Origin of the sequence: Rhodohalobacter sulfatireducens (genome assembly GCF_022012475.1) — a bacterium.
Lineage (GTDB): Bacteria > Bacteroidota > Rhodothermia > Balneolales > Balneolaceae > Rhodohalobacter > Rhodohalobacter sulfatireducens.
Map to the genome: position 1 here is coordinate 115,344 of NZ_JAKLWS010000003.1, position 115,343 is coordinate 230,686.

The window sequence follows — 115,343 nt, forward strand, 5'->3', positions numbered from 1 at the left end:
ATGCTTCTTGTTGGAAACCCAATTTTTTGGGGAATGGCCATTATTCTCGGAGCGATCTTATTCCTCAGTTTCAAGTATTTCATGAAGCCGATAAGTTTATGGTGGCAGACAAGAGGACTGAATAAAGTTCTTAACTACTACGAATCTACACTTAAATGGTCTCTCGGACATCGATTTACAGTACTTGGAATTTCATTCTTTGTTCTGATTTCAAGCTTTGTGGTATTTGGAGTTTTTAATCAGGGGGTTGAATTCTTTCCTGAAGATATCCCTCCCAAGCGAGTGTACGTTCAGATTGAAACTCCAGCCGGAACAAATGTAGAATTTACCCGGCAGATTGCACAAGAACTGGAATCCCGTTTGGATCAACTGGATAATTACCGGGATGTTGAGACTATCGTAAATACGCCGGGAGCTCCCGTTTCAAGCGGAATGGATATGAGCGGCGGTAATACAGCTAACAGGGGTACGATTGTCCTTAGTTTTGTAGATTATAATGAGCGAGTTGGAAGCACATTTGATTCGATTGAACAACTGCGAGAAATTCTTCCAGCAGGAATTGCGGGTGCTGAAATTACAGTAGAGAGACAACAAGATGGTCCTCCTACAGGGAAACCGATCAATCTTGAGATTGTAGGTCAGGACCTGGAACAGCTCGATTCAATCTCCCAGGAAATTCTCAGTATCCTGGAAAATGATCCTATTTATGGAAAACTGGATGGACTTGAGACTGATCTGCCTGAGCCTCGTCCTCAAACCAGGATAACTGTAGATAGAGAAAAAGCTGCCATATACGGCGTTAACACAAGCAGTGTCGGGAATACAATCCGGCAGGCTATTAACGGTGTAGAAGCCTCTCAATACAGGGAAGGTAATGATGAGTACGATATCATTGTTCGCCTTGCTAAGAAGTACCGTGAAGACTTAAGTACGCTTAACAACCTAACGGTTATGGGCGAAGAAGGCCGCCAGATCCCACTTTCTGAAATTGCTGAATGGCATGTTGAGGAAGGGTATGGAGGTATCCGGCGGATTGATCAAGATCGTGTAGTTTCCGTTCAAGCCGATGTGCGAAGTAATTTCAACAGCAATGCAGTACTTGCCGAGGCACAGCAATTGCTGGAACCTCACTTGCAGAACCTTCCAAGTGGTGTAACAACATCTTGGACAGGACAAAACGAGGAACAGGATGAGGCCCAGGAATTTTTGACGAACGCATTTTTAATAGCCCTGGCACTGATGGCATTCATTCTCATATCACAATTTAATTCCGTTGCAAAACCATTTATTGTGTTGACATCGGTTATCATGTCGATATCTGGTGTTTTGTACGGGTTAATTGTTTTTCAGATGCCATTTGGTATCATCATGACGGGTATCGGTGTGATTTCTTTAGCTGGTGTAGTCGTTAACAATGCCATTGTGATGATCGATTATATCGATATCCTGAGATCAAGAGATAAAATGAACCTTTACGATGCATTGGTTCAGGGTGGGCTAGTTCGTTTTCGGCCAGTAATTTTAACGGCGATAACAACAACACTGGGACTTGTTCCACTTGCCATTGGGTTTAACCTCGATTTCATCGTGTTGGCAAATGAACCGATGCTATTCTTGAACAATATTGGTGAATATGTATACTGGGGCGGTGTCCAGGCAGCGTGGTGGAGTGGAATGGCAATAGCTGTCATTTGTGGTTTAATGTTCGCCACCTTTTTAACATTGATACTCGTTCCGGTGTTATATTACATCATTGAAGAAGCACGCAGAGGTACAAATAAATACTTCTTTGATACAGTAAACCCTGCAATTATTATCGATCACAGTGATGTGATAAAGCAAAACGGATTACCAAAAACAAAAGAACAAGAACAAGAGAAAGAATACCATCACTAAAATTCGCATTGGACTGGCAGTTGAACTCCCATTGAGAGTGGTAACTGCCAGTCCATTTCTTTATTTTTGAGTGAAAATCTAAACCAACTTTACAGATTTGATCCAACGTCCACAGACTGTTTACTTGATTATTGCGGCAATTCTAAACCTCACCGTATTCTTTAATTCAATTTACAGCCAGGCAATGGCCGATCCTGCTGAATGGATTGGGTATGGACTGGCGATCTCTTTAACGCTCTCACTGTTGATAGCATTAGGATCTGTGTTTGTATACAAAAATCGGCCTGTGCAATTAAAAATCGTTAAAATTGCCACTTACATCCAGATAGTGGCATTGGGATTTGGATCGGGAGTTCTCTTTTCATTAGGCGGATTTGGTACATTTCTTTGGCAAGAAACTATCGGCATAGCATTGATTACAGTTGCTTTGGCGATGTACTGGCTTGCGGGCCGGGGCATCAAAAAAGATGAAGAGTTGGTTAAATCTATGGACCGCATACGGTAACTTCTTTTGAACTTCACTAAGAGATCTCGTCTTCCGAGCCTGAGAGGACTCATATTCCTGTTCTTTGGGTTAGTATCATTTGGATTTGCACCGATCCTGGTACGTTTTGGGACCGATGTAGAGCCCCTGGTTCTTGCCGCACTGCGAACTGCTTTTGCGGTTACTTTATTGATGCCATTCTGGATGTCAAAAGGCCTGTCCGTAAAAAATCTTAAAAAGAATGGAGTCCATCTTTTGTGGTTGGTTGGGGCAGGTATCTGTCTTGGTCTGCATTTCACCCTTTGGATTGCTTCTTTACACTATACATCCGTTGCATCAGCATCTGTACTGGTCACGATTCATCCGGTGATTTTAATTATTGCCGAGAGCTTATTGTTTAAAAGATCATTTCGGCCGCTGGTATGGATTGGAGTCTTTGTAGCATTTGGAGGATCGGCTTTTCTTGGAATTGCCGATAAAACACTTGCTGAGCAGTTTCCAAACGCTCTGCTTGGTAACGGTCTTGCTTTTTCAGCGGCTATTATATTTGTGATTTATTTTTTAATCGGCCGAAAAATTCGGCAGCATTCAGAATGGATTGATTATGTGTTTCACGTCTACCTTTATGCAGCATTAACCTGCGTTATTTTGTCGTTCATTTGGATTGGCGGTATACCGGTTGTAACAGCATCATCCATAGTCGTAGGTTTGGCATTAGCTGTTGGTCCCACTATCCTGGGTCATGGATCCATGAATTACGCAGTGAAATATGTTTCTCCCACACTTCTATCCACACTTATTTTATCTGAAGCAGTTTTTGCAGCAATTGCCGCCTATTTCATATTTGGCGAAATCCCCTCTCTTTTATCCATAATCGCAATGATTACAATTATTTGTGGTGTATCATTAACGTGGTCTAAGAGGCTTAAAAAGAAGAATAAATAACTATTTAAACTAACCCGGAAGGTTGAATTTTTGTTCATTCAAAACAAAACTGCTAATTTGAACGTAGAGATAGAGGTTAAAAATGGAACAAAGATTTTTTTAAAGCATTTAAGTTCTGGTTAATCAGTTGTTTCTGTCCGGCAAATGATTTGCAAAGTAACTGCGTTATATAGATTGATTTAAAATAGTTGAAGGTTGCGTTAACATATTTTTCGGATTTTATAAATAACGACCTTCATTAAACAGGAACGAACCTGTATTTCATGATTCAAAAATCCCCGTTTGTCACCAAAGAGATCAAGAGATTATTTATAATCTCGTTGCTTATCTCGTCCGTGACCCTTTCTTGCACAAAAGATTCCGATAGATCCAATAATTCTTCGGAATCTAACCCTATCACTGTTTTTGAGCCGGTAGACCGCGATTTCGATGACATTAAAGAGAGCGGTGTACTCCGGATGATTACATTTTACAGCTCAAATACCTATTTCTTGAATCAAGGGATTGAAGTAGGGTTTGAATATGAATTACTCAAAGAGTTTGCAAGGGAGAATGATCTCGCCGTAGAGGTAATTATTGTCGGTGCCGAGGAAAATCCATTTGATCTTCTGAATAAAGGGATTGGAGATGTAATTGCAGCGAATTACACCATAACACCGGAAAGAAGAGAGGTGGCAAAATTTACACGCCCATACAATATTGTTGATCAGATGGTCGTCTATTCTTCAGAATTAAGGGATAGGCCACAAACTCTTGATGAACTTTCTGAATCAGGGATCCCTATCTCTGTACGTCGTAATAGTTCGTACTACTCACGATTAATGGAGTTGAATGAAGAGGAGTACAATTTCAATATTGATCCAATATCAGATGGTATGGATACCGAGGCAGCTTTATTCCAGGTGGCCGAAGGCAATTTAGTTGCAACTGTGTCTGATGATAATATGTACAACTCCTCAAACCGATATATGGAAGGGTTATACCCCGGCCCGGTAGTTGCAGAGTCTGATACGATCGCTTGGGCTATTCGAAGTAACGCAACAGAACTGGAATCGAAAATGAACCGGTACCTGTATAAACATTTTCGATTTTCAGAGGATAAGGATGAACCACGCAGGTCAACTTTCCTGAATGTGCTCAGAAAAAAATACTTTGAGCAAAGCAGACAGATGGCCCAATATTATAATCCGGAGTGGCAATACCAATCGATGGGGGTCATTTCTCCTTATGATGAGATGATTCGAACAGTTGCAGATTCGATAGATATTGATTGGCTGATGCTAACGGCTATGATTGCACAGGAGTCGAGCTTCAACCCCAATAGTAAGAGTTGGGCCGGCGCAGTTGGTTTAATGCAGATCATGCCTCAATTTGTCGATTCTACTGCGTATGAGAACTACCAGGAACTATACGATCCTATGACAAATATCAGGTTGGGTGCAGGGATCATTAAAGAACATATAGAACACTACTCATACATTGACAGCACCGAACAGCAGTGGGCTTTTGCACTTGCCACCTATAATGTGGGGCCAGGGCACATGGCTGATGCACGTCGTTTGACAATCGACCAGAATAAAAATCCAAATGACTGGGATGCAGTTTCCGGGTCGTTAATTAAACTGATGCAACGGCGTCACTATCAAAAAGCCCGGTATGGGTTTGCACGTGGTATTGAACCGGTGCAGTATGTTGAAGAGATTATGAACCGGTACCGAACGTACCAGGCAATTCTTGCGCTTACTGAACAACAGCAGGCCGCCGGGTTTACAAATGTTTTAGGGCCTACATTTAATCGCTAAGTTCTTTCGCCCTGATGATCAGGAGAGTCAGATCGTCAAATAGTTTTTGATTTGAAAAAGCAAGTACTTCTTGCACAATTGCATCTAAGATCTCCTCTGATGATTTATCCCTGTTTTTTAAAATGCATTTCTTCAGCCGCGTAGTGCCGAATTCCTCTTCTTCGTTGTTCATCGCTTCATTTACGCCATCCGTATAAGATATTAGAAGATCATTTGGGTTGAGCTGGACATCTGCTTGCTCATAAGGTGCCATGGTTTCTATCGCTCCAAGTAACAATCCACCTACAGACAGTTCTTCAAATCTATCAGAGTTTTTCCGGAGCAGAAGAGGTGGATTGTGCCCGGCATTTACGTACCGGAGAATTTTATGTGTACTCAGATATTTTCCCCAGAAAAAAGTGATAAATTTATCAGAGGGTGTATTTTTGTAGATCAGGTTGTTGATCCGTTCAGTTGCCTCTGAAAGTGTAATATCAACCGGAAGTAAAACGTGCAACATTGATTGTAAATTCGCCATCAAAAGAGCAGCAGGGACGCCTTTCCCGGTTACGTCGGCAATTGCCAAAATTGTATTTCCATCGGGTGTCCTTGCTACATCAAAATAATCTCCTCCTACTTCTCGCGATGAGATTGTTCGGGCAGCCAGATCAACGCCATTCACTTCTGGAATAGGATCGGGCAGTAACCCTTCCTGAATAGATTTTGCAATGGATAACTCCTCCTCCATTCTCTCTTTATCAATCCGCTCTTCAAGGAAATAGGTTTTTTGAATTGAGATAACTGCAAGGTTTGCCAACGATTTCAGGAAATTAAAATCAGTTTCAGTATAGGGTACTTTATTGGCTCGTTCACCAACCCCAATGATGGCCACTTTTTCGTTTTGGACTGAGATACTGATTAAAGCGGCGATGTTATTTTCATAAATCCAGGGATAATCATTCGCAAAACGCTCATCAACTTCTATTACATCATCTTCTGTAGTTTTAAAAATATGTTCAATTTGTGAAGGGTCCGGTTGTTTTTTGAGTCCGCTTGAAGTTAGTAAACTTATTTCATCCTGGTTTTTATAGATAAGAAAAAACGTTCGGATAAAAAGCTGCCCTAATAGCGCGAATTTAAAAATCCGTGAAATTTTTTCACGATCCACTAACAGATTAAACTCTTTCGAAAGGTCAAACAGTGTATTTAATTCATGAATGCGCCTATCCAGATTTCGATACGTATTTGTAAGCTCGGTAAAAAGTTGAGAATTGACGAGTGCAGCCGTTGAGATGATACAAAGCCCTTCAATAAACTCAAGTTCATGTTCTTGAAAAGCTTCTTTGTTTGCTTTTCCGCCAAGAAATAAAATTCCGTGATGGTTGTTGTTTGTGCGGAGATTGAAAAATAAGCTGTTGCCTACATCGACAAGTAATTTCTTTATCGATGCATCTGCTTTTTCTGCTATAAAATAGGCAACCTCTTTGCACTCCTCTTTACCCAGAATTTTATATTGCTTTTCTTCTTCGAGTTTGGGCAGGCCCTTCGACTTTTTTAGAGTGTAGGAATTTGTTCGAGAGTCATAGATAAAAATTGCCGCACGCGGGACGAGTAATCGTCCCATAAGAATTAGCAGAAGATTGTTGATGATGAATTCACTATTACGTGATTCAACAAGTATTCGACTGGTTTCGAGAACTGTTTTTAGTTCAAATTTCGACTCAAGCTCACTGTTTTTGTCGGATTGATCCACGCTTCCCTGTCAATTTTTGTTCTTGCACATTCGAAGTACATTTTTGCGATTCTTTGCGTGATAGGTAACTTCGTCCATTAACTTTCGCATTAAATAGACGCCCATTCCCCCTCCCTTTTTTCTCTCAATCTGTTTCTGGAGATTCGGCTTTTTATATTTTTCTACATCAAAACCAATACCGTGATCGGTGAGCGTTACAATCATTTTATCATCATCAAATTCAAGATTTATGATTACAACCTGTTCTGAATCATTATTATATGCATGTTTTATGATATTCGTGTAAGCTTCATCTACAGCGAGTTGAATATCTGCAACTTTTTGCGCAGAAAAGCCCTGTTCTTTTGCATGTTCGGATACAAAGTTCCTAATTGCAGACAGATTCTGCGTAGAGGCATTCACCCTTTTTTGATATGTGGTAGCCTTATCCAATTAAGATGCTAATTTTCATTTAAAAATTTCTCTACGGCCTCGCTTTCATTTTCAAGGATATCATAGAGAGTAGGAAAGCCGAGAAGATCGAACACATTGTAAACTTTATCATTCATGTTAGTGAGCTTTATATCTCCGCCAATACCTCGTACGTCTTCTATATATGCCATAAAAACCCCGAGCCCGGCACTGGCTATATAATCCAACTCACTAAAGTTTACGATAATATTACATTTTTGGTTATTGATAAGACGTTTTAGTGAATCTTCGAGCTGGGATGCAGTATGAGCGTCTAACTCTCCATAAAGATCTAATACCTCAAGGCCGCTTTTTGTACGGTGGTCAATTTTAAAATTTTTCATTTACTCAATGGGCTTAAATTGAAGTGATGGAATATATCTAAAATAGGATTAAGAGGAATAGACCGAAAATAAGAATACGAATTGAAGATAGGGAGGTTGCAGCAAAAAAATAGGGTATCGTACGTATCCGGTACGATACCCTGACTATTCATCAAGAGAGACGCTACTTGAGCGCAATCCATATTACCAAAAAAGATGCACAAACCACAATCTTTAATTGAAACAATAGGTTGAATCATTGAAAACCGGTCTTTTCTCCTACTACTTTTTACCTACTTAATATCTTAAAAATAACTTCACTTGGTGTTTCTTCAAAGGTTCTTCGCACCAAACTTTGTTGAAATTAAAAAAGCCATCACATTTTAAGTGTGATGGCTTTTAAAAAATAAGTAGTTGAACGAATTGTTAATCCATTCTTCGAAGTTTGATACTTCTGAACCAAACATCATCACCATGATCCTGGAGGCCGATGTAACCTTCTTCAGCTACATCTACCCAGTTCTCATTTAGTTCAGGGAATTTACTGTCGGCTACATCTTCTTCCCACTTTGGAGTCCAGAGGTGATATTCTACAACTGCTTCACCGTTTTGTCTGTGAACTACGGTTCCGTCGTATACTATAATTTCACTTGTATTCCATTCGCCCGCAGGATTTGCGTTCTGTGGTTCTGCAGGATAGATGTCGTAAAGGGAAGCAGACTGTCTGTTTCCGTTTTCACCGAGCATGGCATCCGGGTGTCGCTCATTATCCAAAATCTGGAATTCGGGTGCAGTCATCCAGATGTAGTCAAATTCATCTGTTTCCTGTCCGAGATAGAAGACTCCGGAGTTGCCGCCTTCAGAAACTTTCCATTCAAACTTCAAGTGGAAATTACTGAAAACTTCGTCATAAAGGATGTCTCCGCCATCTTCAGCACCGGCTTCACCGCGACCGGATCCTTGAATATGGAGTGCTCCGTCAGCAATTTCCCAGGCACCGGGAAACTCTTCAGTTTGGTATCCACGCCAGCCTTCGGATGTTTCTCCATCAAACAATAGCATAAAACCTTGCTCCTCCTCTTCAGGAGTTAATGTATTTGGCGCAACTTCAGCGGTTTCCATTTCAGTGTCCATTGATTCGTCTGAGGCGTCGGACTGCTGATTCTCTGTATCAGAAGAGCAAGCGGTAAAAAGTCCTACTACCAAAATAGCCAATGTCAGTTTGAAGAAACCGAGCTTTTCAATTGATTTAATCTTCATAGTATAAGATTTATGGTTTGTTGTAATTTTAAATTTATGCAGGCATGTCTGGCAGATCCCAGCCATCTCTGTACTCTTTTTGAATCAATCCATTAGCGAACTGCTGAGCATTGATTTGATCTGTGTACTCACGGCTGAATGTAGGATTACCGTCCTCAATATTAAATCCATCTTCTTTAATAATTCGAAGATATTCATTAGGATTGATATTTGTGAACTCCATGCTTTCACCATCCCACTCGAGCTCTTTATCGAGTTCCTGAAGACGCACGGCAAGAACACCCATAACGACCATTTCATTAAATGGTCCGGATTTATCGAATGAAGATTTGGCTTCCGTTCTGTTTCCGGCGTTCTCTTTACAGGCTCGTACCCAGTCCATTTGATGGGCTGCTTCACCTTCAAGATCGCCAACTTTTACACGTCGAACTGTTTGCTCGACATTTGGCTTATTGCCGGACAGTAACCATGGATCAGAACCGTAGCAACCATGTACAAGTGTGTCTTTTGTTCCGTGCATCAACACGCCGCCGCCACGATGGTTCATGTCTCTGCCTTCTGGCCATCCTTCCGGTTTGAGAGGCTGCAGTCCACCGTCGTACCAGTGTACCTCCACCTCAGGAAGTGTACCCATGCTGGTTTCTCTTTCAGGATATGTCAACCGAACTCGCTCTGCTGTTGGGGCTGATTCCTGGAGAAGCAGAGTTGAGCTTCCTTGTACCTTTGTAGGATAACCAAGTTCGAGAGATTTAAATGGCGCGTGCAGAATGTGGCATGCCATATCACCGAGGGCACCTGTTCCAAAATCCCACCATCCACGGAAGTTCCATGGTGTATAAATTTCGTTGTAGGGTCTCATTTCAGCAGGGCCAATAAATAGGTCCCAGTTCATTGTGTCGGGAACTTGCTGTTCTTCTTTAGGTACATTTAAACCCTGTGGCCATATAGGTCGGTCGGTAAAAGCTTCAATTTTTGTTACTTCACCAATTACATCATTTTGAACCCACTCGGTTACAAGATTAATGCCTTCGCCGGATGCACCCTGGTCGCCCATTTGAGTAGCAACACCATATTCAGCGGCTAACTTCGTAAGCAATCGTGATTCATATACAGTGTGTGTCAATGGCTTTTCAACATACACGTGCTTGCCCATTGTCATGGCATGAGCGGCAATTGTAGCATGTGTATGGTCTGATGTGGCGACAACAACTGCATCAATATCGTCCCCCATTTCATCAAACATGACTCTCCAGTCCCAGTATTTTGCTGCGTCCGGGTATTCGTCAAATGTTCCTTGAGAGTATCTCCAGTCTACATCACATAGAGCAACAATGTTTTCTGTATCTTTCATCGCTCTTAGGACTGCAGCGCCACGGCCACCAACACCTACACCGGCAATATTTAATTTATCGCTGGGTGCACGGTGTCCTAAGCCACTTACTACTTTACTGGGCAGAACAGAAAATCCTGCAGCAAAAGCAGCTGATTTGCCCAAGAAATCTCTGCGGGAAATACCGCTTTTTGAATCTTTTTTATCGAATTTTTTCATGATATGGGTTTTTTAATTAATGAATTCTATGAGTGAAAAGATGATGGAAAGACCTTGCAGGATTTGAAACACATGAAGCATTATTGAATTTTTTGCTATACCAGTTTCTTTGTTCTTCTTTCCAGTCTACTTTGCACATGCTTATATATTAATCTTTTTTTGATGTTACTTCAATTTAAAACATGAATGATTTGATACAACTGATATAACATGAATTTACAAAATGATTTTAACTTTCAATCTGTTTAAATGTGTTGTTTCTAATGAAACAAAAGGTGATGAAAACACTTATAAATTTTTAGTTTAAAACGTAAAGTTCAGCTAATTATTCATTCAAATTTACAGACATGAAAAAAGTACTAATTACCTTAAGCTTTTTGCTCGCATTTATTTCAATAAGTCAGTCTGCACATGCACAATGGGCAGTAGGAGCATCATACGAGATTAGAGATGAAGACCCGGAAAACGGCTTCGGTTTTCGTTTGGAACGGAGTTTTCTGCAAGACGCACCTATTATAGATCTTGGAATTCGTGCTCACTTCAGTTACTTCAACGATGAAAATAATGTAAGCATGGATGATTTTACGTTTAGCCGCGAAATAGATGTGTATGATTATGGGCTTGCTGCACTCGCCGGTGTAAAATTAGGTATCGTAAAACCATACGTTGGTTTAGGTATTGGTAACCAGCAGTTCAAGTTTAATGCAGATGTTGAGGGTTTTGATTTCAGTGAATCCAGTTTCTACTGGAATGGATTTGGCGGAGCCGAATTTACGTTGTTACCCGTTCTCAATCCGTTTATTGAGTATCGAATTGCGAACCTGACCAGTACCAATGATATTGAGTTTGACAATGTGTCGAGATTGGCCATTGGGATAAACCTCCGATTCTGACAGAAGCATTTTTTTCAGTTAGGTGATAACTATTCTTCAGTTAAAAGGGTTATTTCTATCAAATGAAATATTCCTTAGTTTATATAGACTATATTTAAATAGTGAATCGTTTCGTTCACGATCATAGATGTTTACATGAGCAGATGCTTCTTGAAGTAAAAAATATTGAAAAGTCTTTTGTTGAAGGCGTACCGGTTGTCCGGCAAACTACATTCAGTGTTGGCGAAAATGAGATTTTTGCACTTCTCGGGCCCAGTGGATGCGGGAAAACGACTACACTACGTTTAATTTCCGGGTTTGAAAAACTGGATAATGGTGAAATTTACCTTGAGGATGATCTTCTTTCTTCAACCAAAAAACATGTAGCACCACAAAAAAGAGGCATAGGGTTTGTATTCCAGGATTATGCACTCTTTCCACATATGACTGCCCTGGAAAATGTGGCATTCGGATTGACGGATCTGCCTAAACACAAACGAAAAGTATTTGCCGAAGAAGTATTGTGCAGAACCGGTATGGGAGATCATCAACACAAAGGACCTGCCGAACTTTCGGGTGGTCAGCAGCAAAGGGTAGCACTTGCGCGTGCCATAGCACCTGAGCCAAAACTCATTTTACTTGATGAACCCTTTTCAAACCTCGATGCCATACTTCGCGAATCGACCCGGAAAGAGGTAAGATCAATCATCAAAAAAGCGGGAATGAGCGCTGTGCTTGTCACGCACGATCAGGAGGAGGCACTCTCATTTGCAGACAGGATTGGAGTGATGAATGAAGGCCGGATCGAGCAGATTGGAACGCCGGAGGAAGTTTACTATCAACCTAAAAGCAAATTTGTTGCGCGGTTTTTAGGGCGGACAAATATTTTTGAGGGAGAGATTGAAGATTCAGATATCATAGAGACTAAAATTGGTCACTTGAAATTGAATCGAAAAGCAAAGGGAAAAATCACCTGCTCAATCCGTCCGGAACATCTGACCATTGAAAGTCCAAATGGCACTTCCGACAAATATCAAAAAGGAATGATTGTAGCGAGAGAGTTTAAAGGTCATGATATAACCTACCACGTTGAGTGCGACGGGGAGAGATATATTGTGCACACCGATAACAGAATTTTGTTTGAGCAAAACGACGAAGTGGTCGTTCGGCCGCTGGAATCTGCTGTTGTACTGGAGAGATAATTTTTCGAGAAAATTGAACCGACAAAATCTACCATTTTTTCGAAACGAAGACTGAGAGCTGCCGTAAGAAGAACTCAAAATCTTCAGATAAAAAAAATTTATTAATGAAACGGCATTTCTGTTTGCTCACGCTATTCTTATTGATTGTTAACCCTGCCTTTTCCCAAACTGATATTGAGGGAACCGTTTATGATGCTCAATCCGGTGAAACATTACCCTCTGCAACGGTTTTACTTGAGGGTACCTATCGGGGAACAATCACAAATACTGAGGGTCACTTTTCAATAACTGTGGACAAGCTCCCGGCTACACTCCAGATCAGGTACATCGGTTATGAATCAGCAAGGGTTGAGATTAGTCAGGATACCTCTCTCCCGATTGATATCGAACTGAATGTTTCAGTCACAGAACTTGGGGAAATCGTTGTGACAGAGGAAGACCCCGGTCTTTCTATTATGGAGCGTGTAATCGCGAGAAAACAGATCTGGAGAGAAAATCTTGATACCTACCAGGCCGAGGCATACACACGACAAATACTTAGCAATGATACATCCATTGTATCGATCACAGAAAGCAGTTCCATTGTGTATTGGGATTCTGAAGAGGGCCATCGCGAAATCCAGGTATCCAGAAGACAAACGTCTAATATGTCCGAAGATCAGAATTTTGCCGGGGTAAACTATCAACCCAATTTTTATGATGACAATGTAGAGATTGCCGGGTATAGAATAGTTGGAATTACCCATCCTGATGCACCGAAGTTCTATTATTTTGAGTTGGAGGAGATCCAGCAGATGGACGGCAAACCGGTATACAAAATCAGGGTGTCTCCCCGGAGAGAGCGTCAGCCAACTTTTATTGGGACAGCCTGGGTACTGGGCCGGGACTATGCTCTTTTGGAGGTCGATTTACAACCGAACGATGTTGTCAATTTTCCACCGCCCGTGCAGGAGTTTAACCTGTCTTACCAACAGCAGTTCAGTAACTATGGAGGTGAGTTTTGGCTTCCGGTTGATATGCGGGTTGAGGGAACTGTTCGGGTTGGAATGGTAGGGTTGAGATTCCCCCCGTTTTTATTCAAGCAAACATCCAGAATATCAGATTACCAGGTAAACGTCTCATTACCGGATTCGGTCTACCAGAAAGAAGAGGTTCTTACAAAGGCCGATTCATCTTTTGTAGCTGAGAGAGAATTAGAGATTGAGACTATACCGCTTACTACGGAAGAAACTACAGCCTACCAGACAATAGACAGCACAAGAACTTTTGAAGAAGCCTTTAAGCCGGAAGGCTTTTTAGCCAGAATGGTCGATGAAGACGATGATACAACTGGTGGAGATTCCGGTTTTTTGAGTTCGATGACAAGCTGGCTTCCCGGTGGTTTGGGAGTTCGGGGGCGGTTCAACAGGATGGATGGATATCACCTTGGGCTCAAATATGAAGATGATATAGATGGAGTCGGTCTGAACTTCTCTGGCTTTGGCGGATATAGCTTTCACAGCGAACTGTGGGATATGGGGGTCCAAATAGATCAGGAACTGTTTGAGGTTGGTAATTTAAACTTCAATGTAAATGCGGGTTATGAAAAAGAAACAGACAGTAGGTTTGATTCAAGAATTTATTCTTTTGGGTTGAACAGCTTTCAAACGCTGCTCGGAACACAGGATTATTTTGATTATTTCCGGAATGAAAAAATGTTTGCCGGCATAACGCTCGAAAATCTTTTTGAGGACACGGATATGACGCTTTCAGTCAACCGGGAACTGCACTCCTCTTTTGAGGAGGTTTCTGTTTTTGATTACAGCTTGTTTGGATGGCACAGGCTTCGGCGAATCAATCCACAAATTGAAGATGGAACACTTCATTCAATCTCAGCAGAGTTGGCCTACAATAGAACCGGAACCGACTTTGGATTTGCCGGCAGAAACCAGGTGATTTTGTCAGCCGAACACAGCAGTGATGCCCTGGGCAGTGATTTCGATTTCACGCGGTTGGGTATGCAAATAGACTTGCATATCAATACATTTTACAAGCGTAGGTTATTTGCAAATGCATTGGATCTTTCATTATCAGCCGGCACTGCATTCGGAGATTTGCCCCACCAGCGGTTAGGTACTGTTGATGTTGCTATGGACAGGTTTACTCCATTTGGAGTGATTAAAACACGCCAGTCCGTTCCCTATGCGGGCAGCAAATACTGGATGGCATATGGGGAGCATAATTTCAGAACCATTCCATTTGAACTGCTTGGTATGGATTATTTTGTGGATAAAGGTTGGGGAATAATCCTGTTTGGAGGTGCGGGGTATGCAGAAGCGAAAGATGTGGAACCGTTCAATCTGCTATTGTCAGATGGAATACACACCGAGATTGGAGCAAGCCTCAATAGTATTTTTGGAGTAGCCCGTTTGGATTTTGCCAAGCGTTTAGACGCTCCCGGATTTTTTATCGGATTCAGTGTCCCACGTTATTTCTAAGTTAAAAATCTCACCAAAATAAAAAAGGCGAGCCATAAGCCCGCCTTTTTAGATTAGATTCAATCAGAGCGATCAATTCATTGGGGTAAATGAATGCGGATTCACAGGATGCGATTCTGCTCGCCGGTTCTTCTCACACCCGGGTGTATCTGTATCCATTTCAGCTTCGGCACATGGTATCGGCGCTTTACCTAATCCGCGAAGTTCAATTCTGTTTTCGCTAATTCCATTCTGCTTATAGAAGTCAGCTACAGAATTTGCTCTACGTACACTCAATCGCAGGTTATACTGATCGCCGCCAATATGGTCTGTATAAGCGTCAATTCGCACACCAAAGGCAGAAGCGTCAAGCAGTCTTTCAACATTCAGAGACAGCAATTGTGCGGCTCTGTCGGTGATATTGGAGCGGTCAAAACCGAAATTGATTGTGTTCAATTCACCTTCTCTGATGAATGGAGGATCTTCCGGGTCTAATGGATTTGTACCCTCTTCAATCTCTAATCCGTCGCTGAATCCATCGCCATCTGTATCATTGTTGATAGGATCTGTTCCATGAGTATTCACCTCATCGCCATCCGAAAGGCTGTCGCCATCGGTATCAGAATTCAATGGATCTGTTTCGTATTCATTCACTTCATCTCCATCGTTCAGGCCGTCATCATCGGTATCAGAATTCAATGGATCGGTGTTGTACACATTTACTTCATCTCCATCGGTTAATCCATCCTCGTCTGAGTCTGCTACCAGAGGATCTGTTCCATGCTCAAAGATTTCATCGTAATCATTCAATCCATCTTCGTCAGTGTCTGGTTCCAGGGGGTTGGTTTCGTACACGTAAATTTCGTCATAGTCATTTACCTCATCCCCGTCGCTATCGCGCTGTTGCAGCTCTTCGTCTGAGAGGCTCATCAGGTATTCGAGGGTTAGCGGATCTGGTTCAGGGCCGGGACCACTCGGGCCACAACCGGATAGAATTAACATCGTTACTATAATTGTATATGATATAAACTTGAGTGGTTTGAGCATATCTTATTGGTTTATTCAGTTAGCTATTACGTGTATGTTTTGGTTCATAAAACAAAAATACAGAACCAAAGAGGCAATCAAAAGGTTTTTTGACTTATAAACCCGAAAGGTGATATATTAAACGCCTCTTGAAGGGGCTATAGCTCAGCTGGCTAGAGCGTCGCGCTGGCAGCGCGAAGGTCCGGGGTTCGAATCCCCGTAGCTCCACAGCAGGTTGATATTATTTTAGATTTTTGATTTAAATTGTATCGAAAAGCTGTTATTTTTTAGTGGGCAAGTCCCATACAGCCAGCTCCTTGTGAACTCCGTCAGGGTCGGAAGGCAGCAGCGGTAGCAGGTCGTAGCGGCGTGATATGGGTAGCTTGCCCACTTTTATTTTTTCGGTGGATTTATATCACGTGTAATGCCTATCTGTTTATTACACATTTCATATCAATAAAAACCCTAAATAAGTAGCGATGGCAAAGAAAGAGTTAGAATATCTCAAAGTGAGTGAACCTAATGTAGTACATGAAACTATTGAAGGGGAAACAATTCTGCTAAACCTTGGAACAGGTAATTACTACAGTATTGAATGGCCGGGAACAGCTATCTGGGATTTGTTGGTAGAAACTGGTGATGCCGAAGGGATTAGAAGTGCGTTTGTTAAAGCCAACATTGATAAACAGAAAGAAGTGGATGAAGCATACACCAAATTTATAGAAAACCTTATTGAAGAGGAGTTGGTAGTTACAGTAGAAAATGGTGATGCTTCAACGTTTACAATTGATGAGAATACTGAGAAAGAGTTTAGCAAAGCAGCTTCTAAACTTGATAAACTGACGATCAACAAATATTCTGATATGCAGGATATGCTGCTTTTAGATCCTATTCATGATGTTGACGAAAAAGGCTGGCCTGAACCCAAAAAAGATGATTAAGTGGATGCGAGCGCAGAAAGTCCATTTCCCAATTCCTCACAAGAATTACTCCTGAAAGTTGCATTGATGGGCAAAGATATTGCCCTTCCGGCATGGAGAGAGTGGAGAAAATCAGTCGATTTTGAACTGGATGTAGATCAGGGCTCGTTTCGCCTTCTACCTCTTGCCTATCAGAATTTAAACTCCTTTGGATATTCAGATGATTTGGTAGCTGGACGTTTAAAAGGGATTTATCGCCAGTCGTGGATTAAAAATCAACAACTCTTCTATAAAACAGCAAAGGTACTCAATCTGTTAAAAGATGCAGGGATAAAAACCGCTGTTTTAAAGGGGATCGCACTTACAGAATTAGTATATAAAAATTATGGAATCCGCCCCATGTCAGATATGGATATTTTGGTACCATTTCCAGAAGCCCGGCATGCTGTTGATGTTTTAAATAGGGCAGGATTTGAAATTCAGATGGAGCATCTGCTGGAGCATAACCTTGAGTTTGGAAGAAGTATTGCTTTCACAGATAAACAGGATACAGAGATAGATCTGCACTGGTATGCTTTTGTTAACTCTCTTGGAAATGCACAAAAGAATGATTTTTGGGATGATGTAATACCGGTTGAAGTATCCGGGGTTCAAACTCATTCACTCACTCATACAGATAATCTACTTCATGCAATAGTGCACGGAATCCGAAAGAATCCCGAGCCGCCCATTCGATGGATTGCTGATTCCATGATGATTATTAATTCTGATGATATTCAGGTTGATTGGCAACGCTTGCTAACATATGCAAGCAAATTCCGTGTATTTCTGCAGGTAAAGCGTGCATTACTTTATATGAGAGATCATTTTGAGGCCGAAATACCCAGCGATGTAATTAGGCAGATGGAGGCTTATAAGCCATCTTATGTTGAGCGTGTTGTTTTCAATTATGGAGAAAAAATTGGAGACAATGTGAAAGAGTTTACCTTATCTGAAAGATTATATTCATTTTATGCAAGGTATTTGGCACGGACAAATAGAGAGGGTTTATTCTCAATTCATTTTGGTTTGATGGCTTATGCAGCTAAACGAGTTAAGTCGCGATTTACGCAAGACAATTTTCTAACAAGTAGCACATAACCTTTTTCCAATGGGTAATGATAATATTCCCGTGGGGATGAACATCCCGCAGCGAACCGAAGAGGAACAAGTTCAATTTTATAATCAATGTATAAACCGGTTTTTAAAGGCTGCCGGAAAAACCGGGGAGATTCGTCATTACTATGATATAGCAGGTACCAACGTTTGTTTGGTTTTTGCTGGAGACGCACTTATACCCCCATTAGCTCCCTCTCTTGCGCACCTGCGGCTACCTGATGAGACTGAAGCAGATGCTACAATCCATGTTTGGGATTCTGAATCAACGGGAGTGGAGATGGTTCCCCCACCTTGTGATAAAAGTCATTATACCGACCGCGGTGATATTTGGGGATTTACCAGTGAGCGGATAAAGACGGCATTTCATTACAGTGAATTTTCGGTGAATGTGATGGATTTGAAAACGAACGATGCCGTTTACTGGGTAAGAAAAGCTGAAAATTTACCTTATTGGGCCACTTCCTCTCCATTTAGAACAATTTTAAATTGGTGGATGGAAAAGAACGGGGCACAGCTCATGCACGCCGCCGCCGTAGGAACAGATGATGGAGCTGTACTTATTACCGCTAAAGGCGGGGCCGGTAAATCAACAACAGCAGTGAGTTCCTTATTAGATGGAATGAAATACCTGGCAGACGATTATTTGGTTGTTAAAAAAGATCCTGTTCCTAAAGTGTATTCCATTTACAGCACGGCAAAAATTGGAGTAGACGATAACCACCGATTCCCTGAACTGGATAAATATGCGGCAGATCATGTTCAGGAAGACCAGGAGAAGGATGTACTTTACCTCTACCCGGCTTTTAAAGATCAGATTGTAAAAGAGCTTCCCATCAAGACAATATTGATGCCCAATATTCAGTCCGAGCAGGAAGAGACTACGTTTTCACCCATCTCATTTTGGCGAATTAATCGTGCAATGTCTTTCACAACAATGGCACAGTTACCCGGTGCCGGAACTCATACGCACGATTTTTTTCACGAACTTTGTGAAACCGTACCAACAATGACATTAAATCTTGGCAGCCATATAAAACAGGTGCCAAAAGCTCTTCGTAATCATATAAAAGATCCTGAGTATAATTTCATTAAAGATGCTGAGGAGAATATAGACGAGGAGAAAAACTTGCCACTGGTAAGTGTAATTATACCGGTTTATAATGGCGAAAAGTATATCAAAGAAGCAGTAGGAAATGTTGCCTGTCAGAATTATCCAAACCTGGAAATCATTATGATAAATGACGGCTCAACAGATAATTCAGGAAAAATTATCGAGAATTTAGATACTGATGTAAGATATTTCAAGAGACATAATACGGGGCCGTCACTGGCAAGAAATGCAGGAATAAAAAACGCAACAGGAAAGTATATCGCTTTTTTGGATATAGACGACCTTTGGCCGGAAAACAATCTATCGCATCTGGTTCAAGAACTTGAAAATAACCCCGATATTGATGTCGTGCGAGGGTTTGCTCAACTATTCAGAGATACAGAGCACGGGGAGAAAGAGTACCTGGGGAATCCCAAAGAATCTTACAGGTTTTATATCGGAGCTGCTTTATACAGAAAATCCGTCTTTAAAAAAGTGGGACTTTTTGATCCGGCATTAGTTTTTGGTGAAGATACGGATTGGTACTATCGTTCTGTAGAAAAAGAGATTTCCACAAAATGGTTGGATGAGGTAACACTGTTTGTTCGCAGGCACGGTGAGAATATGACGGAAGGTAAAAGTGTTGTTGAGCTCAATAAACTTAAAACAATCAAGCGCGCAATCGACAGGAAGAGATCATTTGAAAACAGATAACCTATGCCATCCATAAATAAAGATGAACCATTTTTTTCGGTAGTATTGCCGGTTTACAACGGGCAGGAGTTTATCACTGAGGCCATAGAAAGTGTGCTCAATCAAAATTTTAAGTCGATGGAGCTCATTGTAGTGAATGATGGTTCGACAGATAACACAGAAAAAGTTCTTAAAACTTTTAAGGAAGAAATAACTTATTTAAAGCAAGATAAACATGGGCCTTCACATGCAAGGAATCGAGGTGTAGTGGCAGCAAATGGAACATATATAAGTTTTATTGATGCAGATGATGTGTGGGTTCCCAATTGCCTGACAACCCATTTCGACCAGATTGAAAAATACAAAAATCTTGATATTTCTTTGGGTTCAACCTGTGAAATGAGTTTTAGCAATGTGCAAGAAGTTGATCTGAAGCAAGCAGAAAAGAACTCATCTATGTATCTGAGTTTATGTGCAGTTGCCGTGAACAGAACAGTATTTGATAAAGTGGGATTTTTTGATGAGGAATTGATATTAAGTCAAGACATAGATTGGTTTTTTAGGGTAAGAGATAACGAATTAAATATTGCCATCTCTCGAAAATTAGTTTCGCTTTACAGGAGGCATTTAAATAATCGAACCAATGATAAAAAGATGTCAAGGTTTTATTTGTTTAAACTTTTAAAGAAAACAAAAGACAGGAGGGCCGGGTCACAAATATCTTTAGAATCAATTATGAAAAAACCTGAGAATCAAGACGAACTCATAGAAAAGTGGCACTCAGCCACTCCTAATGAATAGTTTAAAAAATTGTTTAGTGAATTTGAGTTGATTCTTTGAGTGTAATTTATCCGTCATAATAGTTCAGTAAATTTTATTCCTGAGATATTTAAAATATTCAACTTTAAACCGTACCTGTGCACGATATAATCGTTGAGAATGATGGGGAATATGATGTTGCCAAAAGTGTTGGGGAGGCTTTTGGAATACGTCTATACGTTTCTTAGGAGAATTTAGGAGTATTGAGATCTCTAAAGAGGTGTGGGGGAAGAGCTTTATCGACAGCTTAAGAGGAAAAGATTCAAAGATGAATAGACTGTAATTGGTTCAATCTGAAAGTTTTAAAAAAATCAGTTGAGTGATAAAGAAAATTGAGTGCTGTTGATTTCTGCAATCACAGTCCAACGTGGTGAAATCAATGAAATCTTAATTTTTAAAATTACAGAATACGAAATAATGGAGAAACGAAATCAATTAGCGGGTGTAGTAATTGTTGTTAAAAATGGTGACCGTTTCATCCGTTCGGCTTTGGAAAGTGTTTTCAACCAAGACTATAAGCCCTTTAAAGTAATTGTAGTTGATGGCAATTCCGAAGATAATACATTGCAGATCGTCAAAGAATTTCGAGACGTTGAAATATTACAACAAAAGGGTTCAGGTATCTACGACGCATTTAATATCGGTATAAAAGCCTGTAATGCACCGTTTATAGCACTTCTTTCTTCAGATGATATCTGGTTGTCAAATAAACTCAGTTCACAAATTTCATATATGATGGATAATCCTGATCTATTATTTACAAATACACACTTCAGATTTTTTTTAGAACCTGGTATAGAAGTTCCGGAGGGAGTTCGGAGCCAATGGCTGAAAGAAGCACTTCCCGGAAGAAATCCTGAAACTCTGGTTGCCAGGAAGGAAGCGTTCGAGACAATTGGACTTTTTAAAAACGAATATGCTTCGGCTGAGGATCTGGACTGGTTTGGCAGAGCAACTGATTTGGGGATACAGTCATATATGATGGATGATGTACTGTTGAGAAAAAGAATACACGACAGTAACGTATCAATGCAGATTGAAGCAAATAATAGAAATCTGCTGAAAATTTTAAGAAGATCTGTAAATAGAAAAAATCAACTGGGCTAAGTTAAAATTTTTTTTATTTCAATGGCCAAAAAGAAAGATAAAATTAGTGTAATTATCCCCGCATATAATGCTGAAAAGTATTTAAGTGATGCAATCGTAAGTGTTCTCAAACAAACCGAACCCGTTGATGAGATAATCGTAGTGGATGATGGATCCACTGATGGAACCAAGGATATTGCACAGGAATTTAATAAGAACGTGCAATATGTCTATCAGGAGAATAAAGGAGTGGCTGCAGCCCGGAATAGAGGGCTAAATCTGTCGAAAGGGGACTTTATCACTTTTATAGATGCCGACGATATGTGGCTAAAAAATAAAATTGAACTACAATTGCAGCTATTTAAAAAAACTCCTGAGGTGGAGATGATTATTGGATTCCTTCAGCGTGTGTATAAGGAGAGCAATGAAGAGTTTTTTAAAGTTTTCGACGGAGATGAGCCGGGAATATTTGTCTTGCAACTGGGGAGTACTTTGATTCGAAAAGAGGTATTTAAAAAAGTTGGAAGTTTTGATGAAGAGATGACTTTGAGTGAAGATCTGGATTGGTTTTTTAGAAGCAGGGAGGTGGGAATTGATGTAGAAGTTCATGAAGATGTAGTGCAGCTATATCGACAACATGAGAAAAATATTACGAAGAATCGAAAAGCAACAAACAGTTTCATGCTGAGGGCTTTTAAAAAATCATTGGAACGTCGCAGAGAGACAGGGGAGGACTTTTCAATAGGGATGCCTTCATTCAAGAACTTAGATGAAATCGCCAAATTTTGGAAGAAAAATAAGAAGCTGCCATCATCATGAGTGAAAAACTACCGTTAGTAAGTGTAATAATGGTTGTAAAAAACGGGGAGCAATATGTACGAGATGCACTTGAAAGTATTTATAACCAAGACTATCCAGAATTTGAAGTGATTGTTGTTGATGGACGATCTGAAGACAACACCATTTCGATTGTTAATGAATTTAATCCTGACAAAATCATCATACAAAACAGCGAGGGTATTTCTGGTGCATATAACACCGGGATTCAAGCATCCAACGCGGATTATCTATCTTTCTTATCGTCCGATGATTTGTGGATGCATGATAAGCTTAAGACTCAAATCAAATACATGTTAAATCATCATAAGATCATGTATACAAATTCTCTGATTGAATATTTCTTGGAACCGGGTTCTGCTATTCCAATTGGATTCAGGAGAAATTTGCTGGGCCGGACTCTTCCTGCAAGAATTATGGAAAACTTCGTTGCAAAAAAGGAAGTTTTTAAGAAGGTTGGGTTTTATAATTCAGAGCTGTCTACTGCCGAGGACGTTGATTGGTTTAGCCGAGCTCAAGACCTAAACATTCAGAACCATATAGTGGAGAAAGTTCTGCTGAAAAAGAGGATTCATGGTAAGAATTCCTCTCTGGATGCAGAAAAGAACAGTAAAAATTTAATCAAGGTTTTAAGGAAAGCAGTACAAAGGAAACGATCTTAAATGCGATAAAAAATTATGGAATCATGACGAATAATAATAGCATCAGCGTACTCATTCCCTTTTATAATACAGAAAAGTATTTAGCCGAAGCTATCCAAAGTGTGTTAGATCAAACCCTGCAGCCGATGGAAATACTACTTCTGGACGATGGATCGACAGATGGAAGTGCAAAGATAGCCGAATCATTCAAACCCCAAATTTCACTTTTCCACCAGGATAATGCAGGTATATCAGCCGCCCGAAATGCGTTACTTAAAAAAGCTCAGGGAGAGTTTTTAGCTTTTTTGGATGCAGACGATTTGTGGCCGCCCGATCACTTAAAAAAGTTGTTTGAACCTTTCAGATCGAATAAACAGCTGGGAATCGTTTCAGGGTATGTAGAACAATTTCTAAGTCCCGATGTTGAAGAGCCGATAGCAGAAATTCCAGATGGAAATAAAGTTTTACCGGGGTATGTGATGGGCACATTCCTAATCAAAAAGGAGGTTTTTAAACAGGTAGGTTATTTTAATGAAGAATTGAAATTAGCAGATACCGTTGATTGGTTTGCACGAGTAAAAGATGGAGAGACAGGATTTAAAATGATTGATGATATTGTTCTAAGACGAAGAATACATACCACAAATACGGGTATAAATCAGAAGGGGAATCGTCATGATTATACCAAAGTATTGATGGCTTCCATTAAACGAAAAAGGGAGCAAGAGAATAGTGAGAGCGAATAGTAGTTTAAACTTCTTTTACAGGGAATAAATTGAATTTATCCAAGCTAAAAAGATTTTTTTATGCGATTATATTTAAGCCTCATAAAGTGGTGGAGGCTTTGGGATACTTAATAAAGCATAAATATTTAAAATTCACTTTAAAAAGACAGGCAATTGAGGGAGAATTTGTATTTCTAACCGCAGCTGATTCATCTCATTATAAAACGGTAAAACAGTTTCTCGAGTCTTTCTTCAAGTATGAAAATGAATCCAAAATAATATTTTACGATTTGGGACTTACAGATAAGGAAAGTCATGATTTAAAAAATGAATTTCCGGAGGTTATTTATTATCAATTTAACTATTCTCAGTATCCGGATTATTTTGATCTCAAAAAGAATTTAGGTGGGTATGCATGGAAACCGGTGATTTTCTGGGAAACGTTAAATCAATATAAATGCAAATTAATCTGGATGGATGCCGGTACACTAATCAGAGAACCACTTGTCAATCTAAAAAAATATATTTGTTGGAAAGGTTATTACTGGCACTACTCGCCGGGAATCATCCGGGAATGGACTCATGAGAAAACACTTTCTTATTTAAAAGTTCCCGGGAAATTCTATAATTATAGAAACTTGTCAGCTTCGGTTATAGCCGTTGATTATAATTTCGAAATTGCTCTTACAGTGGCTCGTGAGTGGAAGGAATGTGCTATGTGCGAAGAGTGCATCTCCCCTAAAGGATCTGATCGAAGTAATCACAGGCAAGATCAATCGGCGCTTACCATTTTGGCTCATAAAAGAGGGTTAGCAACAGGAGTGAAATTGAGGAATACAGGATACCTGGTTCAACAGGATATCGATTAATTTCAGATGAAGTACTTTCTGTAGTTTAAATTGGAGTTATGAATGAGATTGAAAACATTTTTAAAAAAATCTTACGGGTGGCTGAAACGTGTACCACTGAAAAAGTTTAAAGAAGTTCGATACAAAGTTTGGCTGAACTCTAAACAGATATCATTCAAAGATCGGGATGAAAAGTTAAGACTGGTCGAAGAGATACTAGAGGAAAATCCAAACATTTATTTTACTTCAGGCTTGGTAAAAACCGGTTTTACAGACCAACTAATGGGATTTGATTTCATCTATAAAATGGGAAAAGGGGTGGGGCTTAAATATTTTCATACCCCACTTTCGGCTCACAGAAGTTCTGATCCTTTTCTGTTTGACCCAATTACCCAAAAACAAAAGATAGAATTAAAAAAAAATTCAACTCAGTATGATGATATTTTCGACTTTTTGGGTATCAATGAATATCTAAGCAAAGAGTCAGCGGCGGCAGCTATTCCGGATATACAGATCCCTCTGAATCTTAATTTAACACTCTACGGGCGAGAGGGAATTGACAGCTATGAATCTCTTATCGAAGAGATGAAAGTAATTTTGTATTCATTTCTCAAGAAGAATAAAAGCATTCTTTTAATTTTTCAGACGGAGCCCAAAACGTACTTTCACTATTATCGGTATACGGTTGATCAAAAAACAGTTGAAATAGATTACAATAGTTGCTATAAAAACTTTGGTGGTGCAGATGATTTGAAATCCGAATTTACTTCGGGTTCAACAAATATTCTCGTACATATCAGGCAGGGAGACACAGGGACAGTTGAAACCCCCTGGAAAACATTTATCCCGGTTTGGCATGAAACGGAGGGCAAATTTAAACAATTCCAAAACGACCTCGACATCCCCGGGCATAAACGAATCTACCCGGAGGAATTCTATCAATTTGTGAAGGAACTACAGGGAGAACTTGTCGCAAAAAAGTTACAAACAGTTGTTTTTTCAGACGGGTACAAGAAAACATTCCGATGGATCTATAAATATTTTCGGGAGTCAGATATTTCTTTAGAAGAGATAGAAAAGCTCAAAGAATTGGAAACGGGTTATGATGAACTCCAATTTGGAAAATTCAAAGACCTGGAAAATACGAAAACTGTTATAGGAGAGGAGATTGACAAACTGTATCGATTAGTGCATTCTTTTTTTGATGCCGATGTTTTAGTTACCGGTACACAAGCCACAATGATTCCTAAGTTAACTGCTACCTATGGGAAAAAGGATAGAATGCCATTTCTAATTCTGTTATATCACACACAGAAACCATCACTCGAATACGTAGGTTTTAAAGATTCATCGCCATTTTTGATGTTTGTTAATATAGAAGATTATGATATTTCAGAAGTTTCAAATCGTGTAACAGCCTACCTGGAAACTCGCGGGGTAAATTAGTTGAAAGCTATAAACTCGCTTCTATATGCCCTGCAATATGGTTGGCATGAATCCGTGTATTTTCAATAAATAGGCTGCTGGTATCCATTCCCCCGCAAACCACTCCCGAAACGTATAAACCTTTTCGATTGGTTTCCAGCGTCTTTTCATTGTGAACCGGCATTCTCTTCTCATCATTGGTTAGTTCAATGCCGAGTTTTTCCATGAGTCCGAAATGAGGATGGTAACCGGTCATAGCGAGAACAAAATCATTCGAAATCGTTTTAACGCCATCTGGGGTCTGAATATCTACCGCATCCTCCCGTATTTCCACCAATTCGGAGTTAAAATACCCGTCGATGGACCCCTCCTTCAGGCGGTTTTCGATATCCGGCAGAACCCAGTACTTAATCGTCTGTTTCAGCTCTGATTCCCTTACAACCATCGTTACATTGGCATTCTTTCTCCAGGTTTCCAGGGCTGCATCAGCGGCAGAGTTTCCCGCACCGACAATCACAACGTCTTGCCAGGCATATCGGTGTGGATCATCGTAATAGTGCGAGACTTTTGGAAGTTCTTCACCGGGGATATTCAGAAGATTTTCCTGTCCATAAAAACCGGTAGCCAATACCACTTTCTCGGCACGGTAACTTCCCTTCTCAGTGATTACATCAAAAGCTCCGTCTTTCCCTTCCAAAGCAGTAACCTCTTCATAGAGCCGAATGTTCAGGTCGTAATGTTCTGCAGCACGCCTGTAATACTCTAAAGCTTCGCTGCGGGTTGGTTTTGGATTATTCGAAATAAAGGGAATATCTCCAATCTCAAGCTTATCTGAGGTTGAGAAAAACGTCATATTAGCCGGGTAGTGATAAATCGAATTTACCAGGCAGCCCCTCTCAATGATTAGTGATTTAATACCTCTTTGTTTTAACTCAATAGCCGTTGCCAGCCCTATGGGGCCGGCGCCGATGATGACTACCATATGTAAAATCTGTTCATTTGGGTTTGATCAATTAAGAATCACCAAAATACGAATCATACGGCTTAAATGTCATTAAGCTTCTTGATCGTACAAATAGATGAAATCACTGACGATCAAATAAAATCGGAAAAGTAATCCCCAATTCTTTGATTGATCCACCCATTGGGAACACTCCAAAATCCTACATGGCCGCCCTTATCCGTAAAGTGAGTTTTTATGTTTGAATTTTTTTTGATCTGCTCCACGGGCGTCCACTTAAATGGGCACATGGGATCCTCTCGGCTATGAATAACCAGCGTATCTGTTCGAATCTGATCCATAAAAAAGGCACTTGAGCAATGGTGATAGTAATGTTCGGCACCTTCAAAACCGTGAATAGGACCGGTAATTTGATCATCAAATTCATAAAGCGTAGATCCCTCAAATGTGGGAAGGGCGGGGAATTTGGCCCGTTTTTCTTGCAATTTCTTTTTGAGTGTTTGTAAAAACAAAACAGAATAGAGTCGATTGAAACCGGCTTCCAGGTTCAGGGATCCTTTCTTTAATTCAAAAGGTGTGGAGATAGCAGAGATTGCCCTCAGTGGGTGATTTGAACCATGTTTATTTACGAAGTTGAGAAGAGCGCTTCCCCCGAGTGAAAATCCCGCACCAAAAAGTGTCGACTTTGGAAAGTGATCCTGAACCCATTCAAAAACCACCTCGAGATCATCGGTTTCACCGGAGTGATAAAACTTTTTCTGCCGATTCATGTCTCTTCCACAGCTTCTGAAGTTCACTGCAACTGTGGAAAAACCTCGTGTGTTGAGATGCTCTGCAAGTTGTGTAATGTAAAATCGGCGAGAGTGTCCCTCCAGTCCATGGAAGAGTACCACAACCGGTTTGCCGGTTCCGCTTTCAACAACGTCAATTTCAAGGAAGTCATTGTCGGGCGTATCAATTTGAACGTTTTCAGAGTGAAGGCCCGGTGATTCAAAAATAAGCGAACATAAAATGGTATGGGCATGGCCATTGAAACACCAGGGCGCTGATTTAAATGAGGTATCACTTTTCATATGATCTGAAATTAGAAAAATGACGATAGAATTACAGTTTTGAAACCAAATCACAGAAGATTTTGGCAATCACATTCTTTATCATTTTGCAAGAACTTAATAAGAGCCGACAGCTATGCCCGAAATCTACCAGACAAAACCTGTTAAGCGCATTGCCGCCATTGATATTGGCACCAACTCTTTTCATGCTGTAATTGTAGATGTGTATCCCGACGGAAGCTTTTATACAATTGATAAATTAAAAGAGATGGTTCTTCTTGCCGAGAAGGGATTTGATAATCGGTTGTCTGATGGCGCCTTCCAGCGAGCATTGGATGCTCTTCATAAAATAAAAACTTTATGCGATCACCAGGGAGCAGAGAAAATAATGGCCTATGCCACCAGCGCAATCCGGGAGGCAGAAAATGGTGGCGAATTAATCCAGAGAGTGATTGACGATGTAGGAGTTAAGATTGTTGCCATACCCGGGCGCGTTGAAGCTGAATTGATTGGCCTTGCCGTTCAGCACGGGGTTGAAATGTCCAACAGCCCGTCACTTATCATGGATGTGGGGGGTGGAAGTGTTGAGTACATTATCGCAAATAATGAGAAGTTTTTTCATCTTAGCAGTAAAAAATTAGGCGTAGCCAGGATGACAGCCCGGTTTGTAGATAATGATCCCATATCAGATGAAGAGATCCAGGCTCTTACTACCCACTTTCGGACGAATCTTACAGATGTTGCTCAGTCCTTTGCTTCCAATAGAGCCTCTATGATGATCGGCTCTTCAGGAACTATGGAAAACATCGCGTTGATGATAGCATATCGGAAAGAAAAAACTCCAAATCTGAGTGTGAACGAACTCGAGTTCACCGCTGCAGAATTTTTCAACCTTTATGATGATGTAATCGGGATGGATTACGATGAAAGGGCAGAGTTAAAAGGCCTTGATGACAAGCGGGTTAGCCTTCTGCCGGCCGGACTTGTATTAGTAAATTATGTTTTAAAAACGTTTGGAATTAAACGGGTTAAAATTTCATCGCAGGCACTGCGTGAAGGAATTATTCTTCGGTACCTCAATCAAGAGATGACCTACCTTCAGGAGACAGAATTTATTGAGAGCCCACGGCGACGCAGTGTGTTAGAACTTGTGCATAAGTGCAATTGGCACGAACAACACTCCCGGCACGTGGCAAAACTTGCCCTTCAGCTGTTCGATCATTTCCAGAAAGAGTTTGACCTGGAAGATGTGGACCGTGAACTGCTTGAGTATGCCTGTTTTATGCATGATATCGGGTATCATATTTCACATCGAAAGCATCATAAACATGCTCTCTATATAATTCGCAATTCCGACCTGAAAGGGTTTAAGGAGAATGAAATTGAGATCATGGCTAATGTTTCCCGGTATCACAGGAGATCTACGCCCAAATCGCGGCATAAGCATTATGATAAGCTGCCCAAAGCAGAAAAACAGCGTGTAAAGAAGCTATCGGCAATTATGAGGATCGCAGACGGACTGGATCGCAGTCATTATCAAAATGTGCAGGGAATGACCATTGAGAAAACAGCTGATCAGGTCATTATAAATATCAAAACAGAATCAGATCCACAGCTTGAAATTTGGGGTGCCATGCGTAAAAATGCTCTTTTTGAGGAGGTTACGGGAAGAACTCTAAAAATTCAGAAAGCAGAAAAATTCTCACCGGCAATGGTTTAGTATTCCAATCCGAGAGCGGGTTAAGAATTAGGTTTAAAAAGTCCACACATCAAGGATGTTGAGGGGTATCGTTTTCTCCAGTAGTACAGGATTTGGGTTCTAAGGGATATCATCCCTCGAGACTCCCCATATTTTTCGTATTCACATACCCTTGACGAGCCTTAGACTTTCATTCTTGTTCTTTTTGGTACTCCTTTAATTTTTGAATGTATTCGTATCTTGCTCTTATCCCCGCACGATTTCCGTAAAATACTCCCAGCCCGCAAGCCAGTGCAAGCACTGCCAGCAGTAAAATTTCATTGCTTGTAAATGATTCTCTGACAAACAATATCCAACTGATGGGGGGTATAAAAATAAATAAGCCAAGTACATAATGCGCTTGTGTAGGAGCCGGTACTTTTCGAATAAATCGTTTAACGGCACTGTACGCTAAATTTAAGTAGATCAGTCCAAATCCTAAGAGTACTGCCAACCCAAGCCAGCCCGGTTCTGATACAAGGTATAGAAATTGATTAGAGAAAATCATGATTGCCAGCGATATCATAACCACCCATGTTGAGTAAGCAAAAAAACGAGCTTTATCCTGCATATGTATCATTTTTAGTTTGAAATGGTAACTACCAAAGAATTCAGTCCAGTCATAACATCACCTAATACCTGCGTGGAACTCTTCCATTGGGGGATGAACTTCTTTCAAGATTATTCAGAAGTGGAAGTTTCTGAAATAAACTTTGGATCTGTCCTCCTGAGAGACTTAACCGGAACGCATAATACTGGAATTCACCGAAGGGATTAAAATTGAATGATAAGTTCCAGCAGACCATCTGTCGGTTCAGGCTGAACTGGGAGGGTGTAAGTTCTTTCTCAATAAAGTCGTATCCAAGCCTGGTACGTAAGCTCCATTTTGGAGTCAGGTTAAATTGAATATTGTTGGCATTTAAAACAGCCGATTTTCTTGCATCCCGTCCATGGCGATAGGTCCAGCGGTAACTGAAATCCAGTCCCATCCTGAATCCACTGGAATACCCCTGTACAGGTTGTGAAAAAAACCGTGTGTCCACCGGGCTGAAGAACGTTTGATCGTAGGGATCATAAGGTCTGTATTCCGGCGTAGTTATTCTTGCTCCTCGCCCCCTTCCTCCCAGTGTAATATCTGTGGATACACTCAAACTATAGTTGAGCGGTTGTAGAAATTTGTTGGTATCCTGCCAGATAAACCGGTCAATTTCACGTCCATTTTCGTCTCTCGAGTAAAATGAATATCCGGCACTGGCTCGGATTCTAAAGTTATTGACAGCACTGGAGGAGAGAGAAACATTCATACGCCCAAAATTCAGGCTGTCAGCCGCAAAGTTATAACTCGATGTGGCCGAGAGGTTATCAATCAGTCGAAGATTATTCGATTTTACTTCACCTGTTGAATCTCTTCGAACCCGTTTGGTTTCCAGGATATTGGTAACACCAAAAGACATAGTTCGTTGTTCGCCGGCACCGGGCCCGCCAAAAACGGCATCTTCAAAAATAGAATATTCCTGTGTGTTGCCAAGTGTATCCCGCTGGACTTCCCTGTAAATGCCCCACTGATCAGAAGAAAAATCGGGCCTGTAACTAAAGCTGATGTTTGGACGAACAGTATGCCTCAATCCTTCGAAACTTCCGGCCTTTATTTGTGAGATACCGTAAAATGTAGTGTTAAAACTTAAATTGGTTGAAAAATCCCGAGTTGTTGCAAAACTGCGCTCTTTAAAAGTCTCAACACGATTTTCTTCTTCGTTAAATTCTTTTCTGATTGTGGCCGGGTACCAGTACTCGTTGTAATTGATTCCCGCACTTACATTTAAGAAACGACTGGGGATCAGTTGCCCCGCACTTACCTGTGCCCTCTGAATAAATCCATATTGCAGATGATCGTCATTACCGGTTGCTTCTTCATATTTTTGAGGATCAAAAAGAGCATCGAACCAATTTATTTTGGCAGAATCTGCCGCAGTTGGTTGAAAAGTATATCGAGAGCTGAAGTTGTTCCTGTAATTCACGGTAACTCTTTCATACCACTGCTCCTCCATACCGGTATTATCGGATTCGAACGGAGAAAACTGACGAACTGAAAAATTCATTTCCGGTCCCGTAAGCCGAGTAGTATTTGTAGCAAACTGTTGGTTCAGATTCGAGCTGACACTAAAATTGTAGAGGTTTTCAGGGTGATTATATCGATAGGATACCCTGGATGTTGTACTCGTCTCGGCGCGTTCGTCAAGGTCAAAGGAGTTTCTTCGAAAATAGTCGGCAGTTCGCAGGTTTATATTTGCCGAAAGGGAAGCGTACGGTGAAAGCTCCTGGCTGTGATTAACCGATATGCGTTTTGTGGTTGTTTCCGTAAACCCCGGATCGGTTGGCTCAAGCCCCCTTTCTTTTGAATATCCGATTGTTACGCTGCCATTAAAATCACCGGTTTTTCTATACTGCATGCGTGATTCATTGAAAAATGTACCGGATGTGAAAATGTCGAACGAGGTTTGCGCGGTAAAATAATCACTGAAATATTGAAACCACCCCAGATTTTGCAAGCCAATTCCCCTGGCAGAAGTATTTTGGAAAGCATAAGTTGGCTCCAAAAGTCCCGATCGCCTCTGTTCAAAACCGGCGGGTACGTACCCAAAGGGAAAAATCAACGGATAAGGAATATCAAGAATAAACAAACGGGCATTTGTGAAGAAAATCTCTTCTTCATCAACGACTTTCATTCGCTTGGCCTGGATGTAGTAGTACATATGCTCGGGCGGGCACGTGGAGTAGATCCCGTCTTCTATAAAAACTTCATTCCGCGATACATTTTTTACTTTTGTACCGATCAGATGTCCATCCGGTACATTGATCTCTGCTACTTCAAATTTCCCTCGTTCCGTCTCATAGTTAAATAGAATCCTCGTACTTCGAAGTTCCTGGTCGTCTTGTGTTAATACGGGGTGCGACAGGGTATCCTGTGCGGAACTGGCAGTAGCCTGAAGCTGACTTTTATCGAGATTTAACTCTACTGTACCGGCCTTTAAATTTCCACTTTCGTGGCTTACGTTTGCTGCACCATAAAGCATGGCGATTCGCTGTTCACCGAACGTAAATGTTAGTGAGTCACGTGCCTGAAAATTGACGGCATCCTCTACAGCTTGCCTGTCTGCTGAACGGTTTTGTGCCGTTTGTTGGGTATTAGCGCCTGCTGGAATGCCACCGGGTGGTTGTTCTCCACCCTGTTGCGTGTTCAAAGGACTGGCAGAAGATGTAGTGTCAGGCGGGGTAATTTGAGGCTGCTCGGTTTCAACCTGGGCATGGACATTCCTGCTCCCGATAAATACGAAGAGAATGAGCAAAAACACCCATATTGATTGATTTCTGGTGACGTGAATCCGCATGCTTTAAGCTAAGCATCACAACTCTTCAAACGCAAGGCTGGCTGCTCCAAGAAGTGCGGCATCATTTCCAAGTGATTCGTAGATGATATCAAAATTTTCTCTAAAGGGTGGCATCAGGTATTTGATAGCTGTTTCTTTGGCCGGCTCAAGAATAAATTTGCCTGCTTTGGCTACTCCACCGCTAACCACAATTTTTCTGATATCGAGGATATGTATATAATTAACAATAGCATAGCCAAGTTTCTCACCAGTTTTTCTAAGAATTCCGACAGCGAGTTCATTTCCTTCTTTGGCAGCGTGATAGAGATCAACCGGTTCAAGTTTTTCAAAATCTTTGTGAAAGGTTTTGTACAAAGAGTTCTCTTCCTCTTGTCGGATGGTATCTGCAGCATAACGGCTTAAAAATCGCTGGCCAAGATAAGCTTCAATCCCGCCACGGGTATTACTGTTCGATAAAGGCCCGTGATAGTCGATGATAACGTGACCCAATTCAGCAGCCATTCCGGTGGTTCCCCGGTAAATTTTATTGTTGTATATGATACCTCCCCCAACTCCAGTTCCAAGAGTAATCATGATGAAATCATCGAAATCAATTCCGACTCCAAAACGGGCTGATCCGAATGCAGCCAGGTTTGCATCATTCCCTATCACACATCTAAAACCGGTTCTTTGTTTAAGTGCATCTGCTACATTTTCAACCTTAAAGCCAGGTAAATTTGGCGGGTTTTTTACGGTTTTCCGATCCATACTCACCATGCCGGGCATACCTATACCAATACCAATCGGTTCATCATCATGTTCATCCAACAGATCAGATACGGCCATTGCAATACGATCATAGACGTGCTCTTTTCCCATATCAGCATGAGTGGGAATACAACTTGTTTTTATAAAACCTTTCTTTTTATCTACTAATGCGGCTTTTATGTTTGTACCGCCTAAATCAATACCTATTGCAATCATATCTCAACATTATGTGACAAAGATTCTATAAAAAGGAAAAATATTTAGAGGGAAGCAAAAGGAATTATTCGGTTTTTTCGACTTTATAAACCGTCTCATCCGGTTTTTTCATACCATAATCTTCCCGTGCAATTTTCTCAATCAGATCCGGATTATTCTCAAGCTCTTCGATTTTCACATCCAGTTCAGCAGCTTTTCTTTCATACTCAGCAGTACGCTCAATCAATTCCTCTTTTTGATTTTCCAATTGTATTTTGGTGAATAAGCTATAGGTATCAAAAAAAAGGAACCATATAACAATACAGGCAGCGAGCAGGCTGATAAGCAAGGACTTGTTCCAGCGCAGAGGATTTAAATACTCAGTGTTCATGGTTCTGTATCGATATTTTTACGAAATTACTTCAAAATAGGCGTAGAAACAAAACAGAATATCTCTATTTGTGCGTGAGAGGACATTATACGTTGGATGTTTAATTTCTTTTCTATTGGTTTTCTATGCTCAGGTTGTATCTGCTCAAAAAGCCGACACCAGTTCAGTTGAATGGGTAGAGATCTTTTTTAACATGCCTGCTGATCATTCTGTGGCGAAGGATAACAACCTGGCAAATGATGAAGCCGACCTTCTTCAAACCCTTATAGTCCTGATCGACTCTGCAAAATACAGTGTGGATCTTTCTATTTATGATCTCGAAAATCTTAAAGTAGGAGAAGCATTGGTCCGGGCTGCAGAACGGGGTGTTCGGGTTCGGGTTGTCACAGATTATTATAACCGGTTCAACGACCGGGAGCTGGATGAAAAAATGTGGGAAATGCTGAGACAAGCAGAGATCTATAGTATTGATGACGCCGGAGAGGTGTTTCACCCGGATGGATCAGTTACATCGCATCGTTTGACAGGGGCCAGCTATGACATGCACAACAAGTTTGCAGTCATCGATATACTGAGTGAAAATCCTGATGATTACTATCTGTGGACCGGATCAATGAACTTAACCTATACAGGCCCAATCAATACAAATAATACCATTGTGATAAAAGACAGCGAGGTCGCAGAGGCATATCATGAGGAGTTTACGCAGATGTGGGGTGGAGATGGTGACGTTCCAAACCCGGAACAGTCCCGATATCATAAAGAGAAGCGATACATTGGTGAGAGTGTTTTTTTCGTCGACTCAACCAAAGTGGAGCTTTATTTTGCTCCCGTCAACAGTAATGACAATAAGCCATCACCCGCTGCAAGAATTACCGAATTGATTGAGAGAGAGGCTCAATATGATGTAAACTTCATGGCTTTTGCAATATCGCATGACATTACCATGAGCCGGGAGATGTGGCAGCGTTCTTTTACGGATGGAATTAGACTCCAGGGACTGATTGCTCCGCGATTTTATGCTCAGTATAGAAATGCCGGGGTGATTTGGGCTACGCCCGAGGCTCAATTGGGAACGCGAAACATCAGGCAGGCAAACGAGCTGAGAACCCTTCACAGTAAAACAATGCTGATTGATGTAACAAAACCATTTGAAAACAATCGAGGCATAGCTATTGCCGGTTCATATAATTACTCAAACAATGCAGAGCAGAATAACGACGAAAATTTGCTCATTTTTCACTCTTCAAGTATTGCTAACCAATATTATCAAGACTTTATGGGGGCAATGAATCGTGCAACAGGAAAATCATCACCACCGGTTCCGCAAATTTATATCGATGAGTGGTACCCGGTAATGGAGGTTATTGACGGAAATCTTTTTGAGATAAAGCTTGCCGAGGGATTCGGTTATCCGGTTCGATTTCTCGGGGTGGATGCTCCCCGAATTTATGTAAGTGAGGATTCATCTGAATATTACTCCGGACAGGCCGCTGTATTCCTATCGAATCTTTTGGAGGATAAAGAAGTACGTTTGCAGGGGTACGATTCCGGAGTTCCCGAATCGCGGTATGGTTCCTTTCGTGCATATGTACAGGCCAGAGGGGATGATGGGGAAGTCATCAATGTAAATTCAAAACTTGTCAAAAAAGGGTTTGGAGAGTGGACCCCTTATTATCGTCAACAGCCCGACTCAATAGAATCTTTTCAGCGACACACAAGATTGGCGAAAAGTCTGAGGGTTGGAATGTGGAAAAATCCCGATAGAGTTGGAGAGAAAATTGCCCGGTTGGAGATAGGCAGTGATGGTGAGCAGATCGATGTAACCTTTCCAATCAATATTAATATCGCAGATGAAACGACGTTGCGGGCGTTAACGGGAATTGGTCCTGCTTATGCCGGCCGAATTGTGAAATATCGATTAGAAAATGGTTTGTTCGAAGATGTGAATGAGCTGACGAATATTCGGGGTATCGGCCCGGTTACGATGCAGAAATTAAGGCCTTATGTAACGATTGAGTAATGAAAAGAAGTTGTCGGGTGGATGATTTCACTGAAATCCTGTTTTTATGCCTTCAAGACTCATCCAATGACTGTTATCAGAAAATTTTTCAATCAATAATCGAAGATCACAAATCAGGTTCGTTATAAAAAAATAACCCCTACCGGGTATCAGCCGATAGAGGTTAATCAAGAGAGATTCTTAGTAAAATGGTTGCACTAATGCGTGAATCGGGAGGGGCTCGAACCCTCGACCCACGGCTTAAAAGGCCGTTGCTCTACCAGCTGAGCTACCGATTCAACAAATGATTTCCTCATTTTCAAAGACTCTAAAGGTAAGGGTTTTTGTGATTGAAAATCAAACATCGAAGTCTAATTTTTAAACCCTTTTACTAATTTATTGATTCTTAGGCTTAGGTAAATGCATCAATGAGCATGCACAACAGCTTCATTCTACATATCTTAACGCTAAAGAAAACCTTCTATTTCAATTTTTAAAAATTACCGTTATGGCAACGATTTTTACAAGAATAATTCAAGGAGATATTCCAAGTTATAAAATAGCAGAAACTGATACTCATTTTGCTTTCCTGGATATTAATCCCATTGCTGAAGGGCACACCCTTGTTGTTCCGAAGGAGGAGACAGATTATCTTTTCGATCTTTCAGATGAAAATTTAAGTGAGACAATAATCCTCTCTAAAAAAATTGCACACGCTATTGACAAGGCACTGAACCCATTACGAACCGGTGTAATTGTGGAGGGCCTTGAAGTTCCACATGCACATATTCACCTGGTGCCTATCTACAGGGAAGACCAAAATGTATCTCTTAGAAATAAGGTTGATGTCTCCAAGGAGAAGATGGAAGTCCTGGCAAAATCTATAGCGGATGAGGTTCGGTTATGAAATTCCTGATTTTAAATGGGCCAAATTTGAACCTGTTGGGGCAAAGGGATGAAGCTACTTATGGATCGGAGACGCTGTCTGAGATCGAAAATCATCTCAGAGAGAGTTATTCTGATCATGACTTTATTTTTGTTCAAAGTAACCATGAGGGAGATCTGATCGACGCCATTCATTCTGTTCGATCGGGCACTATTGATGCTATTGTTGCGAACTGGGGTGGATTTACACACTCATCCGTAGCCATTCACGATGCACTGGAACTTGTGAGCATTCCCAAAGTTGAAGTACACATCTCCAACATTCACGCCCGGGAAGAGTTTCGGGAGCGCTCCATTACCGGTAAGGTGATGGATGGAATTATCACGGGATTTGGAATCAACAGCTATGTGCTGGGAGTGCAGGCAGCCTTGCAACTCATTTCGAAAAAATAAAAGGTGCGAAAACTCAGAGAACTTTTTTCCGATACACTGATCTACGGCGTCAGTAATGTGCTGGCTCGATTCATCAATTATCTGCTTGTGCCGTTTTATACGGATGTGTTTTCTCCGGCCCGTTACGGAATAGTTGGGCTGATTTATGCGGCAATCACATTTTTAAATGTGATCTTTACATTCGGCATGGAGTCCGCTTACCTGCGATATGCCGAAAACCGGAAAGAAGCCGCTAATATTTTTAAAACGATTCAGCTCAGCCTTCTCGGGTTTGCAACCATTCTCAGTCTGCTTCTTTGGTTATTGATGCCATGGCTTCTTCCCCTATTCAATCTCGGGCAGGAAACATCCGGTATTTTTTTGATGATGATCGGGATCATCTGGTTTGATACGCTTGCGATTGTACCGCTTGCTGAACTCCGGCTGATTAGAAAAACGATACCATTTGCAGCGTTAAAGTTGTTACATGTGGGAATCAACATCGCATTGAATTTCTACCTGATTTTAGGGCTCAATTTTGGAATCGAAGCGGTGTTTATAGCCAATCTTGCGGCTTCGATGGTTATTACTATTCTTGTTTGGATATTTACATCTGATTTATTGAGCGGTACATGGAACAGCACTTGGTTGACAAAAGCCTTTCAGTTTGGTTGGCCGTTTGTGCCGGCCGGAATTGGCTTTGCAATCAACGAGGTGCTGGACCGGTTTTTTCTAAACAATATGGATCCGGCTGCGGCTGAACAGATTTACGGGATGGGGACCACACCCCAAGATATTGTTGGGATCTACAATGCATGTTATAAATTAGCGGTCTTTATGCTGCTTCTCGTACAGATGTACCGTATGGCATGGCAGCCGTTTTTCATGCGACATGCGGGAGATGAAGAATCACCCAAAATGTTTGGACAGGCATTTGTCTGGTATAATGCATTTTCAGCTATTCTCTTTTTGATTGTAGCCCTTTTTAGAGAACAGATTGTAGCGATCCGGATTCCGATTCTCGATGCAACTCTTATTGGGAGTGATTATTGGCTGGGTCTTGAAATTGTGCCGTACCTGCTATTGGCTTATTGGTTTCACGGCTGGTATATCAATTTTTCATCCGGCGTATTTATCAAAGAGAAAACAAGGATTCTCTATAAAATTACGCTGATGGGAGCGGTGATAACCATTATCGCTAACCTTGCATTAATTCCTTCATTTGGGATGATCGGCTCTGCAACGGCCACACTACTCAGTTACGGTGCGATGGCGCTGACCCTTGGGATCTATAGCAAGAATATTATGCATGTTCCCTATCGACTCCCCGAAAGTTTTGGATTGATGGTGATCTTTGCTGCTTTGGTATTTGGTGAGCCTATAATTGTGGGTTGGTTGAGTACAGGTGAGATAATAGGAAAAATGATCCTGTTCATTATTGGGCTTGTTGTAGCTGGAGGTTATCTACTGAAACTTGCCCGATTCCGGTAACTTTAAGGAGATTTGCAAGGCTGAGTAATTGCATTTCTCTTAAATCTCTGCAAAATCTGTAAGGGTCTATTAGATTTCGGTTCATATAGATAGGAGAGACTTTGAATCTGAACCATCAGCTGAATCTAAGATCACCAAACGTTCCTGCCGAACGGGATTATTTTGGGGCCGATATTTTGGTTACCGACCAAACATCCCTCCGGGATGTGATGGAATAAATTTAGATCTACCTTGAGATGTATAAAAGAGATTAAAAATGTTCCGATAGGAACAAGTGGTTGGTAACAACCAAGCCGTCGAAATATGAGGCCGTTCCGTAGGAACGTTTGGTGTCAAAAGACAAATTAGAACAAAAAAAAGACCTTATGCCAAACACATACACTCAAATCCACATCCAATTTGTATTTGCGGTGAAATATCGAAGAGCATTAATCGCAGCAGAATGGAAAGAGAGGTTACATCAATACATCACAGGCATCTTCCATCATAATGCTCATAAAATGTTACAGATCAACAGCATGCCAGATCATATCCATATTTTGGTAGGATTTCGTCCATCTCAATCTATCTCTTCGATGATACAAAATGTGAAAAGCGAGAGTAGTAAGTGGATACAACGTCAGAATTTATGTGATTCAAAATTTGCTTGGCAAGAGGGTTTTGGTGCTTTTTCGTACTCAAAAAGTCATGTTCCACGGGTAATCAAATACATCAAAAACCAAGAATAACATCATAGAAAAGTCTCTTTTTTGGATGAATACAAGAAGTTACTAAGAAGATTTGAAGTGGAGTATGATGAGAAGTATATCTTTACGAAGCCGAAGTAAACACCAGACGTTCCTATGGAACGAATACTGAATTGGTGTCGATTTATTGTTACCGACCAAACATCCCTCCGGGATGTAATGAAATAAATCTAGATCTGCCTTGAGATCGACAAAAGAGATTAAAAATTGTTCCGTTAGGAATTGTTACCGACTAATCGTCACTCCGGGACGATTCAAATTAAAATCAATATGTTCGTATCGAGCAAATATAAAACTGTAATTTTGGGACTTTGAATAAAAAACGAGTTGCAGTCAACGAAACACAGTTATCTACAAATGTTCCGTTTGGAAGATCTGACAGGTAATCAAAATGAATCATCAAGATATCTATTCGTTCCACAGGAACGATTTGTGATTGTTACGACAGCGATATGTATTTTACACAACCGATTTTTGGAGATCTAAGAATCATTTTTTCTGTTTAAAAATCTACATTCTACATTTACAGCTATGATCAAATCCCTATATATAAAAGACTTTGCGCTGATCGATGAACTAGATGTTCAATTTCAGTCCGGCTTAAATGTGCTTACGGGCCAAACCGGCGCAGGTAAGTCAATTATCATTGGAGCGTTGCACATGATTCTTGGTGAGCGTGCGGATACAGATGTGATTCGAAAAGGAGCAGATAAAGCCATTTCAGAAGCATTTATCCATGTTGGGAGAAATGAGTATCTCAAAAAGTTGCTCGAAGAACAATCCATTGATTACAGTGAGGAGCTGATCCTTCGGCGTGAGATTCGTGAAAACGGAAGCCGCGCATTTATCAATGATACGCCGGTGAATATTTCTGTTTTGAAACAGGTGGGTGATCAGCTTGTGGACCTGCACGGCCAGTACGATCATCAGCTTCTGTTGAAAGAGGAGCATCACCAGGGAGTGATTGATCAGTTTGATACGATTGAGCCGTTTTTGGAAACCTATCAAAAAGAGTATCGAACAATGCAGGAGTTGCAGAACCAGTTGCGCAATCTTGAGAAGAAAGAGCGTGAACTGAAAGATAAAACTGAGCTTTACCAGTTCCAGGTTAAGGAGCTTGAAGATGCCGAACTGGATCTGCATGAAGAGGAGGATCTCAAAGCGGAAATGAATCTGCTGGATAATGCCGAGGATTTGGATCAAAAAGCGGCAGCCATTACTGAGATTGGGAACGGCGATGATGTGAGCCTGATGGATATGCTCAATAGCATTAAACTGAATCTTGAAGATATGGCAAGAATTGAGCCTGATTTTGAGACCTATTTGCAGGAAGTGAATACGGCCAGGATTAGTATCCAGGAAACCATTCAATTTGCAGAGAGGTATAGAGATCGGATAGAGTTTAATCCACAGAGACTCGAAAAACTTCGTCAAAGGCAATCGGAACTGAACCGGCTACAGAAAAAATACCAGCGTTCCATTCCTGATCTGATTGCATACCTGAATGAGATTAAAGCTGAGTTAAATGTGGCTGAAAATTTTGAGTTTGAGATTGAAAAAATAGAGAAGGAAATACAGGAACAGGCGTCTACACTGAAAGAAAAAGCTGTTGCTCTTCATAATGAACGGCATAAAATCGGCGAAAAGCTTTCAGAAGATATTGTGAATTCATTGAAAAACCTTGGCATTCAGCACGGACAGTTCAGAGTAAATGTTGCCTGGCGATTTTCAGAAAATGGCTGGTTTGAAAGTGAAGGCCAAAAAGTAGATTGCAGTGAAGATGGTTGTGATGATATTCAATTCTTTATCTCTACAAATAAAGGTGAAGACCCTAAGCCGCTGGCAGCTATTGCCTCGGGTGGAGAGGTCAGTCGCGTGATGTTATCACTGAAATCGATCTTAGCTCGCGAACAGAAACTGCCGGTTATGATTTTTGATGAAATTGATACCGGAATCAGTGGTGAGATTTCTGAGAAAGTGGGCAGGGTTATGCGAAAACTTTCCGAAATGTGCCAGATTGTAGCGATTACCCATCAGCCTCAAATAGCGAGCCAGGCTCATAAACACTACAAAGTGCAAAAAGTGGAGGAAAATATGCGAACCGTAACTAAAATTCTTCCGCTTACGGATGAAGAACATATCCGAGAAGTTGCCAGCTTGATGAGCGGTGAGCAGATTACTGAATCGGCCCTGACAAGTGCTCGAGAATTGATCGATCGTGGCGGGATGAGAAACTAAATTAAGTTAACAGTACGCAGTAAACAATTTAAATCTTCCAGCCCATGAAAACTTGTTTACTTCTACTCAATTTTTTGGTGATAACTTCCACAGTTTTTGCACAAACCAATGTACTGATCGCCTATCACAGTGAGAGCGGAAACACAGAGAGAATGGCGGAGGCAGTTGCAGAAGGAGCTCGCTCTATTGAAGGTGTGAATGTGATGTTGTTGCCAGTTAATCAAACTCAAGAATCCGACCTGCTACAGGCCGATGCCATTATCGTGGGCAGCCCGGTGCATAATGCGAATGTTTCAACGGAAATACAGCAGTTCTTTACATCCTGGCCGTTTGAAAACGAGCCGCTGAAAAATAAAATAGGAGCTGTCTTTGTAACCGGCGGCGGAATCTCGGCGGGTGAAGAGATTGTACAGATGAACATGATACAAAGCATGCTGGTTTTCGGAATGATTATTGTGGGCGGGCCGGACTGGACACAGCCATTTGGTGCCTCAGCAATTACCGGTGAAGATCCATTTCAAGTCAACTCGCCCAATGAACTATCTGAGCAATTTTTAGAAAAGGGAAATTTGCTTGGCCATCGCGTAGCCCAGATTGCCTCAGCCATAAAAAGTAAAGAAAAGAACTAAGTATTTTACTTCTCCACATGTAATATTTAAAAATGGGTTGTACTTTTCGGTATAGAGTAGAAAAAAAGAGGGAGGAGTGATGTCGAAAATTCTGCATAAAATCATTGATGAACAGATCAAGACATGGGAACTGGAGAGCTCGTTTAAAAATAAAATCATTACGCCAAAGGGAAATCCGTACCCGATTATAACCATCTCCAGGGAGTTCGGGGCGAGAGGAGCTGCATTGGCCACCCTGATGGGAGAAAAAATGGGGTTTAAGGTTTGGGATCGTGATATTCTTCAGGCGATTGCCGATAAATTGGGCAGCAGTAAAAAATATCTCGAATCACTGGATGAAAACCGAAGAGTGTTGATTGAAGATGTGGTCGTGGGATTTATGAAGAATGTAAACACAAATGTTAACTATCTTCGTACACTTACACGGCTGATTCGCACTGTTGAATACCATGGTAATGCAATTATTGTAGGCCGTGGGGCAAATTATATTTGTCGGGATCCGCATTCATTCCATGTTCGAATAGTATCGCCCGAAGAGAAAAGAGCTGTTGATTATGCTGCAAGGGAAGGTATCACCAAAGCAGAAGCACTCTCAATTATCAAAAAAACTGATGCAGAACGCGGGGAGTTTGTACGCTACTATTTTAAAAATGAGATATCAGATTCCTCCGATTATGACCTTGTTCTTAATTCAGGAACATTCAGCTTGCAAGAGATGATGGCGATTGTAGTAGAAGCCTATGAACAAAAAAGCGGGTTAAAGCTGGAGTTTGTAAGCTAATTATAGATTTCATGGAAATAACAGGGTTTTTATTTGATAAAGTTGAGAAATAACTTTAAATGAGAATGACCATTACCAAACAACCAAGACATTAACCATATCATGAGTAACCATATTTCTCGAAAACATTTTATTGGATCTTCGTTAATGGCAGCGGCCGGATTATCAATTGTACCAAGTTCAGTATTAGGAGGAAGTAAAGTAGCCCCAAGCGATAAACTATCTCTTGGGTTTATTGGAACCGGACGGCTGAGCCCATACCTGGCAACAAGCTTCCTGGAACTGGGAAATGTAGATATCGTAGCTGCTGCTGATGTTTATAAGGCTAAAGTTGAAGCATTTGAAGATCACGTGGCTGACCATTACAAGGAGCAAACGGGTAAGAACTATTGGGCGGGATTTCGAACCTACCACAATTATGAAGATATGCTGACACGTGACGACATTGACGCCATTGTTGTAGTTACGCCTGATCACTGGCATGCAAAAGCAGCGATTGATGCCGCAAATGCCGGAAAGCATATCTACTGCGAAAAGCCTCTCACACATACAGTCGTTGAGGGAAGGAAACTTGTAAATGCTGTAGATGAGAATGATGTAATTCTACAGACCGGTAGTATGCAGCGTTCCTGGGAATCCTTTCGTCATGCCTGTGAACTGGTTCGTAATGGGTACCTCGGAGAGATTCAGAAAGTGATTGTAAGTGTTACCGATCCGGCTATACCGTATGACCTTGAAGAGGAACCCATGCCCGAAGATCTGGATTGGGATCGATGGATTGGCCCTGCCCCCATGAACGTGTTCAATTCAGTTGTAGCACCACCGGTAGAAGACCAGAGCTGGCCGCGATGGAGGGACTTTAAAGAATTTGGCGGCGGTACTCTTTGTGACTGGGGAGCACATATGTTTGATATTGCTCAGTGGGCACTTGGAATGGATGATACCGGTCCGGTTGAACTGATCGCTCCAAAAACTCCGGTTCCAAAACGAGGACTCAAAATGATCTATGCCAACGGAATTGAGATGGAACACTATGAGTTTGGCAGGGGACACGGCGTTGAGTTCCACGGTACTGAAGGAAGTATGCAGGTTTCCAGGGAATTTCTGCAAACCAACCCTGCGAATATTGCTACTGCTGAGATTAAATCCTCCGACGAAAGATTGTATCACAGCGATAATCACTATGCAAACTGGATTGACGGCATCCGCGAGCACAAGGAAACCATTTGCCCGGCTGAGGTTGGTCACCGGTCAGCGTCCGTTTGCAACATAGCCAACATTGCTTACTGGGTGAACCGTGATTTGAAATGGGATCCGGTAGCCGAACGATTTGATGATGACGAAGCCAACAGCTATCTCGATAAGGAATATCGGGAAGGGTACGAGGTTTAGATAATTTATATACTTAATTTTAAAAATCATGCCTCAAGCGTAATGAGTAATTGCCGCTTGAGGTATTTTTTTATTAAGATTCTGTGGTTTCTGATTCAATTTTTATGCAGCTCAAATCTTATCTTATTACAATTGCTCCTTAAACGATCAGACGGCTCAATAATAAGTTCGTGAAAAACCCTCTTGAAATTTATTTCAAAGAAAATGATGGTAGAATTATCCATAAGTGGATCCACTACTTTGAAATTTACCATCGTCATTTTCAACGCTACAGAAATAAAGAGTGTATCATAATGGAGATCGGTGTTTCAATGGGAGGCAGCCTACAGATGTGGAAAGATTATTTTGGGGATCAGGCTAAAATCTATGGAATCGACATCGATGAAAATTGTAAGCAGTTTGAGGACAAATCAACTCATATTTTCATAGGATCACAATCCGACAGGGACTTTCTCAGGAAAATTAAAGAAAAGATCCCAAAGATCGATGTTCTAATCGATGATGGCGGCCACCGGATGGATGAGCAAAGAATAACGTTTGAGGAGTTATTTTATCACATAAAGGATGATGGTATCTATTTATGTGAAGATTTACATACCTCATACTGGGAAGAGTATGGAGGAGGCTATAAACAGCAGGAAAGCTTTATAGAATTCACTAAAGGCCTGATTGATCATCTAAATGCATGGCACATCAAGGGGGATGAACTTTCGCCAACCGATATTACACGTTCAGCACACTCATTCCATTATTATGACAGTGTATTTGTAATTGAAAAAAGAAAAAGAGAGAAACCATGGGAGGAGATGAGAGGAATCCAGCCGGGCAACTTTCTTGAAAAAAATATCAATAAAACGAATTTTGAAATATTTTTGCTAAAACTGGATTTACTGGGAATAGAACTGGATGAGAATCTGCGCCCCGAATTTGTGTATTTAAGCCCAAATTACCTGGAGATAAAATTTCCTGAAAAATACTCAGGGTTGACCTGGCCTGAGGATGCCTTGACTATGATTGGATACCAAAGATTATCAAACATTGAATTTTGTTTGAAAAACGTCATAGAAAATGATATTAAAGGAGACCTGATAGAAACAGGGGTGTGGAAAGGTGGAGCCTGTATCCTGATGCGAGGCATTCTGGATATTCTCAACGAGAAAAACAGAAAGGTATGGGTAGCAGATTCATTTCAGGGTGTGCCACGTTCTAACAGTAATATGTATCCGGATGATAAAAATATTGCACTCAATGAGTTTGACGAATTATCAATATCCAAAAGTGAAGTTAAAGGTAATTTTAAAAAATTCGATCTATTAGATGATCAGGTTGAGTTTTTGGAAGGCTGGTTTAAAGATACGCTGCCAACGGCTCCGATTTCCAGGTTATCTATTTTAAGGCTTGACGGAGATCTATATGAATCAACGATTGATGCCCTATTCTATTTATACCCTAAACTGTCCATTGGGGGTTATTGTATCATTGATGATTGGGGTGCCATTGAAGCATGCAAGAAAGCCGTAAATGATTATAGAAAGTTTTTTGGCATTGATGAAAAAATATGCTCTATCGATCATGATGGAGTGTTTTGGAAAAAAGAGAAACAAATTAAAAATGTTTCCAGGGAGAAATTTAACCGAGAGGTTATAAATAGGAATAAAGTGAAGATGCAAAGGAGAGACCGCTGGATTCAAGTTAAACAGGTAATAAAGAATGGTATCCGAAATTTTGTTCATGTGGAGTGATTATTGGATATGGTACTAAATGAAAAAATCTTTAAAAACCCTCAGTTTAATGACCAAGAATCAGCTTGGGTTGAACATATTCCTTTCGCTTTTTATCTAACAGACTTGATTAAACCCAAAGTGTTTGTAGAATTGGGGACTCATTTTGGGGTCTCATATTTTAGCTTTTGTCAAGCCATTAAGGATGATTCTATCAATTGTAAAGCATATGCAGTAGATCACTGGAAGGGAGATGAACATGCAGGTTTTTATGGAGGAGATGTTTACGATTATGTATATGAAATGAACCGTTTGCACTTCGAGGGCTTTTCGACACTTTTGAAGATGTCTTTTGATGAAGCTTCAAAAGAAGTAGATGATAACAGTATTGATCTGCTTCATATTGACGGAATGCATACCTATGAAGCAGTAAAGCACGATTTTCAAACATGGTTGCCAAAATTGAGTAGTTCTGGTGTTGTTCTTTTCCATGATACTTGTTTAAGAAAAGATGATTTTGGCGTTTGGAAATTGTTTAGCGAGCTGAAAGACCAATACCCTTCTTTTGAATTTATACATGGATGCGGACTAGGTGTTTTATGTGTAGGCAGCCATTGTAATGCTCAACTTTTGAAGTTCATTGATTCTGCGAAAGAAGATCCGTTAATATCTAAACTATTTGCATCAACGGGCAGAAAACATTCACTTGAGTATCAAAACAACCACTTAAAAAAGATTATAAATAAAGAGGTTCCCGAATTCGCCCAATTATTTTATAAGTGTAAAGAAGAGGATTACTCAGAATATAATTCATTTTCTCATGTGGCTGAAAACAAGAATATGCAATTTATCTTCAGATTTAATGATCCGGAATTTGTGAATAGCATCAGGTTCGATCCGCTTAATAACTACATAAAGATTAAACTTAACTCCATTGAGTTATTTTTGAACAATTCAAAGATTGATCATCCATATTCACTTTCATCCAATGCTTTCAGGGTTGATGGAAGTGATTATTTATTTGTTACCGATGATCCCCAAATCCAGTTAAATTTTGAGAGTAAAGAACCGGTCGAGATTGATGAAGTACGAATTAAAGTCGATTACGTTTATAAAGGAAATGAGATTATTGATTATTTAACCAGAGAGATCGAAAAGAAAACTGTACTAAAAAATATCTTAAAAAAAGCTAAAAACCTGTTCTTTAAATAATAAATGAGTTCTTTCAACGGATCTTCCAAAAGGTTATTAATCTACACACATTACAACGCTCAAGGTTTACTCTCTTCATATGTGCTTTTCACCTTAAAGAAAATGAACCCGTTTTATCAACGAGTGATTTTTGTTTCCAACAGTCCAATTCGTTCTGAACACAGAGATGAGTTATCTGAAGTAACTGATAAGATAATCCAACGAGAGAACAAAGGATTCGATTTTGCAGCATGGAGAGATGCAATTTATCAAGAGGGATGGAATAAAATTGAGCAGTATGACTATTTAACGCTGATGAATGATACCTGTTTTGGGCCAATATATGATTTGGCACCCGTGTTCAAAAAGATGGAAAATAAAGAGGCTGATTTTTGGGGTATAACCGAGCACACAGATTTCAAAACGGGTTTTATGGGTTTAGGACATAACATCAAGGCTCACCTGCAGAGCTATTTTATGTCATTTAATCAACAGGTTCTGCAAAATAAAGCATTCCACGATTTTTGGAACAAAGTGAAGGATCAAAAGAAAGTAGATCATGTTATACACAAGTACGAGATTGGAATAAGTAATAAGCTGTTGAACGAAGGGTTTTTATTTGAGTCTTACTTGCCTCCGGAGACTTTTAAAGAGGATAAAAATAATGAGATAGCGTTTTTTCACCCGCAACAACTAATCAAAAAAAAGGCGCCTTTTTTGAAGGTTAAAAGTTTCCTGTTTTTTCCGCATTCCAAATATTTAAAAAAAATATTACAGCGCCGCTCAGAATATGATTACAATCTTATAGAGGAACATATTACTCAAACCTTTACGCCAAATAAGGCGCTCTCCGTACTGGATAAAAATTATGTCTTGCCGGACGCCTCTATTAAAGATGAAAAAAGTTCTTTGACAATTGCGATGCATCTTCATGCATACTTTACCGACGGATTGGAAAAATATTTTGCGTTACTGGCGGATATAAAAAGCAAGGTAGACCTTTTTATTACGACAGATACAGAATCAAAGAGATCACAAATTCAGAAAATTTTAGACGATTTCGACCTCGGGGATGCCGGTATCAAGTTTATTTTAACGGAGAACAGGGGACGGGATATTTTACCATGGTTAAAAATTTCAGATCAATTAAATGAGTATGATCTCGTCGGTCATTTTCATGTAAAAAAGTCTTCCACGGCTCCCGAATGGGTAGGAAAAGCCTGGACTGATGATTTACTCAAATTTCTTCTTGAAGAAGCGGATTCCATCTTTAAAGAGTTTGAAAAGAATAAAAAACTCGGAATTGCTATTCCCGATATCCCCTACTACTTCAAGAAAACAGATAGTTATTTAATGCTTGATGAAGATAAGGAGCACATCTTTCGGTTATGGGATAGCCTTGAACTGAAAAAAACTCTTGATGAAGAAACCATTGATAAACCGATTATGAGTTACGGGACTATGTTTTGGTATCGACCGGTAGCATTAAAGCCTTTACTAGATTATGAAATGTTTGAAAAGGAGTTCCCGGAGGAACCATTGCCTTTAAAAAATACAATTGCACATAGTTTTGAGGGCATTGCCGTTTACGTGGCATGGAGCCAAAATTACGATTTCAGAGTTGTTTTGCATAGAGATGAAGTGTTCTCCGGTTTTGATGTATATACGAAAACAAAACTCAATAAAATTATTACGAACATTTTCAAAACGAATGCCTGGAGAATCGGACGATTTATTACCTGGATACCCTGGAAAATCAAACGTCTGGTACGTGGTGTGACAAATAACCAAATCGATTTTGAGAATTAGGTCAAAATGGTAAAAATAGAGTCATCTCCAAAGGTTTCAGTTGTTATTCCAAACTACAACCATGCTCCATATTTAGAAAAAAGACTGGATTCAGTTTTCAATCAAACCTACAGAGATTTTGAAGTCATTTTGCTGGATGATGGATCAACAGATAATAGCCTGGAAATTCTAAAAAGTTATTCTGATCATCCAAAGGTGAAACATTTTGTTGTAAGTGAAGAAAAGAATAGTGGTTTGCCATTTAAGCAATGGCAAAAAGGTATCCAACTGGCCAAGGGTGAATATATTTGGATAGCAGAAAGTGATGATTGGGCAGAGGTAGATTTTTTAGAAAAATTAGTTCCTCACCTGGGTGAACATACAGGTATCGCGTTTTGTAAATCTCATACTTTTATCGATAGCACAAAAGAGCTGAGCTCATATTATTTCCCCGAAGATCTATATCCAAAAAGATGGAATGAGAGTACTTATTTTAATGGGAGGGAATTGATCAAACAATATCACTCTAATATTAATACCATTCCGAATGCAAGTGCTTGTGTCTTTCAGAAAAACCTTGCAAAATTTGGTGACGATATTCTATCGATGTTTTTTAGCGGTGATTGGCTCTTTTGGGCTCGGTTAATGAATCAAACGAATGTCTATTTCCTGGCCGAAAAATTAAATTTTTGGAGATTATCCCAGCAAACAACAAGAAAACGAGAAGGAGATTACTGGGTAAATAAGAGGTTTGAAGAGAGCGTTGTGTGTATTAATAAAATTCATGAACTGTTTGGCAGTGGAATGATAAAGTTGCAAAATTATAATTGGTTATTCATGAATTACTACTCTCAAGTGCCAATTTGGCTTTTGCCCTTCCAAAAGAAACCTGAGATTCCTGTAAGTAATTTTCAGTTTAAAATGTACCTGTTCAATTCCAGTTTGATCCAATTTTTTAAAAAAGTGTTAATCCGTATTGGGTTGAAAAACCGCAGGTGAGATGAAAGAAAATCCGGAATTAGATCTTGAAGAATGAAGCTTATTTGATTAGGGATTAATATAGATTATCAAAGAGAAAACCAGAAATTAAAAGGGTTTTTTAAATCTTTAATAATTGATTCCTATAATCAAATTTAAATATATAAAGGTCGATTTTATCGGCACCAATTTTATTTATAATTATACCATTTGTACATTAGAATTAAGAGACTACAGAGTAATCAAATGGTTCCCATATGAGATTGCTGAACTCTTTGTTGGCTCGACTGATAGGAGGGAGTTCGATCTCAGCATCTGAAGTGTTGTAACTTGCAATTATTAAACCATCGCCGCTGAATGACTCGGCTACCGTGTGTTCGGCAAGAATAACAGCACCGGACTCGCGAAGAGTATCCAGGCAATCTGCATGAGTGTTTGGAGATCCAGTAATATATTTATGATGTGTAGAAACAACTATAAAGCGTAGATCGGATTGGCTTCCGGAAGCAGCTATCGAGCGAAGAAATCCAAGTTCCGCACCTTGAACGTCCATATGCAGCATTTCAATGGATTTATGATCTAACTGTTCACGAAGAGCTTGCATATTTAAACACTCAACAGAATCAAAAGACAACTCATCATCAGCTGTATTGGTTTCAGCCGTATGAGGTGGGCTGTACTCTTCACCTACACGTGCATGAATAAATGTAGCCTGCCTGTTATTCAGTGCCATATTTCGCTTTCCTACCTCAAGGTTTTTCATGTTTGGTTCAATACATACTGCTTTGGAGTTTTCAACTGCCCCTAAAAACCAGTTGCTGTAGTAAGCCCAGTAAGAACCTAACTCTACAATTTGAGTGCCGGGCCGTACTTCAGATAACAATGAATGAAACAGTAGCTCCTCCTGGGGTTCATGGTGACCTTTCAGATCAAAGATGATTTTTGTAATCCAATTGCCCTCGTATGCATTAGCTTCAACCAAAGTGCCATCGTGCATTTTTTGAATATAGGTATTGCCCAAACATTGAATTTCTCCGGCACCTGAAACTTTAGGAATTGAATCTGTATCACGACATCCGACTGTAACTGCAACACGTACTTGTTCAGGGGCTGATAATGAAGAGATGTTGAGTCGCGGAATCCGATTATTCCTATTCATTTTGAAACCATTATTTTTTGCCCTTCATTGTAATACCAATGAAAATGTTGTTCAACATGATTAATTAGACTCCCGGCTTGACGAAGATAAGGATGAATTGTATGATCTAATTCGGGTCCTGGATTAAGATGCTCCAATTTTTTTTTGGAGATTGGTATATCAAACTCTTTACAAACATTGAGTAGTGCTTCATTAAGATTTTCAAAAGATAAGAGTCGCGTATTTGCCCAACACTTCCCTCCAACATCAAAAAATTCTCGATATGTGCTAATAGGGTGTTCACCGACAGCCAAAGCCAAAAATTCCGTAAAAGACTTTTCTCTGGCTGTAATGATCAAAGGAGGAAGTTCAGATTCTAAGAAATTGGACCTGTCAGTATTTCGCCAAAAATTATATAATGAGACGAGCATATCAAAAGGATCACGAAGTACACCAATGATTCGAAGATTATCTGCAGGAGACTCAATCTCAAATTTGTTATCGAATACTTTATTAAGAAGACGTTCGTGCCATTCTGGATTGGGTTCTAGATGTTGAATTGACGAATTTACACCATAATGACTTATATTTAAAATCGAGTTTGGATCTTTGAGGATTGAATTTGGTTCTAGATAGACTGCATCTTGAAAAGAAGCTTTGAACCAGGCACTAACCGATGTTCCTGCTGTTTTTGGATAGTGTGCAAAAGCAATCTTATTTTTAGCAGAATACAGCATCGATTAAATTTTATTTAAGATTTGCGTTGCAGTATGTGTCCACGGGGTTGGTGTAAAAACCTCTCGAATTTCAGTCTCTTTCTGCTCTAACCACTCATCATCTTGCAAGCATTTTTGAATTAAATCAAGTAATTCATATACATTGAATGGGTCGAAAAATTCGGGAAGATCTTTGCTAATCTCGGGTATACTTGTGGCATGAGATGCTAAACAAACACGACCATAACCAAGGCTTTCCGCTACAGGTAATCCCCACCCTTCATAACGAGAGGGATAGATCGTAGCTATACAATTGTTGTAATACCAGTCAAGATCTTTATCATTAATATTATTGAGGATGTGAATTCGTTTGTTGACTTCGGGTGTAAACTTAATTTCACGTATTAAATCTTTTACGAATAGGTGTTTAGAACCAACACAAACTAAATCGGGACAGCTTTCCGGATCTCGTGAATTCATTAGATTCCATGCATCGTAAAGTAGACGGTGATTTTTTCGAACATCTATGGTGCATACGCATAGAAAGAAAGGGCGATCCGGTATAAGTTTTGGAGTTAATTCAGGGCCATTGTTTTTGGCAGCAGAATATTTATTCCGACCCTCCATCACATCACCAAGTCGCACTACTTCTAATGGTGGTTTTGCAATGTCAGCTTTTTTGCAGTACCGCTTAATCTCTTTCTTTGAGAATTCTGAGATCGTGAAAATTAGGTCAGATTCACAAAGTAAGGATTGAGCCCAGCTTGAAAAAATCTTTTGCCCATTCTCAAGGACCCATTGAGGTTTTAAAGTGGGAATTAAATCGTAAATCATCCGGACTACTTTCACATCTTGACTTTGAAGTGAGCCAACAGCGGTAGCGTGACCGGTAATGGTCCAGGAAGCACAAAAAGAAAGTAATACATCACTTTCAGAAGATTCATTTCGATTATTATTAGTTCTATTCCCTGGCAGGGAACAAATTCTATTCTCAAATTTTTGTTCTTCTGATTCTGTCTGGTTTCCAGTATTAATTCTTGTGCTTAACCACCTTATCAGATTCTTTGGAATTGACATTCCAGCAGATCCAAAATTCCGTACATTTGTAACTAATTCTCGAGTAATAGGATCTGTGCCCAAAACATCTTTGAGTTTTTCCTTAATCTGATTGGTTTCTGGTTTAATTTCAGGTTCAGAAATTTCCAATTGATTGATATCTGAAATATGAATGTATTGCAAAACGTTTTGGGGTAAGTCATCTAATTCTAATGACTTGAATGAGAACTTTTTTTCATCAAATTTTACAAGCCTTGGATGTACATCTAAGGAATGGAGGCCATTTAAAATTCCAACTACTGTACGTTGAATTCCGGTTAGGTGGGGTAAATGCCAGTGCATCAAGTCAGATACATCATACCATAAAGCCATTATTTTCCTCCTCTAAAATTAGAAATTATTCGTTTACACAACTTTTTAAATATTGAAGGAATAGAGTTCAACTTTTTTGATTCTTTTTTTTGATCATTATTTGGAACTAAAAAATGGTTACTGTTAAGTATAAATCCATCTGTAATATTTGCCGGGTAAGACAATAGCTTCTGTAATTCTGGACTCTCACTTCGGAAATAAAACCGATTAAGGCCATCAAAAAGTCCAAACTCATAGTCATTTTCAAATAATATATTTTCAAAATTTGGCCATGTGGGTATAATCGCATGTGTACTGACTCCCGGTAATTTTGGTTTGATTGCTTCAATAACGATTACCTTTGGTCGAAAAATTTTGAAATCCGTCCCAAGTAATACATCTCGTTCAGCACCCTCTACATCAATTTTAAGAAACTCAACTTCGGAAAGATTAAATTTATCAGCTATTTGAGCCAAAGTTGTAATGGGTAGATTTTTGGTTTTCATCCCAACCTCAAGAGCTTCAAGAATGTCTATGTCAGGTTGTTCTCCATAACCTGAAAGGCCTGTATCTCCAAACTCATGAAATTCTACATGTCCTTCATAAGATCCAATTGCAGTTCTAACATTTTGATCGCGCGGTCGCATTTCTTGAAATAGTTGCCAAAAACGATCAATGGGTTCAATATTTATTCCTGACCAACCCTTGTTATAAAAGTGCTTAGTCACGGAGTCAATCTCAGGATGATATGCCCCAACATCTACATAACGGCCAGAATCCACATTATGAAATACTCGATTCAGAACAACGTCTTCAAAATTTTGGGCATATGATATCATGGGGTTGTCAGGAATTTATGAGTTTTGATTCAATGTTTAGTACATCAGATTATTATAACCTGAATGAATTTTTTAGTGATGATTACTTCTAATAAGCTAAATACCCGGTGATTTCAGATTTATCAAGAGTAAGTTATGAATTGAAATATCACGACATAGCTATGAGATAAGATTTATTGAATCATCACTAACAGGATCATTATGATGAATTTTTGGATATCTGCGGCTAAAATTTCGAATTTGAATATCGGCTACAGGCAAAGCTTTTGGCAACCCTGCAACTGATTTAAAATAGCGAAGTGCATTTAGTACTTTTCGGAACTTAAGCATTTGTTAAATGTACAAGCAAAGTGACTTATGAACAAGCTGCCTACTTTAAGGCTATTATTGAAAATCTGAAGGGTTAGCCAAATGATTTTTTTAAACAATAAAAATACCGATCTGGCATTGTCTCTTTTGAAAACTGTGATCCAAAAAATGAAATTTTAGTTTGATTTATTTATTCAAGCAATAATACATATTTTAAGAAAATTTTAATGAAAGTGCTCACATGGAAAAAGTTTTGATAACAGGAGTCTGTGGATTTGTAGGTCAACATATGACTTCATACTTGTCAGGCAAAGATGAAATTGAAGTTCTTGGAATCGACAAGAAATCAAAATTTGAACATTTTACAGGTGAAGAGCCGGATCTTGAATTTGAATCAGTAGATTTGAATGATTCAAAAAGTGTTCGTGAGATCTTAGAGGAGTTCAAACCAACGATAATTATACATCTTGCGGCGTTATCCAGTGTTGGGAAAAGCTGGAAAGAACCCTCTAAAACGTTCGAAAACAATACCGCACTTCTGTTGAATATTTTGGAGACATTGCGGTTGAGCAAGATTAAAAGTCGGCTGCTGTCGGTCGGATCATCTGAAGAATATGGGATAGCAGAAAAAAGTGAGCTGCCATTAACTGAAAATTGCAGGGTTAAACCTTCCAATCCATATGCAGTAAGCAGTGTTGCCAAACAAAATTTATCTGATGTATATGTTCGCGGTTATGGAATAGATATTGTAAAGACGCGGTCGTTTAATCATTTAGGTCCCGGCCAGGCATCAAACTTTTTTATCCCGTCAATTGCTCATCAATTGGCGAAGATAAAGAAAGGCGATCACAAACCATCAAAATTAGTTGTAGGTGATCTGTCTATCGTTCGAGATTTTATCGACGTAAGAGATGTTGTTAAAGCATATTGGGCTCTCATAAACCGGGGTAAAAAGGGAGTAACATATAACGTGTGCAGCGGGAAAGGTGTAAAGCTTAGAAAGATCGTGAATACACTTATCGAATTGACCGGGCAAAAAGTTGAAATTGAAGTTGATGAATCCAAATTGCGTCCTATTGACAATCCAATTATTATTGGATCAAATAAGAAAATTTTCAACGAAGTAGGTTGGAAGCCCGAAGTATCCCTCCGTAAAAGTTTACAGGATACTCTAAAATACTATCGTAAAACAGTAGAAAAGTAGTTCGGAACCCGAAATAAACTCACTTTCTTTTTCTCGTCAGTTATTCGGAGTTCTTTTAAATTTCAATTTCCCATTGTGCAGTAAGCCATTTTTTGAATGAAAATTTTATACGACCACCAAATATTTACAATGCAACAAGAGGGTGGTATCTCCAGGTATTTTTCTGAATTAATTAGTGAATTGAGTGAGTTTGAAAATATTGAAATTCAAACCTCAATCAAGTACTCAGAAAATAGATACCTATCCAATATTGAGAATAAAGAACTGAGTTCATTTCTACCTAAAAGATATTTTAAAGGAAAGGTAAAACTTCAAAGTTTTTTAAATCGGTACAGTTCAAAACAAACTATTGTTAATTCTACATTTGATCTCTTTCATCCAACGTTTTACGATACCTATTTCCTTTCTAAGATTGGTGAAAAACCAATGGTGGTTACTGTACATGATATGATTCATGAGCGGTTACCACATTATTTTTCCAATGGTTCAAAAATCTCGGATCATAAGAGAGAAGTAATTGAAAGAGCGGATAAAATCATTGCAATATCAAAACATACTAAAGATGATCTTATTGATCTTTTTGGAGTTAATGAGCAAAAGATTGATGTGATTTACCAAGGGAGTTCACTGATTGATGAATATCGAGATACCAATGTAGATTTAGAATGGCTTCCTAAGAAATACATACTTTTTGTAGGAATTCGAAGTGCCTATAAAAACTTTCAGAAGTTTCTTGAATCGGTCTCTCCTCTACTTGTGAAAGATGAGGATCTGCATTTGGTGTGTGTGGGTGGTGGAAAATTTCAAAAATCGGAACAAAGTTTTCTGGCGAGTCATGAACTGGAAGAGAAAGCTATCCAAATTTCTTGCACCGATAGTGAGCTGGCTCATATCTATAAAAACGCCCGGTGTTTTGTTTTTCCCACACTGTATGAGGGTTTTGGTTTACCGATCCTGGAGGCGTTTGCTGCGAATTGTCCCGTTGTTTGCAGTAAATGCGCTTCACTCCCGGAGGTTGCGGGTGATGCCGCCATTTATTTCGATCCAAAAAGTGAGAAGGAAATCCGGGAAGCGGTTAGAAAAGTGGTTTACGATGACGATTTACGAAAAGATCTAATTCAAAAGGGTGTCGAACGGACAGAAAAATTCTCATGGAGAGAAACAGCTCGTCAGACGAAAGAGGTGTATGAATCGCTTCTTTAAATAACTCATGATTCATTGATCAGTTTCTGTTTAAAATTCCGGGCTGATATTCTTTCGTAGATTTTCAAAAATTTGTAAACATATGTTCGCTGACTGAATAGTAAGGATTGGCGGAAAGCACTCGAAGCAAGTTGATCTCTTACTGATTTCCGGTTGATTAACAATTCCATCTTTTCAGCAAGGTGATGATAGCTTTTGGCTTCAATAGATATTCCGCTATTCTTAAGAATCTCTTTGAATACATTGTCTTTATGAAATAAAACGGGAGTTTTACAATACATCGCCTCAAAGGGCGGCATCACAGTGTCTGACATGTTTATAAATGAAATGGCACTTGAGTAAAGAACATGTAGTATATTTGGGTTTATATATCCCGGGATTATAATCTTGGCATATGGAGTTGATATTTTTGTCTTCTTGATTTTTGGTTCAGCACTAGATCCCAGAATGACCAATCGAACGGATGGATCAATCGATTCTTTTTGGATAAATATGTGAAACGAATTTACTATGAAAGAGAGGTTTCTTGCAGATTCTTGATCAGCGTTGCACAAAAAATAGAGCTGTTCCTTTATCTGGTATTTGCTGAGGATTTCGTGAGCAATATTGGTATTTAAATTATGATGATATTTCTCTCTGTTCCCCAGTAAATAAAGAGTGCTGATATGCTCTTTTTTAATATCGAATAATTTTAGGACTTCAGACGATAAACCTTGAGAATTTGTAATAATGTGATGAGAATTATTTTCGAAAATACTCTTAACATTAGCTTCATTCTTATTGGGCGAATGTAATTCTTTGAAAGTCTGAGGCTTTCCTGATAGAGTAAGCACCAGTTGATTACTACAACCTGCAATAAGTGGTAATCTATCTTCAAGGGTAAGATGGATAATGTCATATGATGAGAAATTATCTTTGTCCGCAAAAAAATCATTTTTCAAAGGAGCTTTTAATTCTCTTATAGTCTTATTTTTCTCCAATCGCGGGATTGTAATAAGAGTAGATTTGGATTCAATGAATTGACGAACCTTTTGTGAAAGGCTCAAACTTTTCTTTTGGACTTGCTTGATTAAAGAATAGAGATAACTGAGTTTATTAGTTCGTAATAGTTTATAGAGTGTTTCGCTTATAAATTTGAAAAAGGCACTTTTAGATTGAATTTTTGCAGGAAAGGGTGATTTCTTGGGTGAGAAAATGCCTATTGACTCCAATAGCTTTAGGTTTGAAACTTCACCAAGAGGATAAATTTTGTTTTTAAATAGCAGGTCAAATTGAAAATTCGAATACCCAAATTTCTGATGATCCAACAAGCCAACGATTAGATTCCGGAGGTTTTCTTTTACAGGCGTGTTTTTTTTTGTTAAAAGTAAAGTACAATCAATTAGAATGCTCTTTTTTTCATTCCTTGATGAGATCTGATTGGACTGAATTTCTGAGACACCCATTTTATCAATTACGGCCGAATCAAGAAGTTGGTTTTGAGGAATGGTTGCATTTTTTTCAGAATAACCAAGCCTTTCCATTGTATCTTTGTGAAAATGCCAAAAAAGATCTAACTGATCCGTGGTCATCTCCTCCCTCCATGATCCAGATTTTCCTTTCCTGAAAAACTTTTGACTCTTCTTTCCGCCATATTTAGGATCGCCAAATTTCATCTCTTTAAACGTGGGCAAATTATCCCAATTGGGTTCAGGAAGATCTATCAAACATTCCACACGTTTAAAAACACGTTTAGGATCTTGGGCTAGATCTTCATACCTAATAACAAGGGTTGCTCTGTCCAACCATTCAGTAACATTTATTGACCATCCTCCAAAATGGCTTCCACCGTCTGCTACGATGGCTTCATAAAGATTCATATTAAAATCAGATCCGGGCTGTACAATGTCTGATCTGTGATGTGCCATGGAAAGAAGTGAATCTCGCCCGTCTCGTACCAGGTAAATTGCAGGAATCGCGGGATCATTAGGGAGGATTTCAAAGGGCCGCAGGTGTGTTTTGACAAAATCATACGTATCGTAATCGCTATTAACAGATTTGTTCAGTTCTTTGTGCCAAGAACTGGATTCAACTCCATAGACGTAATAAAGTATATTTCTAAAAAATGTGTTTCCCGATCTTGGAAATGAAGCTAACCAGCATTTCATATATTCGATGAATTATTATAGAATTGCGAATTAGGCAAATATTGATGGTTGCATAGATTGTATCAAAATACAATTTCCAGTTATTATATATCTAAAGATTAACAACGAATAAAAAATACCCAGATAACTTTATATATATGGTTATGGATATTTTAAAAGGAATTCATCAAAAATTACTCGGCCGAAAAGAAATAAGGGAAAAACCCAAGGTATTTATATTCAATGAAGCTGTGAATTTTGAAAAAAAGTGCATTTTTATAGCCATTCCAAGGACCGGGTCAACAACTGTCAGATCGCAAATTAAACAAGAAGGGAATCCCTTCATTGAGAGTTCTCATTTAAATATTAAACAGGTAAGAGATGGCCTATATGTCTATTTTTTAAAACGGAGTTTGGGGAATAATATAAGTTTTCCCTCTCAGAAAGTACCCAGTGATACAGAAATTCGAGAAAAAGTTTCCAATATTTTTAAGAGTTATTTTAAGTTTTCTGCTGTAAGAAATCCATGGTCGAGGGCTGTGTCTCTTTACTACAGAAAGAGGAATATTGATATAAGAGAACAGATGTCGTTTGAAGAATTTTGCTCTCATCATCTATTTGCCAGTGATACTTGTCGCCATCCTACTCTTCATAGAAATCAAATAGATTGGCTTACCGATGAAAACGATCAATGTATAATGGACTATGTATATAAGTTAGAAGAGTATAAGATTGCAATTAAAGAAATTGAAGAGCGAACAGATGGCAGGGTGAAACTTCAAAATTTGAAACTAAACGTTAATCCAAATTCATCCTCACATAGATATCAAGATTTTTACAATTATAAAACGAAAAAAATGATTGAAGCGAGGTTTGAAAAAGATATCGATACCTTTAAATACACTTTCTAAGTTTTATATTACAAGAAATTACACTGCTTTATAGTGCAAGTATAATGTCATCTATGTGATTTTTTGGAGTAAATAAAGAGTTCATGCGGATTTATGCCTCCTCAGCTGCCGGGCTTTGTTGTAGAGTAGAATGTCTTGATGATTTAAGCTTTTTAATTGTTCAATATCACTACTGGAAATTGTGATATCAGATGTTTCAACTACGCTATTTTTGTTTTCAACCGGGATAGATTCAATTTCTAAATTCAAGGATAAGAACAGTTCTTGTATATCATTTTCTAAAGTTTCGAAAATTCCAATAAAGTATAAGTCTTCCAGGTTAACACCTTTTAAAATTTTTGTCATTCGATTTATACTACCCGGCCGCCTCGCATATGTCATTAATGGTTCATGAACTCTCTGAAGTTGCTTCTTCTTAGCTTTTCCGGTTAATATTCTTTTTCTAAAGAATTTAAAGTTAGAAATCACTCGATCTACCGGATCACGCAAAAATGTAACAAGTTTAACATTCGGATTTTGTTTCAGTACCAAACTTAAATCCCTATAACTACAGTGACCGATTAAGACTTTAGTAGATGGTTGTATCATCTCTGATAGTATAGAAGCAGGCTCCTTGTCAGGATACTTTTTAAAAATGTTCTTTTTGAACTTAATAATTTCGTCAGGGCTGTAATTTCTCTTGAGCAATTTAAAAATTGTTGTCCCGGCTGTTTTAGGAATGTGTATAAAAATAATCTCGAGCAAACTATAGGATAGGTTTATTTCTTAAAATCAGGGCCTGCTTATACAGGTCCATGTCCCTTTTATTTAGTGCTGCAATATCATCCAAAATCGATTCAGAATAAATTCTATTTTTTGAAGCCGTTTTATTTTGGTATATGGGTTTTGGTGTTTCCGGCCAATCTAAAACATCGGCCACTTTCACCAAGTCCTCTTCGAAATACTCCGTGATCCCTACAAAATCAAATTCCTCAAGATTTATTCCTTCCAGAAATTTACTTTGCCTGTTTTGATTAATCTCATTTTGGGCAAACTCAAGCAGGCTGCGTTTCATTTTACTTAAAATATTAATGCCTTTTCCTTCTTCATTTAAGAATTTCTTCAGCTGAGAATCCAGATAGTAATAATTTGAGAGAACTCTTTGAACCGGATCCCTGACCCATGTGATTTTTTGAATGTTTTCAGGTAAATCGAACCTTTTCTTAAGCTCTATATATCGAAAATGACCATGAAGAACTTTAGCCGATGGCAAATCTGAAGATGAATATGGTTGCTGATTTAATTTTACGCCTTTCTTATTAATATCAAATCGTACTACGAGCGTATCTCCATACACTGATTTAAGAATATTCCTAAATGACGTTCCCGCCGTTTTTGGAATATGCAGGGATATTAATTCGGGTGTATAGATCTTTTTTCTAAAAAACATAATTTACATTCTGATGGTGCAAAAAGTTATTTATGTAGATATTGAATAATAATAACTTCACGACTTATTAAATAACGTCGGTTCGATAGAAATTTACTGAAAATCGTTATTTTGATCCCGCCTGTATCAAGATTTCGGAGGGCAGGTACAGTATTGATCCTGTTTTGGTCAAAGCGGTGTTAAAAAAAAGGCTTCGATTTCCAAAGTGGTTTTGTTCAGGCTATTTCGAGGTAAAAGCATCCTCGAAATTACAACAAAATGATTCCTTCGGGCCGCTCAAAGTCAAGTATGCATCATCAGATTCAACTTTATCTGGAAATAACGTTAAATACTTAACCTGGTAGTCAAAAAATGAAAGTAGAAAAGCAATTAAAACGGGAAAGGTATTTTAAACGACTGAATAAAGGTGATTACAACTACCTTTTCATTCACATTAATAAGAATGCGGGAAGAAGCATCGAACAGTCTTTACAAATTACTAAATTTCATGCCACTGCCTTGGAATACAAAACACAAATAGTTCCAGAAATTTGGGAAACACTATTTACATTTGCTTTTGTTAGAAATCCCTGGGATCGGGCAGTTTCTCTCTACAAATACAGAGTGCTGAGGGGACGGGTGGCAGAAAGTACACCCTTTAAACATTGGTTATTTGAAACATATTCAGACTTAACTAAAAAGCCATATGTGAAAAGAGTTAATGCACCACAGATGAAGTGGTTGGTTGATGAGAGTGGGAAAATAATTGTTGATTTTATCGGCAGATTCGAAAACCTTGAAGAAGACTTTCAAACACTCTGTAATATTATAAATGTTGATACTCAACTCTTACATATTAATAAAACAAAGCATAAGCACTACAGTTACTACTACGATAAGGAATGCTATGAAATAGTATATAACTGGTTTAAAGAAGACATTGATAATTTTAATTACGGGTTTGAAGATATTGCACGTCGCTTATAACGGGTTAAATCTGTATTGTTGCCCTCATCAATAACATTATATTTGAATTACCATCACCTCCGATCTTAACTAAACCATTTATATTGAAGTTGGTTAATAAAAAATATCATGATTACCGGTCTTTGTAAGAAAATGGCAAAACGAGGTCTTCTGCATGAAAATTAATTTAATGTATGATATATCTGTATTTGGTGTGGCAATGTCGCATATGACGTCTCGTACAGGAATCTATAGGGTTGTCATGGAATTGCTGAACGAATTACAGAAATCTGAGGAGATCAATCTACTGCTGGCAAATACGGCAGAACCCGTTTATTTGAAAAAAACCAAAGAATTTTTGATTGAAAATGGATACGAACAACGATTAAATAATAAGCTGGTTTATAATCTGCCGAATAAAATATTTGGGAGGGGTAAAAGGATATTAAGAAATTTATACAGTTTACTTGGTATCGATCTTGAATTGATAGAATATGACACCGAAGCGTTTAGGAAGGCTGACATTTTTCATACGCCATTCTATAAAATACCAAATGACTTGAAGAATTTTTCGAAATTAAAAAGATGTATTACAATCCACGATATAATACCTGTTTTATATCCAAATTTGCATAACAAACTACTTGAGACAAAAGAGATCATATCTTCGATTGGTAATGATTATGCTATCTGTGTGTCTGAGAATACCAAGAATGACCTTTTAAACTATGATGGTAACATAGACCCGAATAACGTTTTTGTTTGCCACCTGGCAGCAGACTCAGATAAATTTTATCCAAGTGCAGATTCAGAGAAGTTTAAAGAAGTTCAAAACAGATATGGTTTACCTGAGAACTACTTTTTAAGCCTCTGTACCCTTGAACCCAGGAAAAACCTAGAACGGCTAATTCGCTGTTTTAATAAATTCGTGTTGGAACATCATATCAATGATTTATCACTTGTTCTTGTAGGAACAAAAGGCTGGCAGTTTGAGAAAATTTTTGAAGAAATTAATTGTTCAAAAAACTTGAAAGACCGGATCATAACGACAGGTTGGGTATTTGACGAAGATCTTGCCTCAATATATAGCCATGCGCATTCTTTCTATTATATCTCGAAATACGAAGGGTTTGGTTTGCCACCGCTGGAGGCCATGCAGTGTGGTGTTGCAACCGTTACTTCTAATACATCATCATTACCTGAAGTTGTTGGAAATGGAGCAAAAATGGTAGATCCGGAGAATAATGATCAAATATGCGATGCAATGTATAAACTATATACTGACTCTGCTCTGAAAAATGAATTGGAAACAAAAGGATTAAAACAGTCCGAAAAGTTTTCATGGTGTAAAACAACTGAGCGTCATCTGGATATCTATCAATCTATTATCAGATAATATATACTTAAATCAACTTGCGGAAATATAAAGAGAGGTTCCTTCCACAAAGAGGGAAATTTTCATGGAAAGAAACAGCTCATCAGACGAAAGAGATGTATGAGCCGGTGGTCTGATTTAGCAGTACAAACACCAATATCTCCACAGCGTGTTTAACGAGTCGATCTATTCTGTCTGATATTTGATGTTAAGATTAGAATTCGGGTGCGCGAAAAATTAAGACAGTTGGCATATCCCGAAAAGCTTTAAATACTAGAAACTATATATGTTCAATGGTACCGATACTAGTTAATTATCTTATTAGATTTTAATATCAACGAGGTGGGGCAATAGCTTTTCGGCTATTTCTTGATGACCATAACTATTTAAACTATATGAGATATTTGAATCAAACTTATAAGTACCATTGTCTGTTTTAACTCCAAAAATATCGATGTATTTCAAATTCCTGGAGGTTATATATCTTCTCATTCGGTTATTTAATCTCTTGGATATAAATTCTCCAAATGTATTTATGGGTCTGGATGTCACGCCCAAAAAGAGAATAGGAGTTTCATTCGTTTCCGCTAAATTAATGACCTTTTTTACTAACAGTAGATAATTTTTGTAGGCCTTCTTTTCATTACCTATTAGAAGACCAATTAAATAGTTGATACTATGATATAGTGAGAAAGTAATCTTTCTAAGTGTAATGTAAATCTTGCTTCTTGGAGAAGCAGTTGGATTCTGCGGTATTGATTTTTTTTTAACTTTCTTCCTGTATGGCATATATTTTTCGTACAAGCTCTCTCTAATTTGAAGAATATTCATACCATACTTCTTTTTTGCACCTTTCCTAGATTGATAGCTTATAAAAAATTTAATCGTCTTCAAATAATGATTGCCCCTAACTTGAAAGAGGATAATGTCAGGTTTTCTGTCATAAAAGCTTTCTGTAATTCTGTCCATGCAGGGATTAAACCTCTCATATCTAACGACATCAAAATCCATGGAGATATTATATAATCTTTCAGCATCTTTTTTCAGTACTTGATGGTACAAAAGTGAATACGGTATGTTGCCTTTTGACTTATTTTGCTCTGCTAAACATCCACTTACAATTAATATTTTTAACTTGTCCATGTTCTGGCTTTTAAGAATTCATTAGCCATTTTATATTCTTGAGGGCATATTAAATAATGATTCTCAGAGATTGAGAAGCTTTTCTCAGAAGATTGATCCTTGTAAATATCAGTTAATTCCCGTGCATATTTTACTACAGATCTTTTTTCCTTTCTTTTCTTAAGATTTGAAAAACTCCGGTTTATTCCTGAAGTCTTTTGACACAAAAAGCTTTGCTCCAGTGAAAGAGTAAGCTGGCCTATTTTCTTAAAATTGAATTGCGATAACTTATGAAGGTTATACAAAAACAGCTTTTTGTCTTTTAAATAGAGACAAGGAGAATTTATAAAAGTGAGGTCCTCAGATTGCAAAATATCCAATAATCTTTGTACCCAATCCCAATATTCTTCATCCAATTGGTGTTTAAAGGGTAATATTTTACGATCAAGGTTATAATCTGCGTGACCAAAAAAGACATATTTTACATCAGGTGTCGCTTCTTTTATAATGTTATTCAGGTTGATAACCCCCTTCTCCGATTCAATCAGGATACCAATATTTTCAAAATTTACTTGATGAGATTTTAGATCAGAAATAGCTTTTGATACACTTTTCGAGCTTTCAATTTTTGGAAGAATAATCGTATTCCAATTAACAAAATTCAGTGTTTCTAAGACAGCAAGATCTTTTTGAAATTCAATTGTATCCGGGTGGTTAACTCTGACAGCTATTGGATATTTCAGAATGGCAGGATAATTACAAAGAAGAAATCTCAATATATCTCTGTACTTTTGCTTGATGAATGAAGTTTTTGATTCGGACCCTATTTCGAGAAGACTATCTTCTAAGTCAAATGTAAAAATGGCATTGCAATTGGATATTTTATCAAAATATTGATGAAAATCCTTTAAGAAATACTTTATGAAAAAAAATACGGTCATTAATCGAATTATAACTGTAAAAACTGTCAAGTTGCTGAGAAATATTACTTGATTGAAAAACGAAATGCCAGTTTTTAAAACGGAGTTTATCAGGGAAATAAACCGGGAAATTTATTTCTGAAATAGTTCAGCTACATTTAAATTTTGGCAGGTTATAACTTCGTTGATTAAAGCTAAATACAGTTTTTCTGCAAACGAGAAGAGATAAAATTATATCGACAGGCGGCTACTGGGTACTTAAATGGTTTTAATCAGTAACAGCATCCAAACTTTCTAATGCATATTGCATCTTGAGGAGCTTGGCTTTCTATAAACTGTAAAGCATACAAATAAAGTTTGTATAGAAGGTATGAGCTTGTCAAATGGAAGAGGTCTACGAATATCTGACCTAAGCGGGAATTACATCCGCAATAATCACCGCCGGGTGCTTAGCCCCTCGGTTTACACCATCTGCAATTTGATGCCGGCATGAAAATCCGGGGGCGCAGACTAAAGCATCTTCCGGCAGATTGCGAAGAGCAGGAAACAAAACCTGTTCTCCCACCTTCATGGATACGTCATACTTGTCTTTCTCATACCCAAAACTTCCGGCCATTCCGCAACATCCGGTTTGCAACTCTACAGGTTCAAAACCAAAATGTTTAAAGGCCTGGATCAAAGGATCATTGCCAACGAGTGCTTTGGTATGGCAATGTCCGTGCAGGTATACTTTCCGGTTTTTGCCAAAATCCCTGGGCTCTCCTGAAGCTATCTCCGTATATAGAAACTCCTCAAAAAGAAATGCTTTTGCAGCTATTTCTTCTGCTTTTTTGATTTCAGATTCCTCGCATAAATCCAGGTATTCGTCACGAAGTGTTAATATCTCACTGGGTTCCAGGCCAACAATCGGTATATCCAATTCTGCGAAAGAGGAAAACCGTTTGATATTCTCTTTACAAATCGATTTTGCTTCTTTTAAAAGCCCTTTCGATATTTGAGGCCTGCCCGTTGGCCAGATTCCGGGAACCAGCACATTAAAGCCAAGCGAACTCAATACCTTAAGTGCTGCCTTTGCAATGTCAGGCTCGTGGTAATTTGTAAATATATCCACAAGCAAAACAACCTGGCGGCCCGTTTCATTTTTAAAATCTGCACCATTTTTATTGAACCATTCTTCAAATGTTTGTGAAGCAAATTCAGGCAGGTTTCGCCTGGAATCGATCCCGGCAATTTTCTCAAACGCTTGTTTGACCGGTGATTGCCTGTTGATGAAATTCGTGGCCTTCGCAAAAGTTGAAGCGAATGGATATAGTTTTTCCGGCTGACCAAAAAATTTCTCGACTAAAGTTGCCCCCTTTTTCTCATGCCAGCCGTTCATGAATTCGGCTTTCATTTTGGCCATATCAACATTGGCGGGGCATTCGCTTTTGCAGGCTTTACAACTGAGGCATAGATTTAATGCCTCCTTCAGATCTTCAGATTCAAAAGCCTCCGGATCTTTACCCGAAAAAAGCTGACGAAACAGGTTTGCTCGTCCGCGTGTGTTATCTTTTTCATCCCGGGTTGCATGATAGGAGGGGCACATCGTACCGCCGCTCTCAGCCAGTTTTCGACAAACACCCGCACCGTTGCATTGCTCAATCGCTGCATCAAATCCGCCGGAGAGACGCCAGTTGAACACGGTATCCACCTCAGGTTTTTGATAGGTTGGAGGGTATCTCAGATCTGTATCTATCGGTTTTGGGTTGATGATTTTTCCGGGATTGAACCGATATTGAGGATCCCAAATCTCCTTCACCTCCCGGAGCAGGGGAATCATCTCTTTTCCTAAGACAGTCTCAATATAAGGTGCGCGAGCCCGGCCGTCTCCGTGCTCACCAGAGAGTGAGCCGTTGTATTTTTTGACCAAATCGGCCACTTCCTGTGCAATATCTTTTAATTTCTGAAGCCCCCCAGGTTTGGTTGTATCCACAACGGGACGCAGGTGTAACTCTCCAACCGATGCGTGAGCGTAAAAGACGCAGGTTGTATTGTGTTTGTCTAAAATTTCTTGAAACTCTTTGACATACTCTGGAAGGTCCTCAACCCGAACGGCCGTATCCTCAACAAAAGTCGGGGATTTTGAATCGCTGCCAAGTCCCATCAACAAGCCAAGCCCGGCTTTCCTCAAGTCCCAAACGCGACGCATTTTATCCGGATCGGTTAGTACCGGGTGGGTATATCCGAGTTCGAGTTCTTCAAGTTTTTTCTTTAAACCGGCAGCTTTATTAGCGAGCTCATCAGCATCATCTCCTTCAAATTGTATGATGAGAAGACACTTCGGATCATCCTCAAGAAAAAACCGATTTTTACGCTGTTCAATGTTTCCTTTCGTTGCATTGAGGATAATATCATCGACTAACTCAACAGCAGCCGGATCCCATTTCACCGCTTCTACAGTTGCCAACATCGCTTCATGGAGCGAATTGAATTGTGGAATCAGCAGCGTTTTTTCTGTTGGAAGTGGAGAAAGGTTTACTTTGGCTGAAGCTGTCATCGCCAGCGTTCCTTCACTTCCGCATAAGAGTTCGGCCAGGTTAAAGGAACGGCCACCGGGAGTGATCGGCTCCATTTCACAAAGCCGGTCCAGCGCGTATCCGGTATTCCTCCGGATGATATCCGGGTGGGGGTAATGATCAAAAATTTCGTCTTTATGTTTTTCCAGGAGATCCAGCATTTCGCGGTAAATATCTCCCTCAAGTGTTTCAAGCCGGCACTTTTTTTCCAGCTCATTTGGACTGAGGGGTTTGAAAACAGCCCTTGAACCATCACTCAAAACCGCTTCAATCTCAAGGATGTGTTCGCGAGTAGTTTTATGTTTGATGGAAAACGAACCGCAGGAATTGTTACCGATCATCCCACCCAACATACATCGATTGGTTGTGGCCGTATCGGGCCCGAATTGCAATTGATGTTTCGCCGTCTCCCGGTTCAATGTATCGCGAATAACACCGGGTTGGAGATGAGCGAAGTGGTTTTTAACATCGATTCGGTTGATAGATGTCATATGGCGGGATACGTCCATAATCACACCGCCGCCTGTTGTTTGCCCGGCCAGGCTGGTACCGGCACTTCTTGCTGTTATCGTAAATCCCTTCTGTTTGGATTGTTTTACGAGTTGCTGAATATCTTCAATAGTTTTTGGAAAAGCCACTCCCTTTGGCATCTCTTCGTAGATCGATGCGTCGGTAGCGTATAATCGTCGGTTAAGAGAATCGGTGTTTATGGAAGACAATACGACTAATTTTTTGCTATGAATACTGATTGTAAATGAAGTGTAAGTTTAAAACTAAACCAATTCAACTTGATATTTTTTGAAATATGAGTCGTAACTAATGAGAGGTAGGTCTTCAGATATGGATTGAGCAATATTTAGTCTGTCAAAGGGATCTCCATAATGATGTGGAAGATTCAATAAAATATCTAAGTGCTCTTTCTGTATAGATAATATAGAGATCGTTCTTTTGTCTAATTCTGAGTGTAAATTATCAGGTATTTCTAGCTTCTTTAAACTTGCTTTAAAGTTCCCAGAGAGTTGTAATACTGACAAACACTTCATTTGAAATATTTTCTAAAAGTTGTACATGATTAGATTTAAGCTTGTCAGGCTCCGTTAAAGCCCATATAAGAATGTGACTGTCAATTAATAGTCTTTTCATGAGGAAATAGTTTGCTTTGATCAAACATCTCTTCTATCTGTTCATCTGCATCACTAAAATCACCGTGTACAACCAATTTTCCTTTTAATGTGCCGAGTTCTCTCTTATTTGATCTTTCGATTTTTTTTAATTCAGCTATAGGCTCATCATTTTGAGAAATAATAACTTCACCACCCTCCATAATTTCCTTTAATAGTTCAGAGAGATGTGATTCTGCTTCCTGTATATCTATGATTTTTTTCATGATGAAAAAATTAATTCACCCCAATGAATCTAATAACGATAAAAAAATCACGATATGATGTTTATTAGTTATTCAAAAGGCTGAATGTTTTAAAGCGAAAAAGAAAGCTGAGCTTTCTTTACAATTTCATCTCCAATGGACAAGCCTGCCGTAGCCGCCGGACTCGGAGCGTTCAAAACATGAATTTCGCGGTCGGTGGTCTCAAAATAAAAATCATCTAATAGCTCACCGTCTGGTTTTAAAGCCATCGCGCGAACACCGGAGGGAGAGTTTTTAATGTCATTGAGTGTAATCGAGGGGATTAATTTCTGCAGGTTCTTTAAAAACCCACTTTTGGAGAAGGATCGGTAGATCTCATCAAGCCCCATCTGCCAGTGTTTGCCGGCCAATTTCCAGAATCCCGGATAATCAAAAGTTTCGAGGGTATCTTTCAGGTCAAAAGAGGTCTTATTGTACCCTTCTCGTTTAAAAGCAAAAACGGCGTTCGGCCCGCATTCAACCCCTCCGAGAGCCATACGGGTAAAATGAACCCCCAGGAATGGAAACTCGGGATTGGGCATCGGGTAGATCAACCCTTTTACTTTATGTTCGGCCTCGGGTGTTAGCTCAAAATACTCACCCCGGAAAGGCACTATTTTAATGTCCGGTTTTATACCTGAAGCTTTTGCAACCCGATCGCTGTGGAGGCCTGTACAGTTTATAAAGTGTTTTGCCTGGAAACTCTCCTTTCGGGATTGGACTGTTAAACATCCATTCGTCTGATGCACAGCTTTCACCGGAGTATCAAACAACACAGAATTATTGGCCTCATTGAGTTTTTGATGCAGTGAGCGGCAAACTCCGGCATAATCAACAATACCGGAACAGGGGACGTGAATGGCCTGAACACCGGCTACGTAAGGCTCAATTTCTTTCAGTTCACTTTCATCAATGAGGCGGATATCTTCAATTTCATTTTGAAGTCCTCTTTCAAAAAGGTTATGCAATCGCGGCAGATCTTTAGCTTCAGAGGCTACAATTACTTTTCCGCAAATTTCATGCTCAATACCATTTTCCCGGCAGTATTTAACAATCTGATGACGTCCATCTACACAGTTCTTTGCCTTGTAACTTCCGGGCTGATAATAGATACCCGAGTGTAATACTCCTGAATTATGACCGGTTTGATGAGCAGCAACCCGATCTTCTTTTTCGAGAACAAGAATAGAGGCATCCGGAAATTTTTTTGTGAGTTTGTAAGCCGTCGATAATCCAACAATACCGGCTCCGGCTACCAAAAAATCGTAAACCATTAGTAGTGTGTTTTAAATTCAAACGCTATAAATATAAGAATTGTATTAAGTATTCACACGATTTAATACTGCTGAAATGTTGAAAGAAAGCCGTTAGAGAATCGTTAAACATTTTAGGTTAAATCCTGTTATTTTAAACGACCAAACTTTTAGGAATATTTAGTATGAAGAGAATCAGTTTATTTTTGATAGTTCTGCTACCAGTTTTTCTCTACGGATGTGGAGGAGAATCTAATTCGCAGTCTGAAAATCAGGCTCAAAACCAGGAAGATGAAACGGAAGAGAGCATTGTTCAAAACGCTGTGTTCACCGATCTGGATGGCAACGAAGTGAGCATAGATGCATATGAAGGAAAGCTCATTCTTATTGATTTTTGGGAAACGTGGTGTGGTCCATGTCTGCAGGTATTCCCGGCAATGCAAGATCTGCGCGAGGAATATCCGGAAAAATTTGATGTACTGGCAGTTACAGTCGGAATGAATGAAGGTCCGGAGGAAGCCCGCGTATTCGCTGAACGAAATGATTATGATTTTGAATTTCTGTATGATGAAAATAAAGTTTTCCAAAGGTTAGGAGGCCGTGGAATTCCTTTTAAAGTTTTTGTTGACCCTGATGGGAACCTGGTTTCCATTGAGATGGGGTCTTATGGGCGAGAGGAGGATTATAAAAAAACGAAAGATTTGATCGCTCAATATTTTGAGATAGATTAGAAAACTTTTTTCGGAGTCGAACCTTTTGTGATTCACAACTGTTTTAACGTAAAATTTTAAACCAATAAACAAGTAATGGAACAACAAGTAGAAAAATTACCGTACAAAGTTAAAGACATTGGGCTTGCTAAGTTCGGTCGTCAGGAGATTGCTCTCGCTGAAGCAGAGATGCCGGGACTGATGGCAACCCGTGAAGAATTTGGAGATTCAAAACCACTAAAGGGTGCCCGGATTGCAGGTTGCTTGCATATGACTGTACAGACTGCCGTTTTGATTGAAACATTGGTTGAGCTCGGGGCCGAAGTTCAGTGGTCGTCTTGTAATATTTATTCCACTCAAGATCATGCAGCTGCCGCCATTGCGAAATCTGGTGTTCCCGTATATGCATGGAAAGGGATGAGTGAAGAAGAGTATGACTGGTGCATTGAGCAGACCCTATTCTTTGAAGACGGCAAACCGTTGAATATGATTTTGGATGACGGCGGCGACCTCACCAATATGGTGTTAGATGACTATCCTGAACTGACAAAAAATATCCGCGGAATTTCTGAGGAGACAACGACGGGTGTGCTCCGATTATACGACCGGAAGAAAAATGGCACCCTAACGATCCCGGCTATAAATGTAAACGATTCGGTAACAAAGTCTAAGTTTGACAACAAGTATGGTTGCCGTGAATCTTGTGCCGATGCCATTCGCCGGGCTACTGATGTTATGATGGCCGGAAAAGTTGCTGTTGTAGCCGGTTACGGTGATGTTGGGAAAGGTTCTGCCGCTTCCCTGAGAGGGGCAGGTGCGCGTGTGATCGTGACTGAAATTGACCCCATCTGTGCACTCCAGGCTGCAATGGACGGTTATGAAGTTAAACGCATGACAGATGCGGCGAAAGAGGGAGACATCTTTATAACTGCAACAGGGAACAAAGACATTCTCACTGAAGAACATTTCAGATTAATGAAAGACAAAGCAATTGTCGGTAACATTGGTCACTTTGACAATGAGATTGACGTGAAATGGCTGAAGGACAATGCTGAGGAAGAGAATATCAAGCCTCAGGTAGATCTTTTCAGGTTTGAAGATGGCAAAGAGCTGATTCTTCTTTCACAAGGCCGCCTGATGAACCTGGGCAATGCTACGGGGCATCCAAGCTTTGTGATGAGTAATAGTTTCACCAATCAAACACTCGCCCAGATTGCACTCTGGAATGAGGAATTTGACGTGGATGTACACGTTTTACCAAAACATCTCGACGAGAAAGTAGCGCGACTGCACCTTCAAAAAATTGGTGTGGATTTAGAGGAACTCACTGAAGATCAATCTGAATATATAGGAGTTCCAAAAGAAGGGCCATATAAACCAGATCATTACAGATATTGATCTTTTGGCCTAACAATAAACAATTAAAAAGCCCGTCTTAAGTTCTCAGGACGGGCTTTTTTTATCAGTCAGGGGTAACTTAGACATGGTATTTTTAGAATCTGTAAAGAAATGTTTTTCATAAAAATCATTTAGATACAGCACTATAATTTGTGCCAATGAGAAAAAATACCATGTCTTTAAAGGTATAATATTTTTCCCCTTTGTAATTTTTTTGGGACATAGGTTACACCCGTTCGGAGACATGGTGTTTTTAGTAACATTAATACGTTTCAACCGTTCAACTTGCCTTATAGCATAGAGGTACATTTATACATTAGGAAAAAATACCATGTCTTAAACTCGAGTTACCCCTCTTCCGTAAACTGAACATTCAGATCCAGTTTTACACTTTCCGAGACAACCAGGTTACCGGCTTCCGTTACGCCATTCCATTTTAGGCCAAATTCCTTTCGGTTGATAGTCCCTGTCACTTCAAACCCGGCTTTTGTATTTCCGTAGGGATCCTGAACAGTTCCGCCATAAACCGCATCCAGCTCAACCGGCTTCGTATTTCCACGGATGGTGAGATTGCCGATCAGTTTGTATTGACCGTCACCAATTTGTTTGAATGAAGTCGATTCAAATGTCAACTTCGGATGTTCTTCCGCATTGAAGAAGTCGTCTGATTTCAGGTGTGCATCCCGATCATTATTGTTTGTGTCGATACTGTTGATATCTGCTTCGAAGTGGATGGAAGCGTCTTCAAATTCCTCTCCTTCCGTTTCAAGAGTTGCATCAAAACTGTTGAATTTCCCTGTTACAGTTGAGATAACAAGATGCTTCACTTTGAAGTTAATTTCAGAATGAGCTGTATCGATTGTCCATTTGGTAAGTGTTTCTGTTGCCATTGCTTTACAATTATAAATTAATATTTAATAGTTTAATATTAAACTAATTTAAAGCGACATAAGTTCCGGGACAAATAAATTTTATTGATGAAGACTATAGAGAGGCAGAAGAGAGGTTAGATTGCAGGGACAAATCTTGAATTGCCCCTGCGATTTGAATCGAATTTATAATTCCATAATAGAAATGTTCTTAAACTGCACCAGTGATGGCGGGCTTACCCATTCGCCACTTTCATTTTGGCTGCCGTGATGTTGCAGCGCTATTTTACCTGATTCGGGGAGACCGGGCAGGTGCGCATGATCCAATACCTTATGACCATTCAATTCAACGGTCAAGTATTCATCTTCAACAGTAATTATAAAAGTGTTCCACTCGCCAATATTATTGTCAGCATTGATCGATGGTGTTACACCGGCGCGAACAGCCCGAGGCATAGAAGAATCCATTCTATAACCATAGACTTCACCTGAACCGATTGGCCAGTTCCAGATGTTAACCTGGGCTTTTGAAGTTCCCCGGATATAAATTCCGGAATCAGAATCGGGTACCGCCATTCGGATCACTTCGCCATTTTCATCCAGTTTGTGAGATCCATCCGGCAACACGATAGGTACATTAGGATTTGTGTAAGGTGTTTCCGTGATACGCCAGTCAACTTTCAGAACAAAATCTTCATACTCCTGGTCTGACCAGAGAGCCTTGTCTCCTTCGGCTTCACTCATTGCATCATAATCGATGACTCCATCTACTACTCTCCAGTGGCCGTTATCCCCTTCAGGAATCATCCATCCTGAGAGATCTTCTCCGTTAAAAAGAGTGACCCATTCATTTTGGGCAATGGTTTCATCTGAAGGCGTAGAGGTGAATGCAAATACAAAAATTAAGAGTGAAGCAGTACAGAGCGATATAATAATATTAGTTGGATTAGGAAGAGCTTTCATCAATAAGTGTTTTAGTTAAAAGTTATGTAAAAGTCACAAGAAGACATTCTTAAAAGTAGTGTAGAAAAAAGGATTCGACAAAAAAATAGAACAGAAAAGAATGAAAAAAAATGTGAAACAAATAAGGTTTTAGAACGTGTCCGTTGAGTGAATCAGCACAAGATTTGAAACAGAACAATTATGACATCTTTTCTTCTTTTTCTAATTTGTGCTTTATACAATTTGCTCGAGAACAGATAAACATTAATTGAATTCTATTCTTATGAAAAAGGGTATTCTACTAATAGTTGCGTTATTTGTAGTATCGCAATCTGCGTTTGGTCAAATCAGTGCAAAATTAATGCAGTACATGGATGTCTCTGAAACAGACATTGTGTTTGTTTATGGAGGAGATATCTGGCTGGTTCCGAAAGAGGGGGGTACAGCAGTTCAGGTAACAAGATCGCAGGGTGTGGAGACATGGCCGAAATTTTCGCCGGATGGAGAACATATTGCATACACGGCAAGCTACAATGGTAACGATGATATTTACGTAATTCCCGTTGATGGAGGAATACCCACACGTGTAACTTACCAGTCACACAGTGACCGAATGATTGAATGGCACCCGGATGGAGAACATCTTCTGTTTGCATCCAGAAGACACATGGGGCAGCGAGGTTCCAATAAGTTTTATTTAGTGGATAAGGATGGTGGATTCCCGGAACAACTGGAAATACCATATGGCGAGTTGGCAAGTTATTCGCCGGATGGAAGTAAATTGGCGTATATAACAAAAATCACGGAAAACTATCCCTTTAAACGTTACAAGGGTGGTTTGGAATCCGACATTCTGATTTATGATTCCGATGAAAATGAGGTTGAAAAAATTACCGATAACGAGATTAATGATGGCAAGCCGGCCTGGGCGGGAGATACGGTTTATTTCTTATCAGACCGCGGCGAGAATTTCAGACTGAATGTGTGGGCTTATAACACTGAGACGGAAGAGACGACTCAGCTAACCGATTTCAGCGATTTCGACATTTCATTTCTTTCCGCCGGCCCAAGTGATCTTGTTTTTGAGGTTGGCGGTGAATTGTATTTGATGGATTTAGAGACCCATGAATATGAAACAGTGGATGTAAATGTAGTGAGCGATCTTTCCAACGAGATGCCCAGAAGTGAGAATGTGAGCAACAATATATCAAATATGACAGCCTCACCCGGTGGAAAACGAATTGTATTTGAAGCGCGGGGAGAACTTTTTAACGTTCCTGTTAAAGAAGGATTTTCAAAGAATCTTACAAAGTCGAGTGGAGCTTTTGACCGTGAACCTGCATGGTCGCCCAATGGTCAGCAAATCGCATACTGGAGTGATAAGAACGGCGAATATGAAATTTATATCCGGGATGTAAACAGGGATTCAGAAGCACGCCGGTTGACAGATCGCGAAGAGGGCTATGGCTACAGGCTGTACTGGTCGCCCGATAGCGAAAAGATTGCTTTTATTGATGAGACGAATACAATCTATGTTATCGATGCAGAAAGTGGTGATGTAACCGAGGCGGGCGATACAAATTGGAATATCACGCATAGTGGCCGTCAGGGATATTCTATTTCATGGTCGCCTGATTCTAAATGGCTCGGCTTCAGAAAAGGCCTTGATAATGCAAATAATGCTGTGATGCTTTTTGATACGGAAACCGAAGAACTGCACCAGGCTACCAGTGGATTTTACTCAGACAGTGATCCCGTATTTAGTACGGATGGGAAATACCTGTTCTATCTGACGAACCGCGAATTCGATGCCGCCTATTCCGACATGGACAACACCTGGATCTATCCCAACTCAACACGAATTGCAGCGGTAAGCCTTACATCTGATACGCCAACACTCCTTCAACCAAAGAATGACGCATTGGACCTGGATGAAGAATCAGAAGAAGAGAGTACAGAAGAGGAGGCTTCTGAAGAGGAGGAGAACGTTGAAGAAGAAGAGAGTTCAACCAACATTGAGTTCGATGGTTTTGAGACACGAATTTCTATTCTCCCGCCCGCTGCCGGTAATATCGGCAACCTGATGCCTTTCGAGGGTAAACTGGCTTACTTGAGATATCCAAATACCGGCGCTAATAACGGTCCTCCAACATTGATGGCATACGACTTTGAGGAGAGGGAAGAGATCACCATTATGGATGGAGTGAGCTCAGCCGTACAAACCGCTGATGGAAAGGCAATCCTAGTATCAAGCCGAGGTCAGTATGGAGTGATTCAGCCAATGCCGGGGCAAAGTATTGAAGAGCCGATTCCGACTGACGGTTTAGTGATGGACTTGGTTCCTAAAGAAGAGTGGCGGCAAATATTTAACGATACCTGGCGGCGATACCGCGATTTCTTTTATGATCCGGAAATGCAGCAAGTGGACTGGGAAGAGATGCGAGACCGGTACGGAGCGTTGATCGATGATGCGCGAACCCGCTGGGATATCACAAACATTCAATCGAATATGCAAGCTGAATTGAGTGCTGGACATACCTACACTGCCGGCGGCGATACCGAAAATGTAGAGTATCGCGGAACCGGTTACCTTGGAATCGACTGGGAGCTGGATGATGGCCTGTATCGAATCAAACGAATTGTAAAACCCGCTGCATGGGATACTGAAGTTCGCTCACCATTGGATCGTCCCGGAGTTGAGATCTCAGAAGGAGATTATATCCATGCGGTGAATGGTGTGGAATTAGACCCAAATAAAGATCCATATGCACCTTTTGAAGGATTAGACGGTGAAACAGTATCGTTGACAGTGAGCAGCGATGGTGATTCAGAGAATGCCAGGGAAGTCATTGTTGAGACTTTGGATCAGGGTGAGGAGTCTCAATTGCGTTACCAGGAATGGGTTGAAGAGAATCGAAAGATGGTTGATTTACTTTCTGATGGCCAGTTGGGATATGTTTACATGTCGAACACCTCTTCTCAGGGGCAACTTGAACTGGTTCGGATGTATTATGGTCAGCTCGACAAGAAGGGATTTATTATTGATGAGCGGTTTAACGGTGGCGGCCAATTGGCGGATCGATTTCTCGAGTTAATGCAGCGTCCTGTTGTTTACAATCTGCATTGGCGCCATGGACGCGATCATACCCAACCCATCAAAACGAACACAGGTCCGATGGGAATGTTGATTAATGGCTGGGCCGGTTCCGGTGGAGATGCTTTGCCATGGGCATTCCAGGAACTTGAGGCCGGTCCCATTGTTGGGGAGCGAACCGTAGGAATTTTAGTAGGCCCTGCAACAGGACACCAGTTAGTTGATGGAGGTTTTATAACCGTTCCGGGTGCACGGCTCTATGATAACGACGGACATTGGTTCTGGGAAGGAGAGGGTGTTCGGCCTGATATAGAAGTTTGGGATGACCCGAATTTATTAATGGAAGGTCGCGATCCACAAATCGAAAGAGTTGTAGAAGAAGTGATGAGCCAGGTTGATGAAGACTCAAATGAAATGACACCGGCACCGGATTATGAAGACCGGACGGCAGATGGGCTGAGAGAAGAAAACTGATCATTATGAAGTCTGTTTGAAAAGTTCTTTGTATTTTAAATGTATACTCTCTTTAAAAGGGAGGAGAGATCATTTAGAATGCAGAGAGAAAGGAGGATGCCATGGAAGAACGTATCCTTGATAGACGATCAGCACTTCAGGAACGTGTAAATATTATGAAAACCACTGGATACAGGGGGTTTCGATTATTTAAAAGTTCTCAAAAACCAGAATTTTCATACGAGGTAAGTGCATCCAACAGAAATGGACTTGTTATTATAGCTGTTGGAGACACACTCGATGAAGCCTATGAAAGCCTGATTGAGAGAATAGATTTCACGCTTGATAATTGAGAATTCTTTATTCAGATCACCATTTGATTGATATTTTCCGCATCACGGAGAATTAAGGGGATAGCTTTGGTTGTTTCCAAAGTTGAAAACGCTTATTTTTCTAGTCTTTGATTTTTCAGGGAAACCTGAACTCTTATTTGCGCCCGTAGCTCAACTGGATAGAGCGTCTGACTTCGGATCAGAAGGTTGAGGGTTCAAATCCTTCCGGGCGTACTTACTGAATATCGAATAGCGAACAAGGAATTTCGAATGTTGAAGTATTTCAGAATTCAATATTCAGTGTTCGACATTCGTCATTATTCTTCTGCACCCGTAGCTCAACTGGATAGAGTACCTGACTACGAATCAGGCGGTTACAAGTTCGAATCTTGTCGGGTGTACTTTTCTTTTAAAGCCGGAAATTTAGCGATTTCCGGCTTTTTTTATGCCTTTAGGTTAAACAAACGGTGATTTTATTGTAATTGAATATTACCAAATATCACCTTATTTGTATTTAAAAGTACAATTTGGTAACATCTTTTGGGGTACACGTTAGGGGTACAAATCCCGTTGGGGTACACGTTTGGGGTACACAAATTATTAATCAAAGAGCATATGATTTCATGGCATATCTTAAAAAAAGAAGAAATACATGGTACGTGCGATATCATATAGTTGAGTACGGAAAAGAGTTAACTATTACCCGTACACTAAAAACTAAGCGAAAGGATGTTGCTGAAAAACGTCTTGAGAAACTTGAAAAGCTGGAAAAGAATGGCCGGATACATCCGCTTAGTGATAATTTCAATCCTATTGAAATATTGAATCGCCTTGAAGAAGAGGAACAAAATACGAAATGCAATACAGTCCAGGAATCGCTTGAAGCCTTCCTGAAATCGAAGAAGCATTTATCAAGTAAAACGGTTGAAGCGTATGAATGGGCTATACAACACTTTATCGATCACAATGGAATTGCTTTTCACCATCCCATTGAAATGCGAATAGATCATTTTGAGAATATCATTTTTAAAGATGATATATCGATTCAGACAAGGCATTATTACTTCCGTCATTTTCGTGCTTGGTGGAACTGGATGCTGGACAATAACATTGTTGATTTTGACTTCTTTGATGCGATTAAAAAGAAGATGCCTAAAAAGAAAGAATCTACCAGGCCTAAGATGATTACGCTCGAAGAACTCTACCAGGTGTTTAAAGCATACGGTGAAGAACTGGTACGAAAATCGAAACGGCCAGATTTTGACGCTAAGAAGGTTCAATATTGGTTCCGGCCTATTATGTGCCTTTACACCTTTGCTGGATTGCGGAAGCATGAGGCAGGGTATAGTTCGGATCTGCCTTACTCCGGACTGAAAGGAGAGAACTTGATCTTTAAGAACAAAGAACTGGAGTATATATACATACCGCCAGGGAAGGGACGCAAAGAGAAAGAGATACCAATCCATCCAATCCTGAAAAAAGAACTGGATCGATATTTGAAAGTGCGCGGTGAAGTAGACCAGGATGAATATGTCTTCATCTATTTCGGTGGCCGATTTAAAGGAAGGCCGGTAAGCGGTCAAGTAGTGTACAAAGAGTTTAAGCGTTATGCAGAACTTGCCGATGTGCCATCTTCGCGTACACTGCATGGAATGAGACACCGTGCGGTTACGTCCTGGATTGAACTCGGGCTTTCAACTGCCGATGCTGCATTCTTAGCTGGACACTCCAACCAACGTGTTACTGAAAAATACACTCACCTAACCGCGAAACACCTGAAAGACAAAATGAACCGGCTTACAAATAAAAAAGATAGCGATTAAAATACAGTGCCTTGAGTTTTTCAACTATTTTCTCATTATCACTATAGCCGTTCATTTTCTCATAGTTCCTTGATGAAGCTAAAGTATAGCAGGTTAATCCACATCTTTATGTATGAATTCCAATTCTTGGATAAATTTCTTGGAGATAAATCCAAATATGCTCCACTATTTACTGAGTTACGCAAGTATCAATCAGAAGAGAATTCACCACCTCTACAGAAGGATTTATTGAAAGCTCTGGGTATGAATAGAATCAGTCTGATGGAATTGATGAACGAACTTTTTGAAGAATTTCAACGACAGCTTTGGTCTCCAAAAGCATACAACATTAAAGAAACCGAGATCTGGCTACTTGCTGTTTCTAATAACGAGATGGAAATAGTGGGTATTGAATCCTTAGAATGGATACCACGGATTGGAGAAACTGTCTTTCTGCATTCACTTATCCCAGTAAAATTTGGAAGCTCATATTTCACTGTTAATGAAATCATTCATGAAATTGGAGGGGGAGTTCATAAAATCGAGATTCATATGCATGATTAATAAAAATTGCTGAATTGTTAGTGATAAACTATACTATCTTAGTTTTTGATGCCTAAATAAATATCCATTAATGTAATACATTGTTTTACAATTGAATTTTATAAAGATTGTCTTTGCAATTTATTTTTCATTACAAATGGCTTTATTAAGCTATTCCCAATCAAAGGAAATTGATGATGCAACTCAATTCATTGAATTGTATGAACAAGAATATGATGAGCTTATCTATACACTTCCCGAATTTGAAAGAACTGACTGGATAATCAAGAAAGACAGTTTATCTAATGAGTATCTTAAATTTTATTCTGAAGAATTAGATCCAAGGAAGAAGTATTACGAGAATCCCGAAAGTAAAGGCATTTATGCAAAGCTATTCATTAACTCCACAAATGACTTTAAGCTCAATGGGTGGTCCACTATTTATTATAGACTGGGCAATTATGTTATAAATAAATCCCTCGATGATGATATTGAACCACTAATTCAAAAACTGAAATCTAAATTCAATCTTTACTCACCAAATAACTCAAGAAGTGAATTGAGTAATTTATATAGCAGATACAAAGATATTGAAATCAAAATTCAGAGAGTTGCTGAAGAACCAGAGGTGAAATATTATCATTGGTTTGAGCCAGGTAATTTTCTCATACAAACAAAGTCTATTAGTAAAGAAAAATTTGAGATTCGTAATTATTATAAAGCGTATAATAATTTAGCTTCACTACAAGACTCATTAAAAACTATTAACAAAGATTTGAATATTTACGATTATACATTTGTAAAGGATCGGAATTGGTTGATTAACTTATTCACACAGATTGCAATTTTATTAATTTTAATTCCATCATTGATGCATAACTACAGTTTGTCTATTCGAGGACCTGTAATTAAATCAATGATCCTATTATCTCTTATTATATCAGTATTACTCATATTAATTAGTCCTTTTACATTTCTAAATATTGCTGTACAGAGTCTTATTCCAGGTGGTTTTGCAGCTTGGTATTTTATTTTAAATCAAGGACAAGAATCTATAGAAGAGTAAAATCAAAAAATTCCCTAAATTAATTTCCTCCCATCATTAAAACCCATAATTATTATCTAAAAATCACAATAACTTTAACCCTCTGCTAATTAATTACATTGACAGTCTTACCCGAAGCACTTTTCACCTCACAAAGAAAAACTCCTCATCCACTTCCTGCATAAACCGCCAGTCCATCTCATCCAGGATGTACACCAGGTGAAAAAACCGGTGCTGATCGGTTTCCACGACGTAGTTTAGCTCTTTGGTAATCATGGTGTTTTCCATATGGATGGTTGGAATCCCAAATACCTGTGTAGAGGGGATTTTTCCGGATCGAAATCGGTAGGGCTGCATTCGGTGGATTAACGGCTTTTCAGTACCGTCATAGGTTTTTTTGGCCAGTTCTTCCGGCAGCAATTCAAACCGGTACGGAATGACTCGATGTGCCCGTGATGGTTTATGCTTATGCCGGTCCACCAGTGCCAGTACCCGGTCAATTGCTTTGTCTTCATAGCCGGTGGATTTGTCCAGCGACCAAAGCAATTCCTGTTCATTGAAGACCAGATCAAACCTCTCTCCTTGTTTGGTATCAATGGTATAATAAGATTTACGAACTCCACCTTTCTCTTTGCAGTGACAGGAACGCACGCGTTGCAGATCCCGTCGATAGGGTAACCGCCAGTCGGCATCCGGTTTCGTCTCAAACCGGGTAAAAAAAGCCAGCATTTCTACAAGAGGAAAATCATTCATGACCGTCATTACATTTGGTCAAAGCAACCTACACACATATATTACACATATCAATAGGTTTCGAGAATATTTATGAGAAAGAACAAAGAACATTCCTACCAACCCGAACACGATGTCCACCGGATTACACTCTACAATACCATCTATCCGGAGCATCAGCACAAGTCCCGGAAAGAGAGGCTGTACCTTCACTTTGATTTTGCTTGTTTCTACGCTCAGGTCGAGCAACTTCGAAAGAGTTTATATGGACTCCCATTGATTATTGGAGGGTGGCGGAAGGAGAACGGGCAGGTCAAGGGGATCGTAGCCACGGCCAGCTACGAGGCTCGAAGCTTCGGTATCATGACCGGCATGAGTGCTTACGAAGCCTGGAAGATTTGTCCTCACGTCTGTATGCTCCAGGTGGATTATGATGCTTATACGGCCATCTCCAAGCAGGTACATTTTATTTTTAAGGAGTTTGCTCCGGTTGTAGAACGCTACAGTATGGATGAATACTTTATGGAGGTGGATTTCCTGAAGGACAAATCCCGAAAAGAGATTGACGAGTTTGCCCGACGGCTACAGGAACGCATTTACGAGGTTACAAAACTGGTGGGAGCTGTAGGAATTGCCCGTTCCAAAACATACGCTAAACTTTCAAGCAGCTTAGATAAACCCAAAGGACGAACCTTGCTCCTATCTGACGAGGATGAACGAACCCAAATCTGGCCGCTGGACCTGGATGAAGTTTGGGGCGTAGGCCGAAGACGGCACGAACATATCCTGGCCGAAGGGTATAAAACCATCGGAGACGTGGCCGAACGCGGCAACATTCACACCTTCGCGCGCCTGTTCGGTGCCAACTTTGGAAAGATGCTCTACCAGACCATTACCGGAAAAGACCAGGGTCGGGTGTTGGAAGAGATCTCAGAGGATTACAAACCTAAACAGGGGGTGAGCTACGGCCACACCTTTTCAGAAGGCTCTACGGACGTGGAAAGGATTAAAGGAGAGTATGCCATTGCAGTCCAGCAGATCTGCTACCGCATGAGAGCCTACGGCATTCGTGCCAACTCCTATTCAGGTATGTTTGGATTCAATGAACAGGATAAACCGGGAGTTGGATTTCGATTCGTAACCGAAGCCCATACGAGTATTGATGATTACGTGTACATCGCGTTGACGGACAAGGTAGAACCGGCCATTCAAAAAGCGTGTGAACATGGGCTGGAGATCCGAAATATTGGCCTGGGTACGCATAAGATCGACAAGACGAATCAACTAAATGTCTTCTTCCAGGATGATGAGGATAAAGTGGCCAGGACAAAAGCTGTGGATAAGATCAAAAACCGGTTTGGGCCGAAGGTAATTACGAAGGCAAATACGCTACATCGGGTGGAAGGAAATACGCATTTTTTGGAGAGGAATGTATGAGTTGTAGATACAAACAAGAATTGAGATTATATTTTGTTTGATGATTACAATCTTTAATTCTTGTTCGTAGCCTTGGGTAAGGAACTTTTTGACTCTGCATTTGCGACTCCAAAAGGAAGATGTACAAGAGTAATATTTTCTAAAGTATCATCTAAGTGGGACAATTGATCATCAATAAATAAATGAGGTTTAAGGGTTTCTAAAACTCTTTTTTTCTCAATACCCCCAAGAAAAAACATCTTGTCTACCGAAACACCCCAATGCTCAAGTGTATTAATTGCACGCCCATGGGAAGGTGCATTTCGAGCTGTAACAATCGCAGTTTTTAAAATCTTTTTATAAGATGAATTTTCTTCCTGTTTTTTTGATTCCAGTTTCTGGAAAAATGACAATTTCTTAAAAAAATCTGCCATTAAACCCGGATTATGTGGTGTTTCAAGTTTTTTTGTCTCATACTGATGAAACATTGATAACTGTTCAGTTTCTTTATAGACCTTTTCAGCTTCATCGTCAATTAATACACCATCAAAATCAAAGGCAACTCTTAACTCTAAGTCTTTTTCTTCCTCAACATCCAATACATTTGATTTGATAATTCTACCTGCAGGATAACCCGCATTGATGGCATTCAGAACATCATTCTCACTTGTGGACAAAAATAAAGAAATATTGTAAGGTGGGATATATTCGTAAGGAGATTCTCCTGAAGTAAAGGCAGCTCTGCTTATATCCAATCCATACTCTTTTATCGAGTTGAATATTCTAACTCCTGTCTCAGGACTATTTTTTGAAATTAATACTACTTCTACTGGTTCTTCTTCCTTATAGACCTTGTTAATATTTAAGTATCTCTTGATAAATGGAAATGCCAGCCCTTTATCAAGAATTGAATCTCGCTTTTCAATTTGATGCTCTTTGTAGGCAGTCAATCCTTTATTCTTGAATATTCTATCTTCATCCTCCAAATCAAAAAGAGCATTAGAAGAAATCCCAACAACTAATTTTCTATCTATCGGATATGGCATGTTTTAATAATTTGTAGATCATTATAGCTCTTAATGGATTCTTACAGATAGAAGGGCTAACGTCATTAATATTTAACCCTCCCTCAAATACGTAATCTCACACCCCTTGCACTTCCTCACTTCCTGGTAGTGATCGGCAATATCGAACCATCCGTTTGTTTTTTGAAAGATATCTAAGCCTCTGCCCAAAACTATTTTCCATCCATTATCCAATGTGATGGATCTGTCATGCAGGTCTTCGTCAAATTCATAGGTAAACTTCACTCCGATGGGCTCCAGGGAGTCGCTCATATCCGAGAATGCTTCCCTCGCATTTTCAAGATACTCTTCGTTGTTATTTGTTTTCAGATGGATAGACACTTCTTCATCCGGCTCTTTTAATTCCGCGATCAACCGGGCCAGCTCCATGAAGTTCTTCAGTTGATAGGGGAGCCGGATGTACGGATCAATAACTTCAATCTCTGTTGCGTCCTCTAAATAATCACCGAATAGCTTCTGGTAGCTAACTCCGGTCTGATTTTCTCGAATGATCTTCTGACCCTCTTTTAATTCTTTCTTGGACTTCTCTTTCTTCTCTTCTGCCAGGTCTTCATTTGGTATGTTTTCCCCTTCGCCATCCGTTTCACCTCCCGCGGGAATATTTAACTTGTGATCGCCATACTCTATGACCTCCAACGTCTCGATCTTTTGAACACTTCCGTCATCAGTTTTATACTGAAAGCGAACCACTTCATCATTAAAGGTTTCGTCCATCTTCCGGAGCTGATCCTTCACACGCTTTCTGCCCTCAATGGCAAAATCAAGCAGCTCTTTGGCATCAGAGGCGCTAAACTCTCCATGTGGATAGATCACCTTGATTAAACCAGAGAACGTCTTTTCAATGGCCGTTTTGTCACGTGTGGTGATGCTGTCTGAAAGTTCGAAGTACTGCTGATAGGATTTCATGTAATCCTCTTTACGAAGGTCTTTCATGATCTCCGCGAGATAGTCCACAATGAAACCGTAATCACTTGTAAACATTTCGTTGCGAAGCTTTTGTACTTCCCAACCGGGCAGATAGCAGTGAATACGATCCAGGAAGGCTGAATCATAATAGTCTTTCGGAAGGGCATCGAATAGATCACTGTGCTTGAGCATGTAGGGGACGGAGTGATCGGTATTACCAACATATACCATCGACGCTTCAGCCTGATATACTTGTGTACCACGGGAAAAGTTTTTGTTGGCCATATAGTTTTTCAGAATATCTACCAGGCCGCGGTCTGCTTTCTTCGTTTTACCGGCAAATTCATCATAGGCAACCACATCCCAATAACCGACCAGTCCGATCTCCCCGGTGCTGTTGTTTACAAACAGCTTTGCTTTGGATACTTCACCACCGGAGATCAAAATACCATGAGGGGAAAGTTCTGAATAGAGGTGAGACTTACCGGTTCCTTTTGGGCCGAGTTCAATCAAGTTGTAATTCTTCTCCGCAAAAGGAATCAGCCTGGCCAACTGTAGAAGTTTGGATCGGTCAGAAAATTCTTCGGGGTTTAAACCAATGGATTGCATCAGTAAATTGATCCACTCTTCCGTTGTGAACTTCTGTCGAAGCTCTTTATACTCATCAAGATCAACACCTGAAATCTGAATGGGTTTCAGCTTTTCAATGGTCCAGGGAATGGCATCGCGTTCTTCAGAGGGTTGATATCCCAACGTGACAATGCACCAAACGCCGCCCGATAAAAGCTTCGGATGCTTCTTCACAAACGAATCCTGGATCGGCACTTTGTTCAGGCCAAGATTTCCAAAGTAGGCTTCATAGATGTCTTTCTTGTCGTTAAGCTTTACAGCTACTTTATCAATAATCCGATGTGAACCCCGTTCCCGAACCGTCGATTTAATGACCTGTGCTTCATCGCGATGAACAAAGTGCTTGGTAATAATACTTTTAACCGTTTCAACCCCTTCACGAATAGTTTCCTCATCATCAGTAGCTGCATACTGTCCCAACAGGTACTCCAACACATAGGTCGGAATACTTGCATTGCCTTTGATCAGGTTTGTCAGATCTTTACGGACAACCTTCCCGGCAAAGAGTTCGTTAATTTTTTGATCGAGTTCTTTCATAGTTTAAAAGTCGTCAAAGTCATTGGTGAATGTAATTCGTATCTCATAGGGGTACTTGTTGTATTCACGCCATTTGTTGCTCCCTTCAACCTGTTCTTCAAGCACAAGATAGACTTCCTGGTTTTTGTACTTATCACTTGCCTTGCTTGATAGCTGAAATTGATGCATCACCTCCCTCTCTTTTGAATTCTCGGCATCGGAATCAAACGTATAAGTAAACAGATCGCTCAAAGATTCTCCATCTTCTGATTTGAATTGAATTTTGAGGGTTCTGCTCAATGTTTGCTCTTCCACAGGTTGTAACTGATAAAAACTGACCCGCTGAATATTGGTAGAAATCTTGTTATTCCGCTTATTTAAAACATCAACATCTACCTGCTTAATCGTGTCTTCGCGCTTCTTCTTGACCTTGATGACAGGTGTAATGAGTTCCTGCAACGTGGCTCCTCCATGGACAAAACGCGAGCCTGCCCCGTGAACACGTAGACGATTAATACTCTTCGGAATCAGCACCTGTAAGTCGCCTTCAATTCCAAGCTCATTGCAATCAAAAGCCATCACATTGTCTTTGTAAGACAGATTGCGGCCCAGCACAAACCGTCGGTTAGCTTTCACTACATCACCCTCAACGTCAGCATCTGCAAAATCACTTTCCTCAATCGGATCATTTTGGTATATGAACCCGTGATCCGCAGTCACGATCATATTATATCCACCCATGTTTGTGACTTTTTTGATGAGATCAATCAGGAACTCAATTTCATCCCGTGCCCCATCAATCACTTTCTCTTCAGAGCTTTTATCGTCGCCGAGCTTATCAATACGATTGTGATAAACATAGATTAAATCATGTTTCTTCACCAGATCCCTGGCTTCATCACTTTTTGAAGCCATCTTCATCAGATCTTCGGCCAACACTGCGGTCGCATCGACGTCTGTATTCGCCTGCAAGATTTTACTGCGTGCAGATAGCCCCATCGTGCTTTTACCATCCACAAGAATAGAATCACCGTTACCAAAAGAGAGTGTTTTATGAGGAAGGAGCGATGCCATTCCTAACTGAGTGTAGGACGGTACAGGAGCTATTTGATATTCAATATCACTTTCAAATCGATTCTCCTTTTGCATCAATTGTTGAAATGAAACACCACACTCATACCGGAGTGCGTCAGAGATAATGACAAATAACCGGGTCTTCTTCTGAAGAAATGGTTTTACGTTGTGTCTGAAAAATTTCGATTGTGATCGCTGGTGATTAACCCATCCATCTTGCTCATCCAGAACGTTTTGCCAGGAATCGCTGAGTTTCAATAACCAATTGTTACTGTACGCTTTGTTAACTTCGCTGTAAAGCGGATTCAGTACACTGTTTTGATTAGTCTCCCTGTAGTGCTCAATAAAGACTCTGTAGTCCTGATCTATCTGATACCATGTGGATGCATATGCCTCTATACCCTCTTCAAACGAAGGAATGTTAATATCTCCTGCCTCACGTATCGTTTCCAGGAGGTTGAAACCAATGCGAAGTGCTCTGTAGAAATGCACGTACCGGTCATACCAGTATTTGGATTCCCGCTTCTTGATAACAGTTTCCAATCGCTGCTGATCTACGCTTTCATCCAGAATGCCTCGGATCAATTCTGAAATAATTCGCTGATCGATCAGTTCAAAAAGATCATCATCAACGATCTCTTCAATGGATGTATGATTCAGTGTTTCTTCAATTTTTAAATCGTTCTGTATCTGCCTGGAAATCGTCTTAAAGTCTTCCTGGAATGAGAGAGTGTCTTTCCAGGTAGAAAGCATCACACCCGTTTCCCGATTCACAACGGAGTGACTGCTAAGCGGTGAAAAGTTTTTCTGAAAGGCTTCCAACAGAAAGTCATAGATCGTCGGTTGATCGTGGGCGTAACCGTATTTCTTGGAGACTTCCTGCCAAAAAAGATCGGAAAGATTGAACCTCTCCAGCTCCCTTTTGACCGATTCCTCCTGGCCTTGAATAAAAGCCGATGCAAAGTTTCTCAGAAAGAGGTCAAAAGAAAGAATGTCTGCACCAAAAACAACCTGGATAAGTTTTAGGGAGAGCTGATGATCTCCATCTTCTTCCTGCGCGATCTCTTTAAAAGCGGCCACACGCTCTTTGTTCTTAAAAAAATCGATGTGTTCGCTGATCCACTTTTTGTAGTGATATCCCAGACCCACTTCTTGAAGATACAGCGCCTCCTGGTCTGTGTGATATACATGGTGAGCCAATTCAATATCTAACAGCCAGTTTTCTTCGTTCTTAGGCTTCTCTTTTGGTAGATAGAGAAGAAACTTTTGCTTGGGTTCCTGGTGAAGTACACGAACCTTGGTTTCAAACTCATTCCCGTTTACTGTGAGTTTTTTTGTATCTGAGAGTTCTAACGCTTCATACTCTTCTGTGAACGCCTTCTCGGCATCGTACCACAAAAGGATGCGGTGTTTTTGTAGAAGGCTTTCTATGGATTGTTTGATTTTGCTCATTAAATCTGTCTGTACTGCACAATTATTGAAAATTCAATCATTCTAAACATAGTTATTTACTATCAAAAGTGAGACTAATAGAATAATAAGATTTACTGATCGGACACATCTCTAAATAATTGACTAACACAAACAGATTCAACCAATTCTACATTAATCTCAAAAAGGTAAGCACAGGCTCTAATTCAATTAAATTTAAATCCTTTAATCCTATATTGTACAGAAATAGATTTAACTACAGGCAAAATAGCTGTGTCCTGATAACTAACCTGCACTGAAACTAACAAATAGTGGGACTTGCAAAATCTTTATTGGTTAAAGGTATTAAGAAAGTTAGACGTCTATTTTCGAATAAGCCCGAAGATTCAATCAGTTACCAGGAACCTGTAATAAGCTATAAATCTAATGGTGAGCCTGGTACTAAAAATATCAAGGAGCTTAAGCATGTCGATTTCAATCAAAGTTTTCTTGGATTATTTGGCACCAGTTTAAATCTAATCTTTCAGAATGATGATAATGTAACAGTAAAAGGCTTAGACCACTCAACTGCTGTAAGGTTAAAAGACGAATTCGATAATAAAATACTTGAACTCTTAGTACAAAGTGCCAAAACAAAACTAATAAGCTCAACAGAGTTAATTAAGCAAGCTTTTACTGAGTTATATAAAGACCAATATTTGTCGTATTGGCAGATGAACCAATGGCTGATAAAATATTCAGAGTTGAAGTTTCTGAGTGTTTTAGAGGTCGACATATTAAATAAAGCAGGAGCTGGTAAAGAATCATTACACTGTAGAAATGCAATTACAGATCCCATTGAGTGGAGACAAAAAAGAAATGATAAGTGGGTTGAGAAAGAACTACAGTTAAAACAGGATCTGTTAGACACTTTACTGCCAACCAAACTTTCGAGAAAGCAGAGAGAAGCCATTGTAAGACACGATAACCGGGTTCTTGCCGTAGCAGGTGCAGGAACCGGTAAAACAACAACTGTTGTGGGTAAAGTAGCTTATCTGTTATCACAAAAAATTTGTAAGCCTGAAGAAATTCTATTGCTTTCATTTGCAAAAGGTGCAGTCGATGAATTGCAAGAAAGAATTGAAGCCACCTGTGGTAATGGTGTACAGGTTCAAACATTTCACAAATTAGGCCTGGACGTAATTATTGATGTGACAGGCAAAAAGCCTGCTATTTACGAGCAAGATGACTTAATTAACTTTATTCAGAATCATCTTTCACAAATGCTTATGGGTGCCTCAGATAATGAAAAAATCTTAGAGTTTTTAGCTTATTACTTTTACCCAACAAAACTGCCCAATGAGTTTAACACTCAAAAAGAATATTTAAAACATGTTTCGAGTCATGATATAAGAACATTAAAGGGCGAAAAGGTTAAAAGTTATCAGGAAGCTCAGGTTGCTAACTTTCTGTTCTTGCACGGAATTGAGTACATCTATGAAGCAAAGTACCGAGGGGCCGATACAGGTAACACTCAAAAAAGAGTTTACAAACCAGATTTCTATCTCCCTAAAAATGGCATCTATATTGAACATTTTGGAGTGGATCGAAATAATAATACTGCCCCTTGGGTTGATAGATATGAGTACTTAGAATCCATGCAGTGGAAGAGGGAGCTTCACTCAAGGAACGGAACTACCCTGGTTCAAACGTATTCTTATCAAGCCTCGGAAGGAAATCTCGCAAATGCATTGCATTCCCAATTAAAAAAGCACAATGTTCAATTTATGCCAATAAACCAGGCATATCTATTCAGATTGAAAGAGATAAAGTCCAGATTAAAAAGTGTTGCAAAGTTGTTGGGTACTACCTTAACACTATTCAAAAGTGATAAAATGACGCTTAAAGATTTAAGCGAGGAAATCTATAACACAAATAAAGAGAATAATCAGAGAGAGAAGAGGTTTCTAAGGCTATTTAAACACGTGTTATCAGCTTATGAAAACCACTTGGATATTAAAGGAGAGATTGATTTTGGTGACATGATAACAAAGGCAGCAGCATATGTAGAGGATGGAAAATTTGAAAGTCCGTACAAAGTGATTGTAGTTGACGAATTCCAAGACATATCACGTGGTCGTGCATGGTTTTTGAATTCACTTTTGGAACAAGTAAAAGATGCTCGTTTACTTTGTGTGGGTGATGACTGGCAATCCATTTACAGATTTACTGGCAGCGATATTAGCTTGATGACCAATTATAAAGAGCAATGGTCACAGGCCGTACGCATTGACCTGGACAAAACGTACCGGTTTAACGACAAGATCAAAGAGGTGTCGACTAAATTTATCACCAAAAATCCTTCACAACTTTCCAAAAACATAATTTGTGATAAGAAAAGAGAACATCCTGCCGTATATGTAACTCAAAAGCAGGTTTCGGATATTTACAATGAGATTCGAGATAAAGATTCTGAAACCTCCGTTTTGGTTCTTAACAGATATAATTTTGGAGCTGATAATGTTGAGATAGATAAGGTAGGAGACGTTGACCTGAGAAATCTGACTGTTCACAGTGCAAAAGGAAAAGAAGCAGATTATGTGATTGTAGATAATTTAGAATCCGGCAAGTATGGCTTCCCATCTGAAATACTTGATGATCCGATTATTAACCTTTTCTTGATTGAAAAAGAAAGTTATCCAAATAGTGAAGAAAGACGGCTCTTTTATGTTGCCCTTACAAGAGCACGCAAGGAAGTTTGGCTGAAGGTTAACGCATCTTTTCCGTCTCAGTTTGTTGAAGAGCTTAGAAAAGACGATGCATATACAGGCCTGGTTATCGATGAAGAAAACTCGATATTGACTGACTATTCCTGCCCAATTTGTGACTCCACAGTGATTGAAAGAAGAAATTCAAAAGACAACTCTTTGTTCTTTGGTTGTATTCACTACCCGAGATGTACGGGAACTATTGCCGGGTGCCCCAAATGTAAAAGTGCCGTTCCAATACGTAGCGGAAATAAATTTATCTGCCCTTCTGAAACTTGTGACTGGCAGGCACCTAAATGCCCTGTATGTGATAATGGATATAGAGAAACAAAGACCGGACCTTATGGCAAATTTAAAGTCTGCTCTATGTACAGCGTAACTGGATGTAAGGGAAAATGATCGTAGTAATAGTTTTTGCATCATACCAAAGCAGTATTCGATGTTTCTGAAGAAGGCTTGCAATGGTATGTTGGATTTCAGACATGCTCTGAACTGTTAATCACTTTAACATTTGAGGGTGAAGTATTCAGAAATTCCTGAATTGTCAAACCAAATTCTGATTCTTTATCTTCAATCTGTAAGTATAAAGAATCCATAGCACGAGTGGTTGCCATAAGTATCCATGTGGCTGCATACATTTTCTTCCGATCTTCATTTGATAAAAACATATCAGCTGTAAGAACCTCTGTTTCATCGCCAACCAGATATTTCTCTGCATCATCTTCTTCAGATTTCTTATCAAAGAACTTATCGATGGAAAAACACATGGCATTCCAGGCTTCCAAACCCCGGCAGGATTCGTAAAATATTACCCTGAATTCATCAGGTGTGGGCATACCATTTTCGGATTTATCATGCCTGGTACCATCCCAAAATTTAATGGTTAAATCCGACGAGGGTCTGTTTTTCAGCAGGTCCATTTCATCTCTTTCATAAAGATGGTCATTCTTAATATTACCATACTCATTTACCAGCCCGATTTCTGGTTCTGAGCTATTAATTGTGTACTTGATATGTTCTAACATGATTAGAGTAGATTCATAATGGGTACATCCATGTACCTTTGCATTCTCGTTTAAACTTGTTAGAGCTTTTGCGATATCTTCATCTGACAAATTATTCCTGAAATCTATTATCAACTTACCTATATCGGGATTCTCTCCACCTTCTTCTTCATAAGGTTCAAGGTCTAAGTTGATTTGATACTTATTAGCAACAAACATGCAGAATTCAAGAAGGTGCTTTTTTACTCGATATGATGTGTTCCTGGTTCTGAACTTTTCAGGATTCAAATTCTTGCCTTGTGAATATTCCCAGTTACACAACTCCATATGCCTTATTAGCTGTTCTGTACCACCATTGGCTATCACAATATTTTCAGAACCAAATACCTTCACTAATATGTCTTTTTCTAAGTAATGGCAATCCTGTGCTTCATCCACAAAAAGTGTTCTGGCACGTCTGAAACCGCCAATCTTTCTATTCTTCTTTGTTACAAATGCACTCTCTAAAATTTCATTTTTATCATTATAGTGTTTATCTGAAAGGTTTAGTACTTCATTTAAAAGCTCTCCTCTGTCTTTTATCCCTTTGTCATTAAAATAGTTCTCGGGATTTTCAATTTGATCCAGTGTATTCTGAAGTACTCCATAATAATCAGCCAAAAAAATTTCATTGGTCGCAGTTCGTTCTAAAAGTGTTTCCTGTCGCGTAAAGAAATCTTTAAAAATCTCATCTCTGGAGTCTACAAATGATTTGTGGATATACCTGGAATACCGTACCAGATCAATACCTAAATCTTTTGTTCCAATATCGAAACTCGGACTATTTTGAATGCTTTCCAGGAGCTTTTCCGGCTCACTTAAAAGGTGTTTGTTGTTTTGATTTCTCTTAATGAATTTAAACAGTACTGCTAATCTCTTCCTGAGTGTATTCTTCAATTCAGCGATCCGGTCTTCTGACATTACATGTAAAACTCCAAGGGACTTTGAAACGCGGTAAAAGAATTGATGTAACGTCATCACCTTACTCTCTCCAAACTTTTCAATATCCATTTTGTTTCTGTCACCTATGGCTTTTAGTGATTTAGCCAGGTCAAAAACAAGTAGTTTGTTGTAAGTAAGAAATAGCCCATTATTTCCTTTAGACAATGTTTTAGTCATAAGGGTAAGGAGTTCAGAAGTTTTTCCAGTACCTGCCTTACCACTTACTATGATCAGTGATTTATTGAGATGCTCATCTTTTTTGGTGGATCTGGCTACCTTTCGGCCAATACGCTCTATTTTTTTCTTTGTTAGATAACCGATTTTACTATCTAATGAAGCTTGTTCAGTTATTATCTCGACATCATCTGAAATATTTTTATATGCATCATAATCGTTTGAATTTAACCATCGGTAAGTAGAGTAATAATTCTTATAAAAAACCTTCTTGAGATACGATTCGAGTCCGTTAAAGCTTAAATTATTACTCGTAAAATGGTGTGGTAGGACAAACTCCTCTTTATTCTTAATCAAAAACAAGGGATGAATATCTAACCTTGGATCATTTAACCTACATTTGGTCTTCAAGTAATCCTGTAGCCTGTATTTAATACCATTTACCTCGTGTTCATAGTTAACCCCAGCTTCATTTATCAGTAATTCTCCATCCTCAATTTTAATATCCTGATCTTCAAATCCGTCAATAAAATTCACGGACATGATCAGGTTTTTTATATAAACGTTCCCTGAACTTGTATTAATACGATAATAGTTTCCATATATATCTTTAATAGCAATTATGATGAGCAAGTCAATTAAGCTCTCTTCGGTTACAACGACGGGAAAATTGTTATACAAGTATATCTTGGCCTCAGTACAGGTATTCTGAAGTCTGTATTTTATATCAGCTTCAAAAGATTCGTAATCGAGATGCTCATTTTGGCCGTTTATCGGTGTAAACTCAATTGACATATTACCATAGTTAGATCAAGGTGCTCTCACATAATCAGTAAATTCAAACTCTTTTACTTCCTGATTTAATTATCTATCTGGATACCTGTTGAAGCTTCTCTATCAGGAATAAATAATAAGTTCATACACCCTTATTATAGTAATCTCTTTTTAAAAATAGGCCAATCAACCTCATCCTGAATTGCTGGAACTAAAAGAACATCAATTAAATAGTCCCTTAGCACTAATTCATCTTTGATTTCATTAATATTTTGAACGATTTGTTCTACATATTCATCGATATACTCAGGTTCAACTTCTTTTAGCAAAAAGTTTACTGGAGCATTGTCTGTTTTCCATAGATATTTATCAATGTAGTGCTTGATTATGTGATCATCATCATACTGATAATCCAAACCATTGGTAGCTATCAACAAAAACATTAATTCAAAAACATGTGCTTTTTTTGGATTAGCGCTGACATTAAAACGCTCTAAGTGGGCTTTAGCAGCAACATTTATCGGATGTTCATTAATATTTCCCTCTAAATCACTCACCTAATTCTCCCCCCATCAATCCAGTCAAACTCCTTCACCTTCTTTTTCTTCTTTTTGTCGTTGACGGATTTGATCTCTTCTACGGCTTTGCCGAAGAGGTTGTAGTTGACCAGCACGCCATCGTCGAGATCCATTTCTATCCGTTCAGAGGCTAAGGGGTATAAGATTTCTCGTTCGTAGGTTTGGCAGTCGGCGATCATTTTGTTGAGTTTGTCGATTTCTTTGCTTGCCTGGGCTTTTTCGGAAGCGGAACCGGTGTTTTCCAGGTGCTGCATCTGCTCCTTGCGGGTTTTGAGCTTGTTTACAAACTCCCGCAGGTAGTTGTTAAGGATGTTATTGAGGGTATCCTGCGTGTAGCGGTGCATGTAGATGAGCACGCTGAAATGCCCTTTGGGTGAGGAGAACTTCCAGTAAATGGGGCGTTTGTTGTATCGCTTGTAGTGATCCGTGTAGAAGGTCTTATCGAAGTATTTACGGATATCATTGTGGGTGATATGTTCCTCAATAAACGCCAGGTTCTTCTGGAAATGTTCTTCCCCGAAGCTTGTTTTCAGGAATTCGTGGAAACGAAAAACGATATCGTCCTCAAACCACTCATCGTCTAAGACGGGGATGATGTTATCGTCATCGGGGAGGAAGGTGGCTTCTGCTTTGGATTTCTCCACCTTCTTGAGGTAGTCCTCCAGCGTTTCACCCTGATTGGCTAAAATGAGCCCATCTTTATCCAGGCTGTAGCGCCCAAACATGCAGCCTACGGCATAGCTGATAAACTGCGCAAACACTTCTTTGTCTTTGAACGGCAGATCGGGATTCCTCCCTTCTGATTTCTGTCTTCTGAGATCTGAATCTTTCTTTTTAAGCTTTTTGGAATCCAACTCTTCCTGTAGAATGGTTATCTCATCCAGCGGCACCTCTGGAGTGAGTTCTTCCTCCAAGCCGTAGATCTCAATAAACTGACGGTTCAGCTCTTCTTCGTTTTGGTGGAGCTGAAAGAATTTGTTGGTCCAGTATTGCCTATAGTGTTCGTAGGCATCTTCGAGGGTGTCGATGCCCCCTTCTTTATTGAATCGGATCAATTCGTTTTGTTGAAAGTCCCACGAGGTTTCTCTGGAGTTCCAGTCTTTCTTTGCAATCGCAACATTATTCTTACTTAAATTTTCAACCTCTTCATTCTTAGTAACAGTAATTGGTAACCTTCCAACATCACCAACTTGGAATGTAAGTGTGGGGCTCAAAATTGATAAAAAGTTAAATGCCACTTTAGAGTTGAGATATGCTAATACAAAAAATCTATCATCATCTTTTGGAAAACCATGAACACTTGCGGTTTCAAAAATACTTCCTCGAGGAGAAAATCTTGCAGAAAAATATCCACTACCAATTCTATTCCATTCTAAAGCGGTTTTAAAATATTTATCACGATTAATCACCCTGCCATTAGACTTTACCTTTACCCCTGGTGTATTATCAATGTAATCACAAATTCTTTGCCCTTGGTTACTAAATTCAATTACTAATTCTCTCTTGCCAAACCATTTATGAAATCCGCCTCCTTTATTAACAGGGAACCAAGTAAATTGATCCTTAATAGTGTCAGCCTCGGCTTGTGCTTCAAAATCAATATCACTATAAGTTATTTCTGACCAATATCTTATAAAAAGAGAGTTGTTAGTAGTAGCCAGCCCTTGACATGGACTAATTGCCTCTTTAAGAGTATTTAAATTATCAAAACTTTTGATTTCATTTTCAGACAACCAATATCCAATTGGACTACCCGGTATTTTTTCAAAGTCTCTTTGAAGTGCATTATAGTACCATCCACAATTAGGATTTTGAATAGCCTCAAGAGTTTTAGATGATTTAAGAGATGAACTTCCAAAATTGACTAACCTGTAAAACTGACCCTTTTTTCCTTTTTTTGTATTAAGTAGCGTGAACGATACATTTTGAACTACTTCTCCTCCAATTTCTGGAAATGTTCGGGGACCTAAGTGTAATAGTGTATCAATAAAACTATCATCAATAATTTTTTCTCTAATTTTTTTATAACTACTTAAGAACATCCAATTTTGTTGATTGATCATTCCAAGTATTCCTTTTTCTTCTAATCCTTTTAAACCACACTCCATAAAACAAGTCATAAGATCAGATTTACTGTCCGAATAATTGGCTTTTACAAATTCAGAAAGCTCTTTATTCATATTCCCACTACCCATATAAGGAGGGTTATCCACCACACAGCAAACCTTGACTGCAAGCTTCTTCAGAGTTTCCAAAGCAATCATCAACTGCTCCAGCTTCTCCTTTTCAAACAGATCCGCTGAATCCATTGCCTGTTCACAAGCTGTTTTGGCTTGTTGGGTCTCTTGTAATGAGGCGTGAGGAACAATCAACGAACCAAAGTTGGTCGCTTGCTGCATGTTTTGGAGGTCGTGAAGCAGTTCGTCAGAAAAGTCAACTCCTGTACTTTTCAGCGTGTTTTTTATCTCCTCATCACTCAGCGTCAGATCTTCAAAACAGGTAATATTGGGTTCAGGTACCTCAGACTTACGAAAGAGTCGCTGTTGCTTCTCCCGTGCTTTCATTAGAATAGCGAGCCCCGCCAGTTGGGCTGCCCGTTCATCAATTTCAAAACCGTGGAGGTTGTGTTCAATAATCAGTCGGGGAATATCAGACGGGGCATAGCCTTCCTCTTCATAGATCTTATAGAGCAGTTCAAAGCCGTACACCAAAATGTGTCCCGAGCCACACGCCTGGTCTAACAGCGTAAGCTCTTCGGGTGTGTCAATGGTGAGTACATCCTCCGACGTCACCTTACTTTCAATGTAATACTCCATGTGCTCCTTCAGACGGGAGTTGGGATGATTCAGCACCCACAGCTTACCTACCGTATTCTGCACCATGTACTCCACAATCCACCGGGGTGTAAAGAGCTGGGTAGCTGCGGGAATTTCCTCTTTCTTCACCTTCCCTTTGGAGGCAAACACCTCATCTTTCTTCTCCGAGATGTAAAACTGGTAGAGCCATCCCAGAATTTCCACCTGATGGCAGTCTTCATCGGTCATGCCATCAATCACATCCTGCACAATAGAGAACTCGCTGGTGAGGTCATCGGGTAGCAGGAGTTCCGTATAATCATCAATGGCTTCAAACAGAAAGGGAAATATAGAATGCAGGTGGTTACAGCTCGCTACCAAAAGCCGTCGGTAGGCTTCATTTTCAGGGTTGGAGCTGGATGTACGACCATCCAGAATATCCATCACCTGTTGGGTGTTTACCTTCAGCTCACCGGGAATATGTCCCGCCATCGCTTCTTGCAAGATCTGTGGAGACACCTGTCCTTCTTGGGGAGTGAGAATCGCCATCTCCAGCGGCTGGTAGCCACGGGCATCCATATAACGCAATGCCACCAGTCGGTTAAACCAGGTATAAGCAACCTTATCCACCAACGCTTCCCTGCCCAGGGTATCCAGTTCCTTCTTCAGCTCCTTCACCGTCTGCGCTTTCCCCCGAAGCTCTGAGCTATCCGTATTCAACACATGCTCCAGCTTTCCGTTTACCTGTTTAAGCAACTTACGACGTGTTTCCTGAGCGAATTTTTTGAGTTTGTTGGTGTTCATAGATTGTAAATCGTTTAATCTTCTTGTGAAAGTTCAAATATTTTGTACCAGTAAAAAAATGCTTCCGGATCGGATTTTTTGAGCTTGTTGACCCTGGTATTTATCGGCTCTTCAATGATCCAATCTTTCATGTTGGTGTCAGAATCGAAGCGCTCAATGGAATCAGAATCTTTTCTTAAAAGAGTAGCCATGTATGCCGCTTTCGTTGCGTGAGTGATCGCTTTTTCAAGGTGGTAACTTTCCGAAAAAATAAAGCTCTTAATGCGCCGAATCCCTGACTGAAGTTCATCGAAGTCGGCCTTCCCACCTTTTCCTCTTGTAGCTATGCTGAGTGAGGTTTGGTAGATATCTTCAATGACATCTTCAGGCTTCAGTCCATCCTGATCCCGATAGGCCAATTCAGCAATAGCAAACTTGTGGAAGGTCTCCTTCACTACCTGTAGATCTTCGGCCACATCAAACAGATTGCCAATATCGTAGAGCTGTTTGATGATCTCCATACTCATGCTGTCATCGCCCTTGAAGTAGGGGATACCCGTTGTATTGGGAGCGAATGCTGTGAGTTTATCTCCAAGCAGATCTTCAATGGACGGAATATCCACCATGAGCGGATTTCCGGTTTGAGGTACAAAAGGAGACTTCACCGGGAGCTGTTCCATCTTGGTGTAGTTTAGATCCTCGAAAAGAATATCGAGCAATACATATTCTTCATCGCCGCCGGAAGGACGCACCGGTGTATAATACAGCTTGTAGTGAGCTTTCTCGATATCGGACCGCGCACTGCGTTCCTGTAATTCAAACTTGGTGAAGTTTTGTTCTTCAACCACTGACGTCAGAATTTCGTCCATGTTGATCTCTTTATCCGGAAGAATAATGTCGATATCGATGGACAATCGTTTCGTAGAATTGAAATGAAGCATTAATGCCGTTCCGCCTTTAAAAACGAAGGAGAGGTCCTGCTTCACCAAACCTTCCAACAGCAACAGGGCACGAATTACTTTCTCGATGAGCAGAGGATCGGCTTTATGCTCCCCGGCTACCTGCTGTACCCATTCGTCTGTAAGTTTTGATTGGTCGATCATATCAAATGTTCGGCACTAATCGTTGTTTAGTGCCAATAATTGGAGGTTGGTTAGATAATTCTTGAGTTTTTCTTTCCGCTTTCTTCGGTCTGCATATCGAAGGAGCGTTTTTTCATTAATGGAATATTGATTGAATGCTTCCTGGAAAATTCGTTTTCTCTCTACACCTTGGTAGGGTTCGTACAACTCCGTATCACAAAACAGATCTACCAAAATTTTTTCGATCGTTACAGTTGTAACATTTTCAATTTTCTGCAACGGACTCTCTGAGATCAGAGTCTTTACAATGATGGTATGCTCCTGGTCATAGAGATAGTTTTGGATAATTTCTTTTCCTGGATTTAAATAGACCTGGAATTTTTTACTTCTCAGTAAGTTGAATACAGAACTGGTTACATCCCGCTCCGTTTCAACGATAGTATTAAAATTTGAGGGTTGGTGTAACATCAAGTGGTTTAGAAAAGAGGTATCCCATACGCAAACTTCAGCATAGGGCAAGTCCTTATCTATACTTTTAAAAATTGACTTCAAATGGTGGTCAATCTTTGGAGTAAAATTCTGACTTTCTCCAAACTTAAAGACACCCTTACCGATTCTTGTTAAAACCCCTTTCTGTACCAACTCATACACCCGCCAGTTGATCGTAGATTTTTTTAAGTCCTTTTCAAACGAACGGTAGAATTTCGTGATATCACTTGTAGTAAAGTGATCTTTCGCTTCAAAATGATCCTTGAGTTCTTCAATATGTAAATTGTAGTCTGCGAATGCTTTAGGCTTAAACAGTTGAATTCCAATTATTGGCACAATTTACAAAAAGTGCCGATAATTTGAAATTAGTATTTAATCCAATACAATGTTGTGATTCTTCTGAATATGCTTCACCATCGCTTCCCGAAGTGACTTCAGGTATTCGTCCACATCTTCTTCTGTTTCCAATTCCTTCTTGCTAAACGACGTATGAATGTTAGACTGCTTGATAAACTGTCGCTTTGGCTTTTCTTCCTCTTCAGGCGTGGCCAGGTCAATCATCTGGTTCAACTGTTCTGTATAAACATCGCCCAGATTGGTTTGAATATTCTTCAGGTTTCCTATGTACCGCTCACTCTTTGCCTGCTGCTTCAATTGATGCAAGGGAGCCAACACCTGTTCTTTTTGCGATCCTGAAAGTGCTGAATATTCGTCTTTATTCGTCAGATCAGAGATTTTCTCTTCGATACTACTGAGCGTACTCTCTTTTTCCTTGTCAATCGCTTTCTTCACCCGGCTCTCGATAGAATCCATCGCCTCTTTGGCCTCTTTCATAGAGTTTCCTCGGTAGGGAGTAGGATCTTCTTTCACCTCGGAAATTACATTCTTCTCCTCCGCATCGATGTAATTGAAGTTGGCCTGGTTGTAGCCTTCAAATTCTCTCAGCCGATCATAAATCGATCTCTGTCCGCTATGCATAAACTGCTTGACGGGATCAAGCACATCCTCTTTCAGGTCAAGGATTGTATCCTCAGCATCCCCAATAGATGTGATCAGTTTGGCATAGTCCATCTGCTGCAACTTCTTCAGCTCGTCAAACAGCGGCTGAAGTTGCTTCATAAAAGGATAGTTCGATTGTTGGGCGATAAAGCCGCTTATCGTTTCCAGCTCATCATTCAGTTTTTCCTTGAAGTAGTTGGCGGCTTCCTTCGCTTCGTTATGAGGATTTGATTCATGAAACAGTTCCTGGTGAATCTGTCTGAGTTTACGGATCTGTCCCTGGTCGAAATCAATTTGTGGATAGATAAGCGTATTGGCGTGGGCACGATTGTTCATCATTGCATCCAGAAACTCACTATCGTCGAGTACATTCACATCTTGTTTACTCTCGATCTTTCCCCGCTTAAAAAGCATGGCCGTTATACACCAAATAGCCAATTCAGACCACCCATAGGGCTTTTTGGAAAAATGTTCTTTCAAGCTTGTGAGCGTGGTTCGGTCATTCTGTTTTTTCCTGCGCTGAATGAGATTTAGCACTTCATTTTCCGGCGCCGTCATCGATTGATCGTCCTCAACAAAAAGATCATCTTGCTTTCCTTTCATAATGCTCTTCAGGCGGCTCTCATCATACGTCGTATCTCCTAAGAGCTTTAGCTTACTGTATGCATAGCGAATCAAGTCCTGAAAGGCGTAAATTACTTTCGTCTTGCCATCCCCCGTCGAGGACACCTTGTGCTCGGTTCCATTCATATAGACGGTAGCTTTGGCAAGCATCTCGTCTAATGCATCCATCATTTCTCTTTTCCGCTCTTGATTCTGCTGCCCCTGTTCAAACAAAATACGTTTCACAGAATCTTTGTTGGACGTGGATTGATTCTGTTTGATATACTTTTCGGTCTGAATATAGAGTCTTGCATCCCGTACAATCCGGTCGTGGGAGTCCAGCTTTAGAAGCATATGGGTTTGGTTCCCCATCGAAAGCCCCTGGTAGTAGTTCAGGTCTTCGTATCGTTCAAAATTAGGCGTAACCAGTTCAATCGTCAGTTCTTTCTCTCTACCGTACTGAACGCCATCCACTTTTTTTGTGAAATCGTAATACTGTTTGTTCTCTTCAAATTGAATGCGTGTATCTTTTATAATGCCGTCAAAGAGGAGAGTGTTAAACAGGTCCGTAACCTGGGTAGATTCAATTTCAGTGGATTTAATCTCTTCCTGGATATCCTTTTCAACATCTGTTAAAAATTCATACACATCACCATGGCGCTGAACATAATTTTGCTGTTCCAAAAGGTTTAAAGCTTCTTCCACCTTTTGTTGATGGTTGTGCGGGTTTTCATCCAGATCATTCAGTAGCAGAACCGAAATATTACGTGTTGTGGACTTGAAGCTGTCGTAGTATTTCACCAAAAAGAGAGCTTTCAGAATCCGGATCGCTAATGGTTTATTGGACAAATTCTTCTCGGCAACAATGATTGAGTTCTGAACTTCCGTCCGCATGGTTGAACGCAGTCCCTCGAAGAGCTGGTCAAAACTAATGAGGTTTCGCTCACTGAAATCTTGTAGTCCTTTCAGCACTTCCTGGAATACGCCAAGCATGGAGCGCTCACCAACAGAGGCATGCTTCCCCTGGAAAGCATTGTGCCGCGAAAGTGCTTTTATACACTGCTGGAACAGATCAAACTGATAGGGGATAAATGGGTATTTAGAACTAAACTCCTCTTTATCGTCATAACTTTTCTTGAATTGTATACCTACATCATCAAAAGAGATAAGTGTTGCCAAGTTGTCTTTTTCTGAACTCCACACCGAGTAAAGTTTACTTTCTCCCTTTTCGTTTTTGGCGAGCAACCGTTTTTCAATGACTTCATCCACGTTGGCCGAAGTAAGTGGCATTCTGATTTTGAATCGTCCCTGAATCTTGGAGAAATCATCAGATTGGGTAGCTCTTTCATCACCAACCAAATTACCGAGATCTTCCTGCGAAGTAACAGTGATCCAGGATCGTCCTTTGCATTTCGTGGCCAACGATTCAGCGATGGTTTGAAGGTTCAGCATCAGCTTCGTGTTCTCCGCGATATACTGTCCCACTTCATCTACATAAAAGTTCAGCCTGAAACCATCTTCCTTGGTTTCGATATAGTCATGAACTTTTTTTGCAAAATCCTCGATGGAGAATTTGCTGCGGTCATCCATTTTATCGAGAATATCCAGGTATTTATCAGCATCCTTGTTGAACAACTCCCCACAAACTTCAGCCGTGATATCCTCAACAACGGGATCATGGTAGTCAATGCGTGCTTCCTTCCAGTCTTTACCGGAAGCCTCTTTGAACTTTGATTTGAATGATTCATACTTCCCTTCTTTGGATAACCAAAGTTCGAATTCAGCTACATGCGGCTGAAAGCCATAAAACCCCTGGTGGTCATACAAAACCTTATAAAAGACCTGTAAGATAGCGTTGGCATCCGTTTTTGATGTAATCTGCGCCTGCTGATCAATATTAAACAAAATACTTTCAGACGGGATACGAGTTGCCGCTTTAATATCTCCCTTTAATTTTGCGTCTTCGACCACTTTTTCGGCAAAAAGCTCGCCCAGGTGAGTGCCGTCAATAGATCGGTCCTCAAGAATGTAGCTAAGAATTTTTAACAGGTGTGATTTACCCGATCCAAAGAACCCTGAAATCCATACACCGTTGGCTCCCTCGTAGTTATTGTACTGTTCAAAAAAGTCCGCAATCTTTTGAGATATCTCATTGGTGATAACATACTCTTCAACTTCTTGCAGAATGTGAGTGGTGTCATCTGCTTTAATAACGGTTTCAATGTTGCGGCTGTAGTCCTTCTTGAATAGTTCTTTCAGATCCATGATCAAAGTTTATAGTTATCTATATTAAAAGCCCTGTAGTAATTGTCGTCTTTCAGCAAACCGAAAAGTTCAAGTGATCTCCCCGTGTACTCTCCGGGAAAAAACATTAATGTTGGAACCTCTTTGACGGCACTTTGTAAATTGTTCAAAACATTGTGAGACCGAATATACGGAAACGCTGACCCGACACCGTTAATCAGAAGCAGATCCGTTGAATGGTTATCTACCTGCCCCTTAATGGTAGGAATCAACCGTTCGTGAATGTTGATAGTCGATTCGAGCGCCTTTTTAAAACGCTCTTTGCTTTTCCGCTTTTCAACTGCAAACATTTTCTCCAAACCAAGATGCTCTTCTATAATGTCAATGGAAAGCGTAAACAGGTTAATAAGATGAGGTTCTATCCCTTCGTTTTGAAGCTTCTTGACAAGATTCTGGATCTCGGTATTCACTTCAATTTCCTGGCTTGGATCGTATGTTGAAATCCAGAAAGGGATCTCACCGCCCAACGCATCCATCTTTAAGAAAGCCGGATTTAAGATGACCCTGTGAATATGATCGAACTTTTTATGCAGATCTTCAGTGATCATAGTAGAGTCTCAATTTGGTGTTCATTATATAAGAAGCAAGCCAACCATTTTGGGTGATCTTCGATGATAGCGTTCTCAACTTTTGAATGTACCGTTTGAGGTAAAATAGAAGGATTAGAGATAGAATCAATGATCCCGACTTGCTGCAACATTTTAATGATCACTTGCTTTACTTTCTTCTGAGTTGATTCAGCCAAACGGTCCAGTTCAGGATGCCCCATTTTCTTTTTACTGATAAAACTGTTGTAATCCATTTCAGTCAAGCTGTCATCGAACACCTGTATTTTTTCAGATAGCACCTCCGTTACAAAGTCGTGATAGATGCCATAGGTTTTACAAAGAGCAAGATGGGTGATCTGGTTTCTTTCCGTTGGGTCCCCGTCGGCAAGAATTTCAATTTGGGCAGGAGTAAGAGTTTTTATTCTGTGCTTCAATTCACGAAACTCTCTACTGTTTGTCTCATATTTCTCGCGACCCGCTACCTTTGTGTCAATTTCATCAAGAGTGAAACCATTCTGTATTTGCTGAGCAAGTGTTGTAAACTCCGGGATCATTGCACTGGCTCCGGTAAAAGAAAATCTATACTTCAAGGGTTCTTCAGTTATCAAATTGTTATTCATATACAATCAGGATAAAAAATTTTAGATCAAATCTCGCTCATAATTGAATTTCAAATTTTTGACTTCGAAAAATCCAATAAAACCATAAAATAGCAAGGGTAAACCATTCACAAATAGAGATAGGCGCTTAGAATGCAAATTTGACTAAAAGCTGCGTTTATACTGTTTAAAGGCATATTTTGACGGATAATCAAACAAATAAGGTAGATTTTTATAAAACAGGGCATCATACCTACCAGATATGATGCCTCGACTATTCATCAATAGAGACGCCACTTGGGCGTCATTATAATTGTAGGTATATCAGATGTGGTTTCAAAATCGGAGCTGGATGTGGATTCGATAGAGAGTGTGTATCAAATTAATACCTGTTTTTGATCACTCTAAAATAAAAAAACATTCTTTATCAACTTTGCCTGCCCTCGATAGTATGTAGAAGATGGATTCAGTAATCTGAATAATGAAAAGTTAGTCGCTTTCTTAGAACTAAAATCCCAAGCCTTTGGTAACACGAAACGAGATAAAAAAAGTATAAGTTAAGCTACAATACAATTTTGGATCTAAATAAGAACTAAGAGAATTACTCCCAAGTCTCACTTTTTAATTTTTCTGCAATCTGAGAAGTATCACCGTATTCATCAAGCACATCATTTAAATTCATGTATCTTGCACCTTGAATTCCATATTTACTAACTTTTCTGAAGTTGGTGTTATGCACTTTCTTACCACAAAAGAATCGATGTGACCTATACAGGTCGTGTCCTAAATCTTCTTCTGCTTGTTCAATAATTCCAATCAGTTTTTGATCATAATCGTCAGTATCTCTACCGTCAATGAATACCTTTTTGAGTTCATTTCCATCATACGTTACATCAAATACACTGTCTATTTCCCAAATATAGTGAATACATTTTTGGGTATAGATTCCAATGTATGAGTGTTTTCTATAGCCTCTGTCTGATGGATGATAATAGATGCCATATTTTCCGTTCAAATCATAGCTAACACTACAAGGGACAACTCTCATTAAGTATTTAGATTCATTAGTTAGATCTATATCAGAACAGTAGCTTATATAATCATCTGCAATACGCCTCATGGTCGTTTCGTGTGGGGAAAAAAAGTCTTCAAGTATGTCACAAATTTCATCGTATGTATTACATGAAAATAGAATGTCAGGGCTTGTCTTTTTTAAATCTTCTTTAATAGACTCGATTCTTTTTTCATTGGGTTTCTCTTTTGAAAGAAATAGTAAAACTTTCACCTCTTCATCATCAAAAGCTTCTGCATGCCCCATCAGTTGCTCAGTGCTAACACCAGATCCTAACTTCGACTCAATCAATATTTTGAAGCTTCTTTGAATGATACTTCCATCTGGTACGGATTCACTGGTCCGAGTTTGTTGTTGAAATTCACAACCTAATGGGATATCTGTATCGACGAGATTTCCAAGAAACTCTGAAGCTCGGTCAACTGAATGTTCATAAATTCGAGATATTAACTGAAGGGTATTATTTGTAACTGTGTTTTCTTTTGATGAGTAACGTGGGAAATAGTGAAGGTCGGACATGATGTAATTACAGTTAATGTTGGGTCCAACGAATATTTAGATAAAAATTATTCATTACCGATCTGTTAAGAAAATACTTTTCAGATGTATATTATCGCTGAGAAAATTACTACAAATAACGAAATTCTGAAGGAGAAATGAATTGAAAAAAAGTAAAACAGATTACCCGGATTATGGAATAATTGACTTAAATGAAAGGCCAGAAAGTTATTGGTCATTATCAACTGAGATTTCACATATACTAAGATCAATTAAAGGAACCGTTAGGCGTGATATTGCAAAAAAAATGCTTGAACAGGGAGATCTCAGTAATCTCAATGAATTTTTACTCAAAGAGAGCTTGAATGAAGAAGAAAAATTAGCCTAGGGGAGAATTCATCCTAAAATGATTGGCGGCGAATTTTTACCAGACTTAGAGGAAAATGAGGTTGAAATTGTACGCATCAATTTGGAAAGCGTGACAAATGATCAAATCTCTATCCGGGCGAAGTGGGTTAATAAATTAAATTATTACTCTGTAGTTGATGAATATTTAGATGATGACATGGAGTTTATACCAGCAATCTCCAAAAGTAAATTACCTCTTACCTATGGAGAAATGATTTATTTAATAGAAGAAACAGCATTCGTCGGTCATGCATATGATTTCGCTGGGTTAATCAGATCAACTTGGCTCGCTAACTATGACGTTCATGGTATTGCACCCCCAGATCAGGATAGAGATTTTATTACAATTGAATCAGATTTTTACCCTTTGTTAAATGACTATTATCAGGCAGTTTTTGATGAGTATGTTCGTGAATTCGAGGAAAATAAAATATGAGGAATTCGAGATTTAATATGAACTCAAAGACATTTGAAACTTATTTAAAAGAGAAAATTTTGACAATTATTGTTTAAGTTGCAACATTGATAAATGTATTGGGGAATGGGAATTTTAGTATTCCATTTCTGATCGGATCTTCATTTCCTTTTCTAATAATCATTGGAGTTGGCTATGCAATCTTAGACTCAATTCGAAGTAAAGAAAAAGAGAAAAAAAGACTCTTTATAAATGATTAAGTCAATTCATTAATAAATAATTTTGATATTTGGGGGATTGCCAATGAACAAGTGGTACTATGCAAAAGATAACAAACAACATGGACCGGTAGATAAAACTCAATTAATAAATCTTCTCCAAGAAGGCTCGCTGAATGCAGAAGATTTAGTTTGGTCAAATGGAATGGAAAATTGGGTAAAGATAGGAACGCTATCTGAGTTTGCTGATAAGCTTCAAGAAGCTAATCCAAGAAATGGAACAGAACATAATAGATCTGAGAGTAAGTTTGTAAATTTAGAAGAAGTAAGGTATGGAGGTTTTTGGCTTAGATTAGTTGCACTGTTTATTGACATGATCATAATAACAATTATTACAATCATTCCGGCGATGTTTATGATTTCTGGTGATCCGGATATGGATAATGCAACAGCTAACTTTTTAGGTTTTTTTATTACCTGGCTTTACTATTCATTAATGGAAAGTTCAGGTCATCAAGCAACATATGGTAAAAAACTTTTGGGCTTAAAAGTGACCACTGAAAATGGATATCCAGTAAAATTTGGAAAAGCGACTGGAAGACATTTTTCTAAGATTCTATCAGGTTTAATTTTTGGAATTGGCTATTTAATGGCAGCTTTTACGAAGAAGAAGCAAGGTCTCCATGATATGATAGCTGGATGTATTATTGTAAAGGCTTAAAACTATTAATATGAAACGTTCATGGTTTTATTTCAAGAATGGTAAAGCATACGGCCCATATACATGGAAAAAGATATTGGAACTTCTCAAAAGTGAGGAGATCAGTGAACATACCAAAGTATGGGCTAATGGATTTTCTGAAAGAGTTTACTTAGCCCATGTTATTAAGAAAAAACACAAGTCGATTAAGCCTCCCCCGTTACCTACTGATACCGATAAATTAACGGATGATTTAGAACGTGAAACTGAGTCTACCCCACCACCTTTACCTATTGATCAAAAAAATGATGTAGTAGATAAAATAAGCTCTTCAAACCCTCCCCACTTGCCATTTGACATAAAATATGAATTTACTGAGAGAGAATCACAATCAAAGAAAGTAACAGTTGGTCCATTACAATCTAAGGAAGATATTATTGCAGCAAACACGATCACAAAAGTCAGTTTTGGTGTTTTCTCTCTACTTCTTATGGCTTCACTTTATTCCTTCTTTATTTATGACCCAATCACAAATGATCCACCTACAGAAAGGTGGCCATCAGTTTTTTCTGAAAAAATAAGCAACAACAATTATGAACCTTATATAGAGATTTTAAATGAGTCTACTCTTAATGATATCTACTATACACAAGGCTTTAAAATTGGCCAAGACCATGGAATAGAGGTTCTTAGTTTTTTGTATCCTGATATATCAAATGATCTGTATATAGCCAAGAGAAATTTCGATTTAAAGTTCGAAGATGCATTTAGAAATATCGATCAAACCTTATCATCAGAATTTCCAAGCTGGCCAACGCAAAAGGAAGAGTTAGTTAAATCTGTCTCTCAAAACCTTAATTTTACTGATTTTTCTAAACAAGAAGCTGAGGAGTTTTTAAAACTTATTCAGAATCGAGGTAACGGGCATGTTCAATCACCAGTTTTAGAAACATTGTTAATGTTTCACCCTAAATACATTAAAGCTCCACAACTTTTATTCAGTGATGAATTTACACAAGAATATAGATCCAATAACTCCCCTAAAGCAAAAGGAGTTGATTTAGCTATTGAATACCCAACTAATTGGGAAGCAGAGGAGGGAAGAAGACCAAATATTGTTCAAAAATTCACAAGTAAAAATGGAGATGGTCTTGTCACAGTAAATATCTTGATAAAGGACCTTCCTGAAGAAATTGCAGCTGAACTCTCAGAAGACGACATTTATTTTCTAAACGATGACGATATTTGGGCTGAAACTTTTAATGGTACTACGAGAATTGATAAGGGTAATGCAATTCTTGCGAAACAACCATCAATTTGGGGGGAGTTTGCTGGGACAACAAAACAAGTAGGTGTAGAATTGGATGTACACGGATTAGCTTTTATGATGATTAAAGATAAAAAAATGATCCAGCTTTTATTCATGGCATCACCAACTAACGATAATAGTAAAGTAGAAGTAAAATCATTATTTAATCACTATGCACCTGTATTTCATATGATGCTTATCAGCTTAGATTTCTATGACCGGTATAATTAGTAATGATTTTTCACTTTTTGAAAAAAAGTGGAATTTGTATTCTACCCTGAAAGTTATTGGTTGAAGGAGTGTAATTTAAACTCTGTCGCATTATTTATTCGGGTTCGGGGTTTCGATTTATCTCCAATGGCAACCGATCACCAAATCTAATTGCCAGCAGCAGGGCAAATAACTACAATGTTTGACAAGATACTCTAATGGATCAGTAGCAAACACTTGTTAAGGTGCAAATTGGTTGCAATTTTTTAATCATTAGATTTGTCATAATTGACTAATGAAAAAACTCTTAGTAATAAATTTTAATTGCTACTTCATAAAAACATCATCCGGGTTGTAGTCTTCACTAAAGAATGCAGACTTACGAATTTTATTGATATTCTTATTTTTCCAAAATCTTTCCATTGCCCGAAGTCTTGTTAAATATAATCTTGCATTTTGCGAAGAATGAATTCTACTCATGTCAATATCTGCATTAGTTAGCAGGCTATAATGTTTGCGAATTATCAACTTTATCAAATCTAACAACTCATTAATTTCTGCCCAGCTTACAGGGAAGTCTCTACTCACTTGATATTTATTCAAATAATAATCTTTATCAGAGTGTGCTATAAGATTATTTCTAAGTTTCTGAATGTTATCTTTTACATCGTCAAATTTTGATAGACTTTTCTTTTGCATTCTTATGAGATTTACGTATTCCTTCTTCTCAACTTTTCTACCATCACCGTCTTCGGGTTTAATTTCGTCGTAGTATCTTGATAACTGATTTAGAAATTGATATAAATTTTGGTGTTCAGTATCCCAGATCAGTTTATAACATTCTAAAACTATAACTCGATAAAAACAGACAGATATCATTCCAAAAAACTGACCTCTAATCCCGGCTTCATCATCTGGATCATTCTCTTCCCATTCTATTAGTAAATTCATCTGATGTAATAATGTCCCCGTATAAAGTACCGAATCTCTCAATTCTTTCAGATGTGCAATGATTTCTTCTCTATCCATTAAAATTTAGGTTTAAAAAATTAATGTCATTAACCGATAAACCGATCACAATATACTGTTGAATGCTTAAGTAATGTTATCTATTGTATTTTGAGATTATCAATGATTATCAGGCATTCGCATACTTTAGTAGTAGATATATTTTCTAATTTTCTATCTCAATTCCATTCAAACCCATAAATTTTCTACTTTTTAGCAATTAGCACTCTTTTCGAGACTAATTTTTAACTTTTTTTTCAAGCCACCAGAAGTTTTCGAACACCGGTCTACGCATTTGATTGCCAATACCATTTATACGATTCCTACCCGATATGTTGACCGTTATTCAACTCGTTACATGTTTCAATAGATAATGGTAGGTACGATCAATTTAGCATCAAACTGACAATTGTCTTTTTGATATTTAAAATCAATTACTCTTAAGTCCTTTTGATTTGAAACTTCATTGGGTTTTCTCCTTTTTTGCAATAACTGTATCCCTCTTCAAGCTTTAAAGGCTTTACCTCTCTTATCAAAGTAAGTAAAGTTACTTTGATAATTTTTTGATACACCCTTTCAAAAAAAGACGGGCAATTTTTTAATTTTTGATAGACTACCCAGGTCGAATATCCCATTGCACAAGCTTTGCGAGGGGTGAAAACACCAATAATTCTACTAAACTTGAGTGAAACACGGTGAATTTTAAATATTTCAGCCGTATATGGTCACATGTAATGCTGCCATGCGAACGCTGTCATCAGTGTACTGGAGTAGAAGCCTTCAAACTCCATTAAAAAATTAACTTTTTGGACACATCTGCTGTAAATAAGCCCCAATTTGATCAATAAGAAGGTTTTTGACAGTTTTAAAAACTTAAAAATTTTAATTATTAATATTTTCAAACCAGAATAACTGCCTTTGTGAACTTCACAAATACTATTTAACCACCCAACATTAATATAAAACCGCTTAATAATTTGAATTTCATTCGGGTTTTGGGACACACAAGGCGACCTTGCCCGCTATATATTCATGTACTGGAATTAAAGCTTATAAAATTTTTCGTTTTTTAACTTTTTGGATTCCTTTTACCCAAAAAGAATTGCCAAGATACTTTGATAGTAGGCATGTTTATCCTTTTTGGATACTTGAAAATTATAATTTTCTACTCGTTTGCCGGGTTGAGAGCACGTGTCATAGTCCACTGAGCAGCAAAACCATTTAAAAATTAACTTTCCCAACGCTTTTAGTTTCACATATACAGATCGATGGGGGACTCTTTTTCTTGACACTTTAATCAATAATTTAAAATACGATGTCACTTTCCTCTGCTGCAGCCGATAATGAACTTTTTCCTGTGTGTTCTCGGTCCAAATACGACTTTGTAACATCGATAATGAAATTTTTTAAGCAGAAAGGCAGGTAAAATAAAAGGACTATTACAAAGCCAGTCCTCCAAATTTCATATTTTTCGTAGGCTCCTTTTGATTCTAATTTTTATCCGAGTGAAGCAAAAATCAACTTTTTAATCAACGGGCCTCCTGACGGTTATGATCATTTAAAAAATCTAAAAATTACCTGTTGTTTGGTAAACTATATTTCTGACCATATAGCAGCACTATTTTATATCTGAAATAAGTTAAAAACCTCAATTTTGAAACACTCCCTCTCAAAAATAGCTTCCGTGATTCTTCAAGCATCCCAATAATATTAAATTTCATTTTCAAAAAATCTTGGCAGATTCTCTCCTTGGTTCAAAAAATTTGATTATCACGGCTTTATGAAGAACTTGATATCAATTGCTTGAAAAATAAAAACCTGTTAATCATTGTAAGTGATGAATGTAAACCTTCCATAGGACATTCAATGGGCCATTGAACGGTAGGAGTATCACAGAATTCGTTGATTTTGAAATTTTCAGAGTCTTAACCAATACTAAACTATTTCAGTCACTTGTAGAGGCAGACATGGGCTATCTACTACCGACACCAAAAGCGTTCAAAAATCATATATTTATAATTTTAAAATATTAGTCAAAAATACATGCTAACGTAAATTATTTAATACACATATTTTACACATGTTCTTTGAATTTCAAATTTTTGGGGGTTTTAACTTAGGGGTATTAGATTTTCTAACCTTTCTAACCTTTTACATAAGTGCTTGTTTTTATTAATAATTTTAGGGTTAGAAATTGGGTTAGAAACATTTTGATTTTCTAACC

Annotated in this window: 90 protein-coding genes, 4 tRNA genes, 1 other RNA gene and 1 pseudogene (1 of these 96 only partly in view); 53 read left to right on the top strand and 43 right to left on the bottom strand. The window is 39.3% G+C overall.

Annotated elements, in window-relative coordinates:
* From L6773_RS03855 to L6773_RS03870, 4 genes are all read left to right on the top strand, one after another.
* Positions 1-1,896 carry the 3' portion of an efflux RND transporter permease subunit gene (locus tag L6773_RS03855; protein ID WP_237852536.1) on the top strand. It extends 1,614 nt beyond the left edge of the window, so only the last 1,896 of its 3,510 coding nucleotides appear in the window; its start codon lies off the left edge, out of view; its stop codon occupies positions 1,894-1,896.
* Positions 1,897-1,993: 97 nt separating this feature from the next.
* Complete coding sequence (locus L6773_RS03860; RefSeq protein ID WP_237852537.1) at positions 1,994-2,401, top strand: DUF4293 domain-containing protein; 408 nt, start codon at positions 1,994-1,996, stop codon at positions 2,399-2,401.
* A 6-nt stretch (positions 2,402-2,407) separates the two neighbouring features.
* Positions 2,408-3,325, top strand: coding sequence for a DMT family transporter (locus tag L6773_RS03865; RefSeq protein WP_237852538.1), 918 nt, complete (start codon positions 2,408-2,410; stop codon positions 3,323-3,325).
* A 263-nt stretch (positions 3,326-3,588) separates the two neighbouring features.
* Entirely contained in the window at positions 3,589-5,127 is a 1,539-nt protein-coding gene (locus tag L6773_RS03870; protein WP_237852539.1) for an MltF family protein, read from the top strand.
* Here the strand turns inward: L6773_RS03870 and L6773_RS21685 are convergent.
* The 5 genes from L6773_RS21685 to L6773_RS03895 all read right to left on the bottom strand — a co-directional run bounded on the left by L6773_RS21685 (position 5,117) and on the right by L6773_RS03895 (position 10,441).
* Positions 5,117-6,859: a PP2C family protein-serine/threonine phosphatase gene (locus L6773_RS21685; protein ID WP_237852540.1), complete on the bottom strand. Its 1,743-nt coding sequence runs from the start codon at positions 6,857-6,859 to the stop codon at positions 5,117-5,119. The two genes, L6773_RS03870 and L6773_RS21685, sit on opposite strands and share 11 nt — an antisense overlap.
* Before the next feature lie 9 nt (positions 6,860-6,868).
* Positions 6,869-7,291, bottom strand: coding sequence for an ATP-binding protein (locus tag L6773_RS03880; protein WP_237852541.1), 423 nt, complete (start codon positions 7,289-7,291; stop codon positions 6,869-6,871).
* A gap of 8 nt (positions 7,292-7,299) precedes the next feature.
* Complete coding sequence (locus tag L6773_RS03885) at positions 7,300-7,653, bottom strand: STAS domain-containing protein (protein ID WP_237852542.1); 354 nt, start codon at positions 7,651-7,653, stop codon at positions 7,300-7,302.
* Between the two features lie 405 nt (positions 7,654-8,058).
* On the bottom strand, positions 8,059-8,892 hold the full coding sequence (locus L6773_RS03890) for a 3-keto-disaccharide hydrolase (RefSeq protein WP_237852543.1): 834 nt from the start codon (positions 8,890-8,892) through the stop codon (positions 8,059-8,061).
* Positions 8,893-8,926: 34 nt separating this feature from the next.
* Positions 8,927-10,441, bottom strand: a complete 1,515-nt coding sequence (locus L6773_RS03895; RefSeq protein WP_237852544.1) for a glycoside 3-dehydrogenase — start codon at positions 10,439-10,441, stop codon at positions 8,927-8,929.
* Between the two features lie 347 nt (positions 10,442-10,788).
* Between L6773_RS03895 and L6773_RS03900 the strand changes: the two genes are divergently transcribed.
* The 3 genes from L6773_RS03900 to L6773_RS03910 all read left to right on the top strand — a co-directional run bounded on the left by L6773_RS03900 (position 10,789) and on the right by L6773_RS03910 (position 14,992).
* Positions 10,789-11,334 (top strand): outer membrane beta-barrel protein, encoded by a 546-nt coding sequence (locus L6773_RS03900; RefSeq protein WP_237852545.1) that lies wholly within the window; start codon positions 10,789-10,791, stop codon positions 11,332-11,334.
* A gap of 143 nt (positions 11,335-11,477) precedes the next feature.
* Positions 11,478-12,515, top strand: coding sequence for an ABC transporter ATP-binding protein (locus L6773_RS03905; protein ID WP_237852546.1), 1,038 nt, complete (start codon positions 11,478-11,480; stop codon positions 12,513-12,515).
* 104 nt (positions 12,516-12,619) lie between these two features.
* Positions 12,620-14,992: a DUF5686 and carboxypeptidase-like regulatory domain-containing protein gene (locus tag L6773_RS03910; protein WP_237852547.1), complete on the top strand. Its 2,373-nt coding sequence runs from the start codon at positions 12,620-12,622 to the stop codon at positions 14,990-14,992.
* Between the two features lie 72 nt (positions 14,993-15,064).
* On the opposite strand, the gene L6773_RS03915 is transcribed toward L6773_RS03910, so the two are convergent.
* Positions 15,065-16,018: an OmpA family protein gene (locus L6773_RS03915; RefSeq protein WP_237852548.1), complete on the bottom strand. Its 954-nt coding sequence runs from the start codon at positions 16,016-16,018 to the stop codon at positions 15,065-15,067.
* Positions 16,019-16,151: 133 nt separating this feature from the next.
* Between L6773_RS03915 and L6773_RS03920 the strand changes: the two genes are divergently transcribed.
* The 12 genes from L6773_RS03920 to L6773_RS03975 all read left to right on the top strand — a co-directional run bounded on the left by L6773_RS03920 (position 16,152) and on the right by L6773_RS03975 (position 26,260).
* Positions 16,152-16,225 (top strand) — tRNA-Ala (locus L6773_RS03920).
* A 64-nt stretch (positions 16,226-16,289) separates the two neighbouring features.
* An RNA gene (ffs, locus tag L6773_RS03925) (signal recognition particle sRNA small type) lies at positions 16,290-16,389 on the top strand.
* Positions 16,390-16,476: 87 nt separating this feature from the next.
* Positions 16,477-16,938, top strand: a complete 462-nt coding sequence (locus L6773_RS03930) for a PqqD family peptide modification chaperone (protein ID WP_237852549.1) — start codon at positions 16,477-16,479, stop codon at positions 16,936-16,938.
* On the top strand, positions 16,939-18,057 hold the full coding sequence (locus tag L6773_RS03935) for a nucleotidyltransferase domain-containing protein (RefSeq protein WP_237852550.1): 1,119 nt from the start codon (positions 16,939-16,941) through the stop codon (positions 18,055-18,057).
* A gap of 10 nt (positions 18,058-18,067) precedes the next feature.
* Positions 18,068-19,879, top strand: a complete 1,812-nt coding sequence (locus tag L6773_RS03940) for a glycosyltransferase (protein WP_237852551.1) — start codon at positions 18,068-18,070, stop codon at positions 19,877-19,879.
* Between the two features lie 3 nt (positions 19,880-19,882).
* Positions 19,883-20,659 carry a glycosyltransferase family A protein gene (locus L6773_RS03945; RefSeq protein WP_237852552.1) on the top strand — a complete coding sequence of 259 codons (777 nt, stop codon included), beginning with the start codon at positions 19,883-19,885 and terminating at the stop codon, positions 20,657-20,659.
* A 435-nt stretch (positions 20,660-21,094) separates the two neighbouring features.
* Complete coding sequence (locus L6773_RS03950; protein ID WP_237852553.1) at positions 21,095-21,784, top strand: glycosyltransferase; 690 nt, start codon at positions 21,095-21,097, stop codon at positions 21,782-21,784.
* A gap of 21 nt (positions 21,785-21,805) precedes the next feature.
* On the top strand, positions 21,806-22,582 hold the full coding sequence (locus L6773_RS03955) for a glycosyltransferase family 2 protein (protein WP_237852554.1): 777 nt from the start codon (positions 21,806-21,808) through the stop codon (positions 22,580-22,582).
* The gene (locus L6773_RS03960; RefSeq protein WP_237852555.1) at positions 22,579-23,262 is read left to right on the top strand and encodes a glycosyltransferase; all 684 of its coding nucleotides are present in this window, start codon (positions 22,579-22,581) and stop codon (positions 23,260-23,262) included. The genes L6773_RS03955 and L6773_RS03960 overlap by 4 nt, the downstream gene beginning before the upstream one ends.
* Positions 23,263-23,285: 23 nt before the next feature.
* Complete coding sequence (locus L6773_RS03965; RefSeq protein ID WP_237852556.1) at positions 23,286-23,987, top strand: glycosyltransferase family 2 protein; 702 nt, start codon at positions 23,286-23,288, stop codon at positions 23,985-23,987.
* 98 nt (positions 23,988-24,085) lie between these two features.
* Positions 24,086-24,835 (top strand): DUF1647 domain-containing protein, encoded by a 750-nt coding sequence (locus L6773_RS03970; RefSeq protein WP_237852557.1) that lies wholly within the window; start codon positions 24,086-24,088, stop codon positions 24,833-24,835.
* A 42-nt stretch (positions 24,836-24,877) separates the two neighbouring features.
* Complete coding sequence (locus L6773_RS03975) at positions 24,878-26,260, top strand: hypothetical protein (protein WP_237852558.1); 1,383 nt, start codon at positions 24,878-24,880, stop codon at positions 26,258-26,260.
* Positions 26,261-26,267: 7 nt separating this feature from the next.
* Here L6773_RS03975 and L6773_RS03980 read toward each other — a convergent pair whose 3' ends face one another.
* Positions 26,268-27,221: a YpdA family putative bacillithiol disulfide reductase gene (locus L6773_RS03980; RefSeq protein WP_237852559.1), complete on the bottom strand. Its 954-nt coding sequence runs from the start codon at positions 27,219-27,221 to the stop codon at positions 26,268-26,270.
* A 113-nt stretch (positions 27,222-27,334) separates the two neighbouring features.
* Complete coding sequence (locus tag L6773_RS03985; RefSeq protein WP_237852560.1) at positions 27,335-28,273, bottom strand: YheT family hydrolase; 939 nt, start codon at positions 28,271-28,273, stop codon at positions 27,335-27,337.
* Positions 28,274-28,388: 115 nt separating this feature from the next.
* On the opposite strand from L6773_RS03985, the gene L6773_RS03990 reads away from it, so the two are divergent.
* Positions 28,389-29,972, top strand: a complete 1,584-nt coding sequence (locus tag L6773_RS03990; protein WP_237852561.1) for a Ppx/GppA phosphatase family protein — start codon at positions 28,389-28,391, stop codon at positions 29,970-29,972.
* A gap of 169 nt (positions 29,973-30,141) precedes the next feature.
* On the opposite strand, the gene L6773_RS03995 is transcribed toward L6773_RS03990, so the two are convergent.
* The 4 genes from L6773_RS03995 to L6773_RS04010 all read right to left on the bottom strand — a co-directional run bounded on the left by L6773_RS03995 (position 30,142) and on the right by L6773_RS04010 (position 34,712).
* Positions 30,142-30,561, bottom strand: a complete 420-nt coding sequence (locus L6773_RS03995; RefSeq protein ID WP_237852562.1) for a hypothetical protein — start codon at positions 30,559-30,561, stop codon at positions 30,142-30,144.
* A gap of 61 nt (positions 30,562-30,622) precedes the next feature.
* On the bottom strand, positions 30,623-33,337 hold the full coding sequence (locus tag L6773_RS04000) for a putative LPS assembly protein LptD (protein WP_237852563.1): 2,715 nt from the start codon (positions 33,335-33,337) through the stop codon (positions 30,623-30,625).
* 57 nt (positions 33,338-33,394) lie between these two features.
* Complete coding sequence (locus L6773_RS04005) at positions 33,395-34,342, bottom strand: ROK family protein (RefSeq protein WP_237852564.1); 948 nt, start codon at positions 34,340-34,342, stop codon at positions 33,395-33,397.
* A 64-nt stretch (positions 34,343-34,406) separates the two neighbouring features.
* Positions 34,407-34,712 (bottom strand): FtsB family cell division protein, encoded by a 306-nt coding sequence (locus L6773_RS04010; RefSeq protein ID WP_237852565.1) that lies wholly within the window; start codon positions 34,710-34,712, stop codon positions 34,407-34,409.
* Between the two features lie 70 nt (positions 34,713-34,782).
* On the opposite strand from L6773_RS04010, the gene L6773_RS04015 reads away from it, so the two are divergent.
* On the top strand, positions 34,783-36,735 hold the full coding sequence (locus L6773_RS04015) for a phospholipase D-like domain-containing protein (protein ID WP_237852566.1): 1,953 nt from the start codon (positions 34,783-34,785) through the stop codon (positions 36,733-36,735).
* A gap of 205 nt (positions 36,736-36,940) precedes the next feature.
* Here L6773_RS04015 and L6773_RS04020 read toward each other — a convergent pair.
* Positions 36,941-37,013 (bottom strand) — tRNA-Lys (locus L6773_RS04020).
* Positions 37,014-37,222: 209 nt separating this feature from the next.
* Here L6773_RS04020 and L6773_RS04025 point away from each other — a divergent pair.
* From L6773_RS04025 to L6773_RS04080, 12 genes and pseudogenes are all read left to right on the top strand, one after another.
* Positions 37,223-37,621 (top strand): HIT family protein, encoded by a 399-nt coding sequence (locus L6773_RS04025; protein WP_237852567.1) that lies wholly within the window; start codon positions 37,223-37,225, stop codon positions 37,619-37,621.
* Positions 37,618-38,052 carry a type II 3-dehydroquinate dehydratase gene (locus L6773_RS04030; RefSeq protein WP_237852568.1) on the top strand — a complete coding sequence of 145 codons (435 nt, stop codon included), beginning with the start codon at positions 37,618-37,620 and terminating at the stop codon, positions 38,050-38,052. Before L6773_RS04025 ends, L6773_RS04030 begins: the two co-directional genes overlap by 4 nt.
* A gap of 3 nt (positions 38,053-38,055) precedes the next feature.
* On the top strand, positions 38,056-39,522 hold the full coding sequence (locus L6773_RS04035; protein WP_237852569.1) for an oligosaccharide flippase family protein: 1,467 nt from the start codon (positions 38,056-38,058) through the stop codon (positions 39,520-39,522).
* A 365-nt stretch (positions 39,523-39,887) separates the two neighbouring features.
* Positions 39,888-40,349: pseudogene (tnpA, locus tag L6773_RS04040) on the top strand (IS200/IS605 family transposase).
* A 450-nt stretch (positions 40,350-40,799) separates the two neighbouring features.
* Complete coding sequence (gene recN / locus L6773_RS04045; RefSeq protein ID WP_237852571.1) at positions 40,800-42,506, top strand: DNA repair protein RecN; 1,707 nt, start codon at positions 40,800-40,802, stop codon at positions 42,504-42,506.
* 44 nt (positions 42,507-42,550) lie between these two features.
* Positions 42,551-43,135 (top strand): flavodoxin family protein, encoded by a 585-nt coding sequence (locus L6773_RS04050; protein WP_237852572.1) that lies wholly within the window; start codon positions 42,551-42,553, stop codon positions 43,133-43,135.
* 79 nt (positions 43,136-43,214) lie between these two features.
* Positions 43,215-43,916, top strand: a complete 702-nt coding sequence (locus L6773_RS04055) for a cytidylate kinase-like family protein (RefSeq protein ID WP_237852573.1) — start codon at positions 43,215-43,217, stop codon at positions 43,914-43,916.
* 102 nt (positions 43,917-44,018) lie between these two features.
* Positions 44,019-45,308, top strand: a complete 1,290-nt coding sequence (locus tag L6773_RS04060) for a Gfo/Idh/MocA family protein (protein ID WP_237852574.1) — start codon at positions 44,019-44,021, stop codon at positions 45,306-45,308.
* Between the two features lie 170 nt (positions 45,309-45,478).
* Complete coding sequence (locus L6773_RS21690) at positions 45,479-47,050, top strand: TylF/MycF/NovP-related O-methyltransferase (protein ID WP_237852575.1); 1,572 nt, start codon at positions 45,479-45,481, stop codon at positions 47,048-47,050.
* Positions 47,051-47,155: 105 nt separating this feature from the next.
* Positions 47,156-48,241 (top strand): class I SAM-dependent methyltransferase, encoded by a 1,086-nt coding sequence (locus L6773_RS04070; protein WP_237852576.1) that lies wholly within the window; start codon positions 47,156-47,158, stop codon positions 48,239-48,241.
* Between the two features lie 3 nt (positions 48,242-48,244).
* Positions 48,245-50,029: a rhamnan synthesis F family protein gene (locus L6773_RS04075; protein ID WP_237852577.1), complete on the top strand. Its 1,785-nt coding sequence runs from the start codon at positions 48,245-48,247 to the stop codon at positions 50,027-50,029.
* Between the two features lie 6 nt (positions 50,030-50,035).
* Positions 50,036-51,007, top strand: coding sequence for a glycosyltransferase family 2 protein (locus L6773_RS04080; RefSeq protein ID WP_237852578.1), 972 nt, complete (start codon positions 50,036-50,038; stop codon positions 51,005-51,007).
* A 202-nt stretch (positions 51,008-51,209) separates the two neighbouring features.
* Here L6773_RS04080 and L6773_RS04085 read toward each other — a convergent pair whose 3' ends face one another.
* The 4 genes from L6773_RS04085 to L6773_RS04100 are packed head-to-tail and all read right to left on the bottom strand — an operon-like array spanning position 51,210 to position 55,029.
* Positions 51,210-52,145: an FkbM family methyltransferase gene (locus L6773_RS04085; RefSeq protein ID WP_237852579.1), complete on the bottom strand. Its 936-nt coding sequence runs from the start codon at positions 52,143-52,145 to the stop codon at positions 51,210-51,212.
* Positions 52,142-52,861, bottom strand: coding sequence for a sulfotransferase domain-containing protein (locus L6773_RS04090; protein ID WP_237852580.1), 720 nt, complete (start codon positions 52,859-52,861; stop codon positions 52,142-52,144). The genes L6773_RS04085 and L6773_RS04090 overlap by 4 nt, the downstream gene beginning before the upstream one ends.
* A 3-nt stretch (positions 52,862-52,864) precedes the next feature.
* Positions 52,865-54,268, bottom strand: a complete 1,404-nt coding sequence (locus L6773_RS04095; protein WP_237852581.1) for a glycosyltransferase family 4 protein — start codon at positions 54,266-54,268, stop codon at positions 52,865-52,867.
* Complete coding sequence (locus tag L6773_RS04100) at positions 54,268-55,029, bottom strand: FkbM family methyltransferase (RefSeq protein ID WP_237852582.1); 762 nt, start codon at positions 55,027-55,029, stop codon at positions 54,268-54,270. The genes L6773_RS04095 and L6773_RS04100 overlap by 1 nt, the downstream gene beginning before the upstream one ends.
* A gap of 607 nt (positions 55,030-55,636) precedes the next feature.
* Here L6773_RS04100 and L6773_RS04105 point away from each other — a divergent pair.
* Together L6773_RS04105 and L6773_RS04110 are read left to right on the top strand one after the other, a co-directional pair.
* Positions 55,637-56,599, top strand: a complete 963-nt coding sequence (locus tag L6773_RS04105) for a GDP-mannose 4,6-dehydratase (RefSeq protein WP_237852583.1) — start codon at positions 55,637-55,639, stop codon at positions 56,597-56,599.
* A 96-nt stretch (positions 56,600-56,695) separates the two neighbouring features.
* Positions 56,696-57,802, top strand: coding sequence for a glycosyltransferase family 4 protein (locus tag L6773_RS04110; RefSeq protein WP_237852584.1), 1,107 nt, complete (start codon positions 56,696-56,698; stop codon positions 57,800-57,802).
* A 5-nt stretch (positions 57,803-57,807) separates the two neighbouring features.
* Here L6773_RS04110 and L6773_RS04115 read toward each other — a convergent pair whose 3' ends face one another.
* The gene (locus L6773_RS04115; protein ID WP_237852585.1) at positions 57,808-59,949 is read right to left on the bottom strand and encodes a sulfotransferase domain-containing protein; all 2,142 of its coding nucleotides are present in this window, start codon (positions 59,947-59,949) and stop codon (positions 57,808-57,810) included.
* A gap of 143 nt (positions 59,950-60,092) precedes the next feature.
* Here L6773_RS04115 and L6773_RS04120 point away from each other — a divergent pair, with 143 nt between their 5' ends.
* Complete coding sequence (locus tag L6773_RS04120) at positions 60,093-60,839, top strand: sulfotransferase family 2 domain-containing protein (RefSeq protein WP_237852586.1); 747 nt, start codon at positions 60,093-60,095, stop codon at positions 60,837-60,839.
* Between the two features lie 81 nt (positions 60,840-60,920).
* On the opposite strand, the gene L6773_RS04125 is transcribed toward L6773_RS04120, so the two are convergent.
* On the bottom strand, positions 60,921-61,583 hold the full coding sequence (locus L6773_RS04125; protein ID WP_237852587.1) for a sulfotransferase family 2 domain-containing protein: 663 nt from the start codon (positions 61,581-61,583) through the stop codon (positions 60,921-60,923).
* Between the two features lies 1 nt (position 61,584).
* On the bottom strand, positions 61,585-62,268 hold the full coding sequence (locus L6773_RS04130; RefSeq protein ID WP_237852588.1) for a sulfotransferase family 2 domain-containing protein: 684 nt from the start codon (positions 62,266-62,268) through the stop codon (positions 61,585-61,587).
* A 351-nt stretch (positions 62,269-62,619) separates the two neighbouring features.
* On the opposite strand from L6773_RS04130, the gene L6773_RS04135 reads away from it, so the two are divergent.
* On the top strand, positions 62,620-63,234 hold the full coding sequence (locus L6773_RS04135; protein WP_237852589.1) for a sulfotransferase family 2 domain-containing protein: 615 nt from the start codon (positions 62,620-62,622) through the stop codon (positions 63,232-63,234).
* Positions 63,235-63,388: 154 nt separating this feature from the next.
* Complete coding sequence (locus L6773_RS04140; RefSeq protein WP_237852590.1) at positions 63,389-64,609, top strand: glycosyltransferase family 4 protein; 1,221 nt, start codon at positions 63,389-63,391, stop codon at positions 64,607-64,609.
* 300 nt (positions 64,610-64,909) lie between these two features.
* Here the strand turns inward: L6773_RS04140 and L6773_RS04145 are convergent, their stop codons facing one another.
* The 7 genes from L6773_RS04145 to lhgD form a co-directional block, all read right to left on the bottom strand.
* Complete coding sequence (locus L6773_RS04145) at positions 64,910-65,731, bottom strand: SGNH/GDSL hydrolase family protein (RefSeq protein WP_237852591.1); 822 nt, start codon at positions 65,729-65,731, stop codon at positions 64,910-64,912.
* Entirely contained in the window at positions 65,719-66,651 is a 933-nt protein-coding gene (locus tag L6773_RS04150) for an aldolase/citrate lyase family protein (protein ID WP_237852592.1), read from the bottom strand. The genes L6773_RS04145 and L6773_RS04150 overlap by 13 nt, the downstream gene beginning before the upstream one ends.
* Positions 66,652-67,039: 388 nt before the next feature.
* Complete coding sequence (locus L6773_RS04155; protein ID WP_237852593.1) at positions 67,040-69,904, bottom strand: FAD-binding and (Fe-S)-binding domain-containing protein; 2,865 nt, start codon at positions 69,902-69,904, stop codon at positions 67,040-67,042.
* A gap of 54 nt (positions 69,905-69,958) precedes the next feature.
* The gene (locus L6773_RS21695) at positions 69,959-70,228 is read right to left on the bottom strand and encodes a PIN domain-containing protein (RefSeq protein ID WP_369431217.1); all 270 of its coding nucleotides are present in this window, start codon (positions 70,226-70,228) and stop codon (positions 69,959-69,961) included.
* Positions 70,188-70,328: a PIN domain-containing protein gene (locus tag L6773_RS21700; protein WP_369431219.1), complete on the bottom strand. Its 141-nt coding sequence runs from the start codon at positions 70,326-70,328 to the stop codon at positions 70,188-70,190. Before L6773_RS21700 ends, L6773_RS21695 begins: the two co-directional genes overlap by 41 nt.
* On the bottom strand, positions 70,309-70,572 hold the full coding sequence (locus tag L6773_RS04160; protein ID WP_237852594.1) for a type II toxin-antitoxin system Phd/YefM family antitoxin: 264 nt from the start codon (positions 70,570-70,572) through the stop codon (positions 70,309-70,311). Before L6773_RS04160 ends, L6773_RS21700 begins: the two co-directional genes overlap by 20 nt.
* An 89-nt stretch (positions 70,573-70,661) precedes the next feature.
* On the bottom strand, positions 70,662-71,864 hold the full coding sequence (lhgD, locus tag L6773_RS04165; protein WP_237852595.1) for an L-2-hydroxyglutarate dehydrogenase: 1,203 nt from the start codon (positions 71,862-71,864) through the stop codon (positions 70,662-70,664).
* 185 nt (positions 71,865-72,049) lie between these two features.
* Here lhgD and L6773_RS04170 point away from each other — a divergent pair, with 185 nt between their 5' ends.
* Positions 72,050-72,574: a TlpA family protein disulfide reductase gene (locus tag L6773_RS04170; protein ID WP_237852596.1), complete on the top strand. Its 525-nt coding sequence runs from the start codon at positions 72,050-72,052 to the stop codon at positions 72,572-72,574.
* A gap of 75 nt (positions 72,575-72,649) precedes the next feature.
* A complete protein-coding gene (gene ahcY, locus L6773_RS04175) occupies positions 72,650-73,951 on the top strand; it encodes an adenosylhomocysteinase (RefSeq protein ID WP_237852597.1) in 1,302 nt (433 codons plus the stop codon).
* Between the two features lie 347 nt (positions 73,952-74,298).
* Here ahcY and L6773_RS04180 read toward each other — a convergent pair whose 3' ends face one another.
* Both L6773_RS04180 and L6773_RS04185 read right to left on the bottom strand, forming a co-directional pair.
* On the bottom strand, positions 74,299-74,841 hold the full coding sequence (locus L6773_RS04180) for a YceI family protein (protein WP_237852598.1): 543 nt from the start codon (positions 74,839-74,841) through the stop codon (positions 74,299-74,301).
* A 165-nt stretch (positions 74,842-75,006) separates the two neighbouring features.
* Positions 75,007-75,783, bottom strand: coding sequence for a 3-keto-disaccharide hydrolase (locus tag L6773_RS04185; protein ID WP_237852599.1), 777 nt, complete (start codon positions 75,781-75,783; stop codon positions 75,007-75,009).
* Between the two features lie 262 nt (positions 75,784-76,045).
* Between L6773_RS04185 and L6773_RS04190 the strand changes: the two genes are divergently transcribed.
* From L6773_RS04190 to L6773_RS04220, 7 genes are all read left to right on the top strand, one after another.
* Positions 76,046-79,330, top strand: a complete 3,285-nt coding sequence (locus tag L6773_RS04190) for a S41 family peptidase (protein WP_237852600.1) — start codon at positions 76,046-76,048, stop codon at positions 79,328-79,330.
* Between the two features lie 101 nt (positions 79,331-79,431).
* The gene (locus L6773_RS04195) at positions 79,432-79,662 is read left to right on the top strand and encodes a hypothetical protein (RefSeq protein WP_237852601.1); all 231 of its coding nucleotides are present in this window, start codon (positions 79,432-79,434) and stop codon (positions 79,660-79,662) included.
* Between the two features lie 139 nt (positions 79,663-79,801).
* Positions 79,802-79,875 (top strand) — tRNA-Arg (locus L6773_RS04200).
* 93 nt (positions 79,876-79,968) lie between these two features.
* Positions 79,969-80,042, top strand: a tRNA-Arg gene (locus L6773_RS04205).
* Between the two features lie 222 nt (positions 80,043-80,264).
* Positions 80,265-81,464, top strand: a complete 1,200-nt coding sequence (locus tag L6773_RS04210; protein ID WP_237852602.1) for a tyrosine-type recombinase/integrase — start codon at positions 80,265-80,267, stop codon at positions 81,462-81,464.
* 108 nt (positions 81,465-81,572) lie between these two features.
* Positions 81,573-82,007, top strand: a complete 435-nt coding sequence (locus tag L6773_RS04215) for a hypothetical protein (RefSeq protein ID WP_237852603.1) — start codon at positions 81,573-81,575, stop codon at positions 82,005-82,007.
* Between the two features lie 91 nt (positions 82,008-82,098).
* A complete protein-coding gene (locus L6773_RS04220; RefSeq protein ID WP_237852604.1) occupies positions 82,099-83,052 on the top strand; it encodes a hypothetical protein in 954 nt (317 codons plus the stop codon).
* Between the two features lie 123 nt (positions 83,053-83,175).
* Here the strand turns inward: L6773_RS04220 and L6773_RS04225 are convergent, their stop codons facing one another.
* On the bottom strand, positions 83,176-83,784 hold the full coding sequence (locus L6773_RS04225; protein WP_237852605.1) for a hypothetical protein: 609 nt from the start codon (positions 83,782-83,784) through the stop codon (positions 83,176-83,178).
* 72 nt (positions 83,785-83,856) lie between these two features.
* Between L6773_RS04225 and L6773_RS04230 the strand changes: the two genes are divergently transcribed.
* Entirely contained in the window at positions 83,857-85,200 is a 1,344-nt protein-coding gene (locus L6773_RS04230) for a Y-family DNA polymerase (protein ID WP_237852606.1), read from the top strand.
* A 53-nt stretch (positions 85,201-85,253) separates the two neighbouring features.
* On the opposite strand, the gene L6773_RS04235 is transcribed toward L6773_RS04230, so the two are convergent.
* The 3 genes from L6773_RS04235 to pglZ all read right to left on the bottom strand — a co-directional run bounded on the left by L6773_RS04235 (position 85,254) and on the right by pglZ (position 90,842).
* A complete protein-coding gene (locus L6773_RS04235) occupies positions 85,254-86,225 on the bottom strand; it encodes a 5'-nucleotidase (RefSeq protein ID WP_237852607.1) in 972 nt (323 codons plus the stop codon).
* Positions 86,226-86,297: 72 nt separating this feature from the next.
* A complete protein-coding gene (gene brxL / locus L6773_RS04240; protein ID WP_237852608.1) occupies positions 86,298-88,337 on the bottom strand; it encodes a BREX system Lon protease-like protein BrxL in 2,040 nt (679 codons plus the stop codon).
* 3 nt (positions 88,338-88,340) lie between these two features.
* A complete protein-coding gene (gene pglZ / locus L6773_RS04245; RefSeq protein ID WP_237852609.1) occupies positions 88,341-90,842 on the bottom strand; it encodes a BREX-1 system phosphatase PglZ type A in 2,502 nt (833 codons plus the stop codon).
* A 290-nt stretch (positions 90,843-91,132) separates the two neighbouring features.
* Between pglZ and L6773_RS04250 the strand changes: the two genes are divergently transcribed.
* Complete coding sequence (locus L6773_RS04250; protein WP_237852610.1) at positions 91,133-93,967, top strand: UvrD-helicase domain-containing protein; 2,835 nt, start codon at positions 91,133-91,135, stop codon at positions 93,965-93,967.
* A gap of 77 nt (positions 93,968-94,044) precedes the next feature.
* On the opposite strand, the gene L6773_RS04255 is transcribed toward L6773_RS04250, so the two are convergent.
* From L6773_RS04255 to L6773_RS04295, 9 genes are all read right to left on the bottom strand, one after another.
* Positions 94,045-96,522, bottom strand: coding sequence for a UvrD-helicase domain-containing protein (locus L6773_RS04255; RefSeq protein WP_237852611.1), 2,478 nt, complete (start codon positions 96,520-96,522; stop codon positions 94,045-94,047).
* 134 nt (positions 96,523-96,656) lie between these two features.
* On the bottom strand, positions 96,657-97,058 hold the full coding sequence (locus tag L6773_RS04260; protein WP_237852612.1) for a hypothetical protein: 402 nt from the start codon (positions 97,056-97,058) through the stop codon (positions 96,657-96,659).
* Complete coding sequence (pglX, locus tag L6773_RS04265) at positions 97,055-100,678, bottom strand: BREX-1 system adenine-specific DNA-methyltransferase PglX (protein ID WP_237852613.1); 3,624 nt, start codon at positions 100,676-100,678, stop codon at positions 97,055-97,057. Before pglX ends, L6773_RS04260 begins: the two co-directional genes overlap by 4 nt.
* Positions 100,679-100,692: 14 nt before the next feature.
* Positions 100,693-101,760, bottom strand: coding sequence for a nucleotidyl transferase AbiEii/AbiGii toxin family protein (locus L6773_RS04270; protein WP_237852614.1), 1,068 nt, complete (start codon positions 101,758-101,760; stop codon positions 100,693-100,695).
* A 15-nt stretch (positions 101,761-101,775) separates the two neighbouring features.
* Positions 101,776-102,564, bottom strand: a complete 789-nt coding sequence (locus L6773_RS04275) for a DUF6577 family protein (RefSeq protein WP_237852615.1) — start codon at positions 102,562-102,564, stop codon at positions 101,776-101,778.
* A 36-nt stretch (positions 102,565-102,600) separates the two neighbouring features.
* Positions 102,601-106,095, bottom strand: coding sequence for a BREX system P-loop protein BrxC (gene brxC / locus L6773_RS04280; protein ID WP_237852616.1), 3,495 nt, complete (start codon positions 106,093-106,095; stop codon positions 102,601-102,603).
* Positions 106,096-106,097: 2 nt separating this feature from the next.
* Positions 106,098-106,682: a DUF1788 domain-containing protein gene (locus L6773_RS04285; protein WP_237852617.1), complete on the bottom strand. Its 585-nt coding sequence runs from the start codon at positions 106,680-106,682 to the stop codon at positions 106,098-106,100.
* A complete protein-coding gene (locus L6773_RS04290) occupies positions 106,679-107,302 on the bottom strand; it encodes a DUF1819 family protein (RefSeq protein ID WP_237852618.1) in 624 nt (207 codons plus the stop codon). The genes L6773_RS04285 and L6773_RS04290 overlap by 4 nt, the downstream gene beginning before the upstream one ends.
* A 580-nt stretch (positions 107,303-107,882) precedes the next feature.
* Entirely contained in the window at positions 107,883-108,872 is a 990-nt protein-coding gene (locus tag L6773_RS04295; RefSeq protein WP_237852619.1) for a hypothetical protein, read from the bottom strand.
* A 142-nt stretch (positions 108,873-109,014) separates the two neighbouring features.
* Between L6773_RS04295 and L6773_RS04300 the strand changes: the two genes are divergently transcribed.
* The 4 genes from L6773_RS04300 to L6773_RS04315 all read left to right on the top strand — a co-directional run bounded on the left by L6773_RS04300 (position 109,015) and on the right by L6773_RS04315 (position 112,132).
* Positions 109,015-109,239, top strand: a complete 225-nt coding sequence (locus tag L6773_RS04300) for a hypothetical protein (protein ID WP_237852620.1) — start codon at positions 109,015-109,017, stop codon at positions 109,237-109,239.
* Positions 109,240-109,257: 18 nt separating this feature from the next.
* Positions 109,258-109,695, top strand: a complete 438-nt coding sequence (locus L6773_RS04305) for a hypothetical protein (protein ID WP_237852621.1) — start codon at positions 109,258-109,260, stop codon at positions 109,693-109,695.
* 282 nt (positions 109,696-109,977) lie between these two features.
* Positions 109,978-110,613, top strand: a complete 636-nt coding sequence (locus L6773_RS04310) for an RDD family protein (RefSeq protein WP_237852622.1) — start codon at positions 109,978-109,980, stop codon at positions 110,611-110,613.
* 10 nt (positions 110,614-110,623) lie between these two features.
* Positions 110,624-112,132 (top strand): DUF4339 domain-containing protein, encoded by a 1,509-nt coding sequence (locus L6773_RS04315; RefSeq protein WP_237852623.1) that lies wholly within the window; start codon positions 110,624-110,626, stop codon positions 112,130-112,132.
* 306 nt (positions 112,133-112,438) lie between these two features.
* Here the strand turns inward: L6773_RS04315 and L6773_RS04320 are convergent, their stop codons facing one another.
* Positions 112,439-113,140 carry an AbiU2 domain-containing protein gene (locus L6773_RS04320; protein WP_237852624.1) on the bottom strand — a complete coding sequence of 234 codons (702 nt, stop codon included), beginning with the start codon at positions 113,138-113,140 and terminating at the stop codon, positions 112,439-112,441.
* Positions 113,141-115,343 lie beyond the last annotated feature (2,203 nt).

Coding starts and splice junctions, on each gene's coding strand:
- L6773_RS04095 (WP_237852581.1), bottom strand. CDS start 54,268: ATGGCTTTATGGTATGATGTATCTGACTTGATGCACTGGCATTTACCC.
- L6773_RS03950 (WP_237852553.1), top strand. CDS start 21,095: ATGGAGAAACGAAATCAATTAGCGGGTGTAGTAATTGTTGTTAAAAAT.
- L6773_RS04305 (WP_237852621.1), top strand. CDS start 109,258: ATGATTGGCGGCGAATTTTTACCAGACTTAGAGGAAAATGAGGTTGAA.
- recN (WP_237852571.1), top strand. CDS start 40,800: ATGATCAAATCCCTATATATAAAAGACTTTGCGCTGATCGATGAACTA.
- L6773_RS04060 (WP_237852574.1), top strand. CDS start 44,019: ATGAGTAACCATATTTCTCGAAAACATTTTATTGGATCTTCGTTAATG.
- L6773_RS04160 (WP_237852594.1), bottom strand. CDS start 70,572: ATGAAAAAAATCATAGATATACAGGAAGCAGAATCACATCTCTCTGAA.
- pglX (WP_237852613.1), bottom strand. CDS start 100,678: ATGAACACCAACAAACTCAAAAAATTCGCTCAGGAAACACGTCGTAAG.
- L6773_RS21695 (WP_369431217.1), bottom strand. CDS start 70,228: ATGAAGTGTTTGTCAGTATTACAACTCTCTGGGAACTTTAAAGCAAGT.
- brxC (WP_237852616.1), bottom strand. CDS start 106,095: ATGGATCTGAAAGAACTATTCAAGAAGGACTACAGCCGCAACATTGAA.
- ahcY (WP_237852597.1), top strand. CDS start 72,650: ATGGAACAACAAGTAGAAAAATTACCGTACAAAGTTAAAGACATTGGG.
- L6773_RS04140 (WP_237852590.1), top strand. CDS start 63,389: ATGAAAATTAATTTAATGTATGATATATCTGTATTTGGTGTGGCAATG.
- L6773_RS04055 (WP_237852573.1), top strand. CDS start 43,215: ATGTCGAAAATTCTGCATAAAATCATTGATGAACAGATCAAGACATGG.
- L6773_RS03980 (WP_237852559.1), bottom strand. CDS start 27,221: ATGGTAGTCATCATCGGCGCCGGCCCCATAGGGCTGGCAACGGCTATT.
- L6773_RS04025 (WP_237852567.1), top strand. CDS start 37,223: ATGGCAACGATTTTTACAAGAATAATTCAAGGAGATATTCCAAGTTAT.
- L6773_RS04255 (WP_237852611.1), bottom strand. CDS start 96,522: ATGTCAATTGAGTTTACACCGATAAACGGCCAAAATGAGCATCTCGAT.
- L6773_RS04090 (WP_237852580.1), bottom strand. CDS start 52,861: ATGCTGTATTCTGCTAAAAATAAGATTGCTTTTGCACACTATCCAAAA.
- L6773_RS04115 (WP_237852585.1), bottom strand. CDS start 59,949: ATGAAATGCTGGTTAGCTTCATTTCCAAGATCGGGAAACACATTTTTT.
- L6773_RS04010 (WP_237852565.1), bottom strand. CDS start 34,712: ATGAACACTGAGTATTTAAATCCTCTGCGCTGGAACAAGTCCTTGCTT.
- L6773_RS04295 (WP_237852619.1), bottom strand. CDS start 108,872: ATGTCCGACCTTCACTATTTCCCACGTTACTCATCAAAAGAAAACACA.
- L6773_RS03910 (WP_237852547.1), top strand. CDS start 12,620: ATGAAACGGCATTTCTGTTTGCTCACGCTATTCTTATTGATTGTTAAC.
- L6773_RS03995 (WP_237852562.1), bottom strand. CDS start 30,561: ATGCAGGATAAAGCTCGTTTTTTTGCTTACTCAACATGGGTGGTTATG.
- L6773_RS04080 (WP_237852578.1), top strand. CDS start 50,036: ATGGTAAAAATAGAGTCATCTCCAAAGGTTTCAGTTGTTATTCCAAAC.
- L6773_RS03930 (WP_237852549.1), top strand. CDS start 16,477: ATGGCAAAGAAAGAGTTAGAATATCTCAAAGTGAGTGAACCTAATGTA.
- L6773_RS03870 (WP_237852539.1), top strand. CDS start 3,589: ATGATTCAAAAATCCCCGTTTGTCACCAAAGAGATCAAGAGATTATTT.
- L6773_RS03900 (WP_237852545.1), top strand. CDS start 10,789: ATGAAAAAAGTACTAATTACCTTAAGCTTTTTGCTCGCATTTATTTCA.
- L6773_RS03905 (WP_237852546.1), top strand. CDS start 11,478: ATGCTTCTTGAAGTAAAAAATATTGAAAAGTCTTTTGTTGAAGGCGTA.
- L6773_RS04320 (WP_237852624.1), bottom strand. CDS start 113,140: ATGGATAGAGAAGAAATCATTGCACATCTGAAAGAATTGAGAGATTCG.
- L6773_RS03890 (WP_237852543.1), bottom strand. CDS start 8,892: ATGAAGATTAAATCAATTGAAAAGCTCGGTTTCTTCAAACTGACATTG.
- L6773_RS04310 (WP_237852622.1), top strand. CDS start 109,978: ATGAACAAGTGGTACTATGCAAAAGATAACAAACAACATGGACCGGTA.
- L6773_RS03945 (WP_237852552.1), top strand. CDS start 19,883: ATGCCATCCATAAATAAAGATGAACCATTTTTTTCGGTAGTATTGCCG.
- L6773_RS04235 (WP_237852607.1), bottom strand. CDS start 86,225: ATGCCATATCCGATAGATAGAAAATTAGTTGTTGGGATTTCTTCTAAT.
- brxL (WP_237852608.1), bottom strand. CDS start 88,337: ATGAAAGAACTCGATCAAAAAATTAACGAACTCTTTGCCGGGAAGGTT.
- lhgD (WP_237852595.1), bottom strand. CDS start 71,864: ATGGTTTACGATTTTTTGGTAGCCGGAGCCGGTATTGTTGGATTATCG.
- L6773_RS04030 (WP_237852568.1), top strand. CDS start 37,618: ATGAAATTCCTGATTTTAAATGGGCCAAATTTGAACCTGTTGGGGCAA.
- L6773_RS04085 (WP_237852579.1), bottom strand. CDS start 52,145: ATGAATAGGAATAATCGGATTCCGCGACTCAACATCTCTTCATTATCA.
- L6773_RS04135 (WP_237852589.1), top strand. CDS start 62,620: ATGAAAGTAGAAAAGCAATTAAAACGGGAAAGGTATTTTAAACGACTG.
- L6773_RS04190 (WP_237852600.1), top strand. CDS start 76,046: ATGAAAAAGGGTATTCTACTAATAGTTGCGTTATTTGTAGTATCGCAA.
- L6773_RS03915 (WP_237852548.1), bottom strand. CDS start 16,018: ATGCTCAAACCACTCAAGTTTATATCATATACAATTATAGTAACGATG.
- L6773_RS03960 (WP_237852555.1), top strand. CDS start 22,579: ATGAGTGAAAAACTACCGTTAGTAAGTGTAATAATGGTTGTAAAAAAC.
- L6773_RS04230 (WP_237852606.1), top strand. CDS start 83,857: ATGAGAAAGAACAAAGAACATTCCTACCAACCCGAACACGATGTCCAC.
- L6773_RS21700 (WP_369431219.1), bottom strand. CDS start 70,328: ATGAAAAGACTATTAATTGACAGTCACATTCTTATATGGGCTTTAACG.
- L6773_RS04185 (WP_237852599.1), bottom strand. CDS start 75,783: ATGAAAGCTCTTCCTAATCCAACTAATATTATTATATCGCTCTGTACT.
- L6773_RS04285 (WP_237852617.1), bottom strand. CDS start 106,682: ATGATCACTGAAGATCTGCATAAAAAGTTCGATCATATTCACAGGGTC.
- L6773_RS04215 (WP_237852603.1), top strand. CDS start 81,573: ATGTATGAATTCCAATTCTTGGATAAATTTCTTGGAGATAAATCCAAA.
- L6773_RS03985 (WP_237852560.1), bottom strand. CDS start 28,273: ATGAAAAGTGATACCTCATTTAAATCAGCGCCCTGGTGTTTCAATGGC.
- L6773_RS04210 (WP_237852602.1), top strand. CDS start 80,265: ATGGCATATCTTAAAAAAAGAAGAAATACATGGTACGTGCGATATCAT.
- L6773_RS04180 (WP_237852598.1), bottom strand. CDS start 74,841: ATGGCAACAGAAACACTTACCAAATGGACAATCGATACAGCTCATTCT.
- L6773_RS04150 (WP_237852592.1), bottom strand. CDS start 66,651: ATGACCGTATTTTTTTTCATAAAGTATTTCTTAAAGGATTTTCATCAA.
- L6773_RS04130 (WP_237852588.1), bottom strand. CDS start 62,268: ATGTTTTTTAGAAAAAAGATCTATACACCCGAATTAATATCCCTGCAT.
- L6773_RS04120 (WP_237852586.1), top strand. CDS start 60,093: ATGGATATTTTAAAAGGAATTCATCAAAAATTACTCGGCCGAAAAGAA.
- pglZ (WP_237852609.1), bottom strand. CDS start 90,842: ATGAGCAAAATCAAACAATCCATAGAAAGCCTTCTACAAAAACACCGC.
- L6773_RS04315 (WP_237852623.1), top strand. CDS start 110,624: ATGAAACGTTCATGGTTTTATTTCAAGAATGGTAAAGCATACGGCCCA.
- L6773_RS03895 (WP_237852544.1), bottom strand. CDS start 10,441: ATGAAAAAATTCGATAAAAAAGATTCAAAAAGCGGTATTTCCCGCAGA.
- L6773_RS03885 (WP_237852542.1), bottom strand. CDS start 7,653: ATGAAAAATTTTAAAATTGACCACCGTACAAAAAGCGGCCTTGAGGTA.
- L6773_RS04290 (WP_237852618.1), bottom strand. CDS start 107,302: ATGAATAACAATTTGATAACTGAAGAACCCTTGAAGTATAGATTTTCT.
- L6773_RS04005 (WP_237852564.1), bottom strand. CDS start 34,342: ATGATTGCAATAGGTATTGATTTAGGCGGTACAAACATAAAAGCCGCA.
- L6773_RS04195 (WP_237852601.1), top strand. CDS start 79,432: ATGGAAGAACGTATCCTTGATAGACGATCAGCACTTCAGGAACGTGTA.
- L6773_RS04270 (WP_237852614.1), bottom strand. CDS start 101,760: ATGATCGACCAATCAAAACTTACAGACGAATGGGTACAGCAGGTAGCC.
- L6773_RS04075 (WP_237852577.1), top strand. CDS start 48,245: ATGAGTTCTTTCAACGGATCTTCCAAAAGGTTATTAATCTACACACAT.
- L6773_RS04110 (WP_237852584.1), top strand. CDS start 56,696: ATGAAAATTTTATACGACCACCAAATATTTACAATGCAACAAGAGGGT.
- L6773_RS04145 (WP_237852591.1), bottom strand. CDS start 65,731: ATGGACAAGTTAAAAATATTAATTGTAAGTGGATGTTTAGCAGAGCAA.
- L6773_RS03940 (WP_237852551.1), top strand. CDS start 18,068: ATGGGTAATGATAATATTCCCGTGGGGATGAACATCCCGCAGCGAACC.
- L6773_RS03965 (WP_237852556.1), top strand. CDS start 23,286: ATGACGAATAATAATAGCATCAGCGTACTCATTCCCTTTTATAATACA.
- L6773_RS03975 (WP_237852558.1), top strand. CDS start 24,878: ATGAGATTGAAAACATTTTTAAAAAAATCTTACGGGTGGCTGAAACGT.
- L6773_RS03990 (WP_237852561.1), top strand. CDS start 28,389: ATGCCCGAAATCTACCAGACAAAACCTGTTAAGCGCATTGCCGCCATT.
- L6773_RS04050 (WP_237852572.1), top strand. CDS start 42,551: ATGAAAACTTGTTTACTTCTACTCAATTTTTTGGTGATAACTTCCACA.
- L6773_RS04225 (WP_237852605.1), bottom strand. CDS start 83,784: ATGAATGATTTTCCTCTTGTAGAAATGCTGGCTTTTTTTACCCGGTTT.
- L6773_RS04105 (WP_237852583.1), top strand. CDS start 55,637: ATGGAAAAAGTTTTGATAACAGGAGTCTGTGGATTTGTAGGTCAACAT.
- L6773_RS03955 (WP_237852554.1), top strand. CDS start 21,806: ATGGCCAAAAAGAAAGATAAAATTAGTGTAATTATCCCCGCATATAAT.